General features: G+C 37.1%; 108 protein-coding genes, 1 pseudogene and 1 riboswitch (1 of these 110 running past the window's edge). Of the genes and pseudogenes, 46 read left to right on the plus strand and 63 right to left on the minus strand.

The window, feature by feature from the left end:
• Positions 1-139: 139 nt before the first annotated feature.
• The 3 genes from D0T08_RS24075 to D0T08_RS24085 are packed head-to-tail and all read right to left on the minus strand — an operon-like array spanning position 140 to position 1,485.
• The gene (locus D0T08_RS24075; protein ID WP_116985308.1) at positions 140-592 is read right to left on the minus strand and encodes a GNAT family N-acetyltransferase; all 453 of its coding nucleotides are present in this window, start codon (positions 590-592) and stop codon (positions 140-142) included.
• A 2-nt stretch (positions 593-594) separates the two neighbouring features.
• Complete coding sequence (locus tag D0T08_RS24080) at positions 595-1,056, minus strand: GNAT family N-acetyltransferase (protein ID WP_116985309.1); 462 nt, start codon at positions 1,054-1,056, stop codon at positions 595-597.
• Between the two features lie 3 nt (positions 1,057-1,059).
• Complete coding sequence (locus D0T08_RS24085) at positions 1,060-1,485, minus strand: DUF1801 domain-containing protein (protein ID WP_116985310.1); 426 nt, start codon at positions 1,483-1,485, stop codon at positions 1,060-1,062.
• Between the two features lie 295 nt (positions 1,486-1,780).
• On the opposite strand from D0T08_RS24085, the gene D0T08_RS24090 reads away from it, so the two are divergent.
• Positions 1,781-2,569: an HAD family hydrolase gene (locus D0T08_RS24090; RefSeq protein ID WP_116985311.1), complete on the plus strand. Its 789-nt coding sequence runs from the start codon at positions 1,781-1,783 to the stop codon at positions 2,567-2,569.
• A 4-nt stretch (positions 2,570-2,573) separates the two neighbouring features.
• Here D0T08_RS24090 and D0T08_RS24095 read toward each other — a convergent pair whose 3' ends face one another.
• The 13 genes from D0T08_RS24095 to D0T08_RS24150 all read right to left on the minus strand — a co-directional run bounded on the left by D0T08_RS24095 (position 2,574) and on the right by D0T08_RS24150 (position 15,615).
• Positions 2,574-3,305: a phytanoyl-CoA dioxygenase family protein gene (locus D0T08_RS24095; RefSeq protein WP_116985312.1), complete on the minus strand. Its 732-nt coding sequence runs from the start codon at positions 3,303-3,305 to the stop codon at positions 2,574-2,576.
• A 53-nt stretch (positions 3,306-3,358) separates the two neighbouring features.
• On the minus strand, positions 3,359-3,697 hold the full coding sequence (locus tag D0T08_RS24100) for a hypothetical protein (protein WP_147322842.1): 339 nt from the start codon (positions 3,695-3,697) through the stop codon (positions 3,359-3,361).
• Between the two features lie 60 nt (positions 3,698-3,757).
• A complete protein-coding gene (locus tag D0T08_RS24105) occupies positions 3,758-4,687 on the minus strand; it encodes a hydroxypyruvate isomerase family protein (RefSeq protein WP_116985314.1) in 930 nt (309 codons plus the stop codon).
• 134 nt (positions 4,688-4,821) lie between these two features.
• A complete protein-coding gene (locus tag D0T08_RS24110) occupies positions 4,822-6,090 on the minus strand; it encodes a WD40 repeat domain-containing protein (RefSeq protein ID WP_116985315.1) in 1,269 nt (422 codons plus the stop codon).
• Between the two features lie 62 nt (positions 6,091-6,152).
• Positions 6,153-6,470 carry a Dabb family protein gene (locus tag D0T08_RS24115; protein WP_116985316.1) on the minus strand — a complete coding sequence of 106 codons (318 nt, stop codon included), beginning with the start codon at positions 6,468-6,470 and terminating at the stop codon, positions 6,153-6,155.
• Between the two features lie 36 nt (positions 6,471-6,506).
• Positions 6,507-7,697 (minus strand): S9 family peptidase, encoded by a 1,191-nt coding sequence (locus D0T08_RS24120; RefSeq protein ID WP_116985317.1) that lies wholly within the window; start codon positions 7,695-7,697, stop codon positions 6,507-6,509.
• Positions 7,698-8,074: 377 nt separating this feature from the next.
• Positions 8,075-8,236, minus strand: coding sequence for a hypothetical protein (locus D0T08_RS27670; RefSeq protein ID WP_158561340.1), 162 nt, complete (start codon positions 8,234-8,236; stop codon positions 8,075-8,077).
• A gap of 157 nt (positions 8,237-8,393) precedes the next feature.
• A complete protein-coding gene (locus tag D0T08_RS24125) occupies positions 8,394-8,831 on the minus strand; it encodes a hypothetical protein (RefSeq protein ID WP_147322843.1) in 438 nt (145 codons plus the stop codon).
• Positions 8,832-8,905: 74 nt separating this feature from the next.
• Positions 8,906-9,808 carry an SDR family oxidoreductase gene (locus tag D0T08_RS24130; RefSeq protein WP_116985319.1) on the minus strand — a complete coding sequence of 301 codons (903 nt, stop codon included), beginning with the start codon at positions 9,806-9,808 and terminating at the stop codon, positions 8,906-8,908.
• A 154-nt stretch (positions 9,809-9,962) separates the two neighbouring features.
• Positions 9,963-10,583, minus strand: a complete 621-nt coding sequence (locus tag D0T08_RS24135; protein WP_116985320.1) for a YceI family protein — start codon at positions 10,581-10,583, stop codon at positions 9,963-9,965.
• Between the two features lie 118 nt (positions 10,584-10,701).
• A complete protein-coding gene (locus tag D0T08_RS24140; protein ID WP_116985321.1) occupies positions 10,702-11,160 on the minus strand; it encodes a MarR family winged helix-turn-helix transcriptional regulator in 459 nt (152 codons plus the stop codon).
• A 103-nt stretch (positions 11,161-11,263) separates the two neighbouring features.
• On the minus strand, positions 11,264-13,102 hold the full coding sequence (locus D0T08_RS24145) for a hypothetical protein (RefSeq protein ID WP_116985322.1): 1,839 nt from the start codon (positions 13,100-13,102) through the stop codon (positions 11,264-11,266).
• 206 nt (positions 13,103-13,308) lie between these two features.
• Positions 13,309-15,615: a DUF11 domain-containing protein gene (locus tag D0T08_RS24150; RefSeq protein WP_116985323.1), complete on the minus strand. Its 2,307-nt coding sequence runs from the start codon at positions 15,613-15,615 to the stop codon at positions 13,309-13,311.
• A 1,365-nt stretch (positions 15,616-16,980) separates the two neighbouring features.
• Between D0T08_RS24150 and D0T08_RS24155 the strand changes: the two genes are divergently transcribed.
• From D0T08_RS24155 to D0T08_RS24165, 3 genes are read left to right on the plus strand one after another with little or no spacing between them, the layout of a single operon-like run.
• Positions 16,981-17,556, plus strand: a complete 576-nt coding sequence (locus tag D0T08_RS24155; protein WP_116985324.1) for a Maf family nucleotide pyrophosphatase — start codon at positions 16,981-16,983, stop codon at positions 17,554-17,556.
• 20 nt (positions 17,557-17,576) lie between these two features.
• The gene (locus tag D0T08_RS24160; protein WP_116985325.1) at positions 17,577-19,307 is read left to right on the plus strand and encodes an alpha-amylase family glycosyl hydrolase; all 1,731 of its coding nucleotides are present in this window, start codon (positions 17,577-17,579) and stop codon (positions 19,305-19,307) included.
• An 11-nt stretch (positions 19,308-19,318) separates the two neighbouring features.
• Entirely contained in the window at positions 19,319-19,561 is a 243-nt protein-coding gene (locus D0T08_RS24165) for a T9SS type A sorting domain-containing protein (RefSeq protein ID WP_116985326.1), read from the plus strand.
• 2 nt (positions 19,562-19,563) lie between these two features.
• Here the strand turns inward: D0T08_RS24165 and rho are convergent, their stop codons facing one another.
• Both rho and D0T08_RS24175 read right to left on the minus strand, forming a co-directional pair.
• Complete coding sequence (rho, locus tag D0T08_RS24170) at positions 19,564-21,291, minus strand: transcription termination factor Rho (protein WP_116985327.1); 1,728 nt, start codon at positions 21,289-21,291, stop codon at positions 19,564-19,566.
• Positions 21,292-21,791: 500 nt separating this feature from the next.
• Positions 21,792-22,721, minus strand: a complete 930-nt coding sequence (locus D0T08_RS24175; RefSeq protein WP_116985328.1) for a homoserine kinase — start codon at positions 22,719-22,721, stop codon at positions 21,792-21,794.
• A gap of 232 nt (positions 22,722-22,953) precedes the next feature.
• Here D0T08_RS24175 and D0T08_RS24180 point away from each other — a divergent pair, with 232 nt between their 5' ends.
• The 9 genes from D0T08_RS24180 (at position 22,954) to metX (ending at position 31,265) form a co-directional block, all read left to right on the plus strand.
• Positions 22,954-23,490 carry an OmpA family protein gene (locus tag D0T08_RS24180; RefSeq protein WP_116985329.1) on the plus strand — a complete coding sequence of 179 codons (537 nt, stop codon included), beginning with the start codon at positions 22,954-22,956 and terminating at the stop codon, positions 23,488-23,490.
• A gap of 55 nt (positions 23,491-23,545) precedes the next feature.
• On the plus strand, positions 23,546-24,088 hold the full coding sequence (locus tag D0T08_RS24185) for a hypothetical protein (protein WP_116985330.1): 543 nt from the start codon (positions 23,546-23,548) through the stop codon (positions 24,086-24,088).
• A 169-nt stretch (positions 24,089-24,257) separates the two neighbouring features.
• Entirely contained in the window at positions 24,258-24,824 is a 567-nt protein-coding gene (gene purN, locus D0T08_RS24190) for a phosphoribosylglycinamide formyltransferase (protein WP_116985331.1), read from the plus strand.
• Positions 24,825-24,840: 16 nt separating this feature from the next.
• A complete protein-coding gene (gene corA, locus D0T08_RS24195) occupies positions 24,841-25,785 on the plus strand; it encodes a magnesium/cobalt transporter CorA (RefSeq protein ID WP_116985332.1) in 945 nt (314 codons plus the stop codon).
• A gap of 74 nt (positions 25,786-25,859) precedes the next feature.
• Positions 25,860-26,852 (plus strand): YheT family hydrolase, encoded by a 993-nt coding sequence (locus tag D0T08_RS24200; RefSeq protein WP_116985333.1) that lies wholly within the window; start codon positions 25,860-25,862, stop codon positions 26,850-26,852.
• A 33-nt stretch (positions 26,853-26,885) separates the two neighbouring features.
• Positions 26,886-28,004 (plus strand): mechanosensitive ion channel family protein, encoded by a 1,119-nt coding sequence (locus D0T08_RS24205; protein ID WP_116985334.1) that lies wholly within the window; start codon positions 26,886-26,888, stop codon positions 28,002-28,004.
• Between the two features lie 72 nt (positions 28,005-28,076).
• The gene (locus D0T08_RS24210) at positions 28,077-28,829 is read left to right on the plus strand and encodes an SDR family NAD(P)-dependent oxidoreductase (RefSeq protein WP_116985335.1); all 753 of its coding nucleotides are present in this window, start codon (positions 28,077-28,079) and stop codon (positions 28,827-28,829) included.
• Between the two features lies 1 nt (position 28,830).
• Positions 28,831-29,877, plus strand: a complete 1,047-nt coding sequence (locus tag D0T08_RS24215; RefSeq protein ID WP_116985336.1) for a CHC2 zinc finger domain-containing protein — start codon at positions 28,831-28,833, stop codon at positions 29,875-29,877.
• Between the two features lie 105 nt (positions 29,878-29,982).
• Positions 29,983-30,099, plus strand: a riboswitch (SAM riboswitch).
• A 125-nt stretch (positions 30,100-30,224) separates the two neighbouring features.
• Positions 30,225-31,265 carry a homoserine O-acetyltransferase gene (metX, locus tag D0T08_RS24220; protein WP_116985337.1) on the plus strand — a complete coding sequence of 347 codons (1,041 nt, stop codon included), beginning with the start codon at positions 30,225-30,227 and terminating at the stop codon, positions 31,263-31,265.
• 51 nt (positions 31,266-31,316) lie between these two features.
• Here metX and D0T08_RS24225 read toward each other — a convergent pair whose 3' ends face one another.
• Together D0T08_RS24225 and D0T08_RS24230 are read right to left on the minus strand one after the other, a co-directional pair.
• The gene (locus tag D0T08_RS24225; protein WP_116985338.1) at positions 31,317-31,904 is read right to left on the minus strand and encodes a hypothetical protein; all 588 of its coding nucleotides are present in this window, start codon (positions 31,902-31,904) and stop codon (positions 31,317-31,319) included.
• Between the two features lie 91 nt (positions 31,905-31,995).
• Complete coding sequence (locus D0T08_RS24230) at positions 31,996-32,598, minus strand: DUF502 domain-containing protein (RefSeq protein ID WP_116985339.1); 603 nt, start codon at positions 32,596-32,598, stop codon at positions 31,996-31,998.
• Between the two features lie 129 nt (positions 32,599-32,727).
• On the opposite strand from D0T08_RS24230, the gene D0T08_RS24235 reads away from it, so the two are divergent.
• The gene (locus tag D0T08_RS24235; RefSeq protein ID WP_116985340.1) at positions 32,728-33,891 is read left to right on the plus strand and encodes an exo-beta-N-acetylmuramidase NamZ domain-containing protein; all 1,164 of its coding nucleotides are present in this window, start codon (positions 32,728-32,730) and stop codon (positions 33,889-33,891) included.
• Positions 33,892-33,951: 60 nt separating this feature from the next.
• Positions 33,952-36,744: a pitrilysin family protein gene (locus D0T08_RS24240; RefSeq protein ID WP_229239042.1), complete on the plus strand. Its 2,793-nt coding sequence runs from the start codon at positions 33,952-33,954 to the stop codon at positions 36,742-36,744.
• A gap of 71 nt (positions 36,745-36,815) precedes the next feature.
• Here D0T08_RS24240 and D0T08_RS24245 read toward each other — a convergent pair whose 3' ends face one another.
• The 5 genes from D0T08_RS24245 to D0T08_RS24265 all read right to left on the minus strand — a co-directional run bounded on the left by D0T08_RS24245 (position 36,816) and on the right by D0T08_RS24265 (position 40,907).
• Complete coding sequence (locus tag D0T08_RS24245; protein WP_116985342.1) at positions 36,816-38,024, minus strand: DUF4105 domain-containing protein; 1,209 nt, start codon at positions 38,022-38,024, stop codon at positions 36,816-36,818.
• Positions 38,025-38,108: 84 nt separating this feature from the next.
• A complete protein-coding gene (locus D0T08_RS24250) occupies positions 38,109-39,113 on the minus strand; it encodes a LiaI-LiaF-like domain-containing protein (RefSeq protein WP_116985343.1) in 1,005 nt (334 codons plus the stop codon).
• Between the two features lie 116 nt (positions 39,114-39,229).
• A complete protein-coding gene (locus D0T08_RS24255) occupies positions 39,230-39,703 on the minus strand; it encodes a PspC domain-containing protein (RefSeq protein ID WP_116985344.1) in 474 nt (157 codons plus the stop codon).
• A gap of 93 nt (positions 39,704-39,796) precedes the next feature.
• Positions 39,797-40,018, minus strand: a complete 222-nt coding sequence (locus D0T08_RS24260; RefSeq protein WP_116985345.1) for a PspC domain-containing protein — start codon at positions 40,016-40,018, stop codon at positions 39,797-39,799.
• A 286-nt stretch (positions 40,019-40,304) separates the two neighbouring features.
• On the minus strand, positions 40,305-40,907 hold the full coding sequence (locus D0T08_RS24265; RefSeq protein WP_116985346.1) for an N-(5'-phosphoribosyl)anthranilate isomerase: 603 nt from the start codon (positions 40,905-40,907) through the stop codon (positions 40,305-40,307).
• A gap of 126 nt (positions 40,908-41,033) precedes the next feature.
• Here D0T08_RS24265 and mnmA point away from each other — a divergent pair, with 126 nt between their 5' ends.
• The 3 genes from mnmA (at position 41,034) to D0T08_RS24280 (ending at position 45,942) form a co-directional block, all read left to right on the plus strand.
• Positions 41,034-42,137 (plus strand): tRNA 2-thiouridine(34) synthase MnmA, encoded by a 1,104-nt coding sequence (gene mnmA, locus D0T08_RS24270; protein WP_116985347.1) that lies wholly within the window; start codon positions 41,034-41,036, stop codon positions 42,135-42,137.
• Between the two features lie 126 nt (positions 42,138-42,263).
• Complete coding sequence (locus D0T08_RS24275; RefSeq protein ID WP_116985348.1) at positions 42,264-44,189, plus strand: 3-coathanger stack domain-containing protein; 1,926 nt, start codon at positions 42,264-42,266, stop codon at positions 44,187-44,189.
• A 112-nt stretch (positions 44,190-44,301) separates the two neighbouring features.
• On the plus strand, positions 44,302-45,942 hold the full coding sequence (locus D0T08_RS24280; protein WP_116985349.1) for a S8 family serine peptidase: 1,641 nt from the start codon (positions 44,302-44,304) through the stop codon (positions 45,940-45,942).
• 182 nt (positions 45,943-46,124) lie between these two features.
• Here D0T08_RS24280 and D0T08_RS24285 read toward each other — a convergent pair whose 3' ends face one another.
• Both D0T08_RS24285 and D0T08_RS24290 read right to left on the minus strand, forming a co-directional pair.
• Positions 46,125-46,997, minus strand: coding sequence for a glycosyltransferase family 2 protein (locus D0T08_RS24285; RefSeq protein WP_116985350.1), 873 nt, complete (start codon positions 46,995-46,997; stop codon positions 46,125-46,127).
• Positions 46,997-47,542, minus strand: coding sequence for an NUDIX hydrolase (locus D0T08_RS24290; protein ID WP_116985351.1), 546 nt, complete (start codon positions 47,540-47,542; stop codon positions 46,997-46,999). Before D0T08_RS24290 ends, D0T08_RS24285 begins: the two co-directional genes overlap by 1 nt.
• A gap of 67 nt (positions 47,543-47,609) precedes the next feature.
• Between D0T08_RS24290 and D0T08_RS24295 the strand changes: the two genes are divergently transcribed.
• Complete coding sequence (locus D0T08_RS24295; RefSeq protein WP_116985352.1) at positions 47,610-48,497, plus strand: DUF2911 domain-containing protein; 888 nt, start codon at positions 47,610-47,612, stop codon at positions 48,495-48,497.
• A gap of 182 nt (positions 48,498-48,679) precedes the next feature.
• Positions 48,680-49,465, plus strand: a complete 786-nt coding sequence (locus tag D0T08_RS24300; protein ID WP_116985353.1) for a queuosine precursor transporter — start codon at positions 48,680-48,682, stop codon at positions 49,463-49,465.
• 249 nt (positions 49,466-49,714) lie between these two features.
• Here D0T08_RS24300 and D0T08_RS24310 read toward each other — a convergent pair whose 3' ends face one another.
• The 3 genes from D0T08_RS24310 to D0T08_RS24320 are packed head-to-tail and all read right to left on the minus strand — an operon-like array spanning position 49,715 to position 52,709.
• Positions 49,715-50,239, minus strand: a complete 525-nt coding sequence (locus tag D0T08_RS24310; RefSeq protein ID WP_116985354.1) for a YfiT family bacillithiol transferase — start codon at positions 50,237-50,239, stop codon at positions 49,715-49,717.
• A 30-nt stretch (positions 50,240-50,269) separates the two neighbouring features.
• The gene (locus D0T08_RS24315) at positions 50,270-51,061 is read right to left on the minus strand and encodes an inositol monophosphatase family protein (RefSeq protein ID WP_116985355.1); all 792 of its coding nucleotides are present in this window, start codon (positions 51,059-51,061) and stop codon (positions 50,270-50,272) included.
• A 37-nt stretch (positions 51,062-51,098) separates the two neighbouring features.
• Complete coding sequence (locus D0T08_RS24320; protein WP_116985356.1) at positions 51,099-52,709, minus strand: DUF4139 domain-containing protein; 1,611 nt, start codon at positions 52,707-52,709, stop codon at positions 51,099-51,101.
• A 227-nt stretch (positions 52,710-52,936) separates the two neighbouring features.
• Between D0T08_RS24320 and D0T08_RS24325 the strand changes: the two genes are divergently transcribed.
• The gene (locus D0T08_RS24325) at positions 52,937-54,007 is read left to right on the plus strand and encodes an Ldh family oxidoreductase (RefSeq protein WP_116985357.1); all 1,071 of its coding nucleotides are present in this window, start codon (positions 52,937-52,939) and stop codon (positions 54,005-54,007) included.
• A gap of 4 nt (positions 54,008-54,011) precedes the next feature.
• Here the strand turns inward: D0T08_RS24325 and D0T08_RS24330 are convergent, their stop codons facing one another.
• Positions 54,012-55,757, minus strand: a complete 1,746-nt coding sequence (locus D0T08_RS24330; RefSeq protein WP_158561341.1) for a gliding motility-associated C-terminal domain-containing protein — start codon at positions 55,755-55,757, stop codon at positions 54,012-54,014.
• 342 nt (positions 55,758-56,099) lie between these two features.
• Between D0T08_RS24330 and D0T08_RS24335 the strand changes: the two genes are divergently transcribed.
• Together D0T08_RS24335 and D0T08_RS24340 are read left to right on the plus strand one after the other, a co-directional pair.
• A complete protein-coding gene (locus tag D0T08_RS24335) occupies positions 56,100-56,969 on the plus strand; it encodes a carbon-nitrogen hydrolase (protein ID WP_116985359.1) in 870 nt (289 codons plus the stop codon).
• A 58-nt stretch (positions 56,970-57,027) separates the two neighbouring features.
• Positions 57,028-58,935, plus strand: a complete 1,908-nt coding sequence (locus tag D0T08_RS24340) for an ABC-F family ATP-binding cassette domain-containing protein (protein ID WP_116985360.1) — start codon at positions 57,028-57,030, stop codon at positions 58,933-58,935.
• Positions 58,936-58,980: 45 nt separating this feature from the next.
• Here D0T08_RS24340 and D0T08_RS24345 read toward each other — a convergent pair whose 3' ends face one another.
• The 7 genes and pseudogenes from D0T08_RS24345 to D0T08_RS24375 all read right to left on the minus strand — a co-directional run bounded on the left by D0T08_RS24345 (position 58,981) and on the right by D0T08_RS24375 (position 65,137).
• Positions 58,981-59,709, minus strand: a complete 729-nt coding sequence (locus D0T08_RS24345; RefSeq protein ID WP_116985361.1) for a hypothetical protein — start codon at positions 59,707-59,709, stop codon at positions 58,981-58,983.
• Positions 59,710-59,868: 159 nt separating this feature from the next.
• Positions 59,869-60,711, minus strand: coding sequence for an MBL fold metallo-hydrolase (locus tag D0T08_RS24350; protein ID WP_116985362.1), 843 nt, complete (start codon positions 60,709-60,711; stop codon positions 59,869-59,871).
• Between the two features lie 5 nt (positions 60,712-60,716).
• Positions 60,717-61,634, minus strand: a pseudogene (locus D0T08_RS24355) (serine hydrolase).
• 89 nt (positions 61,635-61,723) lie between these two features.
• Positions 61,724-62,221 carry a biopolymer transporter ExbD gene (locus D0T08_RS24360; protein ID WP_116985363.1) on the minus strand — a complete coding sequence of 166 codons (498 nt, stop codon included), beginning with the start codon at positions 62,219-62,221 and terminating at the stop codon, positions 61,724-61,726.
• Positions 62,222-62,388: 167 nt separating this feature from the next.
• Positions 62,389-63,030, minus strand: coding sequence for an oxidoreductase (locus tag D0T08_RS24365; RefSeq protein ID WP_116985364.1), 642 nt, complete (start codon positions 63,028-63,030; stop codon positions 62,389-62,391).
• Positions 63,031-63,047: 17 nt separating this feature from the next.
• On the minus strand, positions 63,048-64,328 hold the full coding sequence (locus D0T08_RS24370; RefSeq protein ID WP_116985365.1) for a type IX secretion system plug protein domain-containing protein: 1,281 nt from the start codon (positions 64,326-64,328) through the stop codon (positions 63,048-63,050).
• Between the two features lie 143 nt (positions 64,329-64,471).
• The gene (locus D0T08_RS24375) at positions 64,472-65,137 is read right to left on the minus strand and encodes an ABC transporter ATP-binding protein (protein WP_116985366.1); all 666 of its coding nucleotides are present in this window, start codon (positions 65,135-65,137) and stop codon (positions 64,472-64,474) included.
• A gap of 176 nt (positions 65,138-65,313) precedes the next feature.
• Here D0T08_RS24375 and sucC point away from each other — a divergent pair, with 176 nt between their 5' ends.
• Complete coding sequence (gene sucC / locus D0T08_RS24380; protein ID WP_116985367.1) at positions 65,314-66,531, plus strand: ADP-forming succinate--CoA ligase subunit beta; 1,218 nt, start codon at positions 65,314-65,316, stop codon at positions 66,529-66,531.
• A 100-nt stretch (positions 66,532-66,631) separates the two neighbouring features.
• Here sucC and D0T08_RS24385 read toward each other — a convergent pair whose 3' ends face one another.
• From D0T08_RS24385 to D0T08_RS24435, 11 genes are all read right to left on the minus strand, one after another.
• A complete protein-coding gene (locus D0T08_RS24385; RefSeq protein WP_116985368.1) occupies positions 66,632-66,982 on the minus strand; it encodes a heavy-metal-associated domain-containing protein in 351 nt (116 codons plus the stop codon).
• Positions 66,983-67,012: 30 nt separating this feature from the next.
• A complete protein-coding gene (locus tag D0T08_RS24390) occupies positions 67,013-68,050 on the minus strand; it encodes a YncE family protein (RefSeq protein ID WP_116985369.1) in 1,038 nt (345 codons plus the stop codon).
• A 60-nt stretch (positions 68,051-68,110) separates the two neighbouring features.
• Positions 68,111-70,366: a TonB-dependent receptor gene (locus tag D0T08_RS24395; protein WP_116985370.1), complete on the minus strand. Its 2,256-nt coding sequence runs from the start codon at positions 70,364-70,366 to the stop codon at positions 68,111-68,113.
• A 53-nt stretch (positions 70,367-70,419) separates the two neighbouring features.
• Positions 70,420-71,169 carry a heavy-metal-associated domain-containing protein gene (locus tag D0T08_RS24400; RefSeq protein WP_116985371.1) on the minus strand — a complete coding sequence of 250 codons (750 nt, stop codon included), beginning with the start codon at positions 71,167-71,169 and terminating at the stop codon, positions 70,420-70,422.
• Positions 71,170-71,230: 61 nt separating this feature from the next.
• Positions 71,231-71,818, minus strand: a complete 588-nt coding sequence (locus tag D0T08_RS24405; protein ID WP_116985372.1) for an AraC family transcriptional regulator — start codon at positions 71,816-71,818, stop codon at positions 71,231-71,233.
• Between the two features lie 103 nt (positions 71,819-71,921).
• Complete coding sequence (locus tag D0T08_RS24410) at positions 71,922-72,365, minus strand: HYC_CC_PP family protein (RefSeq protein WP_116985373.1); 444 nt, start codon at positions 72,363-72,365, stop codon at positions 71,922-71,924.
• 69 nt (positions 72,366-72,434) lie between these two features.
• Complete coding sequence (locus D0T08_RS24415) at positions 72,435-72,779, minus strand: tRNA-binding protein (RefSeq protein WP_116985374.1); 345 nt, start codon at positions 72,777-72,779, stop codon at positions 72,435-72,437.
• A 3-nt stretch (positions 72,780-72,782) separates the two neighbouring features.
• Positions 72,783-73,397 carry a M949_RS01915 family surface polysaccharide biosynthesis protein gene (locus D0T08_RS24420; RefSeq protein WP_116985375.1) on the minus strand — a complete coding sequence of 205 codons (615 nt, stop codon included), beginning with the start codon at positions 73,395-73,397 and terminating at the stop codon, positions 72,783-72,785.
• A gap of 14 nt (positions 73,398-73,411) precedes the next feature.
• Positions 73,412-74,257 (minus strand): HAD-IIA family hydrolase, encoded by an 846-nt coding sequence (locus D0T08_RS24425; RefSeq protein ID WP_116985376.1) that lies wholly within the window; start codon positions 74,255-74,257, stop codon positions 73,412-73,414.
• Between the two features lie 30 nt (positions 74,258-74,287).
• Complete coding sequence (locus tag D0T08_RS24430) at positions 74,288-75,331, minus strand: hypothetical protein (protein ID WP_116985377.1); 1,044 nt, start codon at positions 75,329-75,331, stop codon at positions 74,288-74,290.
• A 15-nt stretch (positions 75,332-75,346) separates the two neighbouring features.
• Complete coding sequence (locus D0T08_RS24435; RefSeq protein ID WP_116985378.1) at positions 75,347-75,664, minus strand: MmcQ/YjbR family DNA-binding protein; 318 nt, start codon at positions 75,662-75,664, stop codon at positions 75,347-75,349.
• A 166-nt stretch (positions 75,665-75,830) separates the two neighbouring features.
• Here D0T08_RS24435 and D0T08_RS24440 point away from each other — a divergent pair, with 166 nt between their 5' ends.
• Complete coding sequence (locus tag D0T08_RS24440; RefSeq protein ID WP_116985379.1) at positions 75,831-78,572, plus strand: DUF1553 domain-containing protein; 2,742 nt, start codon at positions 75,831-75,833, stop codon at positions 78,570-78,572.
• On the plus strand, positions 78,569-80,050 hold the full coding sequence (locus D0T08_RS24445) for a DUF1501 domain-containing protein (RefSeq protein ID WP_116985380.1): 1,482 nt from the start codon (positions 78,569-78,571) through the stop codon (positions 80,048-80,050). The genes D0T08_RS24440 and D0T08_RS24445 overlap by 4 nt, the downstream gene beginning before the upstream one ends.
• A gap of 123 nt (positions 80,051-80,173) precedes the next feature.
• Here D0T08_RS24445 and fumC read toward each other — a convergent pair whose 3' ends face one another.
• Both fumC and apaG read right to left on the minus strand, forming a co-directional pair.
• Entirely contained in the window at positions 80,174-81,574 is a 1,401-nt protein-coding gene (gene fumC, locus D0T08_RS24450) for a class II fumarate hydratase (protein ID WP_116985381.1), read from the minus strand.
• A 257-nt stretch (positions 81,575-81,831) separates the two neighbouring features.
• Positions 81,832-82,224: a Co2+/Mg2+ efflux protein ApaG gene (gene apaG, locus D0T08_RS24455; protein WP_116985382.1), complete on the minus strand. Its 393-nt coding sequence runs from the start codon at positions 82,222-82,224 to the stop codon at positions 81,832-81,834.
• Positions 82,225-82,431: 207 nt separating this feature from the next.
• Between apaG and ung the strand changes: the two genes are divergently transcribed.
• Positions 82,432-83,097, plus strand: a complete 666-nt coding sequence (ung, locus tag D0T08_RS24460; protein WP_116985383.1) for a uracil-DNA glycosylase — start codon at positions 82,432-82,434, stop codon at positions 83,095-83,097.
• A 57-nt stretch (positions 83,098-83,154) separates the two neighbouring features.
• On the opposite strand, the gene D0T08_RS24465 is transcribed toward ung, so the two are convergent.
• The 8 genes from D0T08_RS24465 to D0T08_RS24500 form a co-directional block, all read right to left on the minus strand.
• A complete protein-coding gene (locus D0T08_RS24465; protein WP_199538215.1) occupies positions 83,155-83,976 on the minus strand; it encodes an ATP-binding cassette domain-containing protein in 822 nt (273 codons plus the stop codon).
• Positions 83,976-84,761, minus strand: coding sequence for an ABC transporter permease (locus D0T08_RS24470; RefSeq protein WP_116985385.1), 786 nt, complete (start codon positions 84,759-84,761; stop codon positions 83,976-83,978). The genes D0T08_RS24465 and D0T08_RS24470 overlap by 1 nt, the downstream gene beginning before the upstream one ends.
• 68 nt (positions 84,762-84,829) lie before the next feature.
• On the minus strand, positions 84,830-86,626 hold the full coding sequence (locus D0T08_RS24475) for a phosphate ABC transporter substrate-binding/OmpA family protein (RefSeq protein ID WP_116985386.1): 1,797 nt from the start codon (positions 86,624-86,626) through the stop codon (positions 84,830-84,832).
• Positions 86,627-86,954: 328 nt separating this feature from the next.
• On the minus strand, positions 86,955-88,100 hold the full coding sequence (lepB, locus tag D0T08_RS24480; RefSeq protein ID WP_116985387.1) for a signal peptidase I: 1,146 nt from the start codon (positions 88,098-88,100) through the stop codon (positions 86,955-86,957).
• Positions 88,101-88,184: 84 nt separating this feature from the next.
• A complete protein-coding gene (gene dapB / locus D0T08_RS24485) occupies positions 88,185-88,904 on the minus strand; it encodes a 4-hydroxy-tetrahydrodipicolinate reductase (protein ID WP_116985388.1) in 720 nt (239 codons plus the stop codon).
• 18 nt (positions 88,905-88,922) lie between these two features.
• Positions 88,923-89,627, minus strand: coding sequence for a DUF5683 domain-containing protein (locus tag D0T08_RS24490; protein ID WP_116985389.1), 705 nt, complete (start codon positions 89,625-89,627; stop codon positions 88,923-88,925).
• A 99-nt stretch (positions 89,628-89,726) separates the two neighbouring features.
• Complete coding sequence (locus tag D0T08_RS24495; protein WP_116985390.1) at positions 89,727-90,653, minus strand: ParB/RepB/Spo0J family partition protein; 927 nt, start codon at positions 90,651-90,653, stop codon at positions 89,727-89,729.
• 74 nt (positions 90,654-90,727) lie between these two features.
• Positions 90,728-91,510: a ParA family protein gene (locus D0T08_RS24500; protein ID WP_116985391.1), complete on the minus strand. Its 783-nt coding sequence runs from the start codon at positions 91,508-91,510 to the stop codon at positions 90,728-90,730.
• A gap of 185 nt (positions 91,511-91,695) precedes the next feature.
• On the opposite strand from D0T08_RS24500, the gene truA reads away from it, so the two are divergent.
• The 3 genes from truA (at position 91,696) to D0T08_RS24515 (ending at position 93,947) form a co-directional block, all read left to right on the plus strand.
• A complete protein-coding gene (gene truA / locus D0T08_RS24505) occupies positions 91,696-92,427 on the plus strand; it encodes a tRNA pseudouridine(38-40) synthase TruA (RefSeq protein WP_116985392.1) in 732 nt (243 codons plus the stop codon).
• A 93-nt stretch (positions 92,428-92,520) separates the two neighbouring features.
• On the plus strand, positions 92,521-92,991 hold the full coding sequence (locus tag D0T08_RS24510; RefSeq protein ID WP_116985393.1) for a GNAT family N-acetyltransferase: 471 nt from the start codon (positions 92,521-92,523) through the stop codon (positions 92,989-92,991).
• Positions 92,991-93,947 carry an L-threonylcarbamoyladenylate synthase gene (locus D0T08_RS24515; protein WP_116985394.1) on the plus strand — a complete coding sequence of 319 codons (957 nt, stop codon included), beginning with the start codon at positions 92,991-92,993 and terminating at the stop codon, positions 93,945-93,947. Before D0T08_RS24510 ends, D0T08_RS24515 begins: the two co-directional genes overlap by 1 nt.
• Before the next feature lie 20 nt (positions 93,948-93,967).
• Here D0T08_RS24515 and D0T08_RS24520 read toward each other — a convergent pair whose 3' ends face one another.
• Positions 93,968-96,418, minus strand: coding sequence for an OmpA family protein (locus D0T08_RS24520; RefSeq protein WP_116985395.1), 2,451 nt, complete (start codon positions 96,416-96,418; stop codon positions 93,968-93,970).
• Positions 96,419-96,850: 432 nt separating this feature from the next.
• Between D0T08_RS24520 and D0T08_RS24525 the strand changes: the two genes are divergently transcribed.
• The 8 genes from D0T08_RS24525 (at position 96,851) to D0T08_RS24560 (ending at position 104,015) form a co-directional block, all read left to right on the plus strand.
• Complete coding sequence (locus D0T08_RS24525; RefSeq protein ID WP_116985396.1) at positions 96,851-97,096, plus strand: hypothetical protein; 246 nt, start codon at positions 96,851-96,853, stop codon at positions 97,094-97,096.
• 161 nt (positions 97,097-97,257) lie between these two features.
• Entirely contained in the window at positions 97,258-97,899 is a 642-nt protein-coding gene (locus D0T08_RS24530) for a WbqC family protein (RefSeq protein WP_116985397.1), read from the plus strand.
• Positions 97,900-98,064: 165 nt separating this feature from the next.
• On the plus strand, positions 98,065-100,599 hold the full coding sequence (locus D0T08_RS24535; RefSeq protein ID WP_116985398.1) for an ATP-dependent Clp protease ATP-binding subunit: 2,535 nt from the start codon (positions 98,065-98,067) through the stop codon (positions 100,597-100,599).
• Positions 100,600-100,672: 73 nt separating this feature from the next.
• Positions 100,673-101,443 carry an O-methyltransferase gene (locus tag D0T08_RS24540; protein ID WP_116985399.1) on the plus strand — a complete coding sequence of 257 codons (771 nt, stop codon included), beginning with the start codon at positions 100,673-100,675 and terminating at the stop codon, positions 101,441-101,443.
• A gap of 47 nt (positions 101,444-101,490) precedes the next feature.
• Entirely contained in the window at positions 101,491-102,741 is a 1,251-nt protein-coding gene (locus D0T08_RS24545; RefSeq protein ID WP_116985419.1) for a cysteine desulfurase, read from the plus strand.
• Between the two features lie 15 nt (positions 102,742-102,756).
• The gene (locus D0T08_RS24550) at positions 102,757-103,185 is read left to right on the plus strand and encodes a SufE family protein (RefSeq protein WP_116985400.1); all 429 of its coding nucleotides are present in this window, start codon (positions 102,757-102,759) and stop codon (positions 103,183-103,185) included.
• A gap of 9 nt (positions 103,186-103,194) precedes the next feature.
• Positions 103,195-103,506, plus strand: a complete 312-nt coding sequence (locus D0T08_RS24555; RefSeq protein WP_116985401.1) for a DUF59 domain-containing protein — start codon at positions 103,195-103,197, stop codon at positions 103,504-103,506.
• An 86-nt stretch (positions 103,507-103,592) separates the two neighbouring features.
• Positions 103,593-104,015, plus strand: coding sequence for a BrxA/BrxB family bacilliredoxin (locus D0T08_RS24560; RefSeq protein ID WP_116985402.1), 423 nt, complete (start codon positions 103,593-103,595; stop codon positions 104,013-104,015).
• Positions 104,016-104,085: 70 nt separating this feature from the next.
• Here D0T08_RS24560 and D0T08_RS24565 read toward each other — a convergent pair whose 3' ends face one another.
• Positions 104,086-104,814 carry a TIGR00730 family Rossman fold protein gene (locus tag D0T08_RS24565; RefSeq protein ID WP_116985403.1) on the minus strand — a complete coding sequence of 243 codons (729 nt, stop codon included), beginning with the start codon at positions 104,812-104,814 and terminating at the stop codon, positions 104,086-104,088.
• 118 nt (positions 104,815-104,932) lie between these two features.
• Between D0T08_RS24565 and rpiB the strand changes: the two genes are divergently transcribed.
• Positions 104,933-105,361 carry a ribose 5-phosphate isomerase B gene (rpiB, locus tag D0T08_RS24570; protein ID WP_116985404.1) on the plus strand — a complete coding sequence of 143 codons (429 nt, stop codon included), beginning with the start codon at positions 104,933-104,935 and terminating at the stop codon, positions 105,359-105,361.
• A 54-nt stretch (positions 105,362-105,415) separates the two neighbouring features.
• Here the strand turns inward: rpiB and D0T08_RS24575 are convergent, their stop codons facing one another.
• Positions 105,416-106,825 (minus strand): hypothetical protein, encoded by a 1,410-nt coding sequence (locus tag D0T08_RS24575; protein WP_229239044.1) that lies wholly within the window; start codon positions 106,823-106,825, stop codon positions 105,416-105,418.
• A 160-nt stretch (positions 106,826-106,985) separates the two neighbouring features.
• Here D0T08_RS24575 and rbfA point away from each other — a divergent pair, with 160 nt between their 5' ends.
• From rbfA to D0T08_RS24610, 7 genes are all read left to right on the plus strand, one after another.
• Positions 106,986-107,363 carry a 30S ribosome-binding factor RbfA gene (gene rbfA, locus D0T08_RS24580; protein WP_116985405.1) on the plus strand — a complete coding sequence of 126 codons (378 nt, stop codon included), beginning with the start codon at positions 106,986-106,988 and terminating at the stop codon, positions 107,361-107,363.
• A 35-nt stretch (positions 107,364-107,398) separates the two neighbouring features.
• Positions 107,399-108,604, plus strand: a complete 1,206-nt coding sequence (locus D0T08_RS24585) for an FtsX-like permease family protein (RefSeq protein WP_116985406.1) — start codon at positions 107,399-107,401, stop codon at positions 108,602-108,604.
• 29 nt (positions 108,605-108,633) lie between these two features.
• The gene (locus D0T08_RS24590; RefSeq protein ID WP_116985407.1) at positions 108,634-109,677 is read left to right on the plus strand and encodes a hypothetical protein; all 1,044 of its coding nucleotides are present in this window, start codon (positions 108,634-108,636) and stop codon (positions 109,675-109,677) included.
• 194 nt (positions 109,678-109,871) lie between these two features.
• A complete protein-coding gene (locus D0T08_RS24595; RefSeq protein WP_116985408.1) occupies positions 109,872-112,385 on the plus strand; it encodes a M1 family aminopeptidase in 2,514 nt (837 codons plus the stop codon).
• 42 nt (positions 112,386-112,427) lie between these two features.
• Positions 112,428-113,450, plus strand: a complete 1,023-nt coding sequence (locus D0T08_RS24600; RefSeq protein WP_116985409.1) for an SPASM domain-containing protein — start codon at positions 112,428-112,430, stop codon at positions 113,448-113,450.
• Between the two features lie 61 nt (positions 113,451-113,511).
• Entirely contained in the window at positions 113,512-114,720 is a 1,209-nt protein-coding gene (locus D0T08_RS24605) for a nucleoside permease (RefSeq protein ID WP_116985410.1), read from the plus strand.
• A gap of 147 nt (positions 114,721-114,867) precedes the next feature.
• Positions 114,868-115,257, plus strand: coding sequence for a hypothetical protein (locus D0T08_RS24610; RefSeq protein ID WP_147322844.1), 390 nt, complete (start codon positions 114,868-114,870; stop codon positions 115,255-115,257).
• A 1-nt stretch (position 115,258) separates the two neighbouring features.
• On the opposite strand, the gene D0T08_RS24615 is transcribed toward D0T08_RS24610, so the two are convergent.
• A protein-coding gene (locus tag D0T08_RS24615; RefSeq protein ID WP_116985412.1) for an FtsX-like permease family protein crosses the window boundary here: on the minus strand, positions 115,259-115,343 show its 3' portion. It continues 1,136 nt past the right edge of the window; the window shows 85 of its 1,221 coding nt (coding positions 1,137-1,221); its start codon lies off the right edge, out of view — the gene reads right to left on this strand; it ends in the stop codon at positions 115,259-115,261.

Raw genomic sequence — 115,343 nt, forward strand, 5'->3', positions numbered from 1 at the left:
TTTAAAAACTTACTGATTAGATATGAAACAAATGCCAAGCATTGGTTGGGATTACACTATTTTGCCTTTGCAATCATTATCCTCAGAAAAAAGTATCAGTTGCATAAACATTAAACAACTTCATTAATAAAAACTCAACTCACTCTAACACCATATGCAAAATAGGAAAAGGCTTCCCAGTCCCATCTAATTCAGAACGACTAACAATCTTAAAACCATGATGCAGATAAAAACCAACAGCTTGTTCATTCTGCTCGTTTACATCTACTTTATTGATTTTTATTTCCTCTATGGCATGATTTAATAAGGCTTTACCAACACCATAGCCGATAGCATCTGCGTGTACAAATAGCATTTCAAGACTATCTTCATTCGTACCTATAAAGCCTAAAATTTGTCCCTCTTCATTTCTCACACAGGCCAGTTCAACCATTTCAAAATATTTATGCTCGTGTATGGTCTGCTTGAAAAATAAAATGTTTTCTTCTTTCAGGAAATGATGGGTAGCTCTTACGGAAGATTCCCATATATCTAAGAGTATATCGTGTTCTTCTTGTTTTACTTGGCTGATAGTGTAATAGGTAGTGGTCATTCTTAAAGTACTTTGGTCAACATAATCATGTGCCTACACTGAATCCCGTTTTCGTAGATAGGTTCTGTGTAATTATCAATAAAGAAATTCATTTTAATACCTGAAAGTTCAAAGCCCTGTTGCTGATAGAGGTATAATTGCCCGATACTGGCATTAGAGGTACCAATCAAAAGTGATTTATATCCACTGTCGATTGCTCTTCTGGTAGCATCTTTTAAGAGTAGTTTACCAATGCCCTGCCCTTGATAAGATTCAAGAACTGCAATATTCTTGATTTCAATATCGTCATCGCTCAATGGATAAAGTACATATTCAGCAATAACTTCATTGTGTATATGCGCCAGATAAATGGTTGAATTCGGTAGATACATATTGATAGCCTCAAGAGAAGGGTCTGCTGATAGCAATAGTTCATAGGGAATCTGCTCATTCTCCGCTAAAGTTTTGATAATCAGATTATCCATAAATTATTTGGTAGAAACATCAAGCAAGCGACTAGTCCTTACCGATTCATCAATCATTTCTCTTACTACATTAAGGTCTACATCGGTTAATTTTTTAATATAAATACATCCTTTACTAGTCTTGTGCTTACCTAATCTTTGCAGCATGTTTTCTCTTTTATCCGGGTCCATTCCTGTATATAGAACCAGTGCCTCTTTACGCGGAGAAAAGGCTACCAAAGGAGCATCACCTGAATGTCCACTCTCATATTTGTAATTATAAATCCCGAAACCAATGATACTTGGTCCCCACATTTTGGCCTCCAATCCGGTTTGACTTTGCATAATTTCGAGAAGTTCATAACCGTCTTTTCTTTTTTTTTCATCGGCTATCAAATCCAGAAAATCGCTGACTTTTACTGTGGTTTCGTGCGTTTTTGTCTTTGCCATAGGAGTTTGTAGTTGTTTGAGATTTAAACAAAGGTAAGAGAATTGAGTGATTTAGTGAATGAGCGATTGAGTGATTATTTTTATAATTTGAGAATTACCTTGGACTGGGAGTCAGGTGATTTACTTAATTGCACAAATTATTAATCAATACAATTACGAGATTATAAACTTATCGTTAAGCAATTAGGGAAACAAAATTATAAGGTAAAAATAATTTAATCACTAAATCACTCATTCACTGAATCACTAATTCTTAAATCCCTATCTTTGCCCCTTCAAAAAACACAACCAAAGTATGATTAAGTTGATAGTATGTGATATGGATGGTACCCTGTTGGATGGGCAAGGACAATTAAATGAAGAGTTTTGGGAAATAGAAACGAAATTAGCAGAAAAAGGGATAAAATTTGCCATTGCCAGTGGCCGGCAGTACTATAACCTGGTTGATCGATTCGATCGTATAAAGGATAACCTGATTTTTATAGCTGACAATGGCTCTTATGTCGTTTATCGCAATGAACAAGTGCATATAGATTCATTGGATAAAGAGTCGACCGATAGATTTATTGAAATTGGCCGTAAGGTTGAAGACGCCTATGTAACGGTCAGTGCTAAGAACTCTGCTTATGTTGAAAGTACAGATGAACGTTTTATTAAAGAAGTGAGCAAATATTTTAAAAGAATGGAAATAGTTACAGATTTAACTAAAGTAGAAGATACTGTGCTGAAAGTGACTATCTGTGATTTCAATAATTCTGAAACGAATAGCTATCTGCATTACAAGCAGTTTGAAAAAGAGTATAAAGTAGCAGTAGCCGGAAAACTCTGGTTAGACATCAGTGATTGGGGCGCCAATAAGGGCACTGCCATTAAGAAAATGCAGGAAAAGTTTAGTGTTTCTTTTGAAGAAACCATGGTTTTCGGCGATTACCTAAACGATATGGAAATGATGAGTGCGGGTAAGTATAGCTATGCGATGAAAAATGCTCACCCAAAAATTATTGAGGCTGCCAATTATGTTACCAGATTTACTAATAATGAAAATGGTGTTTTGGAAACTATTAAGGAGATGGGATTGGTGTAGGGAATTATTCTGATGAAACTGTTTCTGCTTGCAATGATTCTGCCCATTGTAAATTATCCGGCAAAAGACTTCTACTGAACTCTATATGTATCACACGCCTCTTTTGTTGGTTGATCGTTCGGTTAGATGCATGCAATAGCAAAGGTTTCATAAACATAATTCCTCCTTTCTTTACCGGACAAAGACATTCCGTTTCAACGCTCCAATTAATCGTTTCAGGGCGGTAAACTCCTCTTAGATGAGATTGTGGAATCACTTTTAAAGCTCCGTTGCCTTCATCCGTATCATCCAGATGAATTCTGATTGTGAAGTTGTCTTTCAATATTGACAAAGGTGGTTGAACGGCAAATTGCTGATGTTTGACTGTCCAGGGCCCGAAATCTTCTAGATCCAGTTTTTTATCAACTGAGATTGTTAAATCCTGATGATAGGCCACAAACCAGTTAGAATCTTCTGGTTTATCGAAATAGATGGATTTGACTACGAAATATTCTTTACCAAAAATTGAGTCGATAAGTGCTGTCAATCTTTGATTAAAAATTATATGAACAGTTTCTGGTACTTCATTTAGAAATTGTCTGATAGCAAATAAATCCTTAGTCTTTCTGAAAGTTAGTTTTGTGGTATCAATACTTGAAATGAGTTGCAATAAAGCATCAACTTCGGTATCACTAAAAACCTCATTTACTATGGCAAAGCCGTTGGCTTCGATTTTATTTTTGATGTTCTGGTTCATGCTTTTTTTAGCGAATGAGTGATTGTGTGACTAAAATACTTACAAGTGATAAACTAATCTACATGTATTTTCCCGCGACCAATCGAAACCTCTGTTCCATAATAGGAGCCACCATAAAAATGCCAATCTGCTTTTTCGATATTTGCAACTGCATTTTCAGGAGTTATTTCATCTAAGAAAGACGCCTCAACCTTTGCTTTAAACCACTTAATACTACTTGAAAATCCTTCGATTTCAACAAAATAATTCAACCATTTAGTACCACAATGCTTGCAAGTCTGTATACTAACCTCAGCAAACCTTCCATTGGTTTCATCAATACCGAATTCAATGGTTTCATAATTCAGATACGAAAAAGGTGGCATATGGCAGATGCAATCTGAAAGGGTCATACTTGAATAAGTGATTGTTTTGAACTGTACAACGATGGCACAGTTCAAAACGATTGTTATTTAAACCTCAAAGCTATCAGATTCAATATAGGCTTTAATCAAAGCCTGTTCGCCTTCTTTGCCGGGTTTTGCGTTGCCATGTTCCATACCCCAGATAAAAGTTCTATTATCGGCCATTCCTTTTTTATAAACGTGCTTAAAGATATTTTTGTAATTAATCTCACCGGTAGTAGGTTCTTTTCTACCAGGATTATCACCTATCTGAAAGTACCCTATTTCATTCCATGCCCAGTCGATATGTGGAATCACATGACCTTCATTTTTTTGTAAGTGATAAATATCATATAATATCTTGCAAGAGGGGCTATTTACTGCACGACATATTTCGTAAGTCTGATCAGAGGTTCTTAGAAACAGATTCGGGGTATCACTTAAAGGCTCCAATACCATTACAATACCATGTGGCTCCAATATTTCAGCACCACGTCTTAGGGCATCAATCACGTTTCCGGTTTGGATACCTATGGGAAGATTACGATCAAAATCACCCGGAACAACAGTTACAAATTTAGCGTTGCAACGCTTTGCTACCTCGATTGCCCGTTTACAACCATTGAGAAAAATATCTACATGTTCTTTTTTACTGGCAGCTAAAGTATTCGCACCATTCCCGCCTTTGTCAACTACAAACACGCCCATGGCCATACCTAATTTGGCCATTGTTTCGCCAATTTTGGTTTGCATTTCAGGAGTGCGGCCCATCATGCCATTATCTTCTAAGGCCGTGAAACCTACATCAGCCATAAATTTCAACTGGTCAATCAAATCATCACCAGCTGAATTTTTAAACATACCAAAGTGTGGCGCGTATTTGATTTTAAAATTGTTCTGACCTGCAAAAGCATTCAGTTTGCTGGCAAAAGGAACGGCAGATACACCGGCTAAGCCAGCCATTGAAAAAGAGTTTTTAATAAAGTTTCGACGTTGCATAGTAATGAGGTGAATAGTGGGTAAATAAATACGGATTAAAATTAATAAATTCTCTGATAATATACAGATTGTACAAAAAAAGCAAAGATTGACTGGGTTACAATCAATCTTTGTTTGAAAATTCAATAAGAATGTTATTTAATAACTCTGATAGAGTGACAACCTCTTGGCAGAAATAGCTTGAAATCCTGTTTCACTAAACTAGGCTTATCACCCTGATTTACTTTCCAGAACTCAACTCCACCGAAGTGCTTACCATAATTAAAATAATCATAAACAGTTACAGCCAGATTCTTACCACTTTGGTCGAATGCAAGACTCTTGGGAAGAATGCCTTCAAATTCATACTCACCTTGACTAACCAGACTACCATCAGGGGTCAATTTAAGCAAATTCAAAGAGGCTTTACGGTTTAAATCAGCACTATCCCATGAAAGATAAGTCTTTTTGATATTGGCAACCGCAATCAGACTACCATCAGGGCTAATAGCAAAACCTTCAGGATTCTGACCAACTTTAATTTTGCTAAGAGGGAAATGTTCAGAAGAACCATCTAAGTTGAACTTGATAACAAAGATTTCGCCGTCGGCTCCCACTTCATTACTTTTCAAATCAGTTACTACATAAAACTTACCATCAGGTGTAAATTGCCCTGCACCAGGCGATGTGCCTATTTTTACTGGTTTGCCCTGCAATTCCAGCCGGATAATTTTATTGGTCGGCCCATCACGAGTAGTTTTCAGTAAGCCAATTTCTTTGGTTTCTTCAAAGGTGAAAGCAATATAATTATCGTTAGGATGCCAGCTTACATCAGATATTTTTCCGGCAGGTAAATTTTGTGGTCTATGAATAATGCGGATAGGTTTACCCGCAGGGTCTAATTCTAACACTTGTAATTCTTTGCCTTCTTCTTCTGTACATAATACTAAGTATTCGCCTTTCGGACTTATATCTATACCAATCGGGTTCTTACCTGTAGGGAATTTATAAAGTACTTTTGGGTGCGCTATATCAACTATATCAACCACTGTGATGAATCCTCCGGCAGGTAGTTCCGAACTAAGATTATTCAATTCAGAAACATTATCAGCTACCATACCTCTGGTATCAACGACATAAGCCAAATGATGTGTATTTGAAACAACCATAGCCTTAGTATGATTGGCTGCCGAATTAGACACGATCACACTTTTTACTTCATCATACGTCTTCTCTAGAGGCAATTTGATAGTAGAGAAAGCGTCTTTCGATCCTTTTTCTTTATACAATTTCCCGTCATCAAAGGCAGATGCGGCCATGTCTGCATCAGAGATAGCAATGATACCTTTAGCCTCAAAGGATAAACTTTGCGAAAAAGAAGTAATACTAATGAGTAAAAATAGTGGGACGAAGATTTTTTTCATGTTTAGTATAACTTTGGTTTGTAATGCAATTTTCTAAAAAGCAGTTTAATAAAAACTGCCTCTTAGCTTTCAGCATCATAAACCTGAACCTTTTCCCAAAGATGAGAGCATTTGGTTACAAAGGCTAAATGATCAGGGTGAGTCTGGTAAGCGGCTTGTTGCTCAGCGGTATCAAAGATCCAGGTAATTGAAAATTGGTAAGTAAAATCAATTACAGCACGATTAGTATTGGCAGGAGTACCTACGTATGCTGTCTGGATTAAGTCGATTTTAGACAATTCTAATAGGCCCTCATGCAAAGCCTGATGGTCGGCTTGATTGTCTTTATCTTTTAACCAGAAAAATACAGTATGAACGAATCCTTTCTTTAAATTAGCCATGTCAAGGAACGGTTTAATTGAAGTTTAAAATATGAATTATTGATTAGTAGCAAAAAAAGTGAGGGTACTTAACAGGTAATCATCTATTGAAGAACCATGATCTCCATTAGTTATCAGGTTTAATTTAACATTAGTAGCTCCTCTCTTTACCATAGCATCGTAAGCTGTTTGAGTATTGAAAGACGGTACATAGGTATCAGCTGTACCATGTGTCAGTAGGGTTGGTGTTTTAGGCTTCCAATCGAAAATATCATTGTCTTTTACCGCATTTGCTAAGGCTGTGTCAGAATCATTAACTATGCTTTGTTTAAGAGCATCTGAAATAATAGTATTGAAGCTACCGGAAATTCTTACGTTTTGTTTGTCTTTCTGTATCTGACTTGCGTAAGGTTCTTTAAAATAACTGGTCAAATCACGATTCAATTTATAGATTCTATCGTATGTGAGAATTACCCATATATACGAAGCATTATGAGTGGCATTTCCAGAAGAACCTATACTCCCAATAGTCTTAAAACTTAAGGTTTTATTGTATGCTCCCGCACCACAGCTTGATGCTCTCAGGTTAAATTCACCAGAAGCCTCTTCTTCTATTTTCTTTTGTAAAGCAAGCGTCGCATAGCCTCCTTCGGAGTATCCACCAAGAAACACTTTATTATTCCAGTTGATTTTCTCTTGCTGAATAAACTCTTTGGCAGCTCTTAACATATCAAGGCTGGCATTGGCCAATCCTTCCCGGTGCTCATAGGTGTGAGGTAGATTGTTAGTAGAACCATAGCCAATATAATCTGGAGCGGATACGATATAGCCTAGAGTTGCTAAAACTGAAGCTAATGTACCCTCACCCTCAGCATTAAAATAAGACGGGGCTTCAGTATCCGAAAAGATAGTGCCATGTTGATAGCTGGCTAAAGGCAGAGGGTCAGTTTGATTAGGTATATTAGGGATCACCAATGCACCGGAAGCCTGAATCTCGGTACCATCGGTATTTTTGGTTTTATATACAATCTTATATTGTTTTACGCCACCTCGAATGAATAAAGCATAGTCAGAAGCTTGTGAGCCTAGTGCTGTTAAGAGTTGTTCTTTAGTATATTCATGCACTAAGGTTGCCTTAACTAATACGACAGGTTGTGGATTGGGTTCGGTAGTGGAATTATCACACGACCATACAAAAACAGATAGGTTGATTAAAACAATAAAATACTTGAAATATTTAATTTTCATAGTGTTCGGTGATTGAATGACAAAGTTATTAAATTTATTGGATTAGCACCTTCGCATGAGTTCTTTTTTGGAAGGATAAGGATGCTTTGGTTAAAATAAAACAAAGAGCATTACTGTCATTTATTAAACTTTCAAGGAAAAAATGATATGGCCTTTTAATAAATTAGGATACATTATAATCTGGTCTTACACAAAAGAATGAATATAAGTTTGTGATAAGAAATGACCTTTTTTATAACGATAAAAGCTTAATAATCTTTTGAAGGGCTAGTAGAATTATTGGTTTTGTAGCATAAATAAAAAATGTGATGAAACACACAAATTAGAAGAGGTGGTGTTCCATCACATTATAGAAGAATCTTTAATGTCTTGCTTTACTATTTATTTTTAGACTTTGGTTTTTCAACCTCGTCTTTTATATCTCTCGAATCTGGCGCTTCATCTCTATTAGGAGCTGATGTATCTCTTGGAGCTTTACGATGGCTTTCCAAGTGAGTAATATGCTTATTGTCGCTGCGCGGACTTGGTATTATGCCCATAGTTGTAATTAGTTTATTTAATTAAAAAGAGTAATTAACCCTACTGCCCAATAAGATAAAAAATCCATTCCTAGCTTACAAAAGTGCTTCTTGAAGCTCGTTTTAACCTAATTTGTGGCAAAATCTCCTCACGTATAGGTAGATTTTTTTCGACAAATCAGTTTTTAAAGGCATTCCAGGTAAAAATAATTGGCAAGGCTTTTTGCAGAACAGATAGTGCGTTAATCAAATAGATCTGGAAGTAAACTTGAAATTTGAAACAGATATAAGAATCAATCAGGCACCAGATTGTGAATGCAACAACGATAGCATTTCTTGCCCATGTTTCTTTTTTTTGAAAAGGATACCAGACTATATAGGCTAACAATACATAGCAACAGGCAATAGTGCCACCCAAAGGCCCGGCTACAAACTGCCTGAACTCTTTTACATCTGTAGGAATCTCATTTAAATGCCAGAAAATCCTGGAAATGGCTTGGTCATAATGAGGGAATAATGGTAAATTGACATTAAAAGCAAAGAGCATTGCCAGAATAGCTAGTAGGAGGCTACTGTAAAAAAGCCATCTTTGCCAGAAGATAAAAGAGTTTTTCAAGAAATGCGGGTTTTAATATTATTTTTGGCAGAGACGCTGTGAATTGCATCTCCACCAAATATAAATCTTATATTTTATTCTTTCTTAGCTTTAGTATTGCTCTTAATTACCGCCTGAATTACATCCCACATTTCGTTAGGAATGGCATTCAGGTGATTAAATTCTCCGGCACCGTTTATCCATTCTCCTCCATCTATCGTTACTACTTCACCATTAATATAAGAAGAAAAGTCTGACATCAGGTATGCCGCCAGATTGGCTAATTCCTGATGCTCACCCACACGTTTGAGAGGTACATTGCCAAAATCAGAAAATCTTTCTCGTAAATGTTCCGGGAAAGCATCAACCGGAAACAATCTATCCCAGGCTCCTTTGGTAGGGAAAGGCCCTGGCGCAATTGCATTGAATCGGATTCCATATTTAGCCCATTCTACTGCCAGACTACGCGTCATAGCCAGTACCCCAGATTTCGCCATAGCGGATGGTACTACAAATGCAGAGCCTGTCCATGCATATGTTGTAACAATACTTAATACAGTCGCCTTTTGTTTTTGCTCAATCCAATGTTTTCCAAAGGCTAGTGTACAATAATAACTACCTTTTAAAACTATATCAACAACTGTGTCAATAGCTCGATGAGAGAGACGTTCGGTGGGGGAGATGAAGTTGCCTGCAGCATTATTTAATAAACCATCAACTTTACCAAATTCAGCAATGGTTTTGTCTTTCATGGCTTCTATGGCACCATAATCTCTCACATCGCAGGCAATTGGTAATATTTTACCACCTGTTTCTTGTGTCAGTTCATGGGCAGTTTCTTCCAGGACCTGAAGTTTTCGGCTGGTAATAACTACATTTGCACCCAACTGAAGAAAATATTTAGTCATTGATTTGCCTAGTCCGGTACCACCGCCTGTTACTACAAAGGTTTTTCCTTCTAAAGCGCCGTCTCTTAGCATCGGTTCATTATATGCCATTATCAAATTCGGTTTTGAGTGTTGAGATAATTTGTATTAATTCAGGAAAGATTTTGCTTGAAATAATTACCGTAAAACTAGAATAAAAAAGCCACAGATGAAATACTCATCTATGGCTTTTTAGAAAAACTCTATATTGATGGTTTACAATCAATTATGCACCAATTTTAGCAGCTACTAATTTAACTTCTACTGTAAAGTTGTCATAAATCGCTTTGTCACCAATGGCATCAAAGAATGATTTTGAAGCGTATTTGCTACCGAATTTAGTACGGTCTACTTCAAATTTAGCAGATGCGCTTGCACCGCCTTTTTTGTCGATGCTTACAGTTGCAGGGAAAGAGATTGGCTGTGTAACACCATTGATAGTCAGGTTACCTGCAATGTCATAGTTTGCACCACCTTTAGGTAAAGCTTTTGTAATTTTAAATGTAGCTGTTGGATATTTAGCTGCATCAAAGAAATCAGGAGCTTTTAAGTGACCTACCAATTTCGCATTGTAGTCTGCATCTTTTACATCAAGAACTTTGATACTATTGATGTCAATCGTGAAATCACCACCAGTTAATTTGTCGCCATCTACAATAAGGTTACCATTTTGAATGTTGATTGTACCATTGTGTTCTCCTGTGATTTTCTTACCTAACCAGTTAAAAGTGCTGGCTTGCGTGTCTACTTTCAAGGTTTGTGGTGCTTTTTTGCCTTTATCAGCCATTGCTGAAATACTTACGAACCCTGCGATTGCTACTGTGAATAAACTTTTAAAAATTTTCATTGGTTTTGATACTTTGGTTTAAGCAATTAAAAAAATAAAGTGAAAAATAAAATCTTTATAATCAATAGATTAAGTAGGTTATTAAACTATAAGTACTTAATCTTCGAAAAGAACCGAATTAATTACTACCTCTGAGCTTGTCTAATAAACCACTTAAGGTTTCAGCTTCATCTGGTGTTAGGTTCGAAAAAGACGTTTCCCAGCTTTCCTGTAATACATCAATTTCTTTCAGAACATCCAGACCCAGTTGAGTAATTCTTACATCGCATGCCCGTCTGTCATCTTTGTTGTCGCATCTTGAAGCCAAATCTTTTGCCAATAATTTGTCGACAAGGCGAGAAGCGTTTGACATTTTATCCAACATCCGTTCAATGATTCCATTCACAGTAATCGGATTTGGATATTGCCCTCTTAGAATGCGTAACACATTGTATTGCTGAGCCGTCAGATCAAACGGTTTCAGAATATTCATATGGTCGCTGTTCATCCAGTTATTGGTAAAAAGAATATTTACTACCAATTTCTGATATGGACTCTTAAAAGGTTTTTGTTGTTTTATGTCCTTTTCAATTGACATATTTTCGTAAATAACTAATGAGTTTATATAATACACTAACAATATATGTTAGTACATATAATACAAGTGTCGATGAAAGATAGTTCCTGGACTTGAAAAAAAATTATCTTAGCGGAATAATACTTGGGGCAGAAATATCAAAATCACGCAAGCGAAGTGGCTGAATGCTATCGAAACCAAAGCGAAAATTAGAACTGGTATTGGGAAGATTTGGATAATATCCAATACGAATCTGGAATGTCTTAAAGGTAAGATTTTCGTTTCTGATTCTCAAACCTATGCCATAGCCCTGATAAAGGGTGCTATGAAAGAGAGGAACACTGCGTAAACTCACCAAACCAAAATTGGCAAAAGTAAAGTAAGCAACCCTGAAACCTATCAGGCTTTTCTTTGAAAACAAAACGGATTCAAAGCCTAGGGTCAAACGCTTATCACCAATTAAAGAGCTGCTATTAACACCGACTATACCATCTTGCCCACTGATATTCAGATAATCGACAGGGTCTCTATTAATACCATAGGTAAAACCGAAATTGATAAAGTTTCTGGTCTGTGCATTACCTAATTTCATTAAAGGGCTGAAATAGAAACTTTGAAGGCCTACTGTACCTTGTTGCGCTTCTTTGCCTTTTAAATAAGTGCCAATATTAGCCAGAAAATATAAGTAACCTTTTTCGCGTGCCAGATAGGTGCCGTTGGCATATTGGAGTCCTGCATAATTTCTAGCACCAAATTCTGTTTGTTCCCGCCCAAAGGTCAAAGCGACTAAACTACCAGTCGGAACATCCTCCGTTCGTCCAAATCCATAAATCAAAATGTCTCTTTTATAATAACGGGTTGAGTATCCGATACTTCCTAAAATAGTAGTTCTGTCCCAATATATCTTATTAGTATCGGCTCTTACCTCGGGTCTGGTTCGGAATTCATAACTGGTTCGGCGCGCAGCCAGCACAAGTCTCTGACTTGCTCTGGAACCTTGTAGTTTAAATGCATGCCCATACCATATGTCAGAATAATAATAGCCTGTCTGGTAGACTAGTTCTTTTTCGAAAAGGTTTAATTTTTTGTATTCCCTGATTTTATAGTAGCCTAACTCAATCGCCCCAGCATCTTTCGTATCAACCGTCAGGAATGGTCTAAAAGCTCTTACAGAAAACTGGGTTAAATCTCTTTCCCGGATGGCACTAATTTGTCCTGTCACAAAGCTTTTACCAATGTAAGGAATTGTGTAGATGCTTCTTGCGCCAAATTCCTGATAGGGATCATCTTTTTTCCAGGTTACTTTATTTAAAAAGGAATGGCCATTCCCTTGAAAATTACGATCTTCAATCCCAATTTTAAAATCTTTTAGGCTACTGGCGCCTAAATCAAAATTGATTGACCATACATCCTGTATTAATATAGTAATATCTACCATCCAGTTGCTTCCTTTTCTCTCGTTTACTAAAATACGAGCATCGTGAATAACGGGATTAGCTCTGAGAAGCCGCTCTGTATCTTTTAAAGTTTGTGGATTAAGCTTATCCCATTCTTTGAAGAGTAGAAATGATCTACGGATAACCTTTTCGCGGGTATTGGTATGGAAATTCTTACTCGCGAAGCGTTCAAAACGGTTACCTCTTCTCGTAGTATCATTTACCGAGGGGCCAAAGATATCCAATTGCCTGATGATAATACTGCCTATAGTTTTACCCTCGTACTGTGCGAATGGATTGGTCTCTAATTTGTCAATTTCGTTTTTAAGTACGTTAGTGTTGTATACATCTCTGAACAAAAAGCCATATATCTGTCTGCCAATTTTGGTTTTACCCATTCTGCTTTTCAATTTGGTATACATGACGCTGTCTTTAGCAGACTTGTCGCTGTCAAATTTTTCATAGTCAGGGGTTTGTCCGTAAGTAAAATGCGATAGCAGTAAGAATATAAAAGCCCACTTGTTCATGCTGAAAAGATACGATTTTTTTACAAAATCGCAATATTTTTGTCTTCTATTAACAAGGATGTTAACAATTGCGAAATAGTTGGATTCAGTATAGCTATAAGCATAATATAAGGCAGATTGTTTATAATTAACTATAAAAATAGCGGGTACTGGTGTTACCCGGTACCCGCTATTGGTTTGTTTGTACTGAAGTTTTACTTTTTGAGTTACTCTGACCTTACAATGGTAATCGGTACGCAGATCTTAGGACCACAACTTGAACAGGCTGCTGGAGGGCTGACTACCGTATTCAATGCACATGTATTGCTATCGGTTATTACTAAAGTTTTATTACCACTCGTTATTAATCCAGCCGGAATCGGCACACTAGCGCTACCGTACGTGAATGTCCCTGGTACTGCAGAACCGTTTAAGGTTACTGTATAGTTACCACCGCTTCCTCCCGAAGGATTTAAAGTGATAGTGAAAGTATCATCCGCTGAATCTCCTGTCGTACCTGCATTGTTACAAATAGCCACCGCATTCGCCGATAATGGTGATGGATTGACTGTTACTGTAACAGTATCGGAGTTGGAGCACCCCAGGGCATCTGTAATCGTGACGGTATAGTTGGTAGTTATAGTAGGAGAAACGCTTATGGTCGAAGTGGTTGCCCCGGTATTCCAGAGTAAAGTACCTGTACCCGTAGCTGTAAGTGGGCTGGTTACTCCTGCACAAGCCGCTAAATTTGAACCAGCATTAATACTTGGTAAGGCATTTACATCGATAATAACCGGGCAACAGTTTCCTGAGAGACAACCACTTGTCGACGTAAAATCAACTGTATAATCACCACTTGTTGATACTATCAACGTGTCGTTGGTAGCGCCAACGATAAGCGTATCGTTTCTATACCATTGATGAGCTCCTGCTGTTGGTGCAATAAGTGTAATTGTTCTGCCCTGACATATATCTATTGGCACCGTAACACAGGCACTGGCAATGTGATCTTGTGTTGAAGCATTGTCGGTATCAGTTTCGTTTGATGCTGTAATCTGTGCCACATTAGTCACTACTCCGGAAGAATCAGCAGTTGCTGAAATAGTAAGCGCAATACTGTTGGTTAAACCACCTAAAGCACTACCAATAGTCCAGATTCCAGTTCCTTGATTATAAAACGTTCCTGTTCCTGCAGTATGCGATACATAAGTTAATCCTGTGGGCAAAAGATCAGTCACCTTAACTCCAGTAGCGTTTTGAGTCGTATTGTCACGAGTAGCAGTAATAGTGAAAACTACTGTGCCGCCTTTTACTGGTGTTGAATTATTAACAGTTTTAGAGAGAGATAAATCGATAACATTGGTGTCACAACCATCAGGTACTCCGTCTCCATCTGTATCTAATGAGTCGTCTCCGGTAGAACATTTATCCATACAATTAGGTGTACCATCGTTGTCTGAATCAAGTTTTACATATGCATAGAAGACATTCACATCAGCCAGTACAGAAACACCACTAACAGTTATTCTCACCTGATTAAATGGCATAGTTGTTCTAAAACCTATTTGATAAATAGGTGCAGCGCCTGATAGCGCAACTGCTGATAGAAGAGAAGCTCCAGAAATAGTTTCCCGTGCAGAACCATTCTCGAACGTACTTATGGTAATTCCTCCTAATAGAGTAGCACTTAAGATAGTTGCATTGTTTTGTATCACAAAACCAGTAAAAGTTCCTGCTGCATAAGTAGAAGCTGCATTTACCTGAATGTAGCGACTACAACCTAACCCTACAGGAATATTAATATTAGCAAAGTTGGTCGTATCTGTATCTGTAGTAAAGCCGGGGTTAGTAGTTGAAGCACCTATACAAATACCTGATGTACCAGTTGTAGGAGCGCCAGAGGCTCTAGTACCAACAAGAGCATTTACGCAATCATGCGCACAAGTGGCTGGCCCTTCAAATGCTTCATAAACACGGAGTGTTGTCAGAGCTGTTACTGTTCCATTAGCGACTAATCTTACTTCATCAAAATCGGCGCTTGTTGTAAAGCTAAGAATCTGTTTACCTGTAGCTGTACTTTGTAAAACTGCCAGATTCAGTGCTGGAGTTCCACCTATAGTGGCCGTTTGTTGTAGTACGCCGTTACGATAGGTCTGAATACTTAAATTTCCTAAAACAGCCGTATTCAATAAGCCTGCGTCCGGAGCTATTATGAAGCCGGCCTCATTACCAGCCGGATAGTATTGCAGCGAATCTTTTACAATCATGAGATTGTAATTACTAAGCAGTTGAGCGCCTAGTGTAACTGTAGCATAATTATTCAAATTACCGTCTACAACATTTCCCGGATTCGTTATGCTACAAAGAGCACATACACCTCCACCTAGTGGCGTACCAACATAAGCCCCGGTTCCTACGATTGGGTCAAGGCAAATCCGGTTGTTTTCGATAGTTTGTTGGCTGAGAGCTATCCCCGAGTAGGAAGCTAAAAGTAAAAGCAAAAGTAGCCTGCATGTAGTTTTCATCGTTACCATGTGCAAAAGTTTTAAATTAAATGTTTAGCAAAAGATTAAAACGCCAGAATAATCTCAAAGCCGCCTAGACTTTAAGATGGCCATCCTATACATCTTACAGCAAAAATTACTTTAGAAAATCGAGCAAAAGTCGTTAAACAATGGTGCAGAATAATGACATAACAATTCCTATGAAGCCTTTCAGAGAAGACCTCTTATTAATAATTTAATCTGCCTAAGCTAATAGGAAAAGTGTCGGTCATATCTGGCACCTTACAGCAATTAATAATTATTCAGCAAAAGTTTTTAATATCAGATGTAACAAATAGAGGTATAGCAATTCCCATTGAGACCTTTGTGCAAAGGATTCTCTGTTCTTAATGAAGTAAGAAATATTAGGGGAGATATGACAATCCATTCTTGCATCCGACAGCAAAAGTTTTTGTTTTTATTAGCAAAAGTTTTAAATTTTCATGCAAAGTATAAACAATACGTATCTCACAAAGTCCCAGCTACTAGACTTCTTGTTATTTTTTAATCAATAATTAAGATGGAGGTATAATTGTTTGTACTGGCATTTTTTAGCAAAAGTTTATATTATAATTGAGCAAAAGTCTTATAAAATAATAAAATAACGACATAGCAATTTCTTTGTGACTTATCGCACAGATAACTTCTGATTCTTAATCTGGTTAAGAAATATAGGAGGAGATATATTGTTTACTATGTACATCCGTTCCGCAAAAGTTATTTTGGGTTCATCAAGCTGATTTGCTTGTTGGATTATTCAAGAAGAGAGTAACATGTTCCATCTCTTAGCCTAGGCTAAGAATATAATAATTATATGCCTTAATTGTGATTAAGAATCTGGAAAATGATATGTGACTTATTGAGCACATCTTAAAGTAAATCAGGTATAATTGATTACAACAAAGGTTATTTTTAATGTTTAGCAAAAAAATGTTCTTACTATTTATTCTCTTATTTTAAATTTAGTAGACCCAAGAGAATTTTTTTAATGTTAATTATTAGCAAGAAATAATTGTGCCAATTTTTTATTGAATGTATTATATTGCTCTATTATAGAATTATTCTAATAAATAGTGCCGTTTAGTAAAGAATTTGTTGAATAGTTTTTTAATAAAATTATCTAACGGATACGTAGTAATTTTTTGATTATCAGCGATTTACACTTTAGTACGAATTTTGTTGTCAAAATACCTCCATTCAATCAGGTAATTAAATTTATGCCAAAATATAAATCTTCAAAAATTATATATGTATGTAATAACATATATATATACGTGAACTTATTTGTCTGAAAATTAGAGGAATGTTCGTAATTATAAAGCAGATTTATTTACTTCGCATTTCAAAAAAATTGCAATGTATTTAGCCAGACCTCTTATACTAGCTTCCAATTCTCCACGCCGAAAAGAAATTATGCATAATGCAGGATTTGAGTTTTCAGTAAAAGTTATTCCTACCGATGAAGTCTTTCCTAAAGACATGCCAGTAGAAGAAGTACCGGCTTTTCTGGCAAAAAATAAAGCAGCCTGTTTTAGTGAGAACCTAAATGATGAAATTATTCTTTGCGCAGATACAGTAGTGGTAATTGAAAATGAAATCATTAACAAACCTGCTGATATTAATGATGCCCGTAGGATGCTTAGCTTATTAAGTGACAAAGTACACAGGGTTATTACGGGTGTTTGCATCATGACAAAAGAAGAAGTAATTACGCTGGCAGATACTACTTATGTAACTTTCAAACCTTTGAGTGAATGGGAAATAGAATATTATATACAAAAATGCCATCCATTTGATAAAGCCGGGAGCTATGGTGTGCAAGACTTTATAGGTATGATTGGTATTACAAAGATTGAGGGGTCTTTTTATACAGTAATGGGTTTACCTATTCATCGGGTTTATGAAGAGTTAGAAAAATACATGGTTCGTTGAGACGTGCTTATCTTAAACAAATGATAGAATACTTAGACGACAATAGTGTAAAGCTAACTTTTAAAGCTCCATATAAAAAATCGGTTCATGTAGTAGGGGAGTTCAACAATTGGCAGGTTTCTGAAAGGTACGCCATGCAGAAGCAAAATGATGGGGAGACTTTTAGTATAGTCATCAACTATTTACAACCGAAGAAAGAATATGCCTATCAGTTTTTGATTGATAAGAAAATTGCAATAGCTGACCTATATACTGAGAAAATTCTTGATCCGCAATTTGATAATCAGATTTCGTCGAATACTTACCCAAACTTAAAGAAATATCCTGCTGATAATCCATTTGGAGGCAGTGTATCCGTTTTGCAGACCTCACCAGAGCCTTACCAATGGAATATTAAAGACTTTACCTCTCCGGCTAAAGAAGATTTGATAATCTATGAATTGCTCATAAGAGATTTTGTAGAGTCTCGTAAATACAAAGATATTGTCAATTTTATTCCTTATCTAAAAAAGTTGGGGATTAATGCTATTGAATTATTACCTGTGCAGGAATTTACCGGAAACAACTCCTGGGGATATAATCCGACTTTCTATTTCGCTGCTGATAAAGCTTATGGAACAAAAGATGATTTAAAATATCTGATTGATAAATGCCATGAGAATGGTATAGCCGTGATTTTAGATGTAGTTTTTAACCATGCCGATAAGAAATTCTCTTACTACAAAGCCTATAAAGGCCATAAAAGCGCGGATGGTGAACATCCGTTTTTCAACGAGAAAGCAACGCACCCTTATTCCATTTTTTTTGATTTCAATCACGAAAGTAAATATACCCAGACTTTTTTTGATGATGTTTGCCATTTCTGGTTGAATGAATATAAGATAGATGGTTTCCGCTTTGACCTCACCAAGGGCTTTACGCAAGTAAAATCATATCCTGATGTATTGAAATGGTCGAGTTATGATGCCAGTCGGGTGAAATTATTAAAACGGATGTTTAACAAAATCAGGCAGTACAATAAAAATTGCTATCTGATATTGGAGCACCTGGCCGCTAACGATGAAGAAACTGAATTGGCTGATTATGGATTTCTATTATGGGGACACCTGAATCATCAGTTCAGAAATTTACTAAAGGGTAAGAATGATAGCATTTCATGGCTTAGTCATCATAACAGAGGTTGGAAGGAGGCAAATCTGGTGGGTTATATGGAAAGCCATGATGAAGAGAGACTTGTCTATGATGCCAACCAAAAATTTAAAGATTTATCGGTTTCACTGTCAAGAGCAAGAGCCGCCACAGTAATATTTTTTGCCTATCCCGGCCCAAAATTATTCTGGCAATTTGGCGAGTTTGGTTATGATATATCCATAGATTATAATGGACGAACAGGAGTAAAACCTATTAAATGGGATTACCTGAAAGACCCTGACCGACAAGCTTTGCTTGAAGTTTATAGGCAAATGATTCATTTGCGTAAAAATATTGTTGCATTTAAAGAGGGTGCTTTTAATGAGGTGTCTGAAAGTCTGATAAAAAAAATAAATATTAATCACCTAACACTCAATATCAGAATCATAGCCAATTTTAGTTTGAAAGAAGTTGAATTAAAAAGTAATTTAGAAGTAGGTATCTGGTTTGATTTTTTCAGAGAAACCGTGTGGAATGTATCTGAAAAAAATCAAAGAATTACCTTAAAGGCAGGGGAGTATTACTTATTTACTTCTAATAAAATTGAGAAGTTTCAATAAACCAAAGAATCATGAGAAAAGACGAATTAGTCATATTTTATAACGAACCCGACGAAAAAGTATATGTGAAAGTGCCACCCGGAATAGAAACACATTATCAGCTATCGAATCTGGCAGGGAAGATTTTGCAGGAAGAAGTACATACAAAAGCCCTGCACGATTTTGACCTTGCAGGGCTTCCGGAGGGTATTTATTTTGTTATAGTAAATCAGGACGACATTATCCGTTCAAAGAAAATTGTCAAAAATACCTGATACTATCTATTCATTGTCATTAAGAATTCCTCGTTGTTACGGGTACCTTTCATTTTATCTAATAAGAACTCCATTGTTTCCATAGGGTTCATGTCAGCCATATACTTGCGAAGCAACCATACTTTTTGCAAGCTATCTTTGTCCATTAACAAGTCTTCACGACGAGTACCCGAAGCCAGAATATCTATAGCAGGATATACACGTTTGTTCGATAACTTACGGTCAAGCTGCAACTCCATATTACCAGTACCTTTAAACTCTTCAAAGATTACCTCGTCCATTTTCGAACCTGTATCAATCAAGGCAGTCGCGATAATAGTTAATGAACCACCGTTTTCAACATTACGGGCAGCTCCAAAGAAACGTTTAGGTTTATGAAGTGCGTTAGCATCAACACCACCCGAAAGGATTTTGCCAGATGATGGGATGACGGTGTTATAAGCTCGAGCCAGACGAGTAATTGAGTCTAGAAGGATTACAACATCGTGACCACACTCTACCAGCCGTTTTGCTTTCTCCAATACCAAGCCTGATACTTTTACATGTCTGTCGGCAGTTTCGTCGAAAGTTGATGAAATTACTTCTGCACGCACACTACGTTGCATATCGGTAACTTCCTCAGGACGTTCGTCAATCAACAGGATAATCAGATAAATTTCAGGGTGATTACGGGTAATGGCATTGGCAATTTCTTTCAATAAAACCGTTTTACCAGTTTTAGGTTGTGCCACAATCATCCCACGCTGACCTTTTCCGATAGGCGAAAATAAGTCTAATACACGGGTTGAATAAATATCAGATTTGCTGCTTAATTTGATTTGCTCTTCCGGGAAAAGAGGAGTAAGGTATTCAAACGGAATACGGTCACGAATCTCTTCGGTAGTTTTACCATTGACAGAGAGCACTTTTAATAAGGCAAAATATTTTTCTCCTTCTTTTGGCGGGCGGATAGCTCCCTTTACTGTATCACCTGTTTTAAGACCAAATAATTTTATCTGTGATGGAGATACGTAAATATCGTCCGGGCTTGCTAAATAGTTATAATCGGCAGAGCGAAGGAAACCATAGCCACCTTCCTGCATGATTTCGAGTACACCTTCGTTTTCAATTAAGCCATCAAACTCTTTAATTAAGTTGTTAAATTGCTTTTTGATAACTTTGGTGTAATCATCTACAAATCTTTTGTCTTCCTTTGGTTCAGCGATATCTGGTACTATATCATCTATCAACCCCTCAAATTCACTCATTTCTGCATCGATTTGTGATAAATCGAAATCTTCAGCTTCTTCTAGATTTAATAGAGGTTCCAAGTCCGGATCGAAGGAGATATCTGAATCATGAGCAGGTGTAGAAACGGCCGATTGAGGAGAAGGTGTATTAAAAATATCTTGTGAGGCTTGCTTTTCAAAAGGTTTTTTACCTCCTACCTTTTTCACAGGCTCTTTTGAAATCGGGCTACTCTCTAGTGGGTTATCACCCTGCTTAGGCAATCTTGTGCGGTTTTTAGGCACTTTATTACTATTATTGAATAATGGTACTTCAAAATTTGTGACCGATGTATCGGCTACTTCTTTTGGCATGTTAAAAGTTGATTTGTTGGATTGTGTTTCCAAAATCTTTTCAATGAGCTCATTTTTTGAGGCATTGCGGACATCTTTTATGCCCACTTCAATACAAATTTTTCTTAACTCTGATAGAAGTTTCAGATTCAGTTCTTCTGATGTATACATACGTGAGAATTAAACGATACGTTTTTATACGACGGTTAGCGGTTATTATCGATGCTGAAAATAAGAAAAGGACATTATAAGTTAGTGAACAGTTGAAAGCAAACTACAAGCAGTAAGCGAAACTAATGGTTATAAGTATTTTACTTTAACTGGAGCTTTTAAATTATACCTTATACAAATTTACATTTATAGGAAAACTCCCGGGATAGAAATTAGCAAGCTATTTATGGATTGTAATTTCAGAAACAATTAGACTGATTGACTTAAAGAGGGTATTTTCTTACTACAGAAAGCCTATTGAAGTTTTTTACTCGGATTTGAATGCAATTATATAACGTTTATTTTTATTTGTCAATATATTTATCGAAATATTTTTTACAGCAATTTCAAGAATTGAATATAGCATTCAATCAGACAAACAAATGCAGACATTATTTTCATCACCTGACGAAGAGATAACGTAATACTGATATATTAAAGTTCAAATGAACAGATTTATTTTAGCCAAGCACTTTTGGTCCTTGCTGATTAACGCCTGATACATACGCATTGCAGTGTATGCTTGCCTTTTCAAAAGTTGTTTTCATGGCCATGGCAACTTTTTCCGCCGTTTCTTTTCCCTTACTGAATGCAAAGACGGATGGCCCCGCACCTGATATACTACAACCCAAAGCACCTGCCTCTAAGGCTGCACGTTTCACCTCCCAGAATTCAGGAATCAGAATGGCACGCACAGGCTCAATGATAAAATCGACCATTGAGCGGGCAATCAAATCATAGTCAGCCTGCATCAATCCGGCTATCATTCCTGCCACATTACCCATTTGTGCAATCGTATTTTTCATTGATACTTCGTTACGTAATATATAACGGGCATCTTTTGTATTGACTTCTATATCAGGATGAACAATTGTAACGAATAGCTCTGATGGAGTAGGAACATTAAAAATATCGAGGGGGTTATAACTTCTGATAACCACAAAACCTCCCATCAGGGCTGGCGCAACATTATCGGCATGTGCTGAACCACAGGCTATACGTTCGCCTTCCATTGAGAAAGGGAGTAGCGATTTTGTGGTGCAAGGATTACCGAGAATTTCGTTCACAGCAAATACCCCAGCTACTGAACTGGCAGAACTACTGCCTAAGCCACTACCCAGTGGCATTTTTTTATGAAGTTCTAAATCAAAACCTTGTTCAATGCCATTTTTTTTGAGGAACGCTAAGATTGGAACCGTTACAGCATTTTTACTGGCATCATAAGTTAGTTTTCCCTCATCTCCGCTAATCTTGGTAATCACAATCTGGTTATCGTTACGTTTTCTTACAATAACCTCATCACCGGGGGCATCTACTGCAAAACCGAATATATCAAAACCACAGGCAACATTGGCAACAGTAGCAGGAGCAAAAACTTTAATTGATTCCATTAATAATAAAAATTGAGTTCTTTGGTTGGCATCAAAATTAATCTTTTTGATGGATTTTTAGAAATTATTTATTTTGTGCTTTAATCAGTATTAATCGATTTTTAACTGAATTCATACTTTCTATTAAATTTGTAAAGAAAACAGAGGGTTATGATGGTGGTTAATTTACTTTTTACTACATTTCCTGTCCCAAACTATTGATTTCGTTAATTAGCCAAACTCAGCAATTAAAATGAACAGACTTCTTATCCTACTGCTGATTCTGTTATGGTCTTTGGGTTATAGCTGGTTCTGGAATTGCCATCGCAAGCCCTATTGTTATAGTGGTACAGTTGTTTCTTTAGATAACATCCCTGTAATGGATAGTGTTGCAGTACCTACCAATCAGTCTACCGATACCGTACAGTTAACTGCTGAAGAGCAGATTCTTTTTAAACCGCTTGATGTGTATTTCGTATCAGGACAAACAGCTATTTTACATACACCTGAAGTAGATACATTTCTTGTAACCGCCAGAAGGTACCTGGCAAAGTTTCCTGAAAAACAATTATTGATAACAGGTCATACTGATGACAATGGTGCTGAAGATGCCAACCAAATGCTCTCAGAGATTCGAGCTGATAAAGTGAAGAGTTTATTAACTGCTGAGGGTATCAAAGCTGAACAGATGGTAACGGAGGGAAAGGGTGAAAAAGAGCCTGTTACAACTAATGATACCGATGAAGGTAAGGCTAAAAACCGCAGGGCAACCATTAGGCTGAAAAAATAGCCGAAACACGCACTATCTTATATTAATGTCGAACGATTTAATGCTACTTATTATAATGGAAAATTTACAATGTCTTTTCAATAATTTCCCGTGGGATATATTTCTCTTCTGGTTTATACCCTTATTACTATTGGCACTATTGCTTTGGTGGCTATTGAATAAAAAGGTTAAAACTCTGGAAATTTATAACGCAGAATTGCATGACAGAATAAAGTTTCTGGAAAGTGAGCTGGATGCTTGTCGCAAAACAAGAATATCAGTAGCAGTTGAGCCAAGTCCAATTACTACTGCCGCAACCAGTATAGTAGCCGGTGTTACTCCACAACCTGTTGTGCCTCCACCGGTAAAAGATGACTTGAAAATTGTAGAGGGAATCGGGCCAAAAATTGAAGAATTATTCAATAAAGCGGGTATTTATACTTTTGCTCAATTGGCTGATACTTCATCGGGTAGAATGAAAGAAATATTAGATAAAGCGGGTAGCCGATTCCAGATTCACGATCCAACAACCTGGGCCGATCAGGCAGCAATGGCACGAGATGGTAAATGGGACGAGCTGAAAAAATGGCAGGATGAACTCTATAAAGGAAAATTATAATAAGCAATTGCGAAAAGCCTCTGATTCAATTCAGAGGCTTTTTTATGAAGCAAAAATTTAAAACTTTAAAAAAAAATACCGTGATTCGCACTTTGTAAGCTTAGGTGTCACAACATGCTTTGCATACCAAAAAAGCATATTTGTTCGCCGGAAATAACAATCACTTAGAATGAAACGTATTGCCATATTAGCCTCTGGGTCAGGGAGTAATGCTGAAAAAATCATTAACTATTTTGAGAACAATGAATCCATTTGTGTTGATTTATTATTGACTAATAACCCGCAAGCAGGAATCATTGAAAGAGGTAGAAGATTAAGTATACCTACCATTATTTTTGACAAAAAATCATTTGCCAAAACGGATAAAATTGTTGAGATACTGAAAAAACAGGAGATTGACTGGGTGATTCTGGCGGGCTTTCTTTGGCTCATTCCTGCAAATCTGATTAAGGCTTATCCGAATAAAATTATTAATATTCATCCTGCTCTTTTGCCAAAGTATGGGGGTAAAGGTATGTGGGGACATTTTGTGCATGAGGCTGTTCATGCCAATAAAGATACCGAATCCGGTATTACAATTCATTATGTAAATGAGAATTATGACGAAGGTGAGGTGATTTTTCAGGCAAAGTGTGAAATTACAGAAGAAGATATGCCTGCTGATATAGCTGCTAAAGTACAAGTATTAGAACACAAGCATTTTCCGGAAGTGATAGAAAAATTGATTTTGGGCTAAAAAAACGATTTGACTTATGGTACGTTTTTTTTACAAAGAAGGCAAACAAGTCAAGAAAGAAACAGATGTGCGAGAAGTAGGGCATCTAAAAAATCTGATGTGGGTAGATCTACAGTCAGCATCACAAGAAGAGGAAGAATGGATTGAAACCAAATGCGACATCAGTTTTCAGACTCCACAGGAAATAGTTGAGATTGAGAGCAGTGCACGATACTTTGAGCAGAATAATACTATCAATGCCAACTCTAACTTCCTGAAGGGAGATCAGGATGGGTATCATTTTTACCCTGTTTCGTTTATGATTAGGGATAATGTGCTATTTACCTATCGACAGGGAGATTCAAGGTCGTTTGCAGATACGGTAAAGAAGATTAAATTAGGAGAAGAAGTCTTTAAAGACGGTGTAGATATTCTACTGCTTTTACTCGAAACCCGTATTGAATCTGATGCAGACTTGCTAGAGAACATGACGAAGGAGGTAAAGAATATCAGTAAGGCACTAAGCAGAGAAAAGAAACCGAAACAGGCATCATTACTGAAGATAAATAATCTGCAAGAAAATACGATGTTGATACGGGAAAGTATTATTGATAAACAACGAGTACTTTCCCAGATTTTAAGAAGTGCGTACTTTCCTGAAGACCGTAAGGAAAGACTTCGTATTGTTTTGAAGGACATTACTTCACTGCTCGAATACACCACTTTCAACTTTGAGCGTTTAGAGTATTTGCAGGATACCTTTATGGGGCTTATCAATCTTGAGCAAAACGAAATCATCAAGATTTTTACGATTGTTACCATATTGTTTCTGCCACCAACACTCATTGCAGGTATATTTGGCATGAATTATCAGGTAATACCTTCATCTGAAAACCCTTATGGTTTCTGGATTGCCGTTGGGCTCATGATTTTTTCTTCTATGATATTCTTGTTTTTCTTCAAGAGAAAGAAATGGATTTGATAAAAATGGTGTTATAGTATAAGATTGTTTCTGACATTTGTCAGTAGCTCCTACCAAATAATAGATTAAGGTTTATGCCAGTTTTACCAGTCAATACCGATTACCGTCCCCCCAGATGGCAGTTTAATGCCCATATCCAAACAATTTATCCAAGTCTTTTCCGAAAAATACCGGTTACTTATCAGCGTGAAAGAGTAGAGTTAGCTGACAGTGATTTCCTGGATTTCGACTGGTCTTATGCAGGCAATCAACCCGGTAAAAAACTGGTGATTGTAACTCATGGCCTGGAAGGAGATTCAACCCGACACTATGTGACCGGTATGATAAAGAAATTTAACGACAATGGCTATGATGGACTTGGTTGGAACTGCCGGAGTTGCAGCGGAGAAATGAATCGACTACCCCGTTTTTATCATCATGGTGATGTGGAAGATATCAGATTTGTAGTTGAATACGCCATTCAGAAACACCAATACGAAGAAGTAATTATGGTTGGTTTCAGCATGGGTGGAAGTATGACCTTAAGACTATTGGGCGATCAACCTGAAAGATTACCCACACAGGTAAAATGTGGCATAGCAGTATCTGTCCCTCTTGATTTATTTACTTCGGTATATGAATTGTACAAGCCGGGTCGGCGTTTTTATATGACCCGTTTTATTAATAAATTGGGTAAGAAGATCAAATTAAAAGCGATTCAGCATCCAAATAATCCATTGCTTAATCATGAGGGATATGAAAAGATTAAAAACTTTGAAGAGTTTGATAATAGATATACGGCCAAATTGTATGGATTTAAAGATGCACATGATTTTTATAAAAAAGCAGGGGCAAAGGCTTACCTGAAAAATATAACTACTCCGACTTTAATTATTCAGGCAAAAAATGACCCCTTTCTTTCGCCTGAGTGCTTAGATTTAGGTGATGCCGAGCACAATCCACACGTATATCTGCAATTACTACATTTTGGTGGTCATGTAGGTTTTATGCTACCTAACTCAAATGAAACCTGGGTCGAGAAAAGAATAGTTGAATTTGTGCAGAATGAAATTCAGAGTTTAATATAGTGCCTCATTGACAGACTTATAATTTTGTTTGTAATGGATAAATTTTTAAGAACTACTTATTTTTATAATACTGCCGAAAACTGGCTATGGTTTTTCGGAATACTCATAGTCGGCTTTTTGTTCAAAAGATTTCTATCGGTAATGGTAAGCAAGATAGTTTACCGGATGATGAAAAAAGAGACGAAGAGCGTTCCTGTAGCCGAATTTGTAAGTCTTTTAAGAGGTCCGGTTGAGTTTCTGTTAGCATTATTTATCATTTATGCTGCGGTTAATGAAATCGTTTTTCCGCGTAAATGGCGTATCATTCCATTTGGCAAAATGCGAGTAGCAGATTTCATCGACCGCACTTTAGACATGCTATTTGTAGCTGGTATTACCTGGCTCATTATTCGTTTGATTCGTTTTTTTGCCTTGGTCTATTTAAAGAAAGCCGAAGAGACAGAATCCAACAAAGACAAACAATTGGTGCCTTTTTTCAGGGATATTATTATTGTTTTAATAGCCTTTTCTTCATTCTTCCTAATTCTGGGTTTTGTATTTAAGCAAGATGTAATTAGTCTTATTACAGGTTTGGGTATTGGTGGGGTAGCTTTGGCTTTAGCTGCAAGAGCCACTTTAGAAAACCTTTTTGCTTCATTTACTCTTTTTACCGAACAACCTTTTATTGTGGGTGATGATATTGAATTAGGGACAATGGTAGGTAAAATTGAGAAAGTGGGCTTCCGTAGTACACGTATCCGTAACGTAGATGGAAGCTTAGTAGTAGTGCCCAATCAGATGCTTGTTTCACAATCCCTCAATAATATTTCTCAGAGGATGGAGCGCAGGCACAAGTTTTTTATACGATTAAAGCTAGAGGCTTCTATTCAGCAGATTAAGCAAGTGATAGAAGAAGTGCAGACGATATTGGATAATCACGAGTCAATAAGCACGGGGGCGCATGTAAAATTAGATGCTATCGGCGATTACTCCATTAATATTATGGTGGTATTTATGGCGGCAACAGCAGATTATTGGGAGAGTAAAAGCATCAGAGAAGAGGTAAATGTGGCAATTCTGAATATACTTGAAAAAAATCAGGTAGAGTTAGCGCAACCAGCCACTACACTTTTTAGTTTAACAGATGATAAAAACATAGATAACGATTATTAATTGGTGAAGTGAATTCTCACCGCAAGCCAATAGTAGATAATCAATTATTGAACTAAACTTTAGCAACAAAATATGTCTCGTACAGCACTCATCACAGGCGCAACCTCAGGTATTGGTAAAGCAACTGCTACGGCTTTTGCTGACAATGGCATTAATCTTATTCTATGCGGCCGCAGACAAGACCGATTGGATGGACTGCAGGAACAATTCTCAAAAAAAGTATCTGTTACGACCTTGAAGTTTGATGTCAGTAATAAGGTTGAGGTGGTCTATGCGATAAATTCATTGGCAGAAGAATGGAAAGTTATTGATATTTTAGTAAACTGTGCGGGCAATGCACATGGATTATCTCCTATTCAGGATGGAGATACAGATGATTGGGATATGATGATTGATGGAAATGTGCAAGGCTTATTATATGTATCAAAAGCCATAATACCGGGTATGGTGGAGCAGGAGAAAGGACATATTATCAATCTAAGTTCAGTTGCCGGAAAATACACCTACGCCAATGGTGCAGTCTATTGTGCCTCAAAAGCAGCCGTTGAAGCTTTAAGTGAAGGTATGAGACTGGATTTAACGCAATATGGCATAAAAGTAACCAATATTGCTCCAGGGGCTGTCGAGACGGAATTTTCTTTAGTAAGATTTAAAGGGGATAAAAAACGGGCTGAGAAAGTATATGAGGGTTTCGAACCTTTACAACCGGAAGATGTTGCCGATGCGATTCTTTATGCTGTAAATACACCCCCAAGAGTTACGATAGCTGATATTGTCTTGTACGCCGGGGCACAATCTGCTCCTACGGTGATTCATAAAAAATAAGATGAACGATATATTACAAAGGGTTAAAGAAATTGACATCAGACAAGTGGCGAGAGATTTAGGATTTGATGTGATTCAAACCCGACGTATGCTATGTCCTTTTCATGTAGAAGAAACACCATCATTGGTATTTTATCCACCACCGCAAAACGAATTTCATTGTTTCGGTTGTGGTAAGCGTGGTGATGTAATTAATATGTATGCCGATGTATGCCAGATTGATTTTAAAACTGCTTTGGAAGAACTGGCCAATAGATATATCCCAAATTACGAGGGATATGGGTCAAAAAAAACTCGCAAAATTGATGTCAAAAGTATTTATACCCGAAAACCTGTAGAAGAAAAGCCTTTTGTGTTTCAGTCTAAATTCAGTGACATCTATGAAGATTTTCAGAAATTCTGCCTAATCCAACCAGCAACCGAATCAGCCAGAAAGGCAGCGGAATATCTTCGTGGCAGAGGTTTTGATGATTGGACCATTCGTCATTTCAAACTATTCGTTATTAAAAATTATGGGGTAGCGAACGAATATCTGAAAGAAAAATACGATACAAGTGACCTTATAGAAAGCGGCATAGTTAATAAAGCTGGAAATCTGGTTTTCTTTAAGCATCCAATTATTATACCTTATTATCAGAATGGACGAATTGTTTATCTGCAAGGCAGAACAATAGGCGAGCCATCAGAAGACACAAGCAAGTATCAGTTTCTGACAGGTATTCCGCGAACTATTTTCAATATAGATTCACTCAAACCTCTTCGGGGTAATGCAGAAGTATATCTGACAGAGGGTGCATTTGACTGCATGACTCTGGTCAAACAAGGAATGAGCGCTGTGAGCTTAGGTAGTGCCAAAACCTTTAAAAAAGAGTGGGCGAAACATTTTAAAAAATTTAAAATCTGGATTTGGTTCGACAACGATTCTGCCGGGCAAGCCGGTACAAGAGACCTGATGGAAGAGCTTCATCTAAACGGTATAACAGTGGATAGAAAGTATCTTCCTGATGATGTTAAAGATATAAATGAGTATTATCAGAAGTATTCATGAAAACCACCCACAATAAAAAAGGAATTCAAAACCTTGTTTTCTATAAATTCAAGCCCCATATTTGCACCATCAATTCAAGAAGATACTTTCTGTAGCTAATGGATTGATTTATACAGACGAGAGGAGAGAATAGGCTCTATGAATCTCGGGCAACCTGTCCCGCTACTTGCGATAAGGTGCCAAAACCTACCGAAAGGGTCAGACCATTCGGACTTATAAACCAATCATAGACAATCGTTTTAAAATTGGTTTTGTTTACCGTATTACCGAGGGGTATGCGTTTTGTGTCGTCTAATTTTCTGCGCATCAGAGAATCAGGCTTAAGATTTTGTAAGTACTCTTAAACAATGGAAAACCAACAGATATTTCGCTACGACGAACCATTTAAGTTAGAATCAGGCCAGTGGCTACCTGAATTTCAGCTTGCTTATACAACTTTTGGAAAGTTAAACGCCGCGATGGATAATGTAATATGGGTATGTCACGCTTTTACAGGTAATGCAAATCCTACAGACTGGTGGAATGGCTTAATTGGTGAAAAAAGGCTTTATAATCCGACAGAGCATTTTATTATTTGTGCCAATATCATTGGTTCTCATTATGGTTCAACCAATGCCTTAAGCAAAAACCCGATTTCAGGAGAGCCTTATTATCACGATTTCCCATTTGTAAGTATCAGAGATGTAGTAAGAGCCTTAGATTTATTACGTCAGCATCTGGGTGTCTATAAAATTAATACAGTTTTAGGAGGATCCTTAGGCGGCCAACAGGCTATTGAATGGGCTATTATGCAACCTGAACTCGTTGAAAATCTTATTTTGTTTTCAACCAATGCTATACATTCTCCTTGGGGAATTGCTTTTAATGAATCTCAAAGGATGGCTATTGCCGCTGACCCAACCTGGATAGAGCGAAGCCCGAAAGCAGGAATGAGTGGTATGAAAGTGGCACGTTCGATAGCTTTGTTATCTTACCGTAATTATGCGACTTATAACCGTACGCAATCGAGAGATGAGGGACAGATAGATTTCTTCCGGGCAAATACTTATCAGAATTATCAGGGTGAAAAATTAGGCAAACGTTTCAATGCTTTTTCTTACTGGACATTGTCTAAAATGTTCGACTCACATGATGTGGGTAGAGGAAGAGGAAAAGTGGAAGAGGTTTTGGCAACTATTAAATCAAAAACATTAGTTATTGGTATTTCATCGGATGTGTTATTCCCGCCAGAGGAGCAAGCTTTTATCGCCAAACATATTCCCGAAGCTAAATATGCTTTAATTGAATCTCTCTATGGGCATGATGGCTTTTTAATAGAATTCGAAGCCATGACTGAGACTATCCGCAATTGGAATAAGGATCTTGTTAAAGGTATATTGAGTGAATGAGTGATTATTTTAATTTTGAACTTTGGTGCGGCACAGTTCAGACAAAAGTCATTAAAAACTCTGAAAGACTCTCAATCGATAGTTTTCTGTTAGCTTCTTGCTTCTTAAAGAGTTTTGCAAAACAGTAAATAGGGGAGACGCTGCTGTAAGTCCTGCTGCCAGAATTAATTTGGGATTAGTTACCGGATTTACACCCCATGCTGCCCATTCTATTAGTATATAAGAAAAAGGAGAGAAGTTAGCTATCCCAAAACGAATAGGTTTTTTCGGATGTTTGTAGATTCTTTCTACATCTTTAATCTTGATTTCGACATATTCGTAGCGATTCATTACTTCATTCAATGAAGTAATCACGAATGATGAATCTGTGATGTCATAAAGATTATCTTCGTAGACCATATCGTCTTTGGTTTTGAACCGAAATACGTCACCTTTATAAAACTTGGTTCTTTTACCACTTCTGACTTTCTCCAAAACCAGGTATCTGTCTCTGTTAAACATGCTTCTTGCCTGAGATGGGTCTTTTCTATAAATCAATTCTTCTACTGATTTAGCTTCACGCTGATGAATATCCTGAGCAAAGCAACAAGTAGTAAGGGAAAGCAAGAATAGCATTACATATGGTCTTAATTGAGTCATGAGATTTTGCGGTGCTGACACGAAGTGGTATTTCGTGGTCAATTATAGGTATTTATAGATTTTATTTTGATACTACAAATTCTTCTTTGCTTTATAACTTATCATTTACCGAAACTCCTCCTGAAACAATCAGCTTCATAATTTCAGCACTTGGTAAATCAAGCATTTTTACGTTTTCCCGGGGTACAAGCACAAGGTTTCCTGAAAAGGCATAGCTATGAGGAAAATATACTCCCACTAAGTCATTAACGCCTAAATTACTCAAATCATTTTGTGTAATAAATCCAATTTTATAAACTTGCGCTTCCTTGTTAATGAGTACAATGGCGCCCTGATTAAATTTGCGTTTATCACCCACAAAGGCCGAAATTAAGTCTTTGAAAGCAAAATAAAAAATCCGTACGAGCGGCAAATGTCTGATAGCATTTTCGATGATATTCTGAATTGTCTGAGGCAATAGCACCGAAAATACGAAGCCAATTAGCATAGTTCCTACAATAACAATAGCTGACCCTAAACCGGGAATAAACAAATCACGATTTGGATCTGCTGTCGGAATTCTGATGCGAATGAGGTTATCAACAAAATCAAACGCGCCTAATAAAATAAACAATGTAAAACCTAAAGGTGCGACAAAAAGTAATCCGCGTATGAAATAGGAAAACAAGCGACTGAGGATAGATCTGCCGTACATAGAAAAGGAATTTTAGTATAAAATAGAAAAGGAATTTTAGTATAAATAAGATTATGCCTGTAAGATTAAGACGTAGCTATTAAATGAAACGCTAATCTTAAATTAAAAGTTTGTAAATGCAAAGTTATTATGATTCAATTCGGAATTGATGTACTGTTAAAGCAAAACCCAATGTGGAAAAACAAAAGAATTGGTTTGGTGACCAATCATGCTGCTACTACCAATCTTTTGAAACCATCAAGAAAAGCTTTGCTTGAAAGAGGGTTCAATATCATAAAATTATTCTCCCCTGAGCATGGCCTGGACATTCAAGGCGCTGATGGTGCAAAAATGTTTGACGGCATTGACCAACTTACGCAATTACCAGTTGTCAGTTTATATGGAGATAAATTAAGAGCCAATGAAAAGGATTTAGCTGATATAGAAATACTATTGTTTGATATACCCGATATTGGGTGTCGGTTTTATACTTATTTATGGACACTTTCTTATGTATTAGAGGCTTGCAATATATTTAATAAGCCTTTAATTATTACAGATAGACCTAATTCTATATCGGGTACCTTAGATATGGCAGAAGGGCCTATACTTGATGAAAATCATTGTTCCTCATTTATTGGACGATGGAGTATCCCTCTACGACATAGCTGCACATTGGGTGAATTGGCATTCTATTTTAATAAAGTGAAAGGAATAGAGGATACTATAGAAGTAATTCGTTGCCAGAACTGGCAGCGGGACAGCTTTCAAACTGACTGGGGAATACCTTTTATTCCGACTTCTCCAGCTATGAGGAGCTTTCAGTCTTCTTTATTGTACCCAGGCTTAGGATTACTGGAGGCAACGAATATTAGCGAGGGTAGGGGTACAGAAATGCCATTTTCTATCATTGGCGCACCTTGGTTGGACAATAATTTGCTGATTGAAAAGTTATTTAATGCAAACCTTGAAATAATAAAGTTAGCATTTGTGCCAACAGAAAGTAAATATACAGGAGAGGAATGCAAAGGGCTGAGATTTTATGTAAAAGATACGAAGAATTTTAAAGCTGTAAATCTTGGTCTTTTGCTGATAAAATTGGTTAAAGACCAGCACCCTGAGTATTTTGAATGGAAACCTTATCCTACAAACGTTAACCCGACAGGTACAAAACATTTAGATTTACTCCTGGGAATTCCAGATAGCGAGTCATTATTTGAATTGCCAATAAAAGATTTTGAAGAGCAGATAAAAAGTCTTACTCTTGCAAAAAACTGGAAAGAAAGCATACAACCCTACTTGCTTTATTTATGAAATTAATCGACCTTTATCGTATATCAAAAACTAAGTTTTAATTCATTATTTATGAAAAAGATGAGAAATCTGCTGCTGCTTTTGCTAGTGACCTCACAGACATTTGCACAGAACCTTAACATCCCGATTCCGAATAACCCTGCCGTAAAAACCGGAACATTAAAAAATGGGATTAAGTATTATATCCTTAAAAACGTTGAGCCTAAAAACCGGATGGAACTTCGACTGGTGGTGAATGCAGGTTCGATACTTGAAACTGACCAGCAATTAGGGCTTGCGCACTTCATGGAACACATGAATTTTAACGGAACAAAAGAGTTTCCTAAAAACCAGTTGGTTGATTTTCTGCAAAAATCAGGGATGAAATTCGGCGCCGATTTGAATGCTTCTACCAGTTTCGATGAAACGATTTATCAATTGCAAGTACCAACAGATTCAGCTAAATTATTTGAACGCGCTTTCCAGATTTTAGCCGATTGGTCGCATTATGCAACTTTAGATACAGCCGAAATAAATAAGGAAAGAGGCATAGTATTAGAGGAAGAAAGAGCAAGATTCAAAAATGCACAGGGACGTGTGCAACAAAAATTACTACCTCTTTTACTAGGCGATTCAAGATATGCACAGCGTATTCCGATCGGTAAAGTGGATGTTCTGACATCGTTCGAACCGGAACAAATTATCAAATTCTACCAGGATTGGTATCGTCCTGATTTGATGGCAGTTGTTGCGGTTGGTGATTTTGACCCTGCACAAGTGGAGGGTTTAATAAAGGAAAAATTCAGTAATATTCCTGAAAATAAAAAAGGCCCTAAACGTACAACCTATGAGATTCCACTATCTAAAGGAACTCAGACGGCTCTAATTGTTGATAAAGAGATTCCACAATCAAGTTTCCAGTTTATTACGAAGCTTCCACGAGAGAAAACCAAAACACAAGCAGACTATCGTACAGATATAGCAGAAAGTCTTTTTAACCAGATTATCACTACCAGATTGCAGGATATTACTAAAAAGCCAAATCCTCCATTTGTTTTTGCCATGATGGGTTATAGTCCATTCCTGGCGGGTTTAGATGCTTTCCAGGTAATAACTGTACCTAAGAACGCAGAAGGCCTTGAAACAGCAATAAAGGCTGTATTGGATGAACAGGAACGTATTAAACGTTTTGGGTTTACTAAAGGTGAACTGGAAAGAGCTAAAAAAGACTATATGTTGAGTGTGGAGAAAAGCTACAAGGAAAAAGATAAAACTAAATCGGCGGCTTTTGTAAATGGTATGATTCAGAATTATCTGCATGGGAGTGCTTATACTGATGCAAATTTCAGATATGAATTTGTGAAAAAACATCTGGATGGTATAACCCTAGCTGAGGTAAATGCCGTTGCAGCAAAAGTTATTAAAGAAGATAACCGCGTGGGAATGGTTATCGGTTCTGAAAAAGACAAGGATAAATTGCCAAACGAGGCGAGAATCCTTGAATTAATTAATACAAAAAATTCTGACCTGAAACCGTATGAGGATGAAGTAGTAGCTACTTCAATTCTGGAACAGATACCAACAGGTACTAAAGTAGTTTCAGAAAAGAAAATTGATGAAATAGGCGTAACTGAACTAACATTAGGAAATGGAATTAAAGTAGCGTTGAAGCCAACCAACTTCAAAAATGACCAGATTTTGTTTTCAGGGGTAAGTAGGGGTGGCACATCCTTATACTCAGATGCAGACTATTATTCTGCTGAATTGGCTTCTACGGCAGTTTCACAAGGAGGAGTGGGTAAATTATCAGATGTACAGTTGGATAAATTCCTATCTGGTAAAGTTGTAAATGTATTTACTTATATTGATGAATTAAATGAGGGAATATCAGGTAATACAACTCCCAATGACTTAGAAACTGCTCTGCAATTGATGTACGCCTATGTAGTACAACCACGAAGAGATGATGAAGTAGTAAAAAGTTTCTTAAAAAACCAAAAGGAATTAATTGCTAACTCAATGAAAACTTTGACGCCTGAAAAGGTTTTCAGCGATACAATTACCACTACGCTCTATCAAAAGAATTTCCGTCGCTTACCAACGAAACCGGAAGATATTGACAGAGTAAACCTTGACCGTGCCTATGAAATCTACAAAGATCGATTCAGTGATTTAAGTGATTTTACTTTTGTATTTGTGGGTAATTTTGAAGTAGATAGAATAAAGCCTTTACTGGAGAAATATATTGGTGGACTACCTTCAACTAAACGTATTGAATCGTACAAAGATTTGCACATTGATAAAGTAAAAGGTAAAGTTGAAAAAACTGTCTATAAAGGTTTAGAGGATAAAGCATCAGTAAACCTGCAGTTTAACGGAACATTTAATTATACGGAAGAAGAACGTGTAAACCTGGATGCTTTGGCAGAAGTATTGGATATTAAGCTGACTGAAAAATTGCGTGAAGAGGCCGCCGGGGTGTATTCACCAAGTATACGTGCCTCTTATAATAAATTACCCAATGCGACCTATAATCTTACGATTGCTTTTGGCTGCTCACCCGCCAATGCGGAGAAATTAGCTAAAATTTCTTTGGATGAAATTCAGAAAATTAAAACTAATGGTCCGGAATCGACAGATATTGATAAAGTAAAAGCGGAAGAAAAACGCTCAACCGAATTGCAGGTAAAAGAAAATAGTTTCTGGAATTCGTATTTAGCAGACCAGTATTTTGATGGTGAAGATTTGAATTTTATCAATCGTTACAGCAAAGAAATGATTGATAAAATAAGTGTAGAAAGCGTAAAAAAAGCTGCTAATCAATTCCTTGGAGATAACTTTGCCAAATTTGTATTGTTGCCGGAAAAAAAATAATGTAAGGGTTTATAAAATCAAAAAGCCAAATCTCAACGATTTGGCCTTTTGATTTTATCGGCAATTGACAATTAAAACGTACTCAACTTATTTCTCAATCTCCACCACACAAAGAAAGACCTCATTGTTAAAGTCAATACGACAGGAATCAAAGAATAATTAATTTCTTGCGGCAAAAATGCCCAGCTCAAAAGAAATAATATTTGAATAATTCCGTAAGCCAGAAAATGTTTAGCTAGCCAGGTGCGAGAGGTACCTTTTTTAATTAGTAAGGCAATCGGAAATAACAGAGGATAAGCCCAGATGATGTTCAAATTATATTCTGTAACCCCATGATTGGTAAAGAACCATAAGAAAACGATGAGCCAACCTACAATACCCGTTATTGAAAACAAAATCTTATCAAATAAGAAGTTGCTATTATCTTTTTTCAATTGTAGAAAAGTTAGTCCGCCAGTCAATATAAAAAGCCCCCAGAAGAGCATATTTGGTGTGATAGCTTCTTTTTCTTTTACTACGTCGTTGAGAACTTCGGGGTTGACATCGAGTTTTTGAGACACCAGCGGTTGCCAGACTCCATTTCTTTTGATTTTAGCTTTATCAAATGCATCGCGGAGATTATCGGGCAAAAACATTGCACTATCTGGGCCTGTAACACAATCCGAGGGTTGTCCTATTGCCAAATCCATTCCGAAATCTGCCCATAGTTTGTTGTTCTTTCTAGCGTATACATCTATCCATTGGCGATAACTGCTGTCAGCATGTAAATTGCTCTGAAAGCTTAAACTATCGCCACAAACCGTTTTCAAGACATCTCTCAAACGGCTTGAACAGTTATCATAAAAGAATTTATAGGCATATTCTCTGTTTTCCGGTAAATAGTTTTTTGCAAGAAAATCACTAACATCTTGTTTTTGTTTGCCAGAAAGATTTAAAACCTGTTCCTGTACCAATCTTTTTTCCTGATTCCATCCGGGATATTTTCCATATCCATTCAATTCAATCTCAAAATCAACCAAACTTATTTTGTAGGGTAATGTACCCCTTAAAAATTTAATATAAAAGCCCTGTGCACCAAAATCAAAAGCACCATAATTATACACAACATCTATTCCTTGCATAGGGTCTTTTATTCTGATACCACTGTGCCCAAATGTAGAATACAATTCATCGCCGGGAGCGATTGTCAGTAAGCTGACAGTGGCCATGGGAGAAAGAGTTTGAGCATTAGAAAAAACAGATATAAAGGCAAAGAGTATAAGCAGAACGTATCTTTTCATGCAGGATAGTGTTTTATTGCAAAGGTAAAATAAAAGCGCACAGGTTTCAAAACCTGTGCGCTTATTTCATTCTATTAAATTATATTAGTAACGTACAATCTTGATAGATGATAAACCTGTATCAGCATCAACCTTAATTTTCTTGGTAGCTTTGTCGTAGCCTGGTGTTTGCCATACGCCGTCCCCAACTTTATCAAAACCATCAAGGTCTTTTGAATTCAATGCGCCATCCATTCTTAACTCACAGCCTACTCCTTCTGGTACACTTAGTTTTACGCTGGTTACACCCGAATTGATGTCAACGTCTACATTATCAACTTTGTCGCCTAATTTCACATCAATATCAGCGGCACCTGAGTTCATGTTCAGTTTTTTGACTTTATAATCACTAAAATCGAAGTCAACTTCACCGGCGCCAATGCCCAGATCAATATCCCAGATAGGTGCTTTGTTCAATTTGATAATTACATCGTTATCAAAATTTTCATCGCTGTCGAAATGGAAATTCCCTTTTTTACCCTTTTGCTCAAATTCAATGGTTTTTACACCATTGGTCAAATCTTCTGTTAAAACATAACCACTTCTGTATTGTAGGTGAGTAGATGCTTCGAAAAGATTATTGGTTGATTCTTCTAAATCAAATTCGGCGGCACCACCACCTATTTTTAATTTGGTCTCGGTAATACCAGTAGCAAGCGGTACAGAATAATAATTTTTGTAGCCATTTCCGTCTGAACTATCTGAGTGAGAATTATGGTCATAATCGTCATCTTCGTCGTCATCATCGAAATCAACATGCCAGTCATGTTCCATATCATCTTTCCAATCATTTACGCCATCGTCAACGCATGTAAAAATTCCGAGTGGTATGGCAAAGGCAATTAACAGGGCAGATGTTGCATTATAAATAGTCCGTCTGCGATTCAGGAAGGCAAATACACCGGCCGCGATTAATAGAAGTGGCCAGAAACGGGCTATACCGCCGAATGTCCAGTTTAAATCAAACCAATCAAGATTTGTGCCTAAGAACAGGAAGCCAATCACGATAAGGATAGCACCCCAGAAAATATTACTACTTCTTTTTTCCATTGTTTTAAGAGTTTAGGACTCCCTTTATTACCTGCTGATTAGTTCGTTTGGGTAATAAAAACCCTTTCCCATTTTGGGTTAAACCTGAACGAGAAAGGGTAGGGAAGTGGGGGTTATCAAAGATTTGTGTCTATATCGTTTTTCGGATAATTAGGGAAATTATCGTCTTTACGTTCTCTCACGATTAGCCAAACACCTAAACCAACCAATACTAAAGGCCACATCTGACCGATGTATCTCCAAAGGTTAATGTGAAAGAAAGTTTTAAAAGAGAAAATAATACCCAGAATGATAAGGATTGCTCCTCCAACCAAATTGTTGTTTTGATTGCGACTGCTCATAGTTGTAAAATTTGAGGTTTCAGAATTAATAGTTTCGTTTATTGTTACGTTGGCATAACCGTATGAGTCCTTTACAGGTAATACTATCCATAAGATAATATAAGTTAAACCTGATGGAAACGGAGTGAAAAATAATAATACAAAAAGTACGCGAATAAGTGTTACATCTAAGTTAAAATATTCGGCTAAACCTTGTGCCACTCCACCTAAGGTCTGGTTTTGTCTGATACGATAAAGTCTCTTTTCCATTTTTTTGTTGTTTGGAGGCAAACCCTAAGGTTTGCCTCGTTTATATGTTTTGAGTAATTCACACCACTATCAATCGCCTCATCTTTTACCCATTTATGGGTTGATTACGATATTGTTGGTTGGCATCATTGACTCTTTTGTTGGCATAATGGCCCACAAAATGATGTAAGGAATAATGGCCGGAATAGGAGCAAAGAAAGCTACCACAAATAATACCCTAACCAAAGTTACATCTATATTGAAATACTCAGCAAAACCGGCAGCTACACCACCTAACATTTTACTACTTTTGATTCTATACAAGCGCTTTTCCATTTTCTTAATATTTTAAATGTTTAATTTTTCTTTTATTTCAACCACTGCTTTGTGATTGATGAAACAAAGATATAGGCAAAAGACGGTACTATGTATAGCAAACTACATGAATGGAAAAATTTAGTGTCAAAGGGATAAATTATATGACGATTCATCATCGCTCAATCATAAAATCCCCTTTTAAATAGCGTATGATGCGAATATAGGCTTAAATAATGAATATGAAAACCTGATTAGAGATTATTAATTAATGATTCTTAGAATCAATTTAATTTAAAAATAGTAGCTAATCAACCTCCAATTGTTCAAGAATCTCACTCAATTCATCATAATCTTTATAACCTGGGCGTATTTCTTGAGAACCTTTCAAGGCAATACCTTTAATAGGTGTTTCAGTGAGAATCTGATGAACATTGTTAGCACTAACCCCGAACCCTAGAATTACTGGGTTATCAAAAGCATATTCTTTCAGGTGATATAGGAGGAAATCTGTCAATTCCTGTCCGTCAATCAGGAAATAGCTTACAAAAGAATTATAGAGTTTAAGATAATCTTCTATATAGGCGCTATCGGCATCTAGTTTCAGAATAATTGGTTTGCCTAAGGCAGTTATTTTAGGTAAGAGCGCAGGGTCAGCAATCTGGAGTATATCAATTTCGTATGTTTGAAGTAGTGTAGCAATTTCATCATAATCTGATGATTGAGTTTCTCCGACAATCTGTACACCTGCCAGCCAGGATTGAATTTCTTTCAGTTTTTCAGCAGGCATATAGTCATCAGAGAACTTATCCATTACAAAACCCACTAATTCTACTCCCATACCTGCACAATAACGTGCATCAGATAAATTGGTGATATTACTTACTTTAACGAGTGTTTGAAGTGCCATGCTAAAAATAATGTTGTAAAAGCGCCTCAAAATTAGTTCAGAACTATTCAGAATCAAATTCTGTTGACTAATTTTGCATATTAATTCACTAAAACGGCAGACTTTGAATCTGCGACAGTTATACACATGAGTAAACACGGACGAATTTTAGTTGCCATGAGTGGCGGTATTGACAGCTCGCTTGCAGCTGTTCTTCTTCACGAGCAAGGATATGAAGTAATTGGTATGACCATGAAAACATGGGATTATGCTTCATCAGGTGGCAATAAAAAAGAAACAGGCTGCTGTAGCCTTGATTCTATCAACGATGCCCGTAATATAGCCGTAAACTTAGGTTTCCCCCATTATATTCTGGATATCAGAAACGAATTTGGTGATTATGTAATTGACCATTTCACAGGAGAGTATCTGGAAGGTCGTACGCCTAATCCATGCGTATTATGCAATACTCATATTAAATGGGATGCGCTTTTACGCAGAGCAGATAAACTGGATTGCGAGTTTATAGCCACAGGTCACTATGCCAATATCAGACAAGAAAATGGCCGACATATTATTTCGAAAGGTGTTGATACCTGGAAAGACCAGAGTTATGTACTTTGGGGAGTATCTCAGGAAAGCCTTGCTCGTACACAATTGCCTTTAGGACACCTGAAAAAAACAGAAATCAGAGCTATGGCAACTGAAAAAGGGTTTTATGATCTGGTAAATAAATCGGAATCCTACGAAATCTGTTTTGTGCCGGATAATGACTACAGAGGCTTTTTAAAACGCAGAGTTGAGGGATTAGAAGATAGAGTAAGAGGTGGTAACTTTGTGATGCAGGACGGCAAAGTAGTTGGTCAGCATGAAGGCTATCCGTTTTATACTATTGGTCAGAGAAAAGGCCTAGGCATTGCTTTAGGTAAACCCGTTTTTGTGACCGAAATCAGAAAAGACACTAACGAAGTGGTATTGGGCGAAGAAAAAGACCTTGAAAGAGACGGTATGATGGTAGGTAAATTGGTAATGCAGAAATACGAAAACCTGATTGATAGACCTTTAGAAACAGTTACTAAAGTGCGTTACAAACATGAAGGTTCGCCTGCGCAAATTGTGCAGGAAGGTGAAAAAATGAAAGTTATTTTCTATGAACCTGTTACAGGAATCGCGCCGGGTCAGGCAGCAGTATTTTATGAGGGTGATGATGTAGTAGGAGGGGGCTGGATTTTGAAAAGCTTTAAACAGTAATAGTTTATATATATTTTAATTGATAGGGACAAATTACTCAAAGGAGTTTTGTCCCTATTTTTATTATTGGTAGTTTTGTATCTAAATAATTGTTTTGCGACTAAATTTTAATCGACAACCCAACCCATGCTCAAGACCTTTACTCTATTAGCTATTTCTACTTTTTTTTCTGGTTTATGTTTTGCGTTTGATACTGACTATTCTTTTACGAATAAAAATTTTAAACGATTTCCTCATAAAACCTCAATTCACTATCGTGCATCTAAGCCATTTATAGTGCCAGATACACTTAGCAATCCGGTACCCATTTCAACAGTTATGTCAATTGCAGACAAAGACACGTTATTTAAAGTATGGGACAAAATCTATGGTGGATCCAACGATGAGGCTGTTGCAGGTATAACTAAAACCAGCGATGGTAATTTTATTTTACTCTGCGCATCCGGTTCCTTAAAGTCTGGCAATAAAATTTCGACCAATGCAGATGATTATTGGGTGATAAAGGTGGATAGGGATGGAAACAAACTCTGGGAAAAAACCTATGGTGGAGGTTTTCTTGAGTCTCCCAGTGAAATTCTGGCTTTACCCAACAACGAATTTATGCTAATTGGTACATCTATTTCTGATATAGGAAGAGATAAAACAACGCCACGATTAGGCAATCCTGATTATGAAGATATATGGGTGGTTAAGATAGATGGTAACGGAAATAAACTCTGGGACAGAACTTTCGGCTCTTCAGACAGAGATGGCGTAGCTGGTGCGGTAATAACGCTTGATGGAAACGTTGTATTGGCTGGCACAAGAAGGCAGTCAGACAATTATGATTATCAAATTATAAAAATAAATATCAACGGCGATTTGCTCTGGCAACGGTTCTTTACCGGAGATTCATATGATAGTGTTTATTGTATTGCACAATCGAGTGATAACGGAGTTATAGTAAGTGGATACTCAGATTCAGGTGTTGCCAATAATAAGTCGGCTCCTTCTAAAGGTGGATATGATTATTGGGTTCTGAAAATTGATGGTAACGGTGATAAAGTATGGGATAAGGCTTTTGGAGGGAGCGGATATGATGTAGGAAACGCAATTTTAAAAACAAATGATAATTTTTATTACTTATTAGGAACTTCCTCTTCTCCCATAAGTGGCGACAAGTCAAAAGAATCCTATGGAGGGGAAGATATCTGGGTAGTGAAAATTAATGAAAATGGAGATAAAATCTGGGATAGAACTTTTGGAGGTTTGCAGACAGAGCAATTTGTTAAAGGCTTGGTGCTTCCAAATAATAGTTTTATAGTTGGTTGCGAGACCTATTCAAGTAATTCAGGTGAAATTAATGAACCTATGTATGCAACTGATAATATGTATGTACAAGATATCTGGATAGTAAAGGTTGATTCCGAAGGAAATAAAAAATGGAATAAAAGAATTGGTGGAACTAAAAGAGAAGGTGTAGGTGATTTTTTACTAATAAGTGAAGATGAGTTTTTTTTAACAGGACGGTCTATGTCTAATATAGGATTTGATAAAACTTCAACATCCTGGAATTTGACTAATTGCACTGGCTTCAATTGTGGTGATGACTCCTGGTTAGTAAAGTATAAGCTGAAAAATAAGACAGATTCTCCTGTAACTATCAACAAAGGGCAAACAATAAATCTTATAACCAGAGATTGTTATGGGTCTGTCACATGGTCTAACGGTATGTCTGGTGTAAGTATAAACGTAACTCCTCAAAGTACTATAACCTATACAGCCACTTGCAATGTTTATGGTTCGACAACTATAAGTAGTATAGTAGTCAATGTAACAGCTTGTGGAAATGACATAGATTTAGTAGTGAGTGAAAATATTTTAGCAGGAACACCGCTTAATCCGGTTGTAAAAACAGCTAGAAACAGCATTACTGCCACCAATAGTATTGGCACCACAACAATTAATGCATCTGCCAAATACATTGCTGAAAATTCAATAACGCTAAGTCAAGGCTTTAAGGTTGAAGCCGGTAGTGTTTTTCAGACTAAAATCAGTCCAGGGTGTAATTAATTTAGTAAATATTAGGAAAGTGTCAATCTCAAAAGGATTGGCACTTTTTTTTTCTTAAAAGTAACAAATTACCGCTTAAAGCGTTATATTTGAAGTATTTACCGGATAATCTATGAAGAAGAATTTACTTGTATTTTTATTGCTTTTGCTCCACTTCTCAGTCTTTGCACAGAACCAATATCTTGTGGTGTTTAAAGATAAGGCTAACTCGACTTACTCAGTTTCTAATCCTAAGCAATTTCTTTCAGATCGCTCTATTCAACGCCGGGCCAAGCAAAAGATTGCTATTACCGAGCGAGATTTACCTCCGAATGTTTCATATCTTACTGAAATCAGCAAGAAGGGAGCGAAAGTATTATATAAATCCCGCTGGCTGAATGCCGCCTTAATTGAAACGACACCTGCTATCTTGAATCAAATACTGAAATTTTCATTTGTAAAAGGCTTAGAAGGAACGGGAGACATCAGAAGTGCACGTTTAGGCGGAGTAAGTGAATCTTCAGGGCCAGGAAATAAATTTGATTCAGAAGAAGTAACAGACAATGGCTTTTCACAAACTCAATTGGCCATGTTGGGTGCTGATAAAATGCATACCAAAGGTTTCAGAGGTGAGGGAATGCTTATTGGGGTATTAGATTCAGGTTTTCAGAATGCAGATCAATTAAGTTTCTTCAAAGATTTATTTACCGATAAAAGAGTTATAGGTACTTACGACTTTGTTGATAGGGAGCTAAATGTCTATAACGACCATACACATGGTACCAACGTGTTGTCTTGTATGGCAGCTTATGAGATTGGCAAAATTGTAGGAACTGCCTATAAAGCAAGTTATTTACTGTTGCGTACGGAAGACACTTCATCGGAGACAAAACGAGAAGAAGCTAACTGGCTTTTTGGTGCAGAAATGGCTGATAGCGTTGGAGTTGATGTAATTAACACTTCATTAGGCTATTCTACCTTTGATAATCCTGCGCAGAATTATAAATATGCTGATATGAATGGTGACCGTGCCTTGGCCACCAGAGCTGCTGACTGGGCAGCACAAACCGGAATACTTGTAGTGGCCTCAGCAGGAAATGAAGGCAATGGTTCGTGGAAGTATGTTGGTACACCAGCCGACGCCGATTCAATTATTGCCGTTGGAGCTGTAACCAGCAATCGAAGTGTTGCTACATTTAGTTCTTATGGTCCATCAGGAGATGGAAGAATTAAACCTGATTTAGCAGCACAAGGCCAAAGTACTTTAGTAGGAACACCAGGAAATACAATAGGGTATAGCAATGGTACCTCATTCGCATCGCCTTTAATGGCAGGTTTTGCCGCCAGTTTCTGGCAGGCATTTCCTGAGTTGACCAATATGCAGGTACGAGATTACCTGATACGTTCAGCAAGTCAATATGAAAATCCGGATAATAGAATAGGCTACGGGATTCCAGATTTTGAAAAGGCCTATGAAATAGCAGAGTTGGATCAACTAATTGCTAACCTGAAAAAACAAGGGAAAGATGTAGTAGTATTTCCTAATCCATCTAATAGCCAAAGCGATCCCATGAAAGTCTGGATATTAAAAGATGATGCCGGACAAAGTTTTGAATATAAACTAGTTGATATGACGGGTAAAATTATCTGGTCGCAGACTACTACCGATAAAACTATTACTCTACCTACAAAAGTTGACTATTGGCAAACGAATTACATTCTGAAAGTCACTTCTGAAAACCTGAATTTCACTACTAAAGTAGCAAGAAACTAGTTTTTGCTTATTTCAATCGTGAAATTTTGCGCTATTCGTGAACATTGTGGTAAAAATCATTCAGCCACAATGTTCATCATATCATAAGTTTACATAATTTTTAAGCCACTTAATTATTGGATTATCTTGCTTTTAACTAAGCACTTATTTACTTCAGTGACGGCCGCTAAATCTCTCAATTATTAAATAACTTTATAGTTCTTATACTCTCCAATTCTCCAACCTGTTAGTTTCTCAATAAAAAACAGAACCTTGTTTTTTAGGCTGTACTTTTTTTCAGCTACATTAAATTTAAAATTCCATGAAGCACTTTCGATGCGCTTCTGCATCACTTTAGGGTGCGTATACTCAAAAATTCGGAGCGAATCTATTTTTGAATAATCAAAATCTGTGGTATCCAATTGCATTTTATCAATCTCATCCTGTGTATGCCAAAGCGTGTGGAAACTGCGTACTTTCTCTGCCATTTTTTGAGGCGGTCTTACCCAACCATAATGATAAATGTAAGCATCAATGGGCTTTACATATAGTTTAGTATTATCCAATTTACGGAAGCCTTGGGCATCACGATATGAGGCTACATTTTTTGTGTTTCTAATGATTCTTATCTCATTTCTATACCATTTTCTTGAATCGGCTACATAATTAAAAGAACCGTAGAAGTGCGTATATTTAAATAGTAGTCCCTCCACAGCCATATCATGTTCATATTGTTGCATGGCCAGTCGGATGTTTTCGTAATATTTTTCGTGCACTACTTCATCACACTGGATATAAAATGCCCAGGTAGTATCTGGTGTAATTGCTGCAATAGCTTTATCAGTCTCAACAGCTAAAACTCTCCCGCCCGTTTTCAATGATTCATCCCAGACAGTTTCAATAATACTTATTTTATCTGAATCGATTGATTGAATCAATGCCAATGTGTCGTCATCTGATTTTCCTACTGCTACAACAAACTCATCACATAAAGGCAATACCGAAGTAATGGCTTCAACTGCAGGGTAATCATATTTTATAGCATTTCGAACTATGGTAAATCCTGTAACTTTCATCAGATTGTTATTTGTCCTGTTTTCCAAACCATTCTCATCACTGAATCTTCATTATTCAATTCTTCAACTTTGCTTAATTCAACCCAAGCTAAATCATTCGATTCTTCTGTAATAACTAAAGGTATTGCTTTATCTGCTATGAATAAAAAACGTATATCATAATGAAGATGCGCCGGAATACCTTTTCTTTCTGGTATTTCATGCACATCTACATCAAATATAGACTCATTAACCGATTGAATATCCTGAACTCCTGTTTCCTCTATAGCTTCTTTTAAGGCAACTCTTAAAACATCGCTATCGCCATCGCAGTGCCCACCAGGTTGGAGCCATCTATCAAGTTTCCGATGATGCGTTAGCAGAACAAACTTACCGGAATTGTCTACAATCCAGGCTGAGCCTGTTACATGTCCAATTAATAACTCCCTATCAAAGCAGTTCGGGTGAGCATTTATGAAGTCTTCTGTCACCTGGGTCATGTTTGCTTCAAAAACATCGGCATAGATATGCGCATCAAGTAATTCAAGTATTTTTTTTCGGTGCATACTTCAACAATTATTATTAATTTGCGTCGAAAATTAGTTTATTAAAACAACGAAATATCACAATTAAATGAAAAAAATTGCATGTCTTATTGTAAGTTGTTTATTGTCAGCAACTTATGCTTTTGCTCAGGTAGCACCTGCTCCAAGTCCTGGTGCTACGATTTCTCAGGTAGTGGGTACTACAAAAATTTCAATCGATTATTCTCGCCCAATGTTAAGAGGCCGTGAGATTTTCGGAAAATTAATTCCTTTCGATAAAGTTTACCGTACAGGTGCAAACGCCTCTACAAAGATTGAAACTTCAAGTGATATTACCGTTCAGGGAAAAACATTGAAAGCAGGTAAATATGCGATTATGTCTATCCCTACAGCTACTAACTGGACAGTTATTTTCAGTAAAGACCTGAATGTCAACGAGCAAAGCTATAGCCAATCAAACGATGTACTACGAGTAACAGCGCCGGCCCAAACTGTGCCAACAGTTGAATCTTTCACAATTGATTTTTCTGATGTAAAAGATGACGCAGCTACTCTGAATATCTCCTGGGAAAAAACAAAAATTTCTCTGGCAATCGGTGTAGATAATGTCGCTGCTATGGAAAGTGCCTTGACGCAAAAAAATAATGATGCCGCTGGTGCTTTCCAACAAGCAGCAGAGTATATGCTTTCAAAAGGAATGGATTTAAACAAAGCCTTAACATTGGTTGACAAATCATTGGCTTTGCGTGAAAACTTCCGTAACAACTGGGTAAAAGCACAAATCCTTGATAAATTAGGAAGACCTTCAGAAGCTTTAGGCTTTGCTTTAAAAGCACAAACTTTAGGTGATGGCGATGGTGTATATCCTTTCTTCAAAGATGGTATTGAAAAAGGTATCACAGATTTGAAATCGAAAATACCAGTAGAGACACCTGCAGCTACTACTCCTGCAAAATCAAAGAAAAAGAAAGCCTAATAGCAACTAAAATATAATATGAAGTCCCAAATGGAATACATGCCATTTGGGACTTTTGTTTTACAGGAGTATTAAAAATCACGTTTCAAGCCAACAAAAATTTGTAGACTATTTGAGAAAAACATATTTACAATTAATTTTAGACAAAATAGTCCAAATTACTCAATCACTAAATACTTACCATGACTACTGACTCTATTAACTCTAAAAAACAAACCCTTTATATTATCCTGTGCGGTATTTTCCTAACCAATGCTATAGTTGCAGAAATAATAGGTTCAAAAATATTTTCAGTTGAACAAACTTTGGGTATTGCTCCCTTACAACTACCACTTTTTGGTCAGAAATTCGATTTCAATATGTCTGCAGGAGTATTGAACTGGCCATTTGTATTCATTACTTCTGATATTATTAATGAGTATTTTGGTAAAAGCGGTGTGAGGAAAATCTCATATCTGACGGCGATTCTGATAGCTTATGCTTTTATCATTATCTACCTTTCAACTATTGTTACTCCGGCAGAATTCTGGATTAATTATAATAGCAAAGATTTATCTGGTAATCCGTTGAATATCAATGATGCCTATAAAATTATTTTCCGACAAGGGTTAGGTATTATTTTAGGCTCAATTACAGCTTTTTTAGTGGGGCAAGTTTTAGATGCCACGGTCTTCCATTGGTTACGTACCCGTACTAAAAATAAGATGATATGGCTTAGAGCTACGGGGTCAACGCTTATCTCGCAGTTAATAGATAGCTTTGTGGTAGTGTTTATAGCCTTTTACGTGTTTAACAACTGGACATTGACGGACGTGTTAACAACAGGTACAAACAATTATATTTATAAATTCACTGTGGCTGTCTTGTTAACGCCTGTTATTTATCTTGCACACAACCTGATAGATAGATATTTAGGTAAAGAACATGCGCATAAAATTATTGATGAAGCCACATTTACACCGATGTGATTAGATGATAAAGATAAGCAATCAGGATTTCAGAGGGCGAGATTAAGCATAGTATAAGTAACTATTTTAACGATAAAGGAGCAGTATTTTACTGCTCCTTTATCGTTGGGAATTTCGACATATCCACCTGACAGGAACCGCAGCCTTTTGCGCATCCTGCGTTATTTTTGACTGCGAATTGTTTTCTAACCGTATTACCTAAGTAAGCCAGAGCTCCTAAAAATACGACACCGATAACCATATGCTCTATCATCTTCTTCCTAAAGCTTGTAAAATATGTTGATAATGATGCTCTGAATGCCAGGCATACAAAGAAATTACTTCCTGAATCTCAAAAGACTTCTGATAACCACTGTGGTAATAAGTCTTTTTTAAGGCTTCTTTATCCAAACCCTTAAACAAAAACACCATCCGTTTATGTACACCCTCTACAATTTGTAAGGAGGGCTTAATAGGCAACTGATGGTCGGGTAATTGTGCCCACGCTGCTTCATCATAACCTTTTATTGGCGGATTTTGTTCAGTCAAAGCAAAATGAATGCGTGTGAACATATTAATATGGCTATCCGCTAGATGATGTACTACCTGACGGACAGTCCAGCCTTCAGGACGATAGGGTGTATCCAATTCAGCATTGTTTAACTTAGCCGTCAAAGTTTTTAGACGTGCAGGAAATTTGTCTAAAACTCTGATATGGGCTTTTGTATCTATCAATGTATATTTTTTGCCGTAGACAAAATCACCGATCGGGTATTTTAATTGTTCAAGTGTCATAAATATCAGGTAGGTAAATTAGAGTATATTTTAGTTCCAGTATTGCTGTATTTCAGTCAATAGTTCCGCATGAACGGCTGAACCTGCCACTACATCACCCCTGAAAAGATGTTCATCAGTACCCGAAAAATCAGTGGCTATTCCACCAGCCTCAGTAATTAATAGAATACCAGCTGCCATATCCCAGGAATTGAGATTGTATTCATAGAAACCATCAAAATAACCACAAGCTACATAGGCCAAATCAATTGCGGCTGAACCCATACGACGCAAACCATGTGTCTTCTGCATGAGAGATTCTAGTATTTTTAGGTATCTATCCTGATTCTCAAATTTATAGTAGGGGAATCCCGTAGCTAATAGACTTTCACCTAAATGTTTGTTAGCGGATACACTGATTTTTTCACCGTTTTTAAAGGCACCTCCACCTTTAATCGCAGAAAATGTTTCTTGTGTACAAACATTGTAAACCACACCTACTAAAACTTCTTTTCCTTGTGCCAATGCCAAACTTACTGAATAATTTGGTAGGTTATGAATAAAGTTGGCAGTACCATCCAAAGGGTCAATAATCCAGTTGAGCCCTGCCATATCTTTGGTTTCAGCTGTTCCTTCTTCAGTAATAAATCCTGCTTCCGGCAGAATTTGTTCCAGTCTACTGACAATCAGTTTTTCTGTTTCCTTATCAACGTACGATACTACGTTATTCACAGCTTTATACTCAACTGATGCGGTACTGAATTTCTTTGCCTCTGTGGCAATAAATTGTCCTGCTTCCTGTGCTACCAGAATCACTTCCTGACAGATTTTTTCTAAATTCATATTTTCTGTGGCGCGAGCTTCCAGTTCGCATAATATTTTATAAACCCTGTATATTCTTCCCTTTGGGATATTTTACATTATATTTCAAAATAATCTCTTTATTATCAAGCGGTTGTAATGTCAGATTCCAGATGAGCTTTCCTGTTTCTTTGTTATAGTCAGCGCCTTGTAATTCTTCTGTTTCAACTTCAATTCTACTATCCTGCGAAATAGGTATCTGATCTTCAATAACAATATTAATAGGTTCACTCTTTGTGTTTCTCAACGTGATTCTGAATCCAAAAGATTCTCTAACATTCGAACCAATATTTCGGCGTGATTTAAATGCTTCAATGGTCTCGCGCTTGGTAATAATTTTCTTATCACGGCCCAATGAAATTAATAAAGAGTCTTTGGTATCACTATTGGCAATAGTTGAAGTACCTACAAATGTGCCTTCAAAATAAATATTCGCACTTCCCGGAAGCAAATTATATTTTTCCCAATTGGTAATGATTGCCGTAAGGAATGCGTCTCTATCATATTTTGGAACAGCATAATATTTATAAGTGGCAGGCAAGTTGAAATTCTGAATATCCACCATCTCAGGATTTCCTCCTGAAATAATTGTATAAGGCATGGTGATTTCGAAGTTTACCGCCAAAGTAGTTTGGATGGTATTGACGAAATTGGCCGTTGTTGCCATCTTGTCTTGGTCATCACTTTCAGAGGCAGGTGCGGCAGCTGCCTCGCTATTATATAGTGCCTTGCCATCCATTGCTCCTCTTGCTAGCGGTCTGGGTTCAAAAACGCTTACATATTGGGCATATAGTTCTGGCTTTGTACCACCTTCAGATGGATTGGAAGTTGATAAGGTAAGCCTTACATTTTTCCAGTCAATACCTGTATTCTGAAATACGTTTGCGCGATAACCTAAAGTGATGTCACTTTTCACATCTTTGGCTCTTATATCATACGCTGGAGACCAGCCAGCCGCATTGGCTACATAACTCAAATTAATATCCAAAGTAGCATTGGATTTTGATGATACTGTCAATTCTATTTCTCCTGCAGGTTGGTTCAAATTACCACCCTGAGATGTCAATTGTCTTTGCAGACGAGCCAATTTATCATTCGCTTCTTTTGATTGTCGGGCTAATTGCATCTGGCGAGTACCTATTTCTGTCAGCTTCGTACGAAAGAAATCAAGCATTTCTTTTAAGTCCTCCGGTGTTACGCCATCTTTTTCGTTCTTGATATTGGAGTTTGCCATCAGCATGTTGCGCTCATTATCAGCTACTTTTATAAGCATGTCGATGGTTTGTACTTCCGTAGTGGTAATTCTGATAGAATCTTCCAGCACATTCCGCTTTTTATTTCCCAGATAATTATGTTTGAATTTTACTCCCATTATTACCACATCTCCCTTTCCACCTACCTGTATGCTGCTTGGGTCAATGGTTGAAGCTACATTGCTGATAATCAGCTTTGTAGTTCCAGCCTGAAGGGTGGCACGTACTTTGGCATCAATCTGCGCCCGGTTCAGAAATACGGTAATGTGTTGGTTGTCAGCATCTACCCGAACCTGATTCTGAGAGAAAACAAAGATTCGCATGCCCAACAAAAAAACAATAAAAAAAGGAGAGCCTCTGAAAAAAGATTTTTTCATAACAAATAGGTTTAGATACAAAGGTGGTTGAACGTGTAAGCCTAAAACACATTAACGATTTTAATTGCTTAAAATTTAGCTAATCCTGATGACAATTTTAAGAAAAAATATTGGGTTTGACGTTTTTTATTTTCCTTTGCTGAAAAATAATGAAAGGATAAAATCAAGAATGCATTTGGTAGTAAAAGCATTTACGCAATGATTGTCCGAATTACCTGATTGATAACATGATTAAGGAAAAAAGATTAAGAAGTTTTACGGAAAGAATATTTAAAGCTATTGGTTGTTCAACCAAAGATGCCAAACTCGCTGCAGATGTACTGGTTTCAGCTGATTTAAGAGGAGTAGATTCTCATGGAACTGCTCGTTTAATTGGCTATGTGAGATTATACGATCATGGAAGATTGAATCCTACCCCGCAAATCAAAATCATTCATGAAACTCCCTCAACGGCTGTTATTGATGGAGACAAAGGTTTAGGGTTGGTAGTAGCTCCTTTTGCCATGAAAGTGGCCATGAAAAAGGCTAAAAGATATGGTTCCGGTTGGATATCGGTTCAAAATTCCAATCACTTCGGCATTGCTGGCTATCATTCAATGCTGGCACTGGAAAACGATATGATTGGTTGGGCAATGACCAATGCCGCGCCTTTGGTTGTACCTACTTTTGCCACCGAAAAAATGCTGGGTACGAATCCGATTGCAATCTCAGTGCCTGCAGGCAAACAACCGCCATTTGTGGCTGATTTTGCTACAACTGCAGTAGCTTATGGTAAATTGGAAATTTTGCAACGCAAAGGTTTATCAGCCCCTATTGGATGGGTACAAGATGCGGACGGTGGGCCAACGGATGATTCAAATGCTATCAAGAATGGGGGAGGGCTTTTGCCATTGGGTGGAGACCGTGAGCATGGCAGCCACAAGGGTTATGGATTGGGGTCTATTGTTGATATATTTTCCGGTGTTTTGTCAGGTGCCAATTTTGGGCCCTGGGTGCCTCCGTTTGCTACTGCAGGTTTTCATGGGGTTGCTGCCGAGCAGGTCGGTAAGGGCACAGGACATTTTTTAGGGGCAATGCGGATCGATGGTTTCCGCCCGAAAGAAGAGTTTAAAGCGAGTATGGATACATGGATTAAGCGTTTCAGAGAGGCTAAACATATAAGCGGAAATCCTGTCCTGATCCCGGGTGACCCTGAAAGAGAACTGGAAAAAATCAGAAGAGCCGATGGTATCCCTCTGAACGAAAAAGTAATAGAAGATTTAAAAGGATTGGGAGAACGATTCGGTGTGAAGTTTTAACTATTTATCTTAACAGTGTAACGGCCCCTTGACTTTTTACAATAGCTCCGTCACTTAATTCTATCAAAACCTTAAAAGTATAGATGCCTGACGGAGCATTTTGCCCATGATAAGTACCATTCCAACCATATGCCTCATCAGATGGGGGGATGTTTTCTTTGATGAAAATATTGCCTCCCCAACGGTCGTAGATGCTCAACTCTTTTATCTGTCGAACACATCTGGCCCCATAAATAAAAAATACATCGTTTACACTATCACCATTTGGGGAAAAAGCCTGAGGCGCATAGACAGTGCTACAGGTATTTACTTTTACATGAAAGATATCTTCTTTTTTGCACAAATCATCATTGACTGTTACCTTGTAAGTAGTATTTTCAGTTGGTTTTACCCATGTTTCTGCACAATTGGCACAAATTACACTATTATCATCCGGTGACCATTCATAGATATAATTCCCAACCGGACTTGCCAGGGCATTTAATTCTACGCTATCTCCCAACATCATACTGAGGTCATGCGTCTGTGTAGGTAAATCAAAATTTCTGACTGTAAGATGTGTAGTGATAATGCTGTCACAGACGGGATTTGGGTAAGTGACTCTTGTAACATAGGTACCAGGAGTAGTATAATTCATCGTACCTACTTTCAGTGCCTCTCCCTGACAAATGGTTTTATTTTGAGTAAACAGAGTTACCGGATTGACTGATAGGTTTAGCGTAACAGTACTATCACAAATGCCAAACCGATTAATATTCTTGATAAATTGCCCCGGTGTTGTGTAATCCTGATCTTCAACCGTAAATTTCTGCCCATCACAAATTGAAATATGTAAATCGCTTGTACCGGCCTGATATTTAATAATATAATCTAATCGTAGTTCACAAGCATCACTAATACTGCCTAAAGGAACAACTTTTACATAATACTGGTCGCCTAATTTAGCTTTAACTTTAATAGTTGGGGTAGTTTCACCGGTATTCCATGTATATTTTTTAAAGCCATCAGGCGCTTTTAAGGTCATATAGCCATCAGGATCAGGGCATATAGAGGTAGCTTTAACCTCTGACTTGATACACTCGGCATCAAAATAAGCATAGCCTTCATGTGAGTTTTTAGTACAGCCGTGGGCTGTAACTTCTACCGAAATCGTTTGTCCTATATAATCTCTTAAATCTACAGCCCCGGTTGTCCAGTTTCTATATTGATACACACCTTGGGACTGAAAGCCATCGGCAGTTCCATCTTTGTATAACTGAACATCAAATGAATTGCAAACTAATTCCTGTCCGGTTTGATTGCGTATAATAATGGTAAACCCTGGCTTTTGGAATGCTAAATGTCCTGACTGGTCATTTTCAAGAACAACAGCAAATTTGTATTGAAATAAAGTGCTTTCTGATGTGACAATGAAAGACGTCCTGAGCCTGGCAAATCGGTTACCGGTTTCGGTATTGCCTATTCTGATAGAATGGGTGCTTCCAGGAGCTACCATAGGTATGGATTCTACGTTGATTTTAGGGTCCCTACCATCCCCTAAACTGGTAACATAATGTTCCCGCCCTCTGGTGCCGGTGATATCCGGCCCATAGAAAAATTGTTGATTTGAATCATAGACCGGGCCATAAGATAAAACCCAACCACTGGTATTCCCCAATTCAAAGCCGATATTAGATAAATCAGTCATTTGTGCCTGACTGAGCAAAATATTAAACAGAATAAAGAATAATAAAGGTAATATTCTTTTCATAGAGGATATCTGTTTAGGGAAAATTCTTAAATCATACAGTCGTTTTAATAGTAAAATTGAGGACGTGTTTAGGTGGAAAGGTTGGTACTGATATAGACGAAGAATATTTGTAATTCGTTGTCTTTCAATTGTTTTCTGTAAAAATAATGATTTCTTAAAACACAAAAGCATCTCCTTCATTTAATTCTATTAAGCTTTGAATGAGAATAGAAACAATATATTTACGAAGTATTAGATTTAAACACTGAGTAAATAGTACTTAGAAGATAAACCAGTCATTAAATGTCCTGAAATAATCTGATATTTTTTTCGTAATTTTGCAGTTCACAGAACTCATAGTACATGAAAAAAGTTAAGGTTGGCTTAGTTCAGATGTCTTGTTCGGCTGATGTGACCGAAAACACAAATAAAGCCATTGCAGGTATTAGGAAAGCGGCTGAGGATGGAGCAAATATTGTTTGTCTGCAGGAATTATTCACTTCTCTCTACTTTTGTGATGTAGAAGACCATGACAACTTCAAATTAGCTGAATCAATTCCGGGGCCTACTACAATGACATTGTCAGAGGTAGCCAAAGAAAATAATGTAGTAATTATTGCCTCACTATTCGAGAAACGTGCTGCAGGATTATATCATAATACTACGGCAGTAATCGATGCTGATGGGACCTATATGGGTAAATATCGTAAAATGCATATACCGGATGACCCTGGTTATTATGAAAAGTTTTACTTTACACCAGGAGACTTAGGTTATAAAGTATTTGATACCAAATTTGCCAAAATAGGGGTTTTAATCTGTTGGGATCAATGGTACCCTGAAGCTTCAAGAATTACTTCATTGATGGGCGCGGAGGTTTTGTTTTTCCCTACTGCCATAGGTTGGGATACCAATGAAAAAGAAAATGAGGCAAATATTGAGCAATATAATGCATGGCAAACGATTCAACGTAGCCATGCCGTGGCAAACGGTGTGCATGTAGTATCTGTAAATAGGGTAGGGCGCGAGGCTGACCAGAAATTCTGGGGAGGTAGTTTTGTGGCTAATCCTTTTGGAAGCCTTCTTTATTTAGCATCGCACGATAAGGAAGAAGTGCATGTGCAGGAAATCGATTTAGCCTTAACAGAAAAATATCGAACCACCTGGCCATATTTAAGAGATAGAAGAATTGATAGCTACGGCCCGATTCTGAAAAGATATATTGACGAATAACCAAAAACAATCCAAGGAAAATTGCATCGGATTATCGATGATTTAATACAGTTTTTAGATGCTTACAATTAATAACTTATCTTTTTATTTTGGTGGAAGGGCCATCTTTGATGGTGCGAATTTACAGATTAAACCTAAAGATAGAATTGGACTCATTGGTCTGAACGGGATGGGTAAATCTACCCTTTTGAGGCTGATTGTCGGAGAATATCAGCCTGATGCAGGAAGTATCTCGAAATCCGGTGATACTACTATTGGCTTTTTGAATCAGGATTTATTGTCGTACCAAACGCAGGATTCTATTCTGGCGGTAGCTATGCAGGCTTTCGAGCGTGAAAACTACCTGCAAATTGAAATAGATAAGGTACTTCATGAAATGGAGGTGAATTATCGTGACGAATTGGTTGACAAATTGGGGCACTTACAAGAAGAGTTTGACCACTTGGGTGGATATACTATTCAATCGAAAGCGGAGGAGATTTTGGAGGGTTTGGGCTTTAAGACTGAGGAACTTCACAAACCTTTGAAAGAGTTTTCCGGAGGTTGGCGTATGCGTGTAATGTTGGCCAAATTGCTTTTGCAAAAACCATCGTTACTACTACTGGATGAGCCTACCAACCACCTGGACTTACCGTCTATCCAATGGGTAGAAAAATATATTGTGAACTACGAAAACGCAGTTGTGGTAGTATCTCACGACCGTGAGTTTTTAGATAATGTTTGTAATACAACTGTTGAGGTAACACAAAATAAACTGTGGTCTTACCCCGGCAATTACTCTTTCTTTGTAGAAGAGAAGGCTCTGAGAAGCGAGATTCAAAAGAGTGCCTTTGAGAATCAGCAGGCACAGATTCGCCAGACTGAGCGTTTTATTGAGCGTTTTAAAGCAAAAGCTTCCAAGTCTCGTCAGGTACAATCACGTGTAAAGGCATTAAACAAATTAGAGTTGATTGATGATGTAATTGATGCCAATGCACGGGTACACTTTAAGTTTAAGTTCAGTGTAAATCCAGGAAGAAACGTAATGGCTCTGGAACATGTGAACAAAGCCTATGGCGATAAGGTGATTCTGAAGGATTCAACCATTAATATTGAGAGAGGAGATAAAATTGCATTGATTGGTGCCAATGGTAAAGGTAAATCGACCTTATTGAGAATCATTGCCGGAACTGAAAATATAAACGGAACCCGAAAACTCGGACATAATGTTAACTTCTCGTTCTTTGCTCAGCACCAGTTGGAATCATTGCATATGGACGAAACCTTATTAGAAGAGTTGAAGTATGCGGATTCGGCTAAAACAGAGCAGGAATTGCGTCTGGTTTTAGGTTGTTTCCTATTCCAGGGCGAAGATGTTTTCAAGAAAATCAAGGTACTTTCAGGAGGTGAAAAGTCTCGTGTGGCTTTGGCAAAGGTATTGATTTCAGAAGCGAACTTCCTGCTACTGGATGAGCCTACCAACCACTTGGATATGCAGTCAGTAAACATTCTTATTCAGGCTCTTGACCAATACGAAGGTACTTATGTGGTAGTTTCCCATGATCGTCACTTTGTGAGTCAGGTAGCTAATAAAATCTGGTATATTGAAGATTATCAGATTAAAGAATATCCGGGCACTTATGATGAGTATGAAACTTGGGTAGAAGAAAATAAAAATATTAAGCAAACTGCTCCAACACCACCACCTGCACCTGTAAAGAAAGAAGAAAAGCCTGCTCCGGTAGCAGTTGTTAATTCTAAAAATCAGAATGAGATTAAAAAGCTGGAGCGTGAGATAGAAGAAATAGAAGCAAAAATTACTGATTTGGAGAAGAAGAAAACCATTGTAGAGGAAAAATTAGCAGACCCAACAATTTTTGGAGATAGTGCTACTCTACAAAAAACAAATAAAGACTACGAACAAATCAAATCGGAATTAGCAAAGCTGAATGAGATTTGGGAAGCAAAAATGATGGAGGTCGCTTAAAAAATAAAGCCTCATTTCTGATTTCAGAAATGAGGCTTTTAAATTTTACATTCGTTTCCATCTGAAAACTTCTTTTCCTGCTTTACCCATCACTCCGTCTTCCTTCCAGATAAAATCATAGAATACAATATCATTACCATCAAATTTATAACCATAGGTTTTGGTTTTGTCGCTATCTTTTTTGCCGAAATCAATTAAATCTATATTGGTTTGCGTAGTTACATAATCAACCCACACCCGATAGATATCATATCCATCTACGCCCAATAATTGATTATCCGCTCGTAACTCAATGGTTTTGCCTTGATTATCAAACTTGCCTATCCAGAATTTCTTCTCAACAAAGCCAATTTCATCTACTTTTTTGAAACTGGTATTCCCTAGTTTTAGGGTAGAGGCATCAATACTACCTGAATATTCAGGGGTTGGTTTGACCTCGTAAACATTAAACAATTCAAGTTTATCTCCATTCTTTACCTTATAGGCAGAGCCTTCGTGGAAATTCCAAACGAGATTTGCAGTGTCGGCAGCAGCATTAAATGAAACCATCACAGTATCAGCATAAACTTTTGCTTTTAATGGTGATTTGGTTTGTTCCAGCGTTTCTAAATAACGGGCATTTACCCAGACGCTGTTTCCTAAGTCAGATTTAAGTGGAGTTTCAATAGCAGTTGTAATTGTACTATCCGGAGCACTGGTCTTAGATTCAGAAGATGGCTTGTTGCAAGAGAAAATGACGGAACTTAAGGTTGCAAGGATGATAAGTTTTTTCATGATAAAACAATTTAGTGATTTAGTGAATGAGCGATTGAGTGAATACTATTTATTCTTAATTGAGACGTATAAAGATAAGGAGCTATGTTATTCATAAATTAAATAATTAATATCAAAATTATTTATCACTAAATCTCTCAATCACTCATTCACTCAATTTTATATAATTTCAATTCGCTCTCCTAATCTTAAAACTCTATAAGGTGTGCCATAATCGTCTGCCTTAACAATAAAGTTTTCAGGGTCTTCTGTATTAAATTCAAATAAATGATAATGGTGAGGGATAACCAGTTTGGCTTCAATCTCTTTCCCTAATCTGGCGGCTTCTTCAAAGTTTAAATTGCCAGCAACTTTTCTTTCTGGTTTATTTCCATTAATGGGTAGAAACGCAATATCAACATTATAAGGTTTTAAAATGTCAACCATTCCATCATACCTAAGCGTATCACCTGAATGGTATACTTTGTATTGACCAAATTCGGCTACAAAACCCATATATTTCAATTTGCCATTTTCATCTCTTTCTAAAGTGTTGTGGGCTGCCGGAACTCCATATAACTTAAAAGGATAAATTTCGATATGTTCGTTATCATTCAGGCATACCAGAAAATCTTTATCACATTTCAATCGTTCTGCTACAAATTTTCTATTGGCCTCAGGAATTACCATTGTAATGGTAGGGTTTTTCTCAAATATTGGTAGTAAAGTTTCAGCATCCAGATGGTCAGTATGGTTATGAGAGGAAGTTACTACATCAATCATGTCCAATTCCGATGGGTCAATCACTAATTCACTTATGCGGGTATGGGGCTTGTCGGTGTTGGCATATTTCTTAGTTAATGAATCTGATAAATAAGGGTCAAAAAGCAAATGTTTTCCCAGATATTGAATCAGAAAACCACTTTGTCCTAACCACCAGACTCTGAAACCTTCAGTTTGATGAATAGAACTTTTAATGTCATTTAATAACTCCTTGTATTTCTGAAAGGCTTGAATTAACATAATATCTATAATTTATCGTATCCTTCTGCAGGTTTCCAGTCAGATTTTGGTTCAAAATGATGCCATAATAAGGCTCCTATTTTACGTAACAGCTCGTAACCCTCATTTTCTCTTATCCAGGATTCATCTTTCTGATTTTTGGTAATTATACTGTATACATATTCACCATGAGGAGCATGTACTAATGCCGTTTCAGAACGGGAACGATTAACTGCGCCGTTTTTAGTGGCTGCTTTAATACTCTCAGGTAATTGAGAAAGTCCTTCCTTATCCCAGAATTGGCGGCCAAGGTTACGGTACATTCTATCAGAGTAAGCCAAAGAAAAGATTTGACCAGCGCGAATCATTGTTAACAGGTTAGCCATTTCTCTGGGAGAGGTTTGTCCCTAGCCATATTGGGTTCGATTGGTTTCTCTGCCAGGTGTTCTCGAATTAACTCTTGTTACCTGAAAACCTAAAGAATCTAATAGGGTATTGATTCTCTTACCCCCTCCTGATAATGCCTGCAACCATAAACTGCCTGTATTATCACTTATGGTGCACATGAGCATCATTACATAGCTGAGTGGTATTTTAGTGCTATCTTTTAACGAACCAACAATACCATCGTCGTATTTTAATGAATCTCTGTAAACTAATTCCTGCTCATATTTTAACGCTCCATGTCTGATTTTATCAAACGTACCAATCATAATTGGTATTTTAATCATACTGGCAGTCGGGAAAATCGTATCAGCATTGATAGCTGCAAATTTATTTGTTTTAAGATTATGGACATAAATGCCCACATCCCCTTTAAAACCTTTAATTGTCTCCTGAAGTTTGGTTTTTAATTTTAAATCTTCTTTTATTGTTTGTGAAAAAGTGCAGAAAGGATTGAAAAGAATGCTTAATAAAAGGATGAAGTGTATATTTTTTCTCATAGAGGTATAGTAAAGCCACGAATATAGGAATTTTTCCGTGGCTTTGGTAATACAGTTGTGTGGATATTCTTTTTTTAGCCACAAACATACTAAAGCTTTATTTTGGCTTCATACACCTGTTTTTCTTTGGGAGTAATATCTGCCAGTACATATCTTTCCTGACTGGTAATAGCCATTTCATCTAAGGCATCGACAGCATTTTTATAATTAGAGTCATCTGTGGCACGAATGATAACCGTAAAGTTTTCTGATTTTTTTGCAAGTTTTCTTTTTTGAAGAATTATTTGCCTAAGCGATACACCATAGTTCACTTCAATAAGTTGTGCAGTATTCAGGTCTTTATAATTCTTTTGATGCCAGAAAATTCTGTCGTCTTTCCCTAGAATCAGATTTATCGAATTACTTTCACCTATTTCGGGGATAATAGTTTTATTCCTATCAATGATATCAGGCATGTTTAGTTTCATCATGTTTGGTGACGAAAATGTGGTTGTGAACATGAAGAAAGTAATTAATAAGAACCCCAAATCGACCATAGGGGTCATGTCAACCCGCGCTACGCGGGTAGTAGTAGCTATTTCTGCCATTTTTGTAAGAGTTTAAGTTGAACGAAAAACTAATATTTAGAAATATGTCTAAATATCTAAATAAAATTTTAACTGCCAAATAAATTTTGAGAAATTATTTTGTGGAGCGAACTGTTCGATGCTCCCTTCCCGTTAGTAGTCTATAGAATGGGTAATTGATTGTAGATTTAAGAAGCAAAGGCCTGCAAATCGTCAGATTCAAAAACTTTCTTTCCTTTAATTCCTTTCTGTGCTGAATCAAGCATTGCAATGGCGACAGTCTCGCCTTTAATTGCTTTATTTTTTTTAGGAATAAGAAAATTGAAGGTTTTCATAATTACAGCTGCGAGTCCTTCCCCTGCACGGGATTCCTTGCGTTCACCTAAGAGAAGAGATGGGCGGAAGATAAGTAAACCAGGAAAATGCAAATCAGTTAATGCTTTTTCTATTTCACCTTTTACACGGCTATAGTAAAACATTGAACCTTCATTTGCACTTAAAGCCGACACAATGAGATACTGTCTAGCACCATTTTGAATGGCGGCCTTAGCTATTTCGAGAGGATAAGTGAAATCTACTTTATAGAAGGCTTCTTTTGAGCCAGCCTGTTTCATAGTAGCGCCAAGACAGCAGAATACATCGTCAGCGACCACCAGAGATTTATCGAAATTATCGAAATTGATAATGATTTGCTCCAGTTTCGGATGTTGGAAATCCAAAGGCTTCCTAGCCAAAACTTTTATCTTTGAGTAGGAGGGATGATTTAATATTTTCTGCGTCAGGTGCTTGCCTATTAATCCGGTGGCACCTACTATTAAAGCTGTTTTCATATCTTAACAAATAGCTATTATCGTCGCTTATTGAAATCAACTACTCTATAACTTATTAATTTTTCGGAACGAGCAGCTACAGGTTTATGATAAATAAAGATTTCGTAGGTGTTTTGAGTCTCTGCAAAATTTCCCTCAATAGCCGCTTCATCAGGTTTGCCATCTTTTGCTAAAACAAAGTTATAATTATATACTCCTTGTTTGAGTTGAATAGTGGCTATATATCCTCCAAAATTATTGTCGTAGGCCATTTCGTTAAGTTTATCCAAACGCCAGTCATTGAAACTCCCATTTACATAAACTTTTTCATTGGCATTTAATTCCTGGCTTTTTAAACCAAAAGTCATAAAAATATAATCAGCCTCAGTTTCTGCCTTGCTCCCTTCACGATTATCAATCACATACATACCATCAAAATCATTCGACTCTATATAAGCAGTTTCACTTCGATCTCTTTGTGGCGAAACCCACATATCGTCTTCTTTACCTCGATTGATTTTGTCGATAAAAAGACCTCTATTATAAGTACTTCTGGAGTCAAAGAAACGATATTCATTTGTGCCTAGGAAAACATTTTCATCATCAAAAAAGCGGAAATCTAATTGATTGGTAGAATTATTGACACTAAAAGGCTTTAAGTTTTTTACCACTTTATCCCAACGGTAATTTTGACGAATGATAATTTTAAACTCATCTCTTGGCGACATGACATTGTAAGAGCCATAATTTACCTGTAAGTCAATCTGTTGATGTGTTTTATATTTTGCTGGGTTTTGTGCCTGGCGAACTGTAGCCATAGAGCTAACGCCATTTTCATAAACCATAAACCTTCTTGAAAGCATAATATCATCACGACGGCGATCTTTCCAGACTACCACCAGATAATTACCCGAAATCAACACCTTAGGTAATTCAATTTTATAATGATAGAATGGGACTTTGGTATTTTGCGAAACCTGATAGTCGTTGATAATCAAATCATTATATTCTGGCATAAATTCCAATTCTGATAGAACCGACTGTTTCCAATCCATGCCGCAATGCAGTATTTTTACATGATATTGCTGATAAGTCGGATTTAAATCATCAAATTCAAGCCATAGACTATTATTATCATTCAATTGTACAACCGGAGGATTGAGACTCTTAGCTGGGTCAGCAGCATTGCCTATAAGTGGATACAATTGCACTGACCTTATATTAGGCTCATAAGTCGCATCTTCAAAGCGAAGTTGTTTAGTCTGGGCAGCAAGCCAATGTATAGGGAGTAGAAGAATAATTAAAAGGAGTTTTTTCATACAAAGCGGGGAAAATAAAATAACGACTAATTGAGTCAGTTGTTTTAATAACAAAGCAAAATGAAAACTCTTTTTAGTAGAAATAAAATATAAAAAGTGAGTTTTGTCTTTGCCTATTCACTCAATCACTAATTCACTAATTTTTATAAGATTTGCCCATCCTGCATCACTAATTTTCTATCTGACATATCGGCCAGATGTTCATTATGGGTGATAATTACAAAAGTCTGATTAAATTGTTTTCTTAATTCAAAGAATAAATGATGCAATTCTTCTGCATTTTTAGAGTCAAGATTACCACTTGGTTCGTCAGCAAAAACCACAGATGGGGAATTAATTAATGCTCTGGCCACTGCTACACGCTGTTGTTCGCCCCCTGATAATTCTGACGGAAAATGTTTAATTCTTTGACCTAACCCAAGTAATGTCAATAATTCAGTTGCTCGTTTTTCTACTGCTTCTTTGTCTTTTCCATTTGTTCTGCTCTGTTGAATCCATGATGGAATACATACATTTTCCAGGGCTGTAAACTCGGGCATCAGATTATGAAATTGAAAAACGAAACTAATTTTTTCATTGCGAAAACGAGCTAACTCCTTATCCTTTAGTGAACTATAGTTAATATTGTCAAGCAAAACCTCTCCCGAATCGGCCTTGTCAAGTGTGCCCAGTATATGCAATAGCGTAGTTTTTCCTGCGCCGGAAGCACCAACGATAGAAACAATTTCACCCTGATTGATTGTGAGGTCAATTCCTCTTAATACCTGCAGATTTCCGTAGCTTTTTCTTATGTTTTTTGCTTGTAGCATATCCTTTTATGGAATGATTCCTTAGAATCTTATAACCTTTTCTATGAATTTCAATATATCTAAGAAGATTTAAAAAATCATCTGCCGACATTTAGCAAAGTAAGTGATATTTAATTGATAATTAATAATTGTTCACTAAATTAGCGCAAATTTTATAACCTCTAAAATCACTTTACATGAACGTTCACGAGTATCAAGGTAAAGAAATACTAAGCCGTTATGGTGTACGAATCCAACGTGGGATAGTTGCCGAAACTCCGGAGCAGGCAGTAGCTGCTTATAAGCAGATTGCCGAAATGACTAATTCTAAATTTGCCGTAGTTAAATCACAAATACATGCAGGTGGACGTGGAAAAGGTAAAATTGTAGGTACCGAACAACGTGGTGTACAATTAGCTAAGTCTGCCGAAGATGTAGAGCGTATTTCTTCAAACCTATTAGGAAATGTTTTGGTTACGCTTCAAACCGGGGAGGCTGGCAAAACTGTTAACAAAATTCTTGTTGCAGAAGATGCTTACTATCCTGGAGATAGCGAACCTAAAGAATATTATATGGGTATTTTGCTTGACCGTGCAAAAGCCTGCAATGTTATCATGGCTTCAACTGAAGGTGGTATGGACATTGAAGAGGTTGCTGAGCATCATCCTGAAAAAATCATAAAAGAGTGGATCGACCCACGTGTAGGTTTACAAGCATTTCAGGCTCGTAAAATCGCTGATAAATTGGGTTTAACAGGCGAAGCCAACAAAGAAATGGTGAAATTTGTTGGGGCTTTATATAAAGCTTATGTAGAGTCTGACTCATCAATGTTTGAAATCAACCCGGTCTTGAAAACATCTGATAATAAGATTTTAGCAGTTGATGCGAAAGTAAATCTGGATGATAATGCTTTATATCGTCACCCTGATTTATCGCCAATGCGTGATAAAGCTGAGGAGGATCCATTGGAAGTAGAAGCCTCTGAAAGCGACCTGAACTATGTGAAACTTGACGGAAACGTAGGTTGTATGGTAAATGGTGCAGGTTTGGCGATGGCAACTATGGACATCATCAAGTTATCAGGTGGTGAGCCTGCCAACTTCCTTGACGTGGGTGGTGGAGCAAATGCTAAAACGGTTGAGGCAGGTTTCAGAATCATTCTGAAAGACCCGAACGTAAAAGCGATTCTGATTAATATCTTTGGTGGTATTGTTCGTTGCGACCGCGTAGCAACGGGGGTAGTAGAAGCTTACAAAGCTATCGGCGAAATTCCTGTGCCAATCATCGTTCGTCTGCAAGGAACAAACGCGGCAGAAGGTGCAAAAATCATCAATGATTCAGGATTGAAAGTTTACTCAGCAATTCTATTAAAAGAAGCCGCTGAATTGGTAGAGAAAGTATTGAAAGAAGCGTAAGAGAATACTTAGTGATTTAGTGATTGAGTGAATGAGTGATTAAATTTAGCTCATTATTTAATCACTAAATCACACAATCTCTCATTCACTCAATTTCCCATCAATCCTTATGCGCAGCGGCAGTCTTCTGGCAACAGTCCGGTAAGGCATCATGTGCTTTTTGGTCTGCAACAACCTCATCTGCATCATAACCGATTTTTGAAATCGCATTTTTAATCTTTTCAGGATTGGTTTTCTTCGGGTTATAAGTAACCGTTACGACTTTATCATCTAAGTTAAGATTCGACCCTACAATGCCTTTGGTTACACCCAAGTCACGTTCAATACGTTTTTTGCACATACCACATATAGCCGAAGTTTTCAGTTTAACTTCAGCAGTTTTAGGTGGATCTTCTTTGGTAAAACCACTAAAGATTGTCGCAAAAAAAAGGATAAATAAGATGTTTTTCATTTTTGTGTATTGTTTAGTTATATAAAACGATTATTCTCTTAAAACAATTCCGTTAGGGTTCAAACCCACGGGAATATCAGTTACTTTTTCATGATTAACTGTATTAATTACTGATACCGTATTCCCTTTTTGATTTACCACATAGGCTATTTTATCATCTTTTGAAAAGGTAATTGCGTGTGCATCGTCATTGGTAGCAATAGTTGATTTCAAAACCCATCTGTCAACTTTGCGTTCAAAATAAGCTACTTTATTATCTCCTGCCTGGCAAATCCAAAGTTCATTTAAGGTTTTGTTATAGGCCATTTGCCCGGGTTTAAAATCTAAATCTATATACTCATCAAAATTCAATGTTTCAGGGTCGATTATGTTGACTGTTTTGAGATTCTTATTTTCAACATAAATCTTCCCGTCACTAACAGCCCAAACATTGGTAGGGAATTGATCTACCTTGATGAATTTTTCAACTTTCTTAAGCTTAGTGTTTACCGCCACGATAAAACTACTTTCTCCTAAAGCGACAATGGCATAATCGCCATTTTTTGTGAAAACTACTTCTGATGGATCAGCACCTAAAGGAATCGTTGATTTTAGAATACCTGTATTGGCATCGTAAACGTACATTTCTCCGGAATGATTGGCAGAAGCCGACCAGATTTCGGTATTATCTGGTGAAAAAATCGCATTAAAATTTACTTTTTCTAAAGATATTTTCAATAAACTTTTACCATTTAAGGCATCTATTACAGCAATTCCTCCCTTTTTATCAGTTGCCTGATGCAATAAATCATGGCTTTGTGTAAAATCAAATTCAGGTAAGGCAACAGCTAACTTTTTACCATCTGGCGATAACTGAATATGATGTGGGAACCTACCTAAATCGGTTAGTTGTATGATTTTCTTAACAACTCGCTCATTCAGATTAATAATGGAAACTGTATTGCTGCCACCGTTTACTACATAAGCTGCCGGAAAATCAATATTCTCAGTTTTAATTTCTTCTTTGGGTTTACAAGAAAAAAGCGGAAGAAGTAGGGAGTAACAAAATGCCTGATAAATCTTCATCATATAATTAATTACCTTTTCATTTTTAACGTTCAATACCTTTCGTATGGTATTAGCCGAACGTTAAATTATACCTCCTAATTTATATCTTGTACCAAAATAAATAATTCTACCAACAATTGGCCCCCACGCACTACCGGCGTCAAATCTTGTTCCGAATGGAGTCTCTGGGGTCACAATAGGGTTTTTCTGTGTAAAATTATTGAGATTTTCACCTCCTAAATATACATCCCAGCGACGGAATGAACGGGAAACCTGTGCATTGATATTGATAAAGGCTGGAGCGTACTGAATAGGCATGCTTTCATAACTCGTGTGCTGATAATTGGGAGATAAATTAGGCACTCGGCGAGTACCGTTATATTGCAAGGTGAAGTCCCATTTCCATTTGTCATAAGGTAATGCATACCCAACATTAAACAGGATGCGGTCTCTTGGAATAAACATCTTTCTGACCGTAATATCCTGATTAAAAGGTTTACCTAAAGTATTCCAGACATCGGTATATCGATAAGCAATTTTAAACTCTAAACGGTTTACTGGTACTAAATTTAATTCAATCTGTGCTGAGTTGGCATAGTTTCGTTTCGAGTTCCAATTGCCTGGTGAATTATAGAAATACAAAAACTGCGGATGTTCTGTATCTGCTATTAGCTGATTAACAAAATTGGTACGATAGACATCCAGAATCAGGCTCGATTTACCAAAATGTCTTGTATAACTAATCCCATAATTCCAGGCAATCTCAGGTTTTATTCTGTCTAGAAATCTTACTGTTCTTGAGCTAACCAGGTTACCAAAATACTCTGCAAATGGATTTGGTGTTCTGAATCCTTTTCCGGCTGAGATGCGCAATGCATTATCAGGATTTATATTATACAAAACATGTAGGCGAGGAGTAAAGATTGTTCCATAAAGATTATGAAAATCGGTTCTTACTCCGGCTACTGCTGTAATCTTGTCTAAATACTTATAAGTATATTCAAAAAAAGCTCCCGGAACTATTTCTGTTCTCTTCATTAAGGTATCAGCAAATCTTTCCCGATAATCATCATACATAAAGCTTAGGCCTGTTTTATAAGTATGATTGGTGTTCCCGATAATATCCTGATAAATCAGATTCCCATAAACTGTATTTTGTCTACCATCGTAAGGCCTGAAACCAAACGTTGATTCTGAATCATGAATAACGCCATTCAAAATTAAACCTAAACCACGATAGGGCTTATTTGGAAACAATTTTGCAGTTTTGGAGAAAACCTCAAACCTATTGGTTTTATTAGTAAAACGGTAAATTATATCATCCAACGACAATGGATTCTTGACGATTTGTCCACCCAGACGGTCTTCATGCAAAAACTTGATACCAAATTGTGCCATCATTTTATCAGATTCGTATTTCCATCGATTGATAAAATTGGCTTGAGTATATTTAGGCAAATCATAAAAATTGTCGTGGTTTTTATCAATATTGCTCTGTAAAGTTGAGCCATGTGTCAATAAGCCAACAGACCATTTAGGTTTACCATTTTTTCGGCTTAAAATCTTTGCCAGATTCAGATTTACCTCGCCGCGTCCCAAACTGTTTACATAGGTATTTAAATACACTCTTTCAGAAATATCCGGTTTTTGTAATTCCACATTTATCTGCCCTGTCATTGACTCATAGCCATTTATAATAGAACCTGCTCCTTTACCTATATCAATTGATTGTACCCATGTACCAGGAATATAGTTCAGTCCGAATGTAGTAGCCAAACCTCTTAAGGATGGCACATTCTCTACATTCATTTGTACATATGTACCAGCCAGACCCAATAATTGAATCTGCTTAGCACCTGTCACTGCATCAGAATAACTGACTGATACAGAAGCATTGGTCTCAAAACTTTCAGACAGATTACAACATGCTGCCTTAGCTAAGGCTTTTGAAGTAATAATTTCAGTTTGAATAGGAGACAACTTGTCTATTGCAGTAGAACCACTTCGCACCACTACTTCCTGCAACTGATTTTCTGATTTCAGATATACTTTCAAATCTGTTTCATTAGTAATATTCAATGTATCAGACTGATAACCCACAAAACTTATAATCAATTGATTGGATTTAGTACGGGGTATTGAGAACTTGCCCTCTATATCTGTTTGCGTAGCTATTTTTGTGCCTAACCAATATACAGTAGCACCAACAATAACTTCTTCTTTGACATTGGAATTATCAAGCACTACTCCAGTTACGTTTTGGGCGAAAGTGGAGGTAGTAAGCAGAACCAAGGTAAAACAGACAATACTTTTTATATATTCATTTAAACTTTTCATTTACTTCTCTTTTATCGAAATCTTCAGAATTTCTGAATCTATCGTTTAGCATATTAATAAACAACTAACATGGCTGCAGCCATGCCCACCATCAATAAATCTTCTATAATAGTAACAGTGCTCATCGGTAAATTAAAGACAGCCCCAAGACACGCACAGCGTATCTTTTTCTTATTGAGTACACTTTGTATAACACCAACAGAACTAAATCCCATTACGATAATAGTGGCAATATTAGTTGCTTGTGGTTCAAAATTTACGAGATAAGCAATTCCTAATGCCAACTCAATGAATGGATAGACGAACCCATAAACCGGAACTTTCATGGCTAGTAAATCATACATGGCATAACTTTCAGCAAAGCCTTTTAAATCTAGAAACTTGAAAAATGAAAAGACCAGGAAAAAGCCTGCCATAAAATGGCTCATGAAGTGCATGACACTAAAGTGCTCCAATTCAAAAATATTCGCATGAAAAGCAGTTATTGCTGATACCCCAGTAATAAATGCAAAAATCAAAAGCAAAGGCTTATAGGTAGCGAACCAGCTTTTGGGCTGCTCTTCTTCAAAAGCTATTGAATGAACCGGCATAATAGCTTTTTCGGTAATGCTGTATTTTGGATATGGTTTTAACACTTCCTGAAATTTAGAGACAGGGATATGCTTTTCCATTTCAATAGTCGCCGTGTTATGAGCCTTGTCAGGAGTAACTGATTTTACACCTTCTACATTTCCTAATACATGTTGTATCTTATATTCGCATGCCTCGCAGGTCATGCCTGTAACTTCATATGTATGTGTCATTGTTCTGATTATTTAATGATACAAAGGTAGGAGGTTGGCTCCACCCATGCGTTACAGAATTTTATATGAGACTTACATGATTTTTGACTGCATCAATAGAAAGACGGGTATTCTGATTATTTCTTTTGAACTCACTAGGTGAAATTCCCTCTATTTGCTTAAATTGATTTGACAAGTGCGCTACACTGCTATAATCCAATTGCCAGGCAATTTCTGAGAGATTCACTTCTCCATTGAGTAATAAAGCCTTGGTGCGCTCAATTTTCTGGGCAATGATATATTTTTCAATAGTTGTTTTCTCAACCGAAGAGAATAGATTACTTAGATAAGAATATTCGTACCCTATTTTCTTAACCAGAAAATCAGAGAAGTTTTGCGAAGCGAGCTTTTCGCCTTTATGATGGTGTATTTCGTTGATAATCAGGTGCTTGATACGCTCTATAATAGAAGCCCTATGGTCTTCAATTAATTCAAAGCCCTCTTTTTGAAGTGTATTTTGAATTATGTCGTATTGGATATTATCGCCTGTCAAGTTAATAGTAGCAATACCTAGCTCTACTTTAGAAACATTCAGGCCAATCTTTTCTAACTCTTCGCGTACAACTCGCACACAGCGGTTGCACACCATATTTTTGATTAATAATTGCATAGATATTCAGTTAAATAATGAGCAATTTAGCAGCTGGAAAAGCAGCATAAACAGAAAAGCCACAAACCCTGTTGATTTGCGGAAACTCAATTATTTAACAATATCAGATTAAGAAAGATTGCTTGGCGGTAATGATTTCTCGCCCATTATGTTGAGGGGGAGATGTAGTATTGGCTAAAGAAGAACTCTGGCTATTAAAAATAGTTTCAATAATGGTTTTAACCATTTCATGAACAGTAGCCTTAAACCAGTCTAATGTACTTTGTGTGAATTTGGCAACCAGTTGAGAGGCAGAAGAAGAGTATTCGACGTTTTCGTATTTCTCTTCTTCAGTACAACAAGAAGATTTTTTTACAACGGCATTCTTGTTATTGAGCGGGAAATGCTTTTTGTCTTTTACAGCACAACATAAATCACCCTTTTTATGAAGAGAAGTAGTTTTCCCTTTCACAATACACGAGTGTTCAACAAAGCCGAAGCCAGTGCTACTTAGCAGTACAACAACTGCCATCATAACGTTGAACAACCTGAATAATGTCTTTTTCATTAGTGCATGAGTGAAATATATACAAATGTAACTATTCGGAACGAGATTTCCAAGATAAACTTGTAATATTTAAGCCAAGCGGCTACCATTTGGTACTTTTCTTTCGGATTCCGATAGCACTACAGCGCCACCCTCCAGAATAAAGCCAGTAGTGAGTACCTCTGACATAAAATCGGCGATCTGGCGGGGAGGGAAGTTGGTTACACATATCACCTGTTTTCCTAATAATTCTTCTTTGGTATAAAAAGTAGTAATCTGTGCCGAGGACCGTTTGATGCCAATCTCTGACCCTAAATCAATCAATAACTTATAAGCAGGTTTTCGGGCTTTTGGAAAATCATCTACCTGAACGATTGTTCCCGCTCTGAGTTCCACTTTCTCAAAATCCTCCCAACTGATAGTCTCTTTTTCCATAACTCAAAATTCGTTTTCAAATTGAGCCCATAGTGCAATGGCTTTATCCTGAATCAATTTAGGCAATTTCTTAAACGCTGTATCGGGTGTCATTTCTCTTGGCGTTTTAAACTCCTTAATAATGGTTTTACCTCTTACAGCTGCTTTAGTACCATTCTCCAGAACCATCAATTTTAAGCCTGATGTACTAACATCACCTTTACAACCGGTCTTATACATAAAAATGATTTCGGCGTAACCATTTTTGTCTAAATCATTAATCGTAAATGAGTCTTTTATAATCTCTAATTGATTATCTACCGGACAATCCCTTTCAAAATCGGTAATTTCCCTCAGCATTTTAGGTTCCTTTTTATCATTTTCGATAAAATGCTCTACCCACATTTTTTTTGTTGTATAATCATCTTTTACATTTTCTTCAGTCGTGGCAATGACATAATTTACCCCATTTTTATCATTGAACTGAACTTTCTTTATTACCTCAACTCCAAGGATATTGAATTTTTTGATAGTTTCAGGCGGAATAGTTTGAACAGCGATTTTTTGCGCTAAGCTATTAAAGCCCAGAATTAGGAGAAGAAATGATTTAACAAAGATTTTAAAGATTGGTCGGTTCATCAGATAGTTTGTTATTATTCAACGATAGCTGCTTCACAAATATAGGTAGGGATAATACCTGAGCTCTGGATTTTTACTTCTGCATCTTCTGCTTGGGTATTGCCACTTAATACTAAAACTGTATCAAGGCCGAATTTATTACCACCCAGAATATCAGTGTGCAAGGTATCACCGACCATAAGTATATCTTTTTTCTCTATGCCCGCACTTTTGATATGTTCGTAAGCAAAAATAAACATCTGTGAGTCTGGCTTGCCAAAACCTACAAACTGTTTGCCTACGATAGATTCAATCATATCAGATATGCCACCCATGGCAATGGCAATTTCTTTTTTCGATACGGGATAAGTGGCATCTGTATTGGCTACAATTACAGGAATATTCTTTCTACGAAGCAGGTTAATAGTTTTGTTTAAATCTGTTTTCCAGTCAAAGCCTTCATCGTCCAGAAAAGCCAAAGCCTGAATATCAGTCAGGTTGTCAATATCCAGCTCACTAATAGGGACTGCTTCTAACCCCAAAGTTTCGATGTAGTAAGCAGAATCTTCTGTACCCAGAAAAACTACTTTACCTTTTTTGACTTTTTGCTTCAGGTAATCCATCGCCAACATGCCAGATGATATAATATTGGAAATAACAATATCTTCAATACCTAAATGATGGTATGAATCAGCTAATTGCTGAGGTTTCCTTGAAGCATCATTGGTAAGGATATAAAATTCTTTGTTGGTTTCTTTCAGGTATTCAAAAGTTTTTTCAACGCCAGGAATCAAGCCATTATAATTCTTCAATACGCCATAAGCATCGAAGAAGACGACTTTATAATTTTCCAGAACTGTTTTGAAATCATGAATCTTCATGTAAGGTAATAGGTGGTTTGGTTAATAGTTTTATAAATTCAAAGCCTTCAAAATCTTATCTGCATCAAATTCTTTTTCAATTGATGGGAAATATATCTCGTAAGCTTCTCTTTGTAGTTTTGTGGCATAAGTCCGATGGAAAAAGTACCTGCCGTATTTGATGACATAGTTTAATATAAAGAATCGGTACGCTTCTTTCATGAATCGGACTTCATTTTCAGTTAATGGGTAAACTTTATGGTATTCCTGTAAAAAGATAATGAATCGGTCTTCCATCAATGGACCGATATAGTAACTGAATACAGTTCTATCTCCCACATTGGAAACTACTCTACTGAAGAAATAAAAATCCATCACCCGATAACTGATCCTAAACCAGTCATAATCCCATCGGGAGTAGAGTTCCAGGTTTTTAGTTACTGAGAAGTTCCCGATATTCCAATCCATAAAAACGGGCATGGTTTCTACAGTCTTCGCAACCAGTTTCTGTCTATTCTCTAAAAATATCTCGCATTGCTTTTTTAAATCATCGATATGCATCCGATGTTCAAACTCTCCGACTTCTGTATTCAGAATGTTTAATAAATCCTGAATATCAGAGCGTAATGTTTTGTAAGCTTTAGGCAAAACAGTACTTACTCTCGCACATGCTTTATGAAATTTGGCTATTTCAGTTCCTAGCTTTCGGATATGTTCTTCATCTAAACGGCGAGGGAGACGATGCAAACTTCTGATTGGATTATAGAACACAACCCATGCATCAATCTCGCCTTGTTGAAAACGATAAGTATATACTTCATTATCTTTTACCAGAGATTTTGCTAACACATTTTCAAACGGATACAGGAGATTATTAGATAAGGCATGAATTATCTGATGGTCTTCTTTGAAATGTTCATAAGTGCCAAAATACGATAGTTTGGCAATAATCATATCATCATTATCAAATTTAACCCTAAAAACATGATTAGTTGAAACCTTTGCACTGATGTCTTCAACGTGGACAATTGTTTTAGAGTTATCAAAATTTGCCCAAGCTAGCTTTATAATGGTCGGATAGTCTATGATTCTCATGTGTAGTGGCAATAACTATTTTTTCCTGGTTACTTCTTTGTAGGCCGTCTCTAAGGCATCATGCAGCACTTCTTTTTCTATCAGATTCAATTCAAATAATGTCCAACCCTGTTTTCCCCATTTATTTGGCACAGGATAAACTATAGTCTTGTCTAAAGAACAGAAAACAGACTGGTCAATTTCAGAAAGTTTCAGACAGGCTCGTTTATCATGACTAGAGTAGGTGGCAAAGATTTTTTTCTTCGCTCTGAACGAAGTTTTTTCAAAATGCGGCTGTTCAATCGTTTCGGGAAACGAAAGTGCTATTTCTCTAAGAGTTGCTTCATCTACCATAATCAGAGAAGATTATTTTTACAATGCCCAAATATACTTAACACTTCTTGATTTAAAAGGATAGTGGAATGGTAGTTTTTTTTCTGCTAGCCGTATAATGATAAAAAAACTTGTATTCCTACCATTTTATATTGATATTCGAGAGTAATTTTCATTCAACTAACTGATGAATTATCAGAGATTAACCTGGATAAGCCTGTTTGCCGCAGTTCTAATAGCTATTGCCTCTGTGTATCATTTCACACGAGATAAAATCAGCTATAATCAAGAAATTCGTCCTATTTTCAATAAAAAATGTATTGTTTGTCATGGAGGTGTAAAGAAAAGTGGGGACTTCAGCCTGCTTTTTAGAGAAGAAGCATTGGCAAAAGCTAAATCCGGTAAATTCGCCATTATCCCCCATGATGCCGGTAATTCTGAATTAATAAAACGCCTGAAATCTCATGATGTGGAAGAGCGTATGCCTTTGGAGGCTGAACCGCTAAGCAATGAAGAAATCAGCAAAATAGAAAGATGGATAAATGAAGGCGCTAATTGGGAAGACCATTGGTCGTATATCAAACCTGATAAATCTATTAGTCCGCCTGATGTGAGTGATAAGTGGATAGCGAATGATATTGATAAGTTTGTGCTGGATAAACTGAATCAGGAAGGATTAAAGCACTCGCCTGAAACCGATAAAACGACATTGTTGAGAAGACTTAGTTTAGATTTAATAGGCTTGCCGCCAGGTATTGAGGAAACACAGGCATTTTTGAAAGATACCAGTCCGAATGCCTACGAAAAACAAGTGGACAGACTTCTGAAATCTTCTCACTTTGGTGAGCGTTGGGCAACTATGTGGCTTGATTTGGCGCGTTACGCAGACTCAAAAGGCTACGAAAAAGATTTAGACCGCAGCATCTGGCAATATCGTGACTGGGTAATCAGGGCGTTTAATGACGATATGCCTTTTGACCAATTTACTATTCAACAACTGGCTGGTGATTTACTACCAAGATCAAATTCAATTACTGCTAAAGAAATAGAAAATCGGCTGATAGCTACGGCTTTTCACAGAAATACCATGGCTAATGACGAGGGTGGTACGAATGATGAAGAGTTCAGAAATATGGCTTTGCTCGACAGAGTTTCTACAACCTGGGAGGTATGGCAGGGAACAACAATGGCCTGCGTGCAATGCCATAGCCACCCCTATGATCCTTTCCGTCATAAAGAATTTTATCAGTCTTTTGCGTTCTTCAATAATACCCAAGACAGAGATTTATATAATGACAAACCTTTGCTGAAAACCTATTCAGTTGAAAAGGAAAAAGAAGTAAAGAATATGCTGACCTGGTTGAAGAATGTTGAGAAGAATCCAACACCCATTTCTCCTAATATTCCATTAGATAAGCAAAAGCAAGACTATTTAAGGCGAATGGGTATCTATCGTATAGAAGCTGAGGAGTTTGATAGCGCTAGCAGGCATATTGAATTGTGGAATAACCAGAAAACAATTATGCAAACCACTGATGGGGCTTATACCGTGTATGAAGATGTGGATTTGACAGGCGTTTCCCAGGTTACTTATGGATATCAGAGTGGTGCTGAGAATTTGTTTATAGAAATGCGTTTGGGGAGTTCGGAAGGAGAGTTAATTAGCAGAGTTGAAACAAAATGTAGCGAAGAAAAAGTAAATGATAGTTGGTCGAGATGGAAAGATTATACAACTTCAACGGGAAGAGTGAAACCAACCAAAGGATTGCACGATGTATATCTGGTTTATAAAAAAGGCAAAAACTTCTGGACAGACCTGATTCATTTAGACTGGATGGATTTACAGTATAAAACTCCATTGAAAAACAGTTATCCAAAAGCTTTCAGAGATTCTTTAGATAAATTGATGAAAATTGAGAGCAACGGCACTCCTGTTATCATGGAAATGAACCCGAACAGGGCAAGAAAAACACATGTCTTCATCAGAGGTAATTGGATGGTACATGGCGATGAAGTGAAGCCAGCTATGCCGGGTTCTTTACCAGACATGAAGAATTTTCCTGCCAACAGACTAGGTTTTGCAGAATGGTTGGTTAGTAAAGATAATCCGTTGACGGCAAGGGTGATGGTAAACCGTTTCTGGGAACAATTATTTGGCAATGGGATAGTTGAATCCTTGGAAGACTTTGGGACAATGGGCGCAAAGCCCACTCATCCTGAGTTATTAGACTGGCTTGCTGTAAAGTTTATGGGTGAGCAAAACTGGAGTGTAAAGAAACTGTTGAAATTGATGGTGATGTCTGCGACTTACCGACAATCAGAGATAGTTGATAAAGAATTATTAGAAAAAGATCCTCGTAATCTGTTTTTAGCCCGAGGACCGAGGATAAGACTATCCTCAGAACAAATCAGAGATCAGGCATTGTTTGTGAGCCAATTATTAAATGAAGAAATGTACGGACCAAGTGTTCGTCCACCAAATCCAACAGATGAAGGTTGGAAGAATGAGCCAAAGAAAAACCTGTTCAGAAGAGCGGTCTATACTTACTGGAGACGCACGAACCCATATCCATCCATGATTACCTTTGATAGTCCGCAAAGGAATGTTTGTACTTCTCGCCGTATCCGAACTAATACGCCTTTACAGGCTCTGACAACTTTGAACGATACAGTCTATTATGCAGCTGCTCAGAATATTGCCCTGAAAATGAAAGATGTGCCAGGTACTCGGGTAGAAGATAAGCTGAAAGTGGGGTATCAATACCTTTTCCAGAGGGCACCATCACCCACTAAAACTAAATTATTATTTCAGTTGTATCAGGAAGCTTTACTTGACTTGAGGAAAAAGGAAAGGAAAGAGGCTGAATTAGACGCGCTAACACTTGCAGCTAATGCCATGATGAACTTAGATGAATTTCTGACAAAATGAAAAGAATATCAGTATCTGAAGAAGCTTTTTTTGACGAAGCAAAATATAATACCCGAAGACATTTTCTGAAGCAATGTACCTCGGGACTAGGTGGGTTGGCGATTTCATCCATGTTAGGAGGTTGCTTCGGAGAATCATCTAAACCATTGCTTGATGAAAATCCATTAGCTGTAAGACCTTCTCATTTTAGTCCAAAGGCTAAACGCATTATTTTTATGCATATGGAGGGTGCACCCTCCCAATTAGAATTGTTCGATTATAAACCTGAACTGGCTAAACTGGATGGACAACTTTGCCCACCTTCATTATTAGAGGGGAAAAGGTTTGCTTTTATCAAAGGAGTGCCTAAAATGTTAGGCCCTCAGGCCACTTTTCAGCAGCATGGGCAATCAGGAAATTGGTTTTCAGATTATTTTAATTACTTGCCTAAACTGTCGGATGATTTGACTTTCCTGAAAGCTATGCATACAGATGAGTTTAATCATGCTCCGGCACAGTTATTTATGCATACTGGTGCGAGCCGGGTAGGCAGACCAAGTATGGGTTCCTGGATTACTTATGGTTTAGGGTCAGAAAATCAGAACTTGCCGGGGTATGTAGTATTAGTATCAGGTTCAGAACCGAGTGCGGGTAAATATTTATGGGGTAATGGCTTTTTGCCATCCGTTTATCAGGGTGTGCAATGTCGCTCTAAAGGTGATCCGGTTTTATATATTAATAACCCGAGCGATATTGATAGTAGTCTTCGCAAGAAGTCTATTGAAACCATCAATAAAATTAATGAACTTACTTATCAGGAAATTGGCGATCCTGAAATTCTGACTCGAATTTCTCAATACGAGTTGGCCTATCGCATGCAGGCAGAAGTACCTGGAACAATGGATATTTCAGGAGAACCTGCCTATATTCACGAATTGTATGGCACTCAACCCGGTAAATCAAGTTTTGCTAATAATTGTCTTCTAGCCAGAAAACTGCTGGAAAAGGGTGTGAGAGTCGTACAATTATTTGACCGTCGATGGGATAATCATGGAACAGATGCCGGAAGTGGGGTAGATATTGGCTTACGCAGAAATGTGGAGTACGTAGATAAACCTATCTCCGCACTGATTTTAGACTTAAAACAAAGGGGATTATTAGAAGATACTTTAATAGTATGGGGTGGCGAATTTGGTAGAACACCCATGATGGAAAACAGGGCAGGAGATAACGATACACCTTATAAAGGTCGGGATCATCATGTGGATGCCTTTACGATGTTTATGGCAGGTGCGGGATTAAGGCATGGTTATTCACATGGAGAAACAGATGAAATAGGATACTATGGTGTAAAAGGTAAAACTCACATCCATGACCTACAGGCAACTATTTTACACTTAATGGGTTTTAATCATGAAAAGCTGGTTTTCCCGTTCCAGGGTAGAAATTTCAGATTGACTGATGTGGCAGGGAAAGTGATTAATGAGGTTTTGGCATAGAATCGTATATAAGGCTCTGTGAAATTCCGTGCCTGACTTAGTGTACCTCTGTGGTAAAATATTAAATCAAAAAGCCTGTCTTTAAATAATGAGAAGACAGGCTTTTATATAAGTCAACTTAAATTACTTCAAACTCCCCACCATATCCTCAGGCTTCACCCAGGCATCAAATTCTTCTGATGTCAGATAACCTAATTTAATGGCAGTTTCTTTTAGTGTACTACCGTTTTTATGTGCCGTCTGTGCAATTTCAGCTGCTTTGTAATAACCGATTTTAGTATTTAACGCCGTAACCAGCATCAACGAGTTATCTACATGTTTTTTGATATTGTCTTTCAATGGCTCAATACCTACGGCACATTTATCATTAAATGATACACAACCGTCTCCAATCAAACGAGCTGAATGTAAGAAGTTGAAAATCATTACCGGTTTAAAAACATTCAGTTCGAAATGACCCATAGCTCCTCCCACATTAATAGCCACATCGTTACCCATTACCTGAGCCGCAATCATAGTTAAAGCTTCGCATTGCGTAGGATTTACTTTACCCGGCATGATAGACGAACCAGGTTCGTTATCCGGAATAAAGATTTCACCAATACCAGCGCGAGGACCAGATGATAACATTCTGATGTCGTTGGCTATTTTCATTAAGCTAACTGCTACTGTTTTCAAAGCGCCATGTGCCTCCACAATGGCATCATGAGCAGCTAAAGCTTCAAATTTGTTTTCAGCTGTAATGAATGGAATACCGGTTAAGTTAGCAATATGTTTAGCTACCGATTCTGAATAACCCTCAGGCGTATTGATACCCGTACCAACGGCTGTACCGCCCAAAGCTAGTTCTGAAAGGTGTGCTAATGTATTTTTAATCGCCTTTAGTCCGTGGTCTAATTGAGAAACATACCCTGAAAATTCCTGGCCAACGGTTAATGGTGTAGCATCCATAAAGTGGGTTCTACCTATTTTCACTACGTTCATAAATGCCGTCGATTTCTCAGCAAGTGTGTTGCGTAGCTTTTCAATTCCCGGTATGGTTGTTTCAATCAACATTTTATAAGCAGCAATATGCATCGCTGTCGGGAATGTATCATTTGATGATTGAGATTTGTTTACATCATCATTCGGGTGTAAAAATTTCGTTTTATCGCCTAATTCACCACCTTGCAATACATGCCCGCGATACGCAATTACCTCATTACAGTTCATGTTCGATTGTGTGCCCGAACCTGTCTGCCATACTACCAGAGGAAACTGATCGTCCAGCTTTCCGTCAAGGATTTCCTGACATACGGTACCAATCAAATCTGCCTTTTCTTTAGGTAATACACCTAATTCATGATTCGTCAAAGCTGCTCCATGTTTCAGGTAAGCAAAAGCCCTGATGATTTCCTTAGGCATTTTATTAATATCTTGAGCAATCTTAAAGTTTTCAATAGAACGTTGTGTTTGTGCACCCCAATAAACATCAATTGGCACCTGAACCTCGCCCATTGTATCTTTTTCTATTCTGTATTGCATGTTTTTTTATGAATTAGAAATGATCGGTTAAAATGAAATTTCGTTGCAAAAGTAAATCAGAAAAAGACAGGCTGGTAGCTTTTTCTCATTTTTTATCACAAACTTTCATAAAAAAAGCACGACCTATAGTCGTGCTTCAATATATGGTTTACTATCATATTTCTTCTCTTAAAGTCAGAATTACTATTTTAAAGGCACATAAATAAACGCTCATCGATGTTTGTGCCGATAAGAGTCTTTACTCTATACCTGAAAGATTAGTTTAATCTGAATGGGGCTATCAGACCGAATTCAGGAATCATAACTCTGAATTTCTTTCCATCTGCCAAGCGTTCCATGACATACGAACCTGTCATTTTTCCAATTGATGATTTCAGGCTGCATCCTGATATATACTCATGACTTTCACCTGGTTCTAAAATAGGAGTAAGGCCAACTACGCCTTCACCCTCTATTTCCCGTATAGTCGCATTTGAGTCGAAAATTATCCATTTTCGTCTTTGCAATTGTACGGTGTTGTGACTGTGATTTTCGATCCGGATTCTGTAGCTAAAAACAAAATGGGACTGGTAAGGGCTCGAATACTCTGGTTGATACTCAGTAAGCACACTAACCCTTACGCCCTCAGTTGATGCCGTAATTGTGGTCATAATTTATAGTAGATTCATCGGCATATTTAAAATGCCTGTGTATTTTTTAACAATTTGGGAAATCGTTCTGTAAAGTAACAAATTTCTATTATAATTGATGTTATAATCAAATCTTTTTTTTGTAAAAAGTTCTTAAACGGTGCCATAATGAATTTAAAGCACTATTTTTGATCAAAATTGTCACTAAATCGGCTTAACTTGAATAATATGGATGTCAAAATTGCAGAAAGCTGGAAAAGCCAGCTAGAGGAAGAATTTCAGAAAGATTATTTTCAGAATCTGATTGAATTTGTAAGAAATGAATATAAAAATGGAGTGTGCTATCCTCCGGGTAAGTTAATCTTCAATGCTTTTGATAAATGCAGTTTTGAAGATACCAGAGTAGTAATTTTAGGACAAGACCCGTATCATGGGCCTGGGCAGGCCAATGGTTTATGTTTTTCTGTCAATGATGGTATTCCTTCGCCACCTTCACTTATCAATATTTTTAAAGAAATAAAAGATGATCTAGAGAAGCCAATTCCTAAAACCGGGAATCTGGAAAGATGGGCAAAACAGGGTGTTCTATTACTTAACGCTACTTTGACTGTTAGAGCAGGGCAGGCAGGCTCACATCAAGGGAAAGGGTGGGAGCAATTTACTGATGCTGTTATCAGATGCCTGAACGAGGAAAAAGACGGTATTGTGTTTTTACTGTGGGGAAAATATGCGCAGGATAAAGGTAAGATAATTGATGACAAAAAACACTTCGTTTTAAGAGCCAAACACCCATCACCTATGTCAGCCAATTACGGAGGTTGGTTTGGTACTAAGCATTTCAGTCAGGCAAATAATTACCTCACGAGTAAGGGATTAGAGCCAATTGAATGGTAAAAAAATAATCGGGCGTTGAATAGATTTCACATAAGCCCGATTATTTTACCTGAATAATTATAAATTATGAAATAGATCTCTGATTTCATTAATCATTTCTGTGAATTCCGGGATTTTTCTGATATCTTCTCTCCAGGCCAGACCTCTTTCCAGCAAGTCAAAAGTATACTTGATTTTTGAGCCTGATGTAGGATTGCCGTCTTTGTCTTTTTCTCTACCCATCAGCCAAAGATTGTCGGCAATAGCCGCAGTAGAAACAATATCATGCGAAACTATTATGATTGTGTTATGCTCGTTCATGTTAGCAATTTCTACAATCATTTCGCTCACCTCTTCTACCATATTAATATCAAGCCCGCTGAATGGTTCATCCATTAATAAAAAATTATCAGTGCACAGCAACTGTTGAGCTATAGCTACCCGCTGTTTTTGCCCGCCTGAAAGCTGCGCAGGGTAAGAATCCTGATAGGGGCGAAGCTTAAAGCGATCGAGCAAGCTAAAGATTCTGGTTTTGCGCTCGTCAGCGTTTTTATAATTTTTTACTGCTGCAATCTCTAAATTCCCCAGAACAGTACGGTGCATAAAAAGAGGGTAATTTTGCTGAACTACTCCAGTACAGCCTGGGTGAGCAGGTTCTTTATCTGGCCCATAATATACATTGCCTGAAGTAGGCTTTAATAAACCTGCCATAATTTCAAACAGTTTGGTCTTTCCAATACCAGAAGGACCTAAAAAACCTACGATCTGCCCTTTAACGCTTCCCGGACGAGTGGCATCTCTTACCTCAGCATTAACATTCTCTAATATTACTTTATCTCCTAATGTAAGATTGACATTATCTACTTTGAGTATTGTATCTTTATATGAGTACTGAGCCATTATTTTTCAAGGGTCAATTTTGAGTAAGGAAAGAAAAATTCTCGTAGTTTTCCGATTGTGTAATCTAAAAAGATTCCCATCAGGAGTATTACTAATTGAATGGCAAATACATCAGATAAGCGAAGCAATTTATTATTATTTAGTAATAAAACCCCGATTCCTCCCTCCGCTCTTGAAATTCCCTCAACCATCGTCAGCATCATCCAGGCAATGGCAAAGTTTTGTCTGATTACTTCCAATACCTGATCAAGCCTTCCCAGAATGATTACTTCCCATACTACCTGCCATTCGTTCATCCGAAGGGTTCGGGCATGATAAAATTCATATTTAGGGATCGACTGAATAATAGAAACCATTGAGGTAACAAAGAAAACGGTTATTCCAAAAACCATCAATGTTACTTTTAATTCATGCCCTGAATGTGTAATTAACGTAAAAACAAAGGATAAACCTACGAGTGTCCAGAAACGAAATTTTGAAATAAGATAACCGATTGGTTTAAAAAATGGGATAACTGTGGCATAAGAAATAATCAACGAAATGATTGTTGCAATGAGCAACGATTTCAAACAAAGCCAGGTACTGTTCCAAAGTTCGTAGATAAGGTTTTGACTGGCTATCAGACTTTGAAGAGATTTTAAAATCTCCATAGGAGTAGGTATTAGCCTGAAAGAACTAGTTGTCCATAATACTAAAAAAACAGCCATTTGTATAGCAATCATGATAGCCATAGTCGACTGACTGTTTTTGGTATTAGGTATAAAGAGTTTTTTTATTTTTTCCATAGAGTCTGGATTGTAGTTTAAGTTCCGGCAAATAGAAAGAACCTCTAATTACCGGAACTATATAAGTTTTATCTACCCATGACAATAGTCACACGGCGGTTTTTAGCTTTGCCTTCAGGAGTTGTGTTTGGCACAACTGGTTGAGTCTGGCCATGTGCAAAAACCTGAATTCTACCCTCAGGGAAGTTACTGGCAGATTTTTTCTCCAACCATTGTTTTACAGCAAACGCTCTGGCTTCTGATAATGCCATATTTGCATCAGGATTCCCTACATTATCTGTATGTCCGTGTATTTCAACTTTCAGATTGCTGGCAACTACCAGGTCGTTGAATAAATCTTCTAACTCTTTTTGTGCCTGTGGCGTAAAAGTCTCTTTTCCTGAAAGGAATGCTATATTCCATGACTTTTCTGATACTTTTTCACGGATATTATCGTCCGATTTAAACGTAACTTCTTCTGCTGCCGAAATATTTTTTGTGCGCGAAGCCACATTTTGCAGATAACTTACATCAATTACATCATCTGATTTAGGGAATGTAGGCATAAGTGCCGGATAAAGTTTGGAAGCTAAATTTCCGAAAACATCGTATACTATTTTTACCACGTTGGTGCTTCCGCTATTCAAACCAAAAATTTCCATGTTATCGCCTAAGTTGTGGACGGCAGAGCCTCCTAATTCAACTACTAATTTCTGGTTATCGACTGCCTGAGTTCCTTTATAATATTTAACCCAATAAGCTTTATCTGCTTCGTTATATACTTTCGCTGATAACTCACCGGCTTTGTCTAATACGGCAGAATAAGATTTAACCTGGTCTCCTCCCTCGGCAATGCCTTCAATTAATTTTTCTACTCTGTCACGGTTATCCTGCATATATTTTTTAATTCCAATCAAAACGCAAGGCATCTGGCTACGATACTCTTTTGTAGATACAATTGAAACCAAGCCACCCTTTTTCTCCGCTACATTTACGTCGCCTGGTGTCCATGTAGCTACCCCATTCACGGTTACACGTTTGGTCTCTCCAGTTGGTTTGCCATTAGAAACTACCTGACGCTCTTCTGAATATCCGGTAATATATTTTTCGGAGGCATCAAGATAACTATCTGCTGCCACAAAGTTCATGGCATTGGGATCATAAGTTTTTTCATCAGGATTTACAGGGATTCCGTTATCCCCACACCATTTTACTACTATATTCCAGTCACCATCGCGTAATACGGCAGTTGTAAGGCCACCTTTGGCATTCTGTGGATTTTCTTTCCATGCTGGTAAACCCATAAATTTATCTTCACCCAAAGATTTTCCACAAGTATAAATAATTTGTGCTCTGTAATCGCTTCCTAATTTTTCCAGTTCCGGATTTACTCCTGCTAAGAAAGCTGCTGCGCCATCGCCCATGATAGTCACAAACTGCACACCTTCAGTTGTATTAGGATTGCTTTTATATTCGGAGGCAAACTTTACCAGATTAGCTTGCATTTGAGGTACCTCGTCTTGGCGAATAAGGCTTAGATTAATGCCTTTTTTCTCCATAATTGAGCCTTTAGAAGTTTTGGCACCGCCATTGGCAAAAATGGCACCCATTTGCGCATTCCAGGCCCAAAGCATCCATCGTATTTCAGGAGAAGATACATTGGCTGGTTGGTCGGATGGCATTTCGATTGGTGCAACAGATGAAGAGGCATTTTTTGGAGCGGTAGGTAAATCAATTTTCCCAACGTCCTGAGACTGACTACTAGACTTTTCCATTACGTATCCACTATCCAGAATCAGCCATTTTAGCCCCCATAATCCGGCTACGATCAGAACGGCAATAGTTAATCTTCCAAAAGGAGTTAATTTCGTTTTTGTGCTTTGCATTTTTTAAGGCGGTTTAATAAGAAGTATTCTACAGGGTTATCAAAAGTAAAAAAATGATTTTAATTACCAAATACCTGTTTAATAAATATAATAATTAGACAAATTTAAATAGCTTTTTATCGTTTTTACCTACAAAAATGTAGCCGAACGGTCGAAAATCCATGCATCCAAGGCGATTTTAGTGAGATTTTTTATTGAAAGGTAAATTTTCTGATGTGTAGATATTCTTGGACATAAAAACAAAAAAATAGAGGTAACCTTTCGGGTTACCTCTATTATATATTAATTTTAAAATCTTACTTGTCCAATGGAAATGAACACCGATTTTTTAACGGATAATACTAAACAAACGACTCCAGCGGATTTTATTCAGGAATGTTCCGTCTTTGTCAATAGACATCCAGATGAACACTGCTTTACCAACAATATGATCTTCCGGTACAAAACCCCAGAAACGTGAATCATCTGAGCCATGACGGTTATCACCCATCATGAAATAGTAATCTTGTTTGAACGTATAAGAAGTAATTGGCTTACCATCTAAAATGATTTGACCGTTTACAAACTTAGCATCTTTGTTACCGTCGAATGTAGTAATCACACCCTTATACAAAGCGAGATTTCTTTCATCTAACTGAATAGTAACTCCTTTCTTGGGAATAGTGATAGGGCCAAAGTTATCTCTGTTAAACGGAAACAAACGCGAATTATAAGGGAAAGTATTATATCTTATATCGGTTGTATCTTCCTTAGCCATCACCATTGGCGTAATGCTTTTCACGAAATCGAGGTTTTTCATATCCTTAACCCCTTGTTCGGTAGCTTTTACATAATAAATAGTTTTATCAGTGATTCTGAGGTCTTGCTCAAATTCAGAAATGTCGTATTTCTGGAAAACCTTTTCATTTACCTGAGTATTGGCTTCAATAGCATACTCCATTTGCATGCCAGGAGGATTGGCGAAAATTTTATTGTTAAGATATACCTGACCTGCGCGTAATTCAACCACATCGCCCGGAATACCAATACAGCGTTTAATATAATTGGTTCTTAGATCAACAGGATATTTATCAAAACCACCAAATTCATCAGGTCTTTCCGGGCAACCAGGATAGTTAAATACTACCACATCACCATTTTTTACATGCGTAAAGCCCGGTAATCTATATTGCGGTAACTGAATCCAGTCAAGGTATGATGGCACTTCTGTAAACCATATTTTCTGATGTGTCAATGGAACCTGTAAAATGGTCTTTGGCGTTCTGGTACCATAATGTAATTTACTCACGAAAAGGAAATCATTGATTAATAGACTTTTTTCCATCGAACCTGTCGGAATAGTATAGGCTTCTAAAAAGAGCCAGCGAATCAATGTAGCTGCAACTACTGCAAATAGCACTGAATCGAACCACTCTCTGGTTGCGGATTTCTTCTTTACAGTTTTTTCTTGTGTTTTTGTTTCAACTTCTGCCATATATTTTAACTCCAGCAAAGGAGATTTTTTAATTAATGATTATCGCTGTTAATATATTGTTATAAGGTATATTAAAATTGCAGCTTAAAACCCTAACATGTCCTGCATACCAAAAATTCCGGTTTTGCCATGTATCCATTCTGCAGCAATCACAGCTCCTAAAGCAAAGCCATTACGGCTATGAGCAATATGCTTAATTTCAATCTGATCAACATCAGAAATATATTTTATTTCGTGTGTTCCCGATACTTTTCCCTCTCTCGACGACCAGATAGCCAGTTCATTATCATTGGCAATCTGGTTATTTACCCATTTAACTTTGTTGCCCAGATTTTCAATAATGCCTTGTGCTAAAGTAATGGCTGTTCCGCTTGGGGCGTCTTTCTTTTCAGTATGATGTATTTCATTGGTTGATACCTTATATTCATTAGTATAAGGACTCATCAACTTCGCTAAGGCTTTATTCAATTCAAAAAACAGATTTACGCCAATGCTGTAATTAGAAGCATAAAAGAACGCACCTTCATTTTCAATACATAACTTCTCAATTTCAGATTTATGTTGCAGCCATCCGGTGGTACCACATACTGTAGGTAAGCCAAATTCCATACAGAATTTAAGGTTTCCATAGGCTGATTCAGGTGAACTGAATTCTATTACCACATCGGTATTTTCAGAATTGATGGATAATAAATCTGTACGATTACTAATATCTATTTTTGCGGAAATTTCATGACCTCTCTGTAAAGCAATCTGTTCAATTACTTTACCCATTTTTCCATATCCTAACAGGGCAATACGCATATACTTATTTTAATTCGTTTAAAATCTCAAAACAACTCTTGCCCCAACAGCATTGCCATAGGCAGTTGATTGGACACTTGGTTCAAATTTAAGCGAAATATCGTCGCTCATATCAAATGTTTTTAAATGTGCCGATACATTGGCTTGTACTGCTTGCAATGTCCAGCCCACGGCAAACAATATTACTGTTAAATCTCTGTAGCGTCTGAAACTGTTTACTGCAGGTTCTATCTGCGCTTGTGTAAAGGGCCCGAGTGTTCTTCCGGTTTTTTTATTCCAGATTCCCGAAATCTGCTCTATCATTACCTCTTTCTCTCCACCCACCACAATCGTTTGTAAATAACGCTTGTAATACCAGTAACGGTCGTTGGTAAACCAAAAAGTATAAACTCCACCGGCTGCTGCTGCGTAAACTATCGGAATCACCCAATATTCTTTGTTAGTCGCTTGTCCCCAACCAGGGAGTATTAAAGACCTTAACAGTGCTTTGCGGGCCGGATTTGCCTTTTTTGCTGAATCTACTTTGAAAGTCCTGGCTAGAAAGTTTTCTCTTTTAGAGGTATCTCTTTTGAGAATTTTATTAACTAGACTAAGTTTTTTGGCAGAATCGACAGCAATTTTTTTAATAGAATCAGCTTTGACAGGAATATTACTTAGTGTATCTGTTTTTTGAGCAAAAGAAATGTTTGTAATAAATAAAAGAAAAACCAATGCCCGAACCATATTCCGAATATTTAATTGCGAATAAAGAGACAAAATTAGGTTCTTATATTTCTTTTTACAATTCTTTAACAATTTTTAAGCTCTTTTGATACAGTAATATTACTCCTGATTTACCTTGATTGAGTTCAGAATTCTATCTAATTCATCTTTTGATGAGAAAGGTATTTTAATCTCTCCTTTATGCTTATCGTCAGCTTTTACTAGAACTTTAGTGCCAAAATAACCTTGAAGCCTGAACTGTAAAGACGAAATCTCCTGCTTTATTGTTGTCTGGCGTTTTCCCTTATTATCTTCCTGAATCAATAATGCCAATCGACGTACCTCATCTTCAATTTTGCGAACAGACCAGTTTTCTTCAACAACTTTGCTGAATAGCTTAATCTGCGTTTCATGATTATCGATATTAATCAGGGCACGTGCATGGCCCATCGAAATTTCATTATCACGAACGGCAGCCTGAATAACATCCGGCAGTTTCAATAAGCGAAGATAATTATTGACTGTTGTACGGTTTTTACCTACTCTGTCGCCTAATTCTTCTTGTTTTAATTGAAATTCGCTTAGCAAGCGGTGATAACTCAAGGCAATTTCTATGGCATTCAGGTTTTCGCGCTGAATGTTTTCGATTAATGCCATTTCGAGCATCTGTTGGTCATCAGCCGTACGGATATAAGCAGGAATCTTGGTTAATCCGGCTAATTTAGAGGCTTGCAAACGACGTTCCCCTGAAATAAGGGTATATCTGCCCGGACTAGATTCTTTAACAGTAATCGGTTGGATGATACCTAATACTTTAATTGATTCTGCTAATTCCTGCAACGCCTCCTGGTCGAAATGGGTACGGGGTTGGTAAGGATTAGTTTCAACCGAATCGATCATTATTTCGTGCATAGAGCTGATCGCTTCTAAACGACGTGGAATAGTTGGTGTTTCGGATGGGGTACTGCCAGAGTCTGAAAGCAACGCACCTAAACCTCTACCGAGACCGGTCATACTCTTCTTTTGGTTGACTATTTTAGATTCCATATTTTTTTAATGTTAAATGGGCCTTTGTTGTGTATCTTCCCATGTACATTTATATAATTCTTTGAGTAGTCGTATCAGTTTTCAGATACTAATTTTCCATTTTTTATCAGAATCTCTCTTGCCAGATTCAAATAACTGATAGCTCCCTTGCTATCGGCATCTTGTGCCAAAGCAGGTACACCGTAACTCGGCGATTCAGACAATCGGATATTTCTTGGAATCAGGGTCTGGAAAACCATGTTCCTGAAGTGAGTAGTTACCTCATGCACCACCTGATTCGACAATCGCACACGCAAATCATACATGGTTAACAAAATACCCTCAATCGTTAAGGCAGGATTCAATCGCTGCTGAATGATTTTGATGGTATTTAACAACTTGCCTAATCCCTCGAGCGCAAAATACTCACATTGCACAGGTACAATGACCGAATCAGCAGCAGTAAGGCTATTAATGACTATCAAACCCAGAGACGGTGAGCAATCAATAATGATAAAATCATACATATCTTTCACGTCCATCAATGATTCTTTCATCTTTTCTTCACGCTTCGGGAGATTAATCATTTCGATTTCGGCTCCTACTAGGTCGATATGAGAAGGTAATAAATCAAGGTTGGGGAAGTCGGTTTCGATAATAATATCACGTGGACGAATATCATCGACCATACATTCGTAAATGCTGTTTTCTACTTCTTTAGGGTTAAAGCCCAAACCAGAGGTAGCATTAGCTTGTGGGTCAGCATCAATTATGAGTGTCCGAAATTCGAGCGCAGCCAAGCTGGCTGCTAAATTTATGGTAGTGGTCGTTTTACCTACGCCTCCCTTTTGGTTGGCAATTGCTATTATTTTTCCCATTGCTTGTGGTTAGAGAAAATTACTGCTTCAAATATCAAACATTTAATGTTAAGAAACAATTAAATGTTCCACGACGTGGAAAAAATGTTCCACGATGTGGATAAGATTGTGGAATGAAGGGATAATTAAGCTTTTTAATCAGACGAGATTTGCTTACGTGCCCATCAGGATGTTATCTTTGTCGCATGCGTTATTTATTAGAGTGTTCTTATAAAGGTACTGCTTTTCATGGCTGGCAGGTGCAAGACAATGCACCTAGTGTGCAAGGGCATATAGAAAAAGCCTTGTCTATAGTCATGAGAAAGGAAATGCAGATTGTGGGAAGTAGCCGAACTGATGCCGGAGTACACGCCTATCAACAATTTGCGCATTTCGATGTAATGGAACCTCTGGCTAATCTCGAAAAGATGGTACACTCCATGAACGGCATTTTACCAAAAGATATTGCGGTTCAACAGATTACTACTGTTTCAGATGAGTTTCACTCGAGATTTGATGCTACCCATCGGAGATACCTATATCGAATTTCACAGCAGAAAACGCCGTTCTGGCAGGAGTTTTCTTATTTTTACAGGACACCTGTGGATGTTGGACAAATGAATAGAGCAGGGGAGATCTTGAAAAAGCATATTGATTTTCAATGCTTTAGCAAAGTCCATACAGATGTGGTTACATTCAATTGTCAGATAGATTTTGCTTATTGGGAACAGGAAGACCAGTTCCTGCTGTTTCATGTCAAAGCTGATAGATTTTTAAGAGGCATGGTGCGAGCCATTGTCGGAACGATGTTAGAAGTTGGCACCGGAAAATTGAGTTTATCTGGATTTGAAGATATTATTTTATCAAAAAGTCGCCAGAAAGCTGGCAGGGCTGTTCCAGCCGAGGGATTGACTTTAGTTGAAGTAGGGTATCCGTAGGAAGGAGTGGTGCGGGGGTGCCTAGTCTCCATCAAACAGTTCCACGGAGACTAGGCGTCCCCGTGCACACCATGAGATGCAAACAGAATTAAAATGAACATCACTATTCAAAAAATTGCTTCTTCAGAAGACTTGGAAGAAATAAAAGCATTGTTCCGGGAATATGAAAAATTTCTGGGTGTAAGCCTGTGCTTTCAGAATTTTGAAGAAGAACTAGCCAAGCTCCCAGCTAAATATGCTGAGCCGGAAGGTGCTATTTTCTTAGCCAAAGTAGAAGGAAAAAGTGCAGGCTGTATAGCTTTGTGGAAATTAGAAGAGGGAGTGTGTGAAATGAAAAGACTATATGTAAAACCGGATTTTCAGGGTTTGGGCCTAGGGAAAAAACTGGCTCAGATAGTCATCGCAGAAGCCAAAGAGAAAGGCTACAAAAAAATGAAACTGGATACGCTCAGACGGTTAGCATCTGCGAATCATTTATATAAAGCACTGCAATTTACTGAAACTACTTCCTATAATTATAATCCGGAAGATGATGTAGCTTATTTTGAAAAGGACCTTATATAATGGCAATTATAGGAAAAGATATAGATTTAGCAATTAAGCTTCTGAATGAAGGAGAAGTAATTGGGATTCCTACAGAGACGGTTTATGGTCTTGCTGGAAATGCCCTGAATACTGATGCTGTTGCTAAAATATTTGAGGTGAAGAATAGACCTTCTTTTGACCCGCTCATTATTCATACCAATAGTATTGAACGTTTCAAAGATTATATCAGTGAAATAGATACCCGAGTATATGACTTAGCTGAGAAATTTATGCCGGGGCCATTGACACTTTTGCTTCCAAGAAAAGACATCATTCCTGACTTGGTAACATCCGGCTTGGAAAATGTGGCGATTCGTATTCCACAACATCCTCTGACACTTGAATTACTTAGCCAGTTAGATTACCCTCTAGCCGCGCCTAGTGCGAATCCATTCGGGTATATTTCTCCGACAAATACTACTCATGTTAATAATCAATTAGGAGATAAGATTAAGTATATTCTGGATGGCGGGGATTGTCAGGTAGGAATTGAATCAACGATAGTTGGTTTTGTGGATGATGAAGCAGTTGTGTATCGTAAAGGAGGGTTATCAATTGAAGACATTGAGGGCGTTGTGGGTAAAGTAAATGTAATTGAACATTCTTCCTCAAATCCATTAGCACCAGGAATGCTCAAAAGCCATTATGCACCGAAGAAACAATTAATTCTTTTGGATAATAAGAAAGCAATAAACTCGGAAGGGAAAAAGATTGGCTATCTGGGCTTTCAACATTATCACCCTGATATTCCTGCCGAAAATCAATTATTGCTTTCTCCGAATGGTGATTTCAGAGAAGCAGCCAAGCATCTTTTTGCTTATATGCGGCAATTAGATTCTATGGAGGTTGATAGGATTTACACAGAGTTACTCCCTGAAAAAGAACTGGGCAGAGCTGTTAATGACAGAATCAAAAGAGCGACTATCAAAGACTAGATCTTTGATAAAAGATTGAGTTATAATTCTAACACTATAAACTCAACTCTTCTATTCTTCTGACGATTTTCTTCTGTATCATTTGCTGAAACAGGCTGTTCTTGGCCTTTACCCTTATGTGTTAGGCGATTAGGTGCAATTCCCTTATTAAACAAATAGTTGGAAACTGCCTTTGCTCTCAATTCTGAGAGATATAAGTTCATTCTTGGGTCGCCTACATTATCAGTATGTCCAACAATTTCTATACTCATTTTAGGATATCTCTTTAGTAAGCTAACCAACCTGTCTAATTCCGGAAAAGATTGCGGTTTGATAACAGGCTGACTTTGGTCGAAATACACATTTTCTAATTTAACTGGTGTTCCAATAGCAATCCCTTTAAAATAATCATCTGCAATTGATGAAACCACTGGTTTTTCAGGCTCTTTCTTTTCCGGTTCTTTAGGTGTTGCTATCGGTGGGGCAGGAGTAGGATTTTCTTCCTTCTTCGCTACAGTTTTTTCTTCTACTTTAGGTTTTTCTACAACCGGAGGAGGGGCCTGTACAGGGTCTGCTTTTTCCATCACAATATCATGCTTATTGGCAGCCACCATGTCCATCAGATCTAGTGTTTCAGAAAAAGCCTTATAATTTGCTGCTTGCGCATTTAAAGAGTATTTTTTCTCAAAACTTTTCGGAGAAACACTTTTTGCTTCATTGTTAGTAACTGGTATTGACTGATTGTTTGCATCAACCAAGGTTATTTTTACATTTGGAATAGCTGCACCTGTTTTCGAATCGATCGGATTAAAGGTAAAATCATAACCTGTTTTTTTCAATTCAAGCGTAATTACATTATTTACCGCTTTTGTTTGGTTAACTGTCTCTTTATAAGCCGGATACCCGTCTGATACTACTTCAATCTCATAACTTTTATCAGGTGATAAAGTAGCTTTAAATCTTGTTTTTTCCGGGTTCATAGTTCCCTCAACAAGAGTATTACCAGTCTTTAATTTATAATCTGATGGCAGAATATTTTTAGTATAAAAATCAGTAACCATGAAATAAACTTCTGCTGTCGGTACTTTTTTTATCTTTAAGTAAACTGTTTTATTAGTTTTAAGAACCGGTGTTCTTAATGCCAGATAACCCTGTGTTTTTACTTCGGCAGTATATTGCTCCGCAATTTTTAAATCAGCCAGCCATTCTGATTGTACATTAGTGGTAGAAATAGTTATAGGCTCATTCTTAGCATTAAATATACGCAGATTTGCTCCTGCAACATTCTTATCATTTTCTTCATCAACTACAATGAGCCGATATTGCTCAGTAGATTTCCTGACTAGCAATATCTCTTGTACAAACTGGTTTTTAGCTATTAATTCTTTCAGATTTATATTCTGATTAGCTTGCTGGTAACCCTCTGATTCAACTTCAATAGAATATTCAGTGTCAGGCGATAAGTTGGCAGAAAATCCCTCTTTTTCAATCTTTCCTGCAATAGATTGCTTGGTACTTAAATTGATAATTCGCATTCTGGTACTGATGATATTGGCTTTAGTTTGCGAATCAATGATTTTGAATAAGAAACTATAGGTATCTTTTTGAAGTTCAAATTTTTTCAATAAAGCACTGGGAATTCCTCTGTCAATCATAGTTTGATCAAAACTAATAGCTTCAGTTATTGTTTTATAGCCGTCTGCGCTAACCTCAACCGTAAATTTTTTCTTGGGATTAAATTCAATTTTATAAGGCTCATTCTTGTTCGATTGTCCTGTCAGGGTAGTTTCTTCTGGACGAAGTACTTTATAGTTGGCTATAAGGGGTTCATGAGTTATAGCATCTGTTGCGATAAATGAGGCCACCTGTGAAGCATTTTTCTGCAAACTGACGCTGATAAATTTACTTGGTGTTTTAGCAACCTTTGTCACATCAACTCCTTGTATCTCCATACTCGTGCCCTGATACCCTGGCGCTTCAATGTCAATTCGGTAGTTTTTGCTTACATCAAGCATTGTTTTCCATTCACCAGTTTTCGGGTTTACTTTTGCCTCTACCTCCTTATTAGCGTCATCATATACTTTTACTATGGCAGATGTAATTATCTGCTTGTCTTTCGCATCGGTAATTAAAATAATATATTCGTCTACAGCTACTTCCAGTACTTCCTTGAAATTGGTTTTACCTGCACCCAGATTTTCAAGATTCAACGGTATTCGCTTGGATACATAATTGGGCATGCTAATTTCCACTTCATATTGGCCTTTGGTAGCAGGTTTAAACTGTACATCACTTTGAAGCGTGCCTTGAATTATCAATGGATCTGTAGTTTTAAAGTAGATTTTAAAAGTAGCTGCCAGCCTCTTTCCTGTGGCTTTGTCGAAAGCTCCGAAAGTATAGGTAGAGTCAAGTTTTTTAGCCGAAGTATGGGTAGCAAAAGCTGAACAGATATTGAAGATTGAAAAAGCAATCAGTATTACTAAACTTCTCATAGAATATTGAAAAAGAGATATACTCTGCAAATTTCTTATTTTTTAAAATAATACAACGAAGAATCTCAAATGAATTGTAAGTTTTTATGAAATTATGTTGTTTTGCGACAATTACTAGCGTAAATGTTTTATGAATTCTTTGCTTTAATAATTAATGAACGCATAAAAATTGTTTTTAATTTTAGTATGCTAAACCTTAATCAGTATAAGACAATATAAATATTATATAAGCTCCTATCCATAGTCTGATTTTACCAAAAAAACTGCTCCAAACCTTTGTAAAGTATAGGCATAAGTCGGAAATTTAATGGATAACAATTCATATTGCAACTATTGCCAGTGAGAAGCAGAAAATAAAGGTTAGAACAGGTTTTAAAGAAATAAATAAACGTGACGAGCGAGTCTGTAATTGCTACTTACTGGGTACAACCAATGAGACCTTTATTCGGTTTTATAGGAATTTGTCAGAATCGAACAAAGGTTACCAATATGGGGGGAACCTTTTTGAGCAAAGATGGTAATTGTTTCCAAATACTAACCACTAAAACAGCATCAGAAATGGTTACTGATATGGTGGGAACCTTTTTAATTAAGGAAGCGAATAGTTTTCGGGCACAAACCACTAAAATGGAACTAAAAAAGGTTACTAATACGGTAGGAACCTTTTGGCAAGAATGATAATCGTTTTTAAGTAGGAACCACTAGAATGGAATCGAAAAAGGTTACCTACATAGTGGGAACCTTTTTGAAAGAGGGTACTACAACAATTGAAATTTTGAGAGTGTTGATATAATTTTATAGTAGTTCAATCGAAAAAGTTAAAGAAGTTCTTAATAATAATGGAGGAACAAGCAAAAAGTACCCTTTTAATAGATTTACAGTATTTACCTTGCACAAAATTTTTCTCAACATTGCTTCAATTTGACGAGATTATACTGGAAAGCCATGAGCATTATGTCAAACAAAGCTATCGGAACCGATGTTATATTCTGGGCGCAAATAAAGTAGAAATGCTGATTGTGCCTGTTTTGGATGGCAATAAAAAGATTCTGGTGAAGGATATTCAGATAGATTATCAACAAAAATGGTATGAAATTCATTGGCGGACTATTAAAGCGGCCTATGGAAAATCGCCATTTTTTGAATTTTTTGGAGATTATTTTCAAAAGACATTGCAAAAGAAACCACATTTTCTATGGGACTTGAATTATGAATTACTGACAATTTGTCTGAAATTATTGCAGATAAACAAGACAATTCGTCTGACAGAGAATTATAATAAAGAGCTAAAAAGTGGCGTTTTTGATGCCAGAGGGCTCATAAATCCCAAAAAAGACTCAGAAACAGGTATATACTATCAGTCAATAGCCTATCAACAAAACTTTGGCAGCGAATTTGTACCTAACCTTAGCATGATAGACTTGCTTTTTTGTAGGGGAAATCAATCTTTAGGAATTCTAAAGAAATCTTTTATAAAATGAACAGAGTTTGTTAATAAATCGTTATATTGCAAATGCAAGTGTTTTGCTTAAACTAATCATTGAAGCAACCAAAGCAATAGAACCATTGTAAAATTATTGAAATAATGGGAAATTGGATAAGCGAAATGATTAATCATTTTTCCCCTTACAATCTACTTAAATTAAATGGAGCCTAAATTTTCACAAAAAGTTAAAGACATCATCACCCTTGCCCGTGAAGAAGCACTTAGGCTTGGTCATGATTACATCGGAACCGAACACTTGATTCTGGGGATGATTCGCGACGGAGAAGGTATTGCTTTAAATCTTTTGAAAGGGGCTGGTGTATCGCTTGAGGAGTTGAGAATTACAATTGAACAAGCCACCAAAGGAACTGCTACCAATAATATAAAAAATTTGGCAAACATTCCGTTGACACGCCAATCTGAAAAAGTTTTAAAGATTACGCATTTGGAGGCCAAAATCTTCAAATCACAATTAATAGGCACCGAGCATTTACTGTTAGCTATTTTGCGCGACGCAGATAACCTTGGTGGCCAGATTTTACAAAAATTCCATTTGAATTACGAACAAACGAAAGAGATGCTTGATTATCAATTGACCGGTCAGAAACCGGTGATGGAGCGTCCTGAAACTGATGATGATGACGAAAGAATTTTCGGCAGTGGTTCGGGTGGATATCAACAAAGAAATGACCCGAAAAACCCTGAAAAATCTAAAACACCAGTATTAGATAATTTTGGACGTGACTTGACGAAACTAGCCGAAGTAGGCAAATTAGACCCGATTGTTGGACGTGAGAAAGAAATTGAGCGTGTTGCCCAGATTCTGTCAAGACGTAAGAAAAATAACCCGATATTGATTGGTGAACCCGGTGTAGGTAAAACTGCTATTGCAGAAGGCTTAGCCTTACGTATCGTTCAGAAAAAAGTGTCTCGTATATTATTTGGTAAAAGAGTTGTTACCCTCGATTTAGCATCTTTGGTAGCAGGTACTAAATATCGCGGACAGTTTGAAGAGCGTATGAAGGCTGTGATGAATGAGTTAGAAAAATCACCCGATGTAATTTTGTTCATCGATGAAATTCATACCATTGTAGGGGCAGGCGGCGCAAGTGGCTCTTTAGACGCTTCTAATATGTTCAAACCTGCATTAGCCCGGGGTGACATCCAATGTATTGGTGCTACAACGCTGGATGAGTATCGTCAGTATATAGAAAAAGATGGAGCTTTGGCTCGTCGTTTCCAAATGGTAATGGTTGAGGCCACTTCTATTGAAGAAACCATCGAAATTCTTAATAATATTAAAGATAAATACGAGGATCATCACCACGTTAATTATACACCTGAGGCGATGGAAGCTGCAGTAAAATTATCAGAAAGATATATTACTGACCGATATTTACCAGATAAAGCTATCGACGTGTTAGACGAAGTGGGTGCTCGTGTACATATTAATAATATTTCAGTACCACAGGATATTCTATTCCTGGAAGAACAGGTTGAGTTGATTAAGAAAGAGAAAAATCAGGTGGTAAAGAGCCAACGCTATGAAGAAGCAGCTCAACTACGCGACCGTGAGAAAAAACTTTTAGAGCAATTAGACCGTGCAAAAGCAGCCTGGGAAGAAGAAGCTAAAACTAAACGCTATAATGTAACAGAAGACAATGTAGCGGACGTGGTGGCAATGATGACCGGAATTCCTGTGAAGCGAGTGAATATGAATGAGGGTGAGAAAATCCTAAAAATGGGGGACGCTTTACGTGGAAGAATTATTGGTCAGGACCCGGCCGTTGAAAAATTGGTAAAATCGATTCAACGTACGCGTGTAGGATTGAAAGATCCTAAAAAACCAATAGGTTCGTTTATTTTCTTAGGCCCTACAGGTGTTGGTAAAACCGAGCTTGCTAAAACATTGGCAGAATACCTCTTCGATAAGGAAGATGCACTGGTAAGAATTGACATGAGTGAGTATATGGAGAAATTCAGTATTTCCCGCCTAGTCGGAGCGCCTCCAGGATATGTCGGTTATGAAGAAGGCGGTCAGTTGACCGAGAAAATCCGGAGAAAACCATACTCAGTGGTATTGCTTGACGAGATTGAAAAGGCTCACCCTGATGTATACAATATCTTGTTACAAGTATTGGATGATGGTGTCTTGACTGATAGCTTAGGACGTAAGGTTGACTTCCGTAATACTATTATCATCATGACTTCAAACATTGGGGTACGTGACCTGAAAGATTTTGGTACAGGTATCGGTTTTGCTACAAAGGCTCGTACAGAGAATCAGGATGAAATGGTGAAGAGTACCATTCAGAATGCTTTGAGAAAAACATTCTCTCCAGAGTTCCTGAACCGTCTGGACGATGTAATTGTCTTTAATTCATTAAGTCGTGAAGACATTCATAAGATTATTGACATCGCCTTGAAGCGCTTAACTTCTCGTATTGCCAATATTGGTTATCAGATTGAATTAACAGATAAGGCAAAAGATTTCTTGTCTGATAAAGGATATGACCAACAATATGGTGCTAGACCTTTGAATCGTGCCATTCAGAAATATGTGGAAGACCCATTAGCAGAGGAAATTCTGAAAGGTGAAATGAAAGAAGGGGATACCATTCAGGTTGATTATAGCGGAGAGGGCGAATCGCTTAGTTTTGCAAATGTTAAGAAACAAGCAGAAATCGAAGAATAAGAAAATCTTAGTTTCCTGGTAAATAAACAACAAAGGCACGGCTTTTAGCTGTGCTTTTGTTATTTTTGCATTTATGATTCTTGACTATATCAAATACCTTTTTCTCGCTAAAAACGAGCATAGTTTACACTCGCCTTTTTTGTTTGAATTTTATCTCAAAGTTCTGAAAAACTCAACGTTAGAAAATGATTGTTTAGCGATTGAAGAGTTAAGAAAGAAGCTATTATCTGATGAACGTGAGATTGAAATTACAGATTTGGGTGCAGGTTCGAAACTTAATCAGTCGAATAATAGAAAGATAAAAGAGATTGCTAAAAATTCTCAGAAACCTGCCAAACTAGCTCAATTATTTTATCGGATTATTAAGTTTTACAACTATCACACTATTCTTGATTTAGGTACTTCACTAGGTGTCACAACGGCTTATCTGGCAAAAGCAAATAAAGAGGGCAAAGTTTTTACCTTTGAAGGTTGCCCAAATACGGCTCAAGTAGCAGAGGAGAATTTTACTGAATTAGGTATTCACAATGTAGAAGTTATTGTAGGTGATTTGAATGACACTTTACAAGAGAGGCTGAAAATGACTGACAAAATTGACTTTGCTTTCTTTGATGCCAATCATCGCTATCAGCCAACGGTTGATTATTTTGAAAAATGTCTGAGTAAAATACACGAAGATGGCTGCTTTATTTTTGATGATATATATTGGTCTGAGGGTATGAAAAAGGCTTGGGATCATATTAAAAGTCATCCTCAAGTGACTATTTCTATTGATATTTTCTGGGTGGGTATTATATTTTTCAGAAAAAAACAACCGAAGCAGCATTTCATTTTGAGATTCTAAATAGTGTATGGATTTGGTAGATGAAGCAAACTAAAACGTTTTTTTCGATGTTAGTTGAAAATAGAACAGATAAAGTCACAATGTTAGATATTCAAAAAATAAGAGCAGATTTCCCGATTCTTGAAGAAAAGATAAACGGCAAAGACCTGGTGTATTTTGATAATGCCGCTACTACACAAAAGCCATTGCCGGTGCTGAATGCTTTGTCAAATTATTACGGTAAATATAACGCCAATATACATCGGGGAATACACCATTTAGCCGAAAAAGCTACTTCTGCTTTTGAAGCCACGCGCCGGACGATTCAGAGATTTCTGAATGCCAGATATGCTGAAGAGATTATTTTTACTTATGGTACAACTGATGGTATTAATCTGGTTGCCCAGACTTATGGACGCAAATTTTTAAAAGAGGGGGATGAAATCATCATCAGCACATTGGAACACCATTCTAATATTGTGCCCTGGCAAATGCTATGCGAGCAAAACGGCTGTATATTGAAAGTGATTCCGATTAATGACAATGGTGAATTGATTTTGGAGGAGTATGAAAAATTGTTGTCGGAAAAGACTAAATTTGTATCAGTTGTTCATGTATCTAATGCCTTAGGTACAATCAATCCGGTAAAGTATATTATCGAAAAAGCGCATGAAGTAGGAGCAAAGGTATTGATTGATGGTGCACAAGCTACTTCACATTTGAATATTGATGTGCAGGATTTAGATACTGATTTCTATGTGTTTTCGGCACATAAGCTATATGGGCCAACCGGAATGGGAGCTTTATACGGTAAAAAAGAGGTACTGGAAGCCATGCCGCCATATCGTGGTGGAGGAGAAATGATTAAAGAAGTGACGTTTGAGAAAACTACTTATAACGAACTTCCTTATAAATTTGAAGCTGGTACACCCAATATCGCCGATGTGATAGCTGTTAAAACAGCTATTGAATACATTGAGGAATTAGGCAAAGAAAACGTAGCAGCGTATGAAAACGAATTGTTGGCCTATGCTACCGAACAATTATCGAAGATTGAGGGTTTAAAAATTATTGGCCAGGCAAGAGAGAAAGTTTCAGTAATTTCGTTTGTGATAGAGGGTATTCACCCACAAGATATAGGCGTGATACTTGACCAACAGGGGATAGCTATTCGCACAGGTCACCATTGTACCCAGCCATTAATGAAACGATTCGGGATTCCCGGAACTTCAAGAGCCTCATTTGCTGTTTATAATACCAAAGAAGAGATAGATAAGCTCGTACTCGGTATTGAGAAAGTAAAAAAAATGGTACTTTAATTCATTCAAGAAAGCATGACAATAAACGAAATACAGGATGAACTCATAGAGGAGTTTGAACTTTTTGATGATTGGGAAGAGAAATACGAGTACATCATTGATTTAGGAAAGAAACTACCAAAACTGGCTGACGAATATAAAACTGAAGAAAATATTATAAAAGGGTGTCAATCAATCGTGTGGCTAAATGCTTATATGAAAGATGATAAGCTGATTTTTGAGGCAGATAGTGAAGCGATTATTGTAAAAGGTCTGGTAAGTATGTTATTGAGAGTTCTTTCCGGGCATACACCTGAAGAAGTACTCAATGCAGATTTGTATTTCATTAATAGAGTAGGGCTAAGCAGTCACCTGGCTCAAACCCGCTCAAATGGATTGGCATCAATGGTAAAACAAATGAAAGCCTATGCGTTGGCTTTTCAGGTATTAGAAGAAAATAAATAGTTTTTTGAAATGAACGAACAAGAACTAAAAGATAAAGTAATAGAAGCGCTTAAAACCGTATATGACCCAGAGATTCCGGTTGATGTATATGAGTTGGGTCTGATATACGATATTAAGATTTTTCCGGTAAACAATGTTTACTTATTAATGACACTTACCTCACCTTCATGTCCATCAGCTGAATCTATCCCGGTTGAAATCGAGCAGAAAGTAAAAGAAATTGAAGGAGTAAGTGATGTAAGTGTTGAGCTGACTTTTGACCCACCATATTCAACCGAAATGATGTCAGAAGTAGCCAAATTAGAATTGGGTTTTATGTAACAAATTATATATCCAAGCTAAACGAGCATCTAACGAACATCAGTTAGCTTGACTTTTTCAAGTATTTTTTAACAAAAAATAATATTATGTATCCTCCTCATTTAGTAGCACCTATGAAAGCCGAATTAGTAAATGTTGGCTTTCAAGAATTACTGACTCCGTCGGATGTCGATAATTTCATCGAAAATCAAAAAGGTACTGCATTAGTAGTAATCAATTCAGTATGTGGTTGTGCCGCAGGTACTTGTCGCCCTGGTGTAAGATTAGCTTTACAACGTTCTGAGGCAAAGCCTGAACATCTGGTAACAGTTTTTGCAGGTGTTGATACCGAAGCAACGCAACAATTACGCTCTTATATTCCATTTCCTCCATCATCGCCGGCTATTGCTATTTTTAAAGATGGAGAGATAGCACATTTCATCGAGAGGCACCATATTGAAGGTCGTTCGGCAGAAATGATTGCTACACACTTAGTAGCAGCATTTGACGAGATCTGTGCAGAAGCGTAAGAAAAGATAATAAAATGAAAGTCTCCCTTGGTAACAATGGGAGACTTTTGTGTTTCTGAAAGCAGAACTATTAAAAGTTTGGCTTCAATAAATATTTGGCATAGAATTCATCAATTACCTTTACGGCATCTTCTGCAGTATCTACCAACTTGATTAGTTTCAGGTCTTCGGGATTGATGTTTTTTTCACTATCACACATGGTATTCTGAAGCCAGTCAAGTAATCCTTTCCAATACTCACTACCAACCATTACGATCGGGAAACGAGCAATTTTCTTGGTTTGAATCAGGGTTAAGGCTTCAAATAATTCATCAAGGGTACCAAAGCCACCAGGCATAATAATAAACCCTTGAGAATATTTCATAAAGCATACTTTACGTGCAAAGAAGTAATCAAAGTTGATACTTTTATCAGGGTCAACGTATTGGTTAGGCACTTGCTCAAACGGTAATTTGATATTTAATCCAATTGATTTTCCACCATTCTTACTTGCACCTTTATTGCCGGCTTCCATAATACCCGGGCCACCGCCTGTGATTACACCATAGCCGTTTTTTACCAATCTTGCTGCAATGTCAACAGACATCTGGTAATATTTATGATCTGATTTGGTTCTTGCTGAACCGTATATAGTTACCGAGGGCCCTATTTTTGCTAGCCTATCAAAGCCATCCACAAATTCTGCAACCGTTTTTAAAATTTGCCATGAATCTTGGCTATGTATTTCATTCCATCCTTTTTCAACAAATGCTTCGCGGATTAGTAAGTCGTCATTTGATTCAATTTCCTTTTCGCTCATAGTAAATTAATAGTAATTTGTCGTACAAAATAAAGATTCTTCTTCAAGAAATTCAGAGGAATCGGATTAAGAAAACGTATATTTGCAAAAAAAAGTTTGAACCAACAAATATATATCAATGAAAGTTGCAATAGCAGGAGACCATGCAGGATTTGAGTACAAGAAAGTAATTTTGCATTGGCTTCAGGAACAAAATTTTGAGACCGCAGATTTTGGCCCATATACTTCTGAATCAATGGATTATCCGGACACCTCTCACTCATTAGCCAGTGCAGTTGAAAAAGGAGAATATGAATACGGTATTCTGATTTGTGGTAGTGGAAATGGCGTATGTATGACAGCTAATCATCATCAAGGTATCAGAGCCGGATTGGCCTGGAATTTAGAAGTGGCGGCCTTGATTCGTGAGCATAACAATGCTAATGTCATTTGTTTACCTGCACGATTTATTGATCTTGAATTAGCTTTGGAATGTGTAAAAACATTTTTGAATACACCTTTTGAGGGTGGAAGACATGCACGCAGAGCGGATAAAATTTCTTGCTAAAAATAAGGAGCCTGTCTGATTTGAATCAAACAGGCTCTTCTATTATTGAAGGTTTTAATATTTTCTCTGATAAATTCCCTTAATGTTAGTAGTTCTATAATCTACCGCTAAAGCCGGAATTCGCTGAAAAATTTTAGGGACTACATTTTGCTTATCAATGATAATGGTAGGAGGGTCTTTCTTAAAATTATCGAATATATTAATGATACTTTCGTAGTTGTCCGGGTTTTCTAAATCAATCTTCGATAAATCCCAATTCAGATAACAAGTAGCAGATTTCCCGAGTTTATATTCATCAATTCTTTCACCTATAACAAGCATCTTTTGTCCTTTCATTAATTCTGGTAGAGATTTGGGCTTAATTCTCATGTCTGAAAGTTGCTCAAATCCTCTCCCTAAAACCGGAGTTACTCCTTGATATTGCATTACGACAATTGCTATAAATGCAATCATAAATGTCAATTCAGGGAAGAATGCACCTCGGAAATGTAAAAAGAAACCTGTAACAAAGAATGCAAAACAAGGGATAAAAATGATGAATTGCATGGGAGCGACATTTGGCGAGAGGAACAATGCCAAGAGCGCCACAACCGCCCATATCAACATGATTTGCTGCGTGCGTTGTTGGTAGCTATTATAACGAGATGCCTGTGATTGGCGAAGAAAACCTAGAAAAGCAAGAATAGTAGGAATTGAAATCGCTAGCAAAGCACTTTTGAAATCTTCTAGACTATATTGCTTGATTCTGAATATTCCGCTGAACCAGTTATACTTGAATTCTTCGATACTATTATTAAAATAAAAATAAAGTGTCACCAAAAATAATGGAATAGCGAAACCAAGCATGGCTAAGAAGTGTTGTCTTAAATTAGCGTTGGTAAAAAATAATAGACAAGCGGTACTCCATAAAATGAAAACCATAGAAGGCTGGTGAAACAGAACAGCAATACCGATATAAAGTCCGATTTCAAAAACTTCATCAGATACCCCTTCTCTTCGTTCCATTTGTTTTACAATTTTATTGAAAGCAAAAAGAAGAAAGGTAGTAGCTAATAAAACCGGAGAAAGTTTGCTCATATCAAACGACAAACTCATCAATAAAACATAAACCAAGCCTGGTGCGTAATTTTTTTCAAGGTAAGTCTGACGCGTGTTACAAGTAAAAGTAAAATAGAGTGCCTGAAAATAGATAATCAGAATGGCAATAAACTCATAAGCAAACTGAACCCTGCCGAATGACAAATCAATTAACCAATAGATAAAAGCAGAAAGCGGGCCCACGTTAGTCAGGATTTCTTTATAGAGAAAACTTCCGTCACGGATTTTCTCTCCGACCAACATCCACTCTAATTCAGGCAATAAAATTGGGAGTTTGTCACCCAGAAAAGGCAATTTCAGAAGAATCACCAACAACAATAATGACAGGATATGGAAAAGCGTATTGAATCTAAAAAACGTTAGCAAGGCTGTACTGTTTATATTTTCTGCAAAGTTATGAAAAATTAGTGCAGTATAGCTCAAAAAGATAGATTTACCCGACAAAACATAATTTTTAAAGCATTTATTCATTAATAAACCGGAAATAGTACGGATATTTGTATATTATTTAGTGAATTTGAACACAATGGAATCGAAAAGACAAAGACAAGTAGCGAAACAAATTCAGAAAGATTTGGGAGAGATTTTTCAGAGAGAAATGAAACAGACATTTGATAAGGCTTTCGTTACAATTACTGATGTAAAAACTACACCTGATTTAGCTATAGCCAGAGTTTACCTAAGCTTTTTGCTTACAAAAGATAAAGAAGGATTACTGGAAACCATACGCGAACATACTAAAGTTATCAGAAACCACTTGGCAGCTCGCGTGCGCCACCAATTGCGTATAGTGCCTGATTTACAGTTTTATATAGATGATACAGCAGAATATGCACAAAAAATAGAAAACCTTTTTGCTGGTATCGTTATCCCTCCAGCTCCTGCGGAGGAAGACGAAGAATAATTTCATCATCAATAAAGCAGTAAAATCTCAATATCTTGAATTTATCCTTATTAATAGCCAGACGGTATTTCTTATCCCGAAAGAAAAAGAGTTTTATCAACTTTATTTCGTTTATGTCCATGCTAGGTATCGGGATAGGGACTATGGCAACGGTAGCAGTTCTATCTGTTTTTAATGGTTTGGAAGATTTGAATCGTAGTATTTTTAAATCTTTTGATCCTGATATTAAAGTATCGGCTGTGGAGGGTAAAACTTTTACTATCGAAAAGGATAAATTAAATAGGCTAAAGCAAATAAAGGGCATTGATTATGTGACTGAGGTGATTCAGGATAATGCTCTAGTCATGTATGAAGAAGGGAAGATGGTGGTGACACTGAAAGGAGTTGATAGCACTTTCCAGAAGAACAGTCGGCTAAAAGGCTCCTTGGTAGAGGGAAGTTTTCTATTACATAAAGATGATATAGATTATGCTTTTATAGGTGGTAATGTATACGGAGCACTGAATATTTCTTTAGATAACATATTAGAACCTTTAGAAATCTGGTACCCTAAAAACCAGAAAAAGTTATCCCTTATCCCGGAAAACAATATTAATAAGAAGGTTATAAATATTTCGGGGGTATATGCATTAGAGCAATTTCATGACGATTACGTGTATGTTCCACTTTCGGTGGCGCAGGAGTTGACAGAATACGGAGATAAACGGACTGCCTTGGAAGTACAATTAAATCCAGAGACAAACACTGATAAAATACAGGATGAAGTTAAAAGTATATTTGGTGATAAATTTCTGGTGCAAAATCAGGATGAACAAAATGCTAACTTATTTAGAGCAATAAAAATCGAAAAATTGTTTATCTTTATAGCATTGGTATTTATAATCGGTGTGGCTTCTTTCAATATATTCTTCTCACTAACTATGTTAGTAATAGATAAAAAAGAAGAAGTAAAGACTTTATATGCGATGGGAGCCGATGATTCGTTAATAAAAAGAATATTCTTTAGTGAAGGAGCGATTATCTCTTTTATCGGTACAATGGTTGGTCTTATTTTAGGCCTTTTGTTCTGCCTGACACAAGAACGATTTGGTTGGTTAGGTATGGGTATGGATAGTGCTGTTGTTGATGCCTATCCGGTAAAAATAAACCCGATGGATTTTTTGATTACTGCTATTGCTGTTGTTGTTATCACATTGTTGGTATCTTATTTTCCTGCTAAACGTGCCACAAATAAATATTGATTAGATTTTTCAAGCTGACAAAAATACAAATGAACCTGCTCTTAAAAATTACTTCCTTAGCTTTCGTTGTTACCCAGACTTTCGCTCAAACTGCCAGTCTGAATATGCAATCAAAAAAATGGATTCTTCTGACAAATAGAATCGAAAAAAGTGATATTCATCTTGCTTCTTATAGCCCGTCAAAGCTAAAAGCAGACACTTTTGTGATGCGTTTCGGTGCCGGAGGGAAAATTGAGTACGATTACGAAACGAATCCTAATGCATCATCAGGTGGTAGAATTGAGTTTTTAGACATCGACACAAAGAATTCATCTTGGCAGTACAGTCCTGATGCTAATGTAATGACATTGACTTTAAAGGGTGGTTATAAAAGCCTGGATGATTTTAATTTCAAAAGAGCGTATATAATTGAACCAACGGCTGGTGGCTACGTTTTGAAAAGAATATCAGAACAAACCGCTGAGAACCTAAAAGTTCAGGCAAATCAAACTGAAACTTTAAAAGTATTGGTAAAAGAGTCAAATGCTAAGCCTGTTGAAATTATCAGACCCGTTTTGATAACAGAAGTAAAGGAAGAGGTGAAGCCAGCTATGACAGAGGCTAAAGAAATCAGTAAAGAAGAAATAGAGGCTGCAAAATTTGCCGAAACTATTGCAAAGACCAAAGTTCTATTGTCTGATACAAAACGCTGGATTTTGTTGACCAATAAAATTATGAAGAATACTATCAAATTTACTTCATATGATAAATCAAAATTCAGAATCAATACACTGATACTGACCTTTGCCAATAATGGAAAATTGGAGTACGATTATCAGATGGACCCGACACTCGAATTTTGTGCTGGTATAGATTTTCTGGATATTGATACAGACGAGTCTGCCTGGTCGTTTGACGAGGCTGGCAATGTGTTGACATTAACGATTAAAGGTGGTTATGCCAGTCTTGATGATTTTAAATTTAAAAGAGAATATAAAGTAGAACAAACAGATGATGAATATGTTTTGCATAAAATAAAGGAACATTATTACATCGATTTGAAAAAACAAAATCAGAAAAAGAAGTCGGAGTAAATAGACTTTTGAGCTAATAGCAATAGGTTAATTTTACCACGGAGTAGCACAGAGTTTGGCACAAAGTTTCACTAAGTGGTGAATCATTTTTCAGTGTAACTCCGTGCCTAAGCCTTTAAAAGTCTGTGGTTGATTATTTTTTAATTTGAATTAATGGGTGAATTTTATCACTCATTCACAAATTCTTACAACACATGCGTTTATTAAGTCCACTAATATTACTGATTCTTAGCTTAAGTGTATTTGCACAAGAGCCCTCACATATTGCTCCAACCCAAGGAAAATATAATCCCGAACGTACCAAAAAGAATGATCTGATTCATACCAAACTGGAATTGAGACCTAATTGGGAAAGGCAGCATATGGTCGGTACAGCTACTATCACATTCAAGCCACACTTCTATCCACAAAATACCCTTGAGTTAGACGCCAAAGGCTTTGACATACAAATGGTTAGAATGAAGGGCCAGGAATTAAAGTTTGATTATGATAAACGTATCTTGAAAATAGATTTAGGTAAAACTTTTACCAGAAAAGATTCTGCCCAGGTACAGATCATGTACATAGCTAAACCTAATGAATTACCATTGGGTGGGAGTGAAGCAATCACTGCTGATAAAGGCTTATATTTTATCAATGCCGATGGCAAAGACCCTGATAAACCCAGGCAAATATGGACACAGGGCGAAACCGAAGCCAATTCCTGCTGGTTCCCTACGATTGATACCCCCAATCAGAAAACTACTCTGGAAATCTATATTACATTAGATAAAGCATCAACAGATGCTAAGTATCTGACATTATCCAATGGAAAACTGATTTCTTCAAAAGTTAATAGCGATGGCACGAGAACTGACTATTGGCGACAAGATAAATCTGCTGCTCCTTATCTGACTATGATAGCCATTGGGGATTTCAGAAAGGTGGTTGACCCCAACTATAAAAAATTTGAAGTAAGCTATTATGTAGAGCCAAAGTTTGAGAAATATGCTATGAACATTTTTGGACGGACACCCGAAATGATTAGCTATTTTGAGAATATTTTGGGCGTAAAATATCAATGGGATAAATATTCACAGATTGCAGTAAGGGAATATGTATCTGGAGCAATGGAGAATACCACTGCTACTGTGCATGGCGATTTTGTTCAGAAAGACAATCATCAGCTAGTGGATGATAACGATGATGGAGTAATAGCTCATGAACTTTTCCACCATTGGTTTGGAGATCTGGTAACGGCAGAATCATGGTCTAATCTCCCTTTGAATGAGTCATTTGCTAATTATTCTGAATATCTCTGGACTGCCCATAAATACGGACAGGATGAGGCAGATTTAGTAGCCTATATTGCATTCAATCAATACTTCAACGAGGCACTTGAAAAGCAAGAACCATTGATTCGATATCGCTATAACGACAAGGAAGATATGTTTGATTCACACTCTTATGCAAAGGGAGGAAGAATCTTACATTTATTAAGAAAACAGGTAGGGGACGAAGCATTCTTTACGGCTTTAAAACTATATCTGACACAAAATGCTTTTAAAACCGGTGAGGTCGACCAATTGAGATTAGCTTTTGAATCAGTAACGGGAGAGGATTTACACTGGTTTTTCGATCAATGGTTTATGAAACCCGGTCATCCTGATTTGCAGGTAACACAAGAGTATGCTAATGGCAAACTTAAATTAACCATTAACCAGATTCAGGATACTACTTATTCATCTGTTTACCGATTACCTCTGCAAGTGGAAATCTGGTCTGATAATCAGAAATCTGTTCAGAATATTTTGGTTGATAAAGCGCTAAACACTTTTGAATGGAATCTGGCTTCTGCTCCGCAAATGGTATACCTTGATCCTGAAAATACTTTAGTAGGCAGAGTGCTATTCCAGAAATCAAAAGAAGAGTATATCTATCAGTATTATCATGCTGAAAGGATGCCTGCCCGTTTAAATGCGCTTGAAATTCTTACTTACGTACCTAATGGCGATAGTACTGTTGTTAGTCCTGCTTTAAATAAAGATATTCGTAAGGTCTTAATAGATGCTACTAAGGACAAATTCTGGAGAGTAAGACAATTGGCAGTTCAGAAATTATATGATTATGATGGAGACGATTTTTTAGAGGTTGAGAGGGCATTGCAAAGCCGTGTTCAAAGTGACGAACGCTCTTATGTACGAGCCGATGCTATCATTGCTATGAAAGGTTTCCAGAATTCTCAGAACGATAAATTATTCCGTCAGGCATTAAATGATACTTCTTATACTGTTCAGGCTGCCGCCCTTGAAGCTATTCTGGCAAGTAAGCCATCGGATGCAGCAGAATTGGCTAAGAAGTATGAATCATCATTTAATACAGCGATTTTTTCTGCTGTAGCAAACTATTTTTCAGAAGAAGCTGCACCAGAAAGATTTGATTGGTTTGTAGAACACTTAAGTAAAATGAGTGGTGGAGATTTATATCAGGTATTAGGTATTTTTGGTACTTATCTCGTAAAGTCAAGCCCTGAGATTCAAACCAAAAGCTTACCCTTATTAAAGAAAATCGCTACCAAAGATTCTCAATGGTATGTTCGATTTGCAGGATTGCAAACTTTGGCATTGTTAAGTGATTTAAAAGAGACCAAAGACATTATAAAGGAGGTAATTGCTGCTGAAAAAGATCAACGTTTACAGAAGGTTTATCAGCAATATAAAGATTTGTAGGTCGAAATTATAGTTTTATTATTTCATTCCAAGGCTCACAACATGAACAGAAACCTGAAAGATGGCTTGAATTTTTTCTCTAAAGTAACTCCTGCCCGCGCATGGAATGCTTTAAAGAATGTTTCAAGCTATGTGGAGTCGAAAATGACCGGAAAACCTGTTCACAGAGGCTTACCTATTGCCATTTCAATAGAGCCGACCACTTCCTGTAATCTCCGTTGTCCTGAATGTCCTAGTGGGTTAAGGAGCTTTACGCGTCCGATAGGGATGTTGGAAGAACAACTCTTTAAGCAAACCATTGATGAGCTTTCAAAAACCTTATTATATCTTACTTTCTATTTTCAGGGAGAACCCTATTTGCATCCTAAGTTTTTAGAGTTAGTAAAATATGCCTCGCAAAAAGGCATTTATACAGCTACTTCTACAAATGCTCACTACTTGAGTGATGCTAACGCCAAGCGCACTGTAGAATCGGGTTTAGATAGAATGATTATCTCCATTGATGGTACTACACAAGATGTATACGAACAATACAGAGTTGGTGGGAACCTGTCAAAAGTGATTGAAGGAGCTAAGAATATTATTAGGTGGAAGAAGGAACTAAAATCGTCCACACCTCATGTTATTTTCCAGTTTCTGGTTGTAAAGCCCAATGAACACCAAATGGAAGAAGCAAAGCAATTGACAAAGGAGATAGGTGTAGATGAAATAGCGTTTAAAACTGCTCAGATTTATGATTATGAAAATGGCTCTGATTTAATACCAACCATAGATAAATATGCACGCTATGTCCAACAGACCGATGGTACTTATAAAATCAAGAATAAACTGCTTGACCATTGCTGGAAAATGTGGCACTCTTGCGTAATAACCTGGGATGGACTTGTAGTGCCTTGCTGCTTTGATAAAGACGGGGAATATCGTTTAGGAGATCTGAAAAAAGATACCTTTGAAACCCTTTGGCATAGCCAACCTTATCATAATTTTCGCCAATCATTGGTACGTTCACGTTCTGAAATTGAGATGTGCAAAAATTGCACAGAGGGAACTAAGGTCTGGGGTTGATATTTCAATATTCATTTTATAGATTTGCCATTCTGTTTATTTTTTAACCAACCGAACCTCTATGAATTTAATAGTTAGAATCAAATTAATGGTCATGATGTTCCTTATGTTTGTTACATGGGGGGCGTGGTATGGCCAGATGGGTAAATACCTTTTTACTTCTCTTAATGCCAGTGGCGACCAGATTGGTCTGGCATATGCTACTTTCTCCATTGCTTCTATTGTTGCTCCTTTCTTTATGGGTATGATTGCAGACCGTTTTTTTTCTGCACAAAAAGTGATGGGTGTCTTGAATATCTTAGGAGCAGTAATTCTTTATTTTTTAATTCAGGAAACCAATCCCGATAGATTTTTTTGGTACATTCTGGCTTATACGCTAACGTTTGCACCAAATCTTGCTTTGTCTAGTTCAATTGCCATGAAACAAATGCAAAACCCTGAAAAGGAATTTCCTCCTATCAGAGTTTTGGGTACTATTGCCTGGATTGTGGTAACCAATATCATTGGTTATTATGGTGTTGGAGATAAAGTAACTATCTTCCAGATTGCCATGTTTACCTCAGTTGTTTGGGGTATTTTTGCATTTACTTTACCTGATACACCTCCCAAAGCAACTTCGTCTACATCATTTGCGCAGATTTTAGGTACTGATGCTTTTGTGCTTTTCAAAGACCGATCTTTCATGATCTTCTTTATTAGCTCAATATTAGTTTGTATTCCACTTTCATTCTACTATGCGCATGCAAACTTGTCGTTGACAGAATCTAATATGACAAATGTGGAGAATAAGATGTCATTAGGACAAGTATCAGAGGTATTATTCATGTTATTAATTCCGGTTGCTTTGACCCGGTTCGGAATCAAGAAAATGTTGATTGTTGGCTTAATAGCATGGATTATTCGTTTCATTTGCTTCGGGTACGGTGATGGCATCTCTTCTGAATGGATTCTTTATTTAGCCATTGTTTTACATGGTGTTTGTTATGACTTCTTCTTTGTAACCGGACAGATTTATACCGACAATAAAGCAGGCGACAAAATTAAAAGTTCTGCGCAAGGACTCATTACTCTGGCAACCTATGGGGTTGGTATGGGTATTGGCTCCGTACTATCAGGTAGAGTATTAGATATGTATACAACCACTGATGCAGCAGGGAAAATTATCCATAATTGGCAAGGTGTCTGGATGATTCCGGCAGGTATTGCTGCTGTGGTTTTGGTGCTTTTTGTATTAGTATTTAAAGACAATACCAGACAAGCGAAAGCTTAATTATTATAATTTCTATGATTTCCTTATGGACTTTCGAGCTTATAAGGAAATCATTTTTTCATCTATATGAAGTATATTTTAGTTGTATTGCTATTGATTTTGCTATCTATCTGTTCTTCTTGTTCCAGTCTTAATTCAATCAATGATATGAATTGTAAATTATCAGAAGACAGAAGAAAGAATATCATTGGTAAATGGAAAGTAACAAGTGATAATAAGAAGTTTATCTGGAGATTTTATAGTGATAAAACAACTGCTACTTTAGAAAATATATACCTGACACAGATTTTCGACAGAGATGTATATATTAGCACTTGGGAGAATGAAAAAATAGATACCCTTCGGATATATTATAATTTTGATGATCCTAATAGTACTCAAAGCCGCAGCATAAGCCAATCTATCAGGCAATTATACAATAATCCAAATAAGATAGATTATTACATTCTCTCGAATGAATGCAGGAGAATAACATTAGTCAATACTAAAACCCTTGATACACTACAACTGAAACGCAAGCAGTATTTTTATCAGTAGTCTACTCCTTAAATTTAAGTGCCTCAACTACACGCATTTTAGACACAATCAAGGTTGGTATAGTGATGACAGCCAATATTAATAGA

Origin of the sequence: Emticicia sp. C21, from assembly GCF_003418935.1 — a bacterium.
Taxonomy (GTDB): domain Bacteria; phylum Bacteroidota; class Bacteroidia; order Cytophagales; family Spirosomataceae; genus Emticicia.

Coding starts and splice junctions, on each gene's coding strand:
- D0T08_RS24075 (WP_116985308.1), bottom strand. CDS start 592: ATGACCACTACCTATTACACTATCAGCCAAGTAAAACAAGAAGAACAC.
- D0T08_RS24080 (WP_116985309.1), bottom strand. CDS start 1,056: ATGGATAATCTGATTATCAAAACTTTAGCGGAGAATGAGCAGATTCCC.
- D0T08_RS24085 (WP_116985310.1), bottom strand. CDS start 1,485: ATGGCAAAGACAAAAACGCACGAAACCACAGTAAAAGTCAGCGATTTT.
- D0T08_RS24090 (WP_116985311.1), top strand. CDS start 1,781: ATGATTAAGTTGATAGTATGTGATATGGATGGTACCCTGTTGGATGGG.
- D0T08_RS24095 (WP_116985312.1), bottom strand. CDS start 3,305: ATGAACCAGAACATCAAAAATAAAATCGAAGCCAACGGCTTTGCCATA.
- D0T08_RS24100 (WP_147322842.1), bottom strand. CDS start 3,697: ATGACCCTTTCAGATTGCATCTGCCATATGCCACCTTTTTCGTATCTG.
- D0T08_RS24105 (WP_116985314.1), bottom strand. CDS start 4,687: ATGCAACGTCGAAACTTTATTAAAAACTCTTTTTCAATGGCTGGCTTA.
- D0T08_RS24110 (WP_116985315.1), bottom strand. CDS start 6,090: ATGAAAAAAATCTTCGTCCCACTATTTTTACTCATTAGTATTACTTCT.
- D0T08_RS24115 (WP_116985316.1), bottom strand. CDS start 6,470: ATGGCTAATTTAAAGAAAGGATTCGTTCATACTGTATTTTTCTGGTTA.
- D0T08_RS24120 (WP_116985317.1), bottom strand. CDS start 7,697: ATGAAAATTAAATATTTCAAGTATTTTATTGTTTTAATCAACCTATCT.
- D0T08_RS27670 (WP_158561340.1), bottom strand. CDS start 8,236: ATGGGCATAATACCAAGTCCGCGCAGCGACAATAAGCATATTACTCAC.
- D0T08_RS24130 (WP_116985319.1), bottom strand. CDS start 9,808: ATGGCATATAATGAACCGATGCTAAGAGACGGCGCTTTAGAAGGAAAA.
- D0T08_RS24135 (WP_116985320.1), bottom strand. CDS start 10,583: ATGAAAATTTTTAAAAGTTTATTCACAGTAGCAATCGCAGGGTTCGTA.
- D0T08_RS24140 (WP_116985321.1), bottom strand. CDS start 11,160: ATGTCAATTGAAAAGGACATAAAACAACAAAAACCTTTTAAGAGTCCA.
- D0T08_RS24145 (WP_116985322.1), bottom strand. CDS start 13,102: ATGAACAAGTGGGCTTTTATATTCTTACTGCTATCGCATTTTACTTAC.
- D0T08_RS24150 (WP_116985323.1), bottom strand. CDS start 15,615: ATGGTAACGATGAAAACTACATGCAGGCTACTTTTGCTTTTACTTTTA.
- D0T08_RS24155 (WP_116985324.1), top strand. CDS start 16,981: ATGTATTTAGCCAGACCTCTTATACTAGCTTCCAATTCTCCACGCCGA.
- D0T08_RS24160 (WP_116985325.1), top strand. CDS start 17,577: ATGATAGAATACTTAGACGACAATAGTGTAAAGCTAACTTTTAAAGCT.
- D0T08_RS24165 (WP_116985326.1), top strand. CDS start 19,319: ATGAGAAAAGACGAATTAGTCATATTTTATAACGAACCCGACGAAAAA.
- rho (WP_116985327.1), bottom strand. CDS start 21,291: ATGTATACATCAGAAGAACTGAATCTGAAACTTCTATCAGAGTTAAGA.
- D0T08_RS24175 (WP_116985328.1), bottom strand. CDS start 22,721: ATGGAATCAATTAAAGTTTTTGCTCCTGCTACTGTTGCCAATGTTGCC.
- D0T08_RS24180 (WP_116985329.1), top strand. CDS start 22,954: ATGAACAGACTTCTTATCCTACTGCTGATTCTGTTATGGTCTTTGGGT.
- D0T08_RS24185 (WP_116985330.1), top strand. CDS start 23,546: ATGGAAAATTTACAATGTCTTTTCAATAATTTCCCGTGGGATATATTT.
- purN (WP_116985331.1), top strand. CDS start 24,258: ATGAAACGTATTGCCATATTAGCCTCTGGGTCAGGGAGTAATGCTGAA.
- corA (WP_116985332.1), top strand. CDS start 24,841: ATGGTACGTTTTTTTTACAAAGAAGGCAAACAAGTCAAGAAAGAAACA.
- D0T08_RS24200 (WP_116985333.1), top strand. CDS start 25,860: ATGCCAGTTTTACCAGTCAATACCGATTACCGTCCCCCCAGATGGCAG.
- D0T08_RS24205 (WP_116985334.1), top strand. CDS start 26,886: ATGGATAAATTTTTAAGAACTACTTATTTTTATAATACTGCCGAAAAC.
- D0T08_RS24210 (WP_116985335.1), top strand. CDS start 28,077: ATGTCTCGTACAGCACTCATCACAGGCGCAACCTCAGGTATTGGTAAA.
- D0T08_RS24215 (WP_116985336.1), top strand. CDS start 28,831: ATGAACGATATATTACAAAGGGTTAAAGAAATTGACATCAGACAAGTG.
- metX (WP_116985337.1), top strand. CDS start 30,225: ATGGAAAACCAACAGATATTTCGCTACGACGAACCATTTAAGTTAGAA.
- D0T08_RS24225 (WP_116985338.1), bottom strand. CDS start 31,904: ATGACTCAATTAAGACCATATGTAATGCTATTCTTGCTTTCCCTTACT.
- D0T08_RS24230 (WP_116985339.1), bottom strand. CDS start 32,598: ATGTACGGCAGATCTATCCTCAGTCGCTTGTTTTCCTATTTCATACGC.
- D0T08_RS24235 (WP_116985340.1), top strand. CDS start 32,728: ATGATTCAATTCGGAATTGATGTACTGTTAAAGCAAAACCCAATGTGG.
- D0T08_RS24240 (WP_229239042.1), top strand. CDS start 33,952: ATGAGAAATCTGCTGCTGCTTTTGCTAGTGACCTCACAGACATTTGCA.
- D0T08_RS24245 (WP_116985342.1), bottom strand. CDS start 38,024: ATGAAAAGATACGTTCTGCTTATACTCTTTGCCTTTATATCTGTTTTT.
- D0T08_RS24250 (WP_116985343.1), bottom strand. CDS start 39,113: ATGGAAAAAAGAAGTAGTAATATTTTCTGGGGTGCTATCCTTATCGTG.
- D0T08_RS24255 (WP_116985344.1), bottom strand. CDS start 39,703: ATGGAAAAGAGACTTTATCGTATCAGACAAAACCAGACCTTAGGTGGA.
- D0T08_RS24260 (WP_116985345.1), bottom strand. CDS start 40,018: ATGGAAAAGCGCTTGTATAGAATCAAAAGTAGTAAAATGTTAGGTGGT.
- D0T08_RS24265 (WP_116985346.1), bottom strand. CDS start 40,907: ATGGCACTTCAAACACTCGTTAAAGTAAGTAATATCACCAATTTATCT.
- mnmA (WP_116985347.1), top strand. CDS start 41,034: ATGAGTAAACACGGACGAATTTTAGTTGCCATGAGTGGCGGTATTGAC.
- D0T08_RS24275 (WP_116985348.1), top strand. CDS start 42,264: ATGCTCAAGACCTTTACTCTATTAGCTATTTCTACTTTTTTTTCTGGT.
- D0T08_RS24280 (WP_116985349.1), top strand. CDS start 44,302: ATGAAGAAGAATTTACTTGTATTTTTATTGCTTTTGCTCCACTTCTCA.
- D0T08_RS24285 (WP_116985350.1), bottom strand. CDS start 46,997: ATGAAAGTTACAGGATTTACCATAGTTCGAAATGCTATAAAATATGAT.
- D0T08_RS24290 (WP_116985351.1), bottom strand. CDS start 47,542: ATGCACCGAAAAAAAATACTTGAATTACTTGATGCGCATATCTATGCC.
- D0T08_RS24295 (WP_116985352.1), top strand. CDS start 47,610: ATGAAAAAAATTGCATGTCTTATTGTAAGTTGTTTATTGTCAGCAACT.
- D0T08_RS24300 (WP_116985353.1), top strand. CDS start 48,680: ATGACTACTGACTCTATTAACTCTAAAAAACAAACCCTTTATATTATC.
- D0T08_RS24310 (WP_116985354.1), bottom strand. CDS start 50,239: ATGACACTTGAACAATTAAAATACCCGATCGGTGATTTTGTCTACGGC.
- D0T08_RS24315 (WP_116985355.1), bottom strand. CDS start 51,061: ATGAATTTAGAAAAAATCTGTCAGGAAGTGATTCTGGTAGCACAGGAA.
- D0T08_RS24320 (WP_116985356.1), bottom strand. CDS start 52,709: ATGAAAAAATCTTTTTTCAGAGGCTCTCCTTTTTTTATTGTTTTTTTG.
- D0T08_RS24325 (WP_116985357.1), top strand. CDS start 52,937: ATGATTAAGGAAAAAAGATTAAGAAGTTTTACGGAAAGAATATTTAAA.
- D0T08_RS24330 (WP_158561341.1), bottom strand. CDS start 55,757: ATGAAAAGAATATTACCTTTATTATTCTTTATTCTGTTTAATATTTTG.
- D0T08_RS24335 (WP_116985359.1), top strand. CDS start 56,100: ATGAAAAAAGTTAAGGTTGGCTTAGTTCAGATGTCTTGTTCGGCTGAT.
- D0T08_RS24340 (WP_116985360.1), top strand. CDS start 57,028: ATGCTTACAATTAATAACTTATCTTTTTATTTTGGTGGAAGGGCCATC.
- D0T08_RS24345 (WP_116985361.1), bottom strand. CDS start 59,709: ATGAAAAAACTTATCATCCTTGCAACCTTAAGTTCCGTCATTTTCTCT.
- D0T08_RS24350 (WP_116985362.1), bottom strand. CDS start 60,711: ATGTTAATTCAAGCCTTTCAGAAATACAAGGAGTTATTAAATGACATT.
- D0T08_RS24360 (WP_116985363.1), bottom strand. CDS start 62,221: ATGGCAGAAATAGCTACTACTACCCGCGTAGCGCGGGTTGACATGACC.
- D0T08_RS24365 (WP_116985364.1), bottom strand. CDS start 63,030: ATGAAAACAGCTTTAATAGTAGGTGCCACCGGATTAATAGGCAAGCAC.
- D0T08_RS24370 (WP_116985365.1), bottom strand. CDS start 64,328: ATGAAAAAACTCCTTTTAATTATTCTTCTACTCCCTATACATTGGCTT.
- D0T08_RS24375 (WP_116985366.1), bottom strand. CDS start 65,137: ATGCTACAAGCAAAAAACATAAGAAAAAGCTACGGAAATCTGCAGGTA.
- sucC (WP_116985367.1), top strand. CDS start 65,314: ATGAACGTTCACGAGTATCAAGGTAAAGAAATACTAAGCCGTTATGGT.
- D0T08_RS24385 (WP_116985368.1), bottom strand. CDS start 66,982: ATGAAAAACATCTTATTTATCCTTTTTTTTGCGACAATCTTTAGTGGT.
- D0T08_RS24390 (WP_116985369.1), bottom strand. CDS start 68,050: ATGATGAAGATTTATCAGGCATTTTGTTACTCCCTACTTCTTCCGCTT.
- D0T08_RS24395 (WP_116985370.1), bottom strand. CDS start 70,366: ATGAAAAGTTTAAATGAATATATAAAAAGTATTGTCTGTTTTACCTTG.
- D0T08_RS24400 (WP_116985371.1), bottom strand. CDS start 71,169: ATGACACATACATATGAAGTTACAGGCATGACCTGCGAGGCATGCGAA.
- D0T08_RS24405 (WP_116985372.1), bottom strand. CDS start 71,818: ATGCAATTATTAATCAAAAATATGGTGTGCAACCGCTGTGTGCGAGTT.
- D0T08_RS24410 (WP_116985373.1), bottom strand. CDS start 72,365: ATGAAAAAGACATTATTCAGGTTGTTCAACGTTATGATGGCAGTTGTT.
- D0T08_RS24415 (WP_116985374.1), bottom strand. CDS start 72,779: ATGGAAAAAGAGACTATCAGTTGGGAGGATTTTGAGAAAGTGGAACTC.
- D0T08_RS24420 (WP_116985375.1), bottom strand. CDS start 73,397: ATGAACCGACCAATCTTTAAAATCTTTGTTAAATCATTTCTTCTCCTA.
- D0T08_RS24425 (WP_116985376.1), bottom strand. CDS start 74,257: ATGAAGATTCATGATTTCAAAACAGTTCTGGAAAATTATAAAGTCGTC.
- D0T08_RS24430 (WP_116985377.1), bottom strand. CDS start 75,331: ATGAGAATCATAGACTATCCGACCATTATAAAGCTAGCTTGGGCAAAT.
- D0T08_RS24435 (WP_116985378.1), bottom strand. CDS start 75,664: ATGGTAGATGAAGCAACTCTTAGAGAAATAGCACTTTCGTTTCCCGAA.
- D0T08_RS24440 (WP_116985379.1), top strand. CDS start 75,831: ATGAATTATCAGAGATTAACCTGGATAAGCCTGTTTGCCGCAGTTCTA.
- D0T08_RS24445 (WP_116985380.1), top strand. CDS start 78,569: ATGAAAAGAATATCAGTATCTGAAGAAGCTTTTTTTGACGAAGCAAAA.
- fumC (WP_116985381.1), bottom strand. CDS start 81,574: ATGCAATACAGAATAGAAAAAGATACAATGGGCGAGGTTCAGGTGCCA.
- apaG (WP_116985382.1), bottom strand. CDS start 82,224: ATGACCACAATTACGGCATCAACTGAGGGCGTAAGGGTTAGTGTGCTT.
- ung (WP_116985383.1), top strand. CDS start 82,432: ATGGATGTCAAAATTGCAGAAAGCTGGAAAAGCCAGCTAGAGGAAGAA.
- D0T08_RS24465 (WP_199538215.1), bottom strand. CDS start 83,976: ATGGCTCAGTACTCATATAAAGATACAATACTCAAAGTAGATAATGTC.
- D0T08_RS24470 (WP_116985385.1), bottom strand. CDS start 84,761: ATGGAAAAAATAAAAAAACTCTTTATACCTAATACCAAAAACAGTCAG.
- D0T08_RS24475 (WP_116985386.1), bottom strand. CDS start 86,626: ATGCAAAGCACAAAAACGAAATTAACTCCTTTTGGAAGATTAACTATT.
- lepB (WP_116985387.1), bottom strand. CDS start 88,100: ATGGCAGAAGTTGAAACAAAAACACAAGAAAAAACTGTAAAGAAGAAA.
- dapB (WP_116985388.1), bottom strand. CDS start 88,904: ATGCGTATTGCCCTGTTAGGATATGGAAAAATGGGTAAAGTAATTGAA.
- D0T08_RS24490 (WP_116985389.1), bottom strand. CDS start 89,627: ATGGTTCGGGCATTGGTTTTTCTTTTATTTATTACAAACATTTCTTTT.
- D0T08_RS24495 (WP_116985390.1), bottom strand. CDS start 90,653: ATGGAATCTAAAATAGTCAACCAAAAGAAGAGTATGACCGGTCTCGGT.
- D0T08_RS24500 (WP_116985391.1), bottom strand. CDS start 91,510: ATGGGAAAAATAATAGCAATTGCCAACCAAAAGGGAGGCGTAGGTAAA.
- truA (WP_116985392.1), top strand. CDS start 91,696: ATGCGTTATTTATTAGAGTGTTCTTATAAAGGTACTGCTTTTCATGGC.
- D0T08_RS24510 (WP_116985393.1), top strand. CDS start 92,521: ATGAACATCACTATTCAAAAAATTGCTTCTTCAGAAGACTTGGAAGAA.
- D0T08_RS24515 (WP_116985394.1), top strand. CDS start 92,991: ATGGCAATTATAGGAAAAGATATAGATTTAGCAATTAAGCTTCTGAAT.
- D0T08_RS24520 (WP_116985395.1), bottom strand. CDS start 96,418: ATGAGAAGTTTAGTAATACTGATTGCTTTTTCAATCTTCAATATCTGT.
- D0T08_RS24525 (WP_116985396.1), top strand. CDS start 96,851: ATGAGACCTTTATTCGGTTTTATAGGAATTTGTCAGAATCGAACAAAG.
- D0T08_RS24530 (WP_116985397.1), top strand. CDS start 97,258: ATGGAGGAACAAGCAAAAAGTACCCTTTTAATAGATTTACAGTATTTA.
- D0T08_RS24535 (WP_116985398.1), top strand. CDS start 98,065: ATGGAGCCTAAATTTTCACAAAAAGTTAAAGACATCATCACCCTTGCC.
- D0T08_RS24540 (WP_116985399.1), top strand. CDS start 100,673: ATGATTCTTGACTATATCAAATACCTTTTTCTCGCTAAAAACGAGCAT.
- D0T08_RS24545 (WP_116985419.1), top strand. CDS start 101,491: ATGTTAGTTGAAAATAGAACAGATAAAGTCACAATGTTAGATATTCAA.
- D0T08_RS24550 (WP_116985400.1), top strand. CDS start 102,757: ATGACAATAAACGAAATACAGGATGAACTCATAGAGGAGTTTGAACTT.
- D0T08_RS24555 (WP_116985401.1), top strand. CDS start 103,195: ATGAACGAACAAGAACTAAAAGATAAAGTAATAGAAGCGCTTAAAACC.
- D0T08_RS24560 (WP_116985402.1), top strand. CDS start 103,593: ATGTATCCTCCTCATTTAGTAGCACCTATGAAAGCCGAATTAGTAAAT.
- D0T08_RS24565 (WP_116985403.1), bottom strand. CDS start 104,814: ATGAGCGAAAAGGAAATTGAATCAAATGACGACTTACTAATCCGCGAA.
- rpiB (WP_116985404.1), top strand. CDS start 104,933: ATGAAAGTTGCAATAGCAGGAGACCATGCAGGATTTGAGTACAAGAAA.
- rbfA (WP_116985405.1), top strand. CDS start 106,986: ATGGAATCGAAAAGACAAAGACAAGTAGCGAAACAAATTCAGAAAGAT.
- D0T08_RS24590 (WP_116985407.1), top strand. CDS start 108,634: ATGAACCTGCTCTTAAAAATTACTTCCTTAGCTTTCGTTGTTACCCAG.
- D0T08_RS24595 (WP_116985408.1), top strand. CDS start 109,872: ATGCGTTTATTAAGTCCACTAATATTACTGATTCTTAGCTTAAGTGTA.
- D0T08_RS24600 (WP_116985409.1), top strand. CDS start 112,428: ATGAACAGAAACCTGAAAGATGGCTTGAATTTTTTCTCTAAAGTAACT.
- D0T08_RS24605 (WP_116985410.1), top strand. CDS start 113,512: ATGAATTTAATAGTTAGAATCAAATTAATGGTCATGATGTTCCTTATG.
- D0T08_RS24610 (WP_147322844.1), top strand. CDS start 114,868: ATGAATTGTAAATTATCAGAAGACAGAAGAAAGAATATCATTGGTAAA.